The following is a 115,343-nucleotide window of genomic DNA, read 5'->3' as shown; positions in this document are numbered from 1 at the left end:
GGCGTAGTTCGCGCAATCGTAATGGGTAGCTCTGATGGTTTACGTCGTGGTTTGACAGTTGAAAATACTGGCGCTCCAATCTCAGTACCAGTAGGTACTAAGACATTGGGTCGTATCATGAATGTCCTAGGTGACGCGATTGATGAGTGTGGCGAGATTGGTGCTGAAGAGCATTACGCCATTCACCGTGAAGCTCCAAGCTACGAAGAGCAGTCTAACGAGACAGCTCTTCTAGAAACTGGTGTTAAAGTAATCGACTTGATTTGTCCATTCGCTAAGGGTGGTAAAATCGGTCTATTCGGTGGTGCTGGTGTAGGTAAGACCGTTAACATGATGGAACTTATCAACAACATCGCACTTCAACACTCAGGCCTATCTGTATTTGCAGGTGTAGGTGAGCGTACTCGTGAAGGTAACGATTTCTACTTTGAAATGCAGGAAGCAGGTGTTGTAAACATCGAAAAACCTGAAGAATCAAAAGTAGCGATGGTTTACGGTCAGATGAACGAGCCACCAGGTAACCGTCTACGTGTTGCACTGACTGGTCTAACAATGGCAGAGCGCTTCCGTGACGAAGGTCGTGACGTTCTACTGTTCGTTGATAACATCTACCGTTACACACTAGCAGGTACTGAAGTATCAGCACTTCTAGGTCGTATGCCTTCTGCGGTAGGTTACCAACCTACACTAGCTGAAGAAATGGGTGTTCTGCAAGAGCGTATCACGTCAACTAAAGCTGGTTCTATCACGTCTGTACAGGCGGTATATGTACCTGCGGATGACTTGACTGACCCGTCTCCAGCAACAACGTTCGCTCACTTGGATGCAACGGTAGTACTTAACCGTAATATCGCATCTATGGGTCTATACCCAGCGATCGACCCGCTAGATTCTACTTCACGTCAACTGGATCCATTGGTAGTTGGACAAGAGCACTACGACATCGCTCGTGGCGTTCAGTCTACACTTCAGCGCTATAAAGAGCTGAAAGATATCATTGCTATCCTAGGTATGGACGAGCTATCTGAAGAAGATAAGCAAGTTGTATCTCGTGCTCGTAAGATTGAGAAGTTCCTAACTCAGCCTTACCACGTAGCGGAAGTATTTACAGGTGACCCAGGCGTTTACGTACCTCTTAAAGAGACTCTACGTGGCTTCCAAGGTCTTCTATCTGGTGAATACGATGACATTCCAGAGCAAGCGTTCATGTACTGTGGTGCAATTGACGAAGCTATCGAGAATGCTAAGAAGCTATAAGGCTAACTAGGAGGCGATATGGCAGCAATAACCTTTCATCTAGACGTTGTAAGTGCAGAGAAACAACTTTTCTCTGGTCTTGTTGAAACGTTTCAGGTGACCGGTAGTGAAGGTGAACTTGGTATTTTCCATGGTCACACTCCACTGCTGACCGCTATCAAGCCTGGTATGGTGCGTATTGTTAAGCAGCACGGCCACGAAGAAATCATTTATGTTTCTGGTGGTATGGTAGAAGTTCAACCTGGTACAGCGACTGTACTGGCTGATACTGCTATCCGTGGTGAAGAACTAGACGCAGCAAAGGCGGAAGAAGCTAAGCGCAAGGCTGTGGAGAATATCCAAAATCAGCATGGCGACATGGACTTCGCACAAGCGGCCGGTGAACTGGCTAAAGCCATTGCTCAGTTACGAGTTATCGAACTGACGAAGCAGCGCCGTTAATCTTTTATAAGATTATTGGTTCTGAGATAAAGGCGACCTACGGGTCGCCTTTTTGCATTTTTGATACATCGAAATTGTTCAGTTTTACGTATTAATAATGGTTTAGTGTGATTGAGATTTAATTTATAGGCCCAAAACGGTTACAATATCGGCTTAATAAAAATAATGTTGGATAGGTTTACAATGAAGTTTAGCGCAGTGATTCTCGCAGCGGGCAAAGGCACTCGCATGTATTCAAACACACCAAAGGTTCTGCATACGCTTGCGGGCAAGCCAATGGTGAAACATGTGATCGACACTTGTAATGGGCTAGGCGCTCAAAACATCAACTTGGTTTACGGCCACGGTGGTGATCAGATGAAAGCTGTTTTAGCTGAAGAGTCTGTTAACTGGGCACTACAAGCTGAGCAGTTAGGTACTGGTCATGCGGTTGATCAAGCATCTGCGCACTTCGCGGATGATGAAAAAGTACTTGTGCTATACGGCGACGTGCCTCTCATCTCTCCAGAAACCATTGAAAATCTATTAGACGCTCAACCCAACGGTGGTATTGCATTGTTAACGGTCGTGTTGGACAACCCAATGGGCTACGGTCGTATTATTCGTCGTAACGGTCCTGTTGTCGCTATCGTTGAGCAAAAAGACGCTACGGATGAGCAGAAGCTTATCAAAGAGATCAATACTGGCGTTATGGTTGCTACTGGTGGCGATCTGAAACGTTGGTTGTCAGGCCTAAGCAACGATAACGCACAAGGTGAATACTACCTGACTGACGTTATTGCTGCAGCTCACGATGAAGGTCGTGCCGTTGAAGCAGTACACCCGGTAAGCCCTATTGAAGTGGAAGGCGTGAACGACCGCTCTCAACTGGCTCGTTTAGAGCGCGCTTACCAAGCTGAGCAGGCTGATAAGCTATTGAAGCAAGGCGTAATGTTACGCGACCCAAGCCGTTTCGATTTGCGTGGTGAACTGCAGTGCGGTATGGATGTTGAGATTGATACTAACGTTATCATCGAAGGCAGCGTAAGTATCGGCGACAACGTGGTTATCGGTACGGGTTGTGTATTGAAAGACTGTGAGATTGATGACAACACCATCGTTCGTCCATACAGCGTAATTGAAGGTGCAACGGTCGGTGAAGACTGTACGGTTGGTCCTTTCACTCGTCTACGCCCTGGTGCTGACATGCGTAATAACTCGCACGTTGGTAACTTTGTAGAAGTGAAGAACACTCGCCTTGGTGAAGGTTCTAAAGCGAACCACTTAACGTACCTAGGCGATGCTGAAATTGGTCAGCGTGTAAACGTAGGTGCGGGTGCAATTACTTGTAACTACGATGGTGCTAATAAGTTTAAGACTATCATCGGCGACGACGTATTTGTTGGCTCAGACAGCCAATTAATCGCACCAGTTACTATTGGTAACGGCGCTACCGTTGGTGCTGGCTCTACAGTAACTCGTGATGTTGCTGAAAATGAATTAGTTATCAGCCGAGCTAAAGAGCGCAAGATCGCGAACTGGCAACGTCCGGTTAAGAAAAAATAGTCTCGTAATAAACATGATTATCTAGATATGAAAAAGAGCGAATAATATCGCTCTTTTTTTTGGGGATTGGATTAGAAACTAGTCTTGTTTCTCATCTGTCACCACTCGAGAGTTATCCGGTGTAGCGAAATGTTCAGATAGCTCTTTGTTTGAAATGATGTAGCCAACCCACAATGCACCTAAACAAATTACCACTGCGATACCTGTTGCGCTCAATGCTTGGCTAGCCATTGCTGCCACCAAGGCACTTGATAGGCCACTGATACTGATTTGCAGGCTGTTCTGTAAACCAGCCGCCGTTGCTGGGCTTTGCTTGGCACTTGATAGAGCACGGTTTACCACGATTGGGTAAAGTGCGCCATTTGCTACAGCAATCAAACAGAAAGGTGCTAGTAGAGGCCAGATTGATGTCAGTTCCCACTGTGATGCGATAAAGATAAGCATCGCCGCTACGCTGAACAAGCCGATAAGGTTTCTTAGTACCACACCATCACCGTACTTCTTCACTGCTTGCTTACCGAAATAACCACCAGCCATGAATGCAATTGTCTGTGGAATGAAGCTAAGGCCTATATCTTTTGCTTCATAACCCAGTTGAGCCATGATCTCTGGCATACCCGTTAGATAAGCGAAGAACGCAGCTGACGCCGATGCAAACATCAATACGTTGCCCATGTATGGCTTTGAATGAAGCAGTGCTTTGATGTCGGTTTTGATCGATGTTTGTTTTACTTCTGGCGCTTCTTTTGGTTGAGCCATGGTCGTTGCGATCAATAATGCGCCCATTAGCGTCAATGTGATAAAGATACTGTGCCAACCAAAACTGTCTGCTAGCAACACACCTAACTGAGGTGCTAGTGCAGGAGATAGCGCTACCAAAGGCATGATAGTCGCAAAAATTTGCTGGCTACTGCTTTGCGAGTAACGCTTGATAACCATTGCTTGCCAGATTACCGCTGGGGCACATACACCGATTGCTTGAATGAATCGTAGTGTCAGTAGGTGCCATACCTCGGTGCTGAATGCTAAGCCGAATGACGCTGCAGTAAAGATAACAAGACCAACCGCCAGTGTATTTCGGTGGCCATACTTGTCACTCGCTAGACCCCAAAGAAGTTGACCCATTGCCATACCGCCAAGGAACACTGTTAGAGACAGTGCGATTTGTTCTGGACCAGTTGCGAAATCAATCTCCATTGCCTTAAATGCAGGGAGGTACATATCAGTCGCGATAAAACCAAGCATTGAGAGAACTGCAAGATAGACCAATTGAAATTTAGAAATATTCATAAGATGCCATTAAACTAAAGGTAGTGATGTTTTTATCATCAAAAAAATTGTTTGATATACAGAGGTTAAAGTCCCTGTTTGTTTATGCTGACATTCTATTTTTCAGAACTGATAAAATAAAACGCTAAAATATATGGTTATCAATCAAAAAATTTGAAGGCTTATGTTCTCTAAATCCTCTTTAGAAATGCTCGATACGGTTGCTCGCTTAGGCAGTTTTACTGCGGCTGCAGAGCAATTACACAAAGTACCATCAGCGATCAGCTATGGTGTTCGGCAAGTCGAGCAAGAACTGGATGTTCTACTTTTCAGACGTTTACCGAGAAAGGTAGAGCTGACACCAGCAGGTGAGTTGTTCATTGAAGAGGCACGTGCGCTACTGAGACAGATGGAGGAGATCAGTGCCCAGACTCGCCGAGCGGCACGTGGTTGGAAGAAAACCTTGCGCCTAACGCTCGATAACGTGGTTAAGCTCGATAAGATGAAGCCGATGATTGAAGAGTTTTATCAAACCTTTGAGTTCGCTGAGCTGCAGATCAACATGGAAGTGTTTAATGGTTCTTGGGAAGCCATTGCACAGGGCAGGGCGGATGTCGTCATTGGAGCCACTTCGGCGATTCCGGTCGGTGGCGACTTCGAAGTAAAGGATATGGGGCGTTTAGATTGGGCATTTGTGATGTCGCCAAGTCACCCATGCGTCCGTGAGCAAAACCTTAATGAAGCGTTTGTTAGCCAATACCCAGCAATATGTTTGGATGATACTTCTAGTGTACTGCCTAAGCGACACACAGGACACTTTTCGAATCAAAGGCGACTGTTGTTACCTAACTGGTATAGTGCGATTGAATGTCTAAAAAATGGCGTTGGTGTAGGTTACATGCCAAGGCACATTGCCGCGCCTATTATCGAGCAAGGCTTGCTGGTGGAGAAAATACTGCCAGAACCAAGCCCGCAGAGTCATTGCTGTTTGGTGTGGCGAAAAGACGATAACCATAAATTGATCGAATGGATGGTGAAGTACTTAGGATCGAGTGAGCAACTTCATCAAGATTGGTTGGATCATCGAAAGGCGATCTAATAACTCTTTATAAGATGATCTTTTTCAAGCTTGAGCTGAATATTCACCAATAAAAAGAGCGAGTAAAAACTCGCTCTTTTTGGTTCGATAGCTTAATTCTTAAGACAAGAAGAACTTGTAAGAAGGGTTATCGGTTTCATCTTTACACTGATAACCAAGCTCTCGTAAATGTGTTGAGAACTGAGCTAAATCATCATCGCCAAGTTCGAAGCCACACAATACGCGACCATAATCGGCACCGTGGTTACGATAGTTGAACAGGCTGATGTTCCAATGGGTACCTAAGGTATCAAGGAACTTAATCAAGGCACCTGGGTATTCCGGAAACTCAAAGCTGTATAGGCGTTCTTTCAATGGCTTCGATGGTTTGCCGCCAATCATGTAGCGAATGTGCAGTTTTGCCATCTCATCATCAGAAAGGTCGACGACTGGATAGCCGCCCTCACGTAGGTCATTGATGATGTGCTCGAGCTCTTCTTGACCACCTTGCAGTCGTACACCAACGAAGATATTCGCTAGGCTTTCGTCGTTGTGGCGGTAGTTAAACTCCGTCACCGCTCGGCCGCCAATAATATTGCAGAACTCTAGGAATGCCCCTTGTCGCTCAGGGATAGTCACCGCAAGCAAACCTTCGCGCTTCTCACCTAACTCACAACGTTCAGACACATAGCGCAGACCGTGGAAGTTGGTGTTAGCACCAGACAGTACCGTCGCCAGTTGCTTGCCTTGCAGTTGGTTCTGCTCAGCAAACTTTTTCAAGCCAGCCAGAGCAAGTGCTCCCGAAGGTTCGGCAATCGCACGGGTGTCTTCAAAGATGTCTTTAACCGCAGAACAGATCTCATCACTAGAAACCGCAACATGGCCATCGATGTACTGCTGGCAAAGCCGGAAGGTTTCTTCGCCAATACGTTTAACCGCAACGCCATCTGCAAACATGCTGACTTGATCCAGGACCACAGGCTCGCCTGCATCCAGCGCTGCCTTCAAGCAAGACGAGTCTTCCGGTTCAACCGCAATGACTTTAATCTCTGGCATCAGCTGCTTGATTAACACAGCAACACCAGCCGCTAAGCCACCGCCACCAACAGGCACAAAGATATAATCCATGTGGCCGTTTTGCTGCAGCATCTCCATACCCATCGTACCTTGCCCAGCAATCACCAATGGGTGATCGAAAGGAGGAACAAAAGTGTAGCCATGTTTAGCCGAAAGGCGTTCCGCTTCCGCTTTCGCTTCATCAAAGTTACTGCCGTGCAGAACAACATTACCGCCAAATCCACGTACCGCATCAACCTTGATGTCTGGTGTGGTTTTTGGCATCACAATCGTGGTCTGAATACCCAATTTAGAACCCGACAGTGCCATGCCTTGAGCGTGGTTACCAGCCGATGCCGCAATCACACCAGCGGATTTCTGTTGCTCATTGAGGCTTGATACCATGTTGTAGGCACCACGCAACTTGAACGAGTGCACAGGTTGGCGATCTTCGCGTTTTAGCTGAACCAGGTTACCAATTCGAGCACTTAAACGTGGCATATCCTGTAGAGGTGTCACAATCGCCGCTTCGTAAACTGGCGCTCTCAGGATCTGACGCAGATAATCTGCGCCAGTTTGTTTCTGGGGACTGGAGGCGTCATCACTCATAGTTAGCCCTCTAACTTAGACTTATCACGTACAGCGCCTTTGTCAGCACTGGTTGCCATGCTTGCGTAAGCTTTCAATGCGAAAGACACTTCACGTTGACGGTTTTCTGGTTTCCAGCCTAGTGCATCTTGCTTAACACGACGTGCTTCTAGTTCTTCTTCAGGAACATCAAGCGTGATTGAGCGGCTAGGGATATCGATAGTGATGATATCGCCTGTGTTCACTAGACTAATTACACCACCGCTTGCGGCTTCTGGAGAGGCGTGACCGATAGACAGACCTGATGTACCACCAGAGAAACGTCCGTCAGTTAATAGTGCACAAGACTTACCTAGACCCATAGATTTTAGGTAAGTGGTAGGGTAGAGCATCTCTTGCATGCCCGGACCACCTTTAGGACCTTCGTAGCGAATAACAACCACTTCGCCTGCTTTTACTTTACCCGCTAAGATACCGTCTACTGCCGTATCTTGGCTTTCGAATACGATTGCAGGGCCTTGGAATTTAAGGTTTTCTTCATCAACACCCGCGGTTTTAACGATACAACCATCAACGGCGATATTACCCGAAAGTACCGCTAGGCCACCTTCTTGGCTGAATGCGTTCTCTTTGGTACGAATACAACCTTCTTTGCGGTCGTCATCAAGACGATCCCAACGACAATCTTGTGAGAAAGCTTTGGTGGTACGGATGCCCGCAGGGCCAGCGCGGAAGAATTTAAGTACGGCTTCGTCTTCTGTCTGCATGATGTCGTATTGAGCAAGTTGTTCTTGCATGCTTAGACCAAGAACGGTGCGAGTTTGGTTGTTCAATAGACCTGCACGATCAAGCTCACCTAGGATAGCCATTACGCCACCAGCACGGTGCACGTCTTCCATGTGGTATTTAGGTGTTGAAGGAGCAACCTTACATAGGTGTGGAACGCGGCGAGACATCTCGTCGATATCACCCATATCAAAATCAATCTCACCTTCTTGAGCTGCCGCTAAAAGGTGAAGTACTGTGTTACTTGAACCACCCATCGCGATATCTAGCGCCATTGCATTATCAAAGGCTGCGCGGTTAGCAATGTTGCGTGGCAGTGCTGATTCGTCATCTTGCTCGTAGTAACGCTTAGTTAGGTCAACGATGCGTTTACCAGCATTGATGAATAGCTCTTCACGGTCAGCGTGCGTTGCTAGCATAGAACCGTTACCTGGCTGAGAGAGGCCAAGCGCTTCTGTCAGACAGTTCATTGAGTTAGCCGTGAACATGCCTGAACATGAGCCACATGTTGGACATGCAGAACGTTCTACTTGCTCACTTTGCGCATCAGAAATGGTTGGATCGGCACCCTGAATCATCGCATCAACAAGGTCTAGCTTGATGATTTGATCTGAAAGCTTGGTTTTACCGGCTTCCATTGGGCCGCCAGAAACAAAGATTACAGGGATGTTGAGGCGCATTGCAGCCATCATCATTCCCGGAGTGATTTTGTCACAGTTAGAGATACACACCATCGCATCTGCACAGTGCGCATTCACCATGTACTCTACTGAGTCTGCGATAAGCTCACGTGATGGCAGTGAGTACAGCATGCCGCCGTGACCCATTGCGATACCATCATCCACAGCGATGGTGTTGAATTCTTTAGCGATACCGCCCGCTTTCTCGATTTCACCCGCAACCAGTTGACCCATATCTTTAAGGTGAACGTGGCCTGGTACGAATTGAGTGAACGAGTTTACAACCGCGATGATTGGCTTACCGAAGTCATCATCTTTAACGCCAGTTGCACGCCATAAAGCGCGCGCACCAGCCATGTTGCGTCCGTGGGTAGTCGTTGCTGAACGATAGATTGGCATTGCTTAAATCCTTATAAAATATTTGGCTGTTGCTTACTTAGTTGTTTGCGTTTGGTTTTCTGACGCGTGGTCTGCTGGGTAAACATAATCTAACCAGCCCCACTTATCTTCAGTCGTGCCATTGAATAAACCAAAGTAAGCCGCTTGAACTTTTTCAGTGATAGGACCGCGTTTGCCTTCACCTACTGTAATTTTGTCTACGCTGCGAACCGGAACGATTTCTGCTGCTGTACCTGTCATGAAGACTTCGTCAGCAAGGTACAGGGCTTCACGAGCAATGTTCTCTTCACGGATTTCATAACCCATGTCTTTTGCTAGTGTCATGATCGAGTCACGAGTGATACCCGGCAGAATCGCGCTGGTTGCTGGTGGTGTAGAGAGAATGCCGTTACGAATAACAAAAATGTTCTCGCCTGCACCCTCTGAAAGATAACCATCAACACTCAGAGCAATACCTTCATCGTAACCATGACGACGCGCTTCACCACCAACTAGCAATGAAGATAGGTAGTTACCACCAGCCTTTGCTGAGGTTGGGATTGTATTTGGTGCTGCACGGTTCCAGCTTGAGATCATCGCATCTACGCCATTTTCTAGCGCTTCTTCACCAAGGTAAGAACCCCATGGGAAAGCGGCGATGATCAGATCCATTTCTGTATTTTCAGGAGGGCAAACACCTAAACCAACGTTACCCACAAAGCCTAGAGGGCGGATGTACGCTGACTCTAGCTTATTTTGGCGTAGCGTTTCGCGAGTCGCTTCCATTATTTCTTCCTCAGTAAAAGGAATTGGGAAGCGGTAGATTTTCGCTGAGTCTTTTAGGCGTCTTGCATGCTCTGGGTGACGGAAGATAACCGGACCCTTTGGCGTGTTATAGCAACGAACGCCTTCAAATACAGAAGTACCGTAGTGCATTGCGTGAGTAAGAACGTGAACGTTCGCCTCTGCCCAAGGAACCATTTCACCGTTAAACCAAATATAGTCTGCTGTTTTAGCTGTCATGTTTGCGGTTCCTTATGCGCTTATCTTTTGTTGTAAGTTGTTGTTTGGCAATTCATTACGGCTGATAGAGATAACGTCAACGGTACGCACATCCCACAGCTTTTCTATTTGATTAACCAAGAATGAAATCGGACGGTCACTGTCAACAATGATCTCAACGCTTGCCACTTTGCTTTCTTGGTTTTGGGTTCCTGCCACTTGTTTAACGATGAAACCACGGTGACGGATAACACGAAGAACACGTTCTAGTAGTACTGGTTTATCATCGGCTTTGATGTCTAGTAAGTATCTTTTCATGTTATGTGTTCTCCAACATTTCGCTGTTTGAAGCACCTGGCGGTACTAGTGGCCATACGTTTTCTTCTTCATCGATAAGAACATGAAGTAGGTAAGCGGTTTTGCTCTCAAGCATCTCTTTTAATGCAGGTTCTACTTCTTCTTTACGTGTGATGGTTTTGCCCGGGATATCGAATGCTTTTGCCAGCATCACGAAATCTGGGTTGTCATCCAAGATGGTTTCACTATGGCGGCCATCAAAGAACAGAGATTGCCATTGGCGAACCATGCCTAAGCGAGAGTTATTAAGCAGTACCATCTTCACTGGGATTTGACGACGTTTTAACGTGCCAAGTTCTTGTACGTTCATCATGAATGAACCGTCACCAGAGATAAGAATAGATTGGTCATCAGGACGACCAACCGATGCACCCATTGCTGCTGGTAAACCAAAGCCCATGGTGCCCAATCCAGCAGAGGTGATGAAGTTTTGTGGATCGCGTGGTTGAATATGCTGAGCTGCCCACATCTGATGTTGGCCTACATCTGTCGAAACTATAGAGCTTGAAGGCATCATGTCAGATAGTTGCTTGAGCAGTAGTGGAGCAAAGATAAGATCGCCTGGGTGGTCGTAGCGCCATTTGAACGAAGTACGTAGCCCTTCAGAGTGGTGAACCCAAGATGAGATGTCTTGGCTCAGTTCCAGTTGAGGCATGATTTTGTTGATGTCACCACGAATTGGTGCATCTGCCAGGCGCAATTTACTGAACTCAGCCGCATCGATATCGATATGAATGACTTTTGCGTGAGGAGCAAAGGTATCGAGCTTGCCTGTTACTCGGTCATCAAAACGAGCACCGACAACAATCAACAGGTCACTCTCTTGAACAACTAGGTTAGCGGCCTTGGTGCCGTGCATACCAAGCATACCAAGGTAATGTGGGTCGTCACGCTCGATAGTACCTAAGCCTTTGAGCGTGCTTACGGCTGGCATTGGGTTTAGGCGTAAAAATTCGCGAACGGATTCCGTTGCTTTAGCCAGTTGAACGCCACCACCTACGTATAAAACAGGACGAGTCGCTTGAGATAGGAAGTGTTGTGCTTGTTCAATCGCGTCAGTTGTCGCAACAGGTATCGCTGGTGGTGTAAATTCAGGAAGAACATCGACAGGTGTTTCTGCTAATTGAACGTCTTTTGCGATATCAACAATAACCGGGCCGGGACGACCTGATTTTGCTACGACAAACGCTTCCGCTAGTGTTGGAGCGAGGTCTTCAATATCGGTTACTAGGTAGCTGTGTTTAGTACATGACAGAGACATGCCAATCACATCCATTTCTTGAAATGCATCAGTACCGATGTGTGAGCTAGCAACTTGACCTGTGATAGCAACGAGTGGGATGGAATCCATAAAGGCATCAGCAAGGCCGGTTACTAGGTTTGTCGCACCAGGGCCTGAGGTTGCCATACAAACAGCCACATCTTGAGTTGCACGAGCCATACCAATGGCAGCCATTGCTGCACCTTGCTCATGGCGACATAGGATATGTTCAACACCGCCGTCATAAAGAGCATCGTAGATTGGCATGATGGCACCGCCTGGGTAACCAAATACGGTCTCAATGCCTTGTTGCTTGAGTGCGGATACGGCCAGTTCTGCGCCTTTCATCGTAATTCCTCCGTATTACCTTTATTTTGGTAATTGTTTCCATTGTCTCTGCACATCTTGTGCTCCCATTCTTCCTGTAAATCGGCAAAGCCGAAAATAATAAAATTATAAAAATCGAATCTTTAAATTAGAAAAAACCCCCGAACTTTTCAGTGCGGGGGTTTTTTCTAATTCGTGGTTACTTTTTTCCCACTCGCCCCCGCGCAGTCTCAATAATGACTACGATAATCAGGTTAATCAGTGCATAAATGCGAGCGTTAAATGTCATAAAATTCGAGTTTTCTCGTTTATTGTCTTAAGTAAATGTCTACATCTCTAGTGTTATCACACAAATCTGCTGCATGACAAGGAAAATGTCATTCTTTTTTCACATTAAAACACCATTCCACCACGCTATATAACAACCTTATCGCTTTGGTGAGCAATGAATATCCAGGGCGAATACTTTTAAATCAAAGACAAAGGAAAGTTATGGGACTCGCGATAATTCATAGTCGAGCTAGTGTGGGTGTAGAGGCTCCAGAAGTGACAGTCGAGGTGCATATCAGCAATGGAATGCCCGGTTTTACGTTGGTGGGTTTACCTGAAACAACGGTCAAGGAATCTAAAGATCGAGTGAGAAGCGCGATCATCAATTCTCGCTTTGAGTTTCCATCGAAAAGAATCACGGTTAACTTAGCTCCCGCAGATTTACCGAAAGAAGGTGGGCGGTTTGACTTGCCTATCGCGCTTGGGATTTTAGTTGCGTCGGACCAGTTACCCGCATCAAAAATAGCTCAACATGAATTTATTGGTGAGTTAGCGCTGTCGGGTGAGTTGCGCTCGGTGAAAGGGGTACTGCCTGCAACACTCGCTGCTGACAGAGTTGAGCGTTGCTTAGTCGTACCGCATCACAATGGCGATCAGGCTGCTTTAGTCGGTAAAGGGGCACATAAGTCGGCGCAAACCTTGTTGGAGGTTTGTGCAGATATGTGTGGTCAGGCTCAGCTTGGTCTATATAGAACGGAACATCATCAGGCTGATGTTTCAGTGCTTCGCGACCTACAAGATATTATCGGCCAGCAGCAAGGCAAGCGAGCATTAGAAATCGCTGCTGCTGGTAACCATAATTTATTGTTCCTCGGCCCGCCTGGAACTGGAAAAACGATGTTGGCCTCGCGATTACGCGATTTATTGCCTGAGATGAGTAACGAAGAAGCGATGGAAACGGCTTCGATCGCTTCTTTAACTCAACAAGAGATCAATCAATACAACTGGAAGCAACGACCTTTTCGGTCCCCCCATCATTCGAGCTCAATGGCAGCATTGGTGGGTGGTGGTTCGGTGCCTCGCCCTGGTGAGATATCTTTGGCGCATAACGGGTTATTGTTTCTTGATGAGATGCCTGAGTTTGAGCGCAAGGTACTCGATTCTTTGCGAGAGCCGTTGGAGTCGGGTGAAATCATTATCTCTCGTGCGGCAGGTAAGACGCGTTTTCCTGCGCGCTTTCAATTAGTCGGTGCACTTAACCCAAGCCCTACAGGTTATTATGAAGGCAATCAAGCTCGAGCGAACCCACAAATCATCCTTCGCTACCTCAATCGACTATCAGGGCCGTTATTGGACCGATTCGATATGTCGTTAGAGATCCCCCTGTTGCCCAAAGGGATGTTAGCCGAAGGTGGCGACCGTGGTGAAACGACTCAAGTCGTAAAGCAAAGGGTCAGGCAGGCTCGTGAGCTGATGCTATCTCGCAATCATAAATCGAATGCACTGTTAGGTAGCCGAGAAATTGAAAAGTATTGCCCGTTAAGACGTGAGGATGCGGAGTTTCTGGAAACGGCATTGCACCGATTGGGCTTATCGATTCGCGCTTACCACCGGATCATCAAGGTGGCGCGAACCATTGCTGACCTTGACGGTAATGAGCAGATTGAAAAGAAGCACCTATCGGAAGCGCTTGGCTATCGAGCCATGGATCGGTTGTTGAAGCAACTCACAGCTCAAGCTGTATAGTAATACCAATCGTAGTAAACAACGGGTCATTTATTTACTACGATTGGTATAAAAACAAGAAAGCCTGCTTTTTACGCAGGCTTTCGTTGTTATGAACTAATGGTTATGAGCGAGCAATGAAGCCTAACTAGAACTTGTAGTTCAGACCTACTGAGACGATGTATTGAGACTCATCGTAGAAGGTAATATTCGAGTCGCTGGTACCGTAGCCCGCCAGTGAAACAAACGACCAGTTTTCCCTGTTCATGAACTGCTCATACTCATATGCGGCAAACAGGTTAATGTTGTCATCGCTACGCGTTTTGCCGTAAATCGGGTTGCTAGCATCGTAGGATCGTTGGTTGTAACCCGCAGTCAACGCGTATTGGTGACGACCCATGCCACCAAATAGACTTACCTCACCGCCAAACTGTTCATAAGAGGCAGCCTTGCCATCTGCAGAGCTTGATTGGTAAATCAATGATGGTACTAACATCATGGTACGGCTGAGTGGAACGCGGTATTGGCCTTTCAGGTAGAAGGTTTCTGCATCACGTTGGAGTTCTTCTCTAACTAAATCATCTTCTACATCTTTGGTGGCGTAGGCCATGTCTAGCGAGAAAGCTGAGCCTGCAATGCTGCTTAGCTTCAAACGAAAGGCATTGCCAGTTTCATCGGTTTTGCTTCGAGTAACGCCTTCTGCATATGGATTCGCCCAAGTTTTACCTGACATAATGGTTGGCAGAAGTGAAGCGTCAATGACCATACCTGACTCTAGTTGGTATTTATAACCAACCTCTAGCACAACAGTACCTGTTGCTACGTCATCACGAGCGGTACCCGTATACACTTGATGATTTAATTTTTCACCAAAGGTGTAAGCGACATTGCCCAAAGGCGCGACTAGAAATGAGCTCTCAGATGAGGCTTTCTGGTTATTTGACGAGATGGTGCTATCAGTATCGGTATTAAAATTTGAGGTGGAAGAGGTCACCCCGGTATTGATAGAGATTTCACCACTGAAGCCTTGTTCGTTTGCAAGCTTGGCAAAGGCAGGCGAAGCAGCAACGCTTAATGCGAGAAGTGTGATTTTTATTTTCATTTACGGGCTCCTTGCCCACCGGTTCTTAGGACGGGTTATTAATATCAGTAAAGCACGGTATTTCCAGGCTGATTATTTCTCAATGATGGTTTTTGATTTAGGAAAAAAAAGGAAGCCTGAGCTTCCTTTAATCATTAACTTACTTCTTTAATAAGAAGTTAACCAGCTCGAAGTACTCATCGAGAGAGTTAATACCTTGAGCATCGATCAGGTAGCGATTATTGACTACAACAGCGGGAACGCCTGACAGGCCACTATCTTTAAATGCTTTGTCGAAGCGACGAACCATAGAATCTACTGCAAAGCCATTGTAAGCCGCATCAAATTTTTTCTCGTCGACGCCTTCGTCCAAGAAAATTTGACGTAGCTCTGCTTCATCGCGTGGTGGCTTGTTCATGTTGTGAATGCGGTTAAACATCACTGGCACCATTTTGTCTTCCACTTTCAATGCAATCATGGTTGCGTAAGCTTTGCTCATTGGTAAGCCCATGTTGCCACCCATGAATGAAACATGGTTCTTCTGTAGCTTAGCGTCTTTAGGTAGCTGTTGTTTTAGCTGCTGGATGATTGGCTCAAAGCTATTACAGTGTGGGCAGTAAAAAGAGAAGAACTCTGTCACCATTGGTTTTTTTGATGCTTCTAGGTCGAGAACTTTGTAGTGTTCACCTTCGTTAAATTTCGCAGCGTGAGCTGAAAGGCTCAACATGATCAATGAGAAAAATGCGAATAGCTTTTTCATTTATCCAATCTCCATTATGTTTGAATTTTTATCTAGTTGTATGTTGCGATTATTATTACCACTGAGGCATTAACGAAAGTGGTGGTTCTTGCAGGGTAGCAATTTGCTCTTTACAAGCAAGTACTTGTTGCTCCCAATATTTAGGATCATTAAACCATGGGAAGGCCAAAGGAAAAGCAGGATCGTGCCATCGTTTTGCTAGCCATGCCATGTAATGCACCATACGTAGACCGCGTAGTGGTTCGATTAGTTTCAGTTGTGAGGTATTAAAATCACAAAACTCTTGATAACTCTCTAGCAGAATATCCAGTTGCATCAGTTTATCTTGGCGTTCGCCGTTAAGTAGCATCCATAGATCTTGCACCGCTGGTCCATTGCGCGAATCATCGAGATCGACGAACATTGGTCCGTCGCGCCACAATATATTACCTGGGTGGCAGTCACCATGCAGGCGGATGTTCTCAATGTTGCTCGGCCACTGGTTCTCTAGCTCTTTTATCAGAAGGTCAACGTCATTGAAGAACGCGTTTTCTAGGTGCGTCGGGATAAACTGCGAATTCTCTAGAATCTTACGTGGCTGATATAGGTATTCATCTAAGCTAATGGTTGGACGGTGTTGGAATGTTTTGCCTGCACTTGCCTTATGAATTCGACCAAGGAAACGACCTACCCCTTCCAGTTGGTTCAAGTTATCGACTTCGTACTGCCTGCCACCAACACTGTCAAACAGTGTAAACAGATAGCCTTGATATTCATGTAGGGTTTCGCCATTGATGCGTATCGGCGGTGCGACTGGAATTTCTTGGTCGATAAGCTCAAGTGTAAAGTCGTGCTCTTCTTGAATCTGTTCTTTGCTCCAGCGTTGCGGCCGATAAAACTTAACGACGTAGCGTTTACGGTCTTCGTCGGTGAATTGATATACCCGGTTTTCGTAGCTGTTGAGGGCGAGAAGCCCAGATTCAGCTCGAACTCCAATACTCTCCAGTGCGTACCACATGAAGTCAGGGGTCAAGTTATCAAAGTTAAAGGCTTGCATCGTCATAGAATAAAAAAGGCTCATTACTGAGCCTTTTTCCATTTATAGGGAAGTTATACCAATCCGTGAGAGGCTTGGTATCAGAGTTTCTTGATAAAGCGGCTTTCTACTTCCATCGTAAACTCTTCATTATCCGAGAGTATAAACTGAATTGTCGAAACTGGTGAGCTCAGTTTTTCTGGGTCGACCCCCAAACTGATAGGTAGGTTCAAAACCTCGCCCGGATCGACCGTAATGGTTTGCTTACCGTACCAGATAGAATTGGGTAACCCTTTCACATCAAGTTTGTACTCTTGCTCTTGCTGAGTTTTGTTGATGACTTTCAAGTTGTAAGTATTTTCGACAAGCCCTTGAGTATTGATTCTAAATAGCTGGTTTCTATCTCGCAGAACGCTTAAGCCTGCAGGATCAACACTTGCGATTTGTGCAAAGAATAAACCCAGCATAACGATCAATATTACACCATAGCCTAAGAGTTTAGGGCGCATCACCTTGGTTGAGTGACCTTCAAGTCTATGTTCTGTGGTGTAGTTGATCAGGCCTTTTTCATAGCCCATACGTTCCATCGTGTGGTCACAGGCATCAATACACGCACCGCAGTTAATGCATTCGTATTGTAGGCCGTCACGAATATCGATACCTGTCGGGCAAACTTGAACGCATAAATTACAGTCAATACAGTCACCAAGGCCAAGCTCTTTTGGATCGGCTTTGCGAGAACGAGGGCCGCGGCTTTCACCACGTTCTGTGTCGTAACCAACGATGAAAGTGTCTTTATCGAACATAGCCGATTGGAAGCGCGCGTAAGGACACATGTGCAGACAAACAATTGAACGCATCCAACCGGCATTGGCATAAGTACAGCCTGCAAAGAACAGTACCCAAAACACCGGCCAGAAAGACGAGTTAAAGGTAAAGAAGCCAATCACCAACTCTTTGATAGGGATGAAGTAACCGACAAAGGTTAGTCCTGTTGCGATTGCAATTGCCCACCATGCGATGTGTTTGAGGATTTTTCTAACGATTAGATTGCTTGTCAGTTTACCTGAATCTTGTTTTCTTCTCTTATTGGCAGCGCCTTCTAGCTTTTCTTCGAACCAGATGTACATAAAGGTCCACACGGTCTGAGGACACAAGTAGCCACACCAAACACGGCCTAAAAAGGTTGTGATAAAAAACAAGCCGAACGCAGCAATCATAAATAGGATGGCGAGGAGCGTCAGATCTTGCGGGTACAGCGTGGTGCCAAAGAAGTTAAACTGCTGGCTGCCGATATCGAGTAAGATCGCTTGTCGCTCACCAAATGGAATCCATGGGATAAGCGCAAAAAGTAAAAGTAAGAACCAACCGCCATAACGGCGCAGTTGTTGGAATTTACCTTTGCTTTCTCGAACATAGATTCGGTTACTTGGGTTAAATCGATCTCCATTACCTTTATGTGTTTTCGGGTTAAAGGTTTTAGGCGTCACATCTTTGATATCGATTTTATCCTGACTCATGGACTATCCTTTTTGTGGCTTGTTTGCCCTGTTAAAGAGGGCATGACGACATTACTTGAAAGTATGGTTTAGAGAACCTATTGAAATTGAGCTTGGTGCATTTGTTGTTATCGCACTCACTCTTATTATTTTAGAAGATTCTTATGGATGGCGATTATAACGACAATCTTGTTCTCATTTCTTTAACGCTATCAACCTTTAACAACAAAAGTCATAACAGTTGTGACGAAAAAATAGCGAACAGAAACAAAAAAGCGACCAAGAGGTCGCTTTTTAGAATTGAGCAATTTATTGATAAGGCAATTAAGCTTTAACGCATTTAAGCTGTTAAAGGATACCACGCGCTTTTAAAATCGCGGTTTTGAAGTCATCTTCTTGGTCTTTTTTCAGGCCTGGGATCATTTCATCTTTTTCACTGTTACGCATTTTGAGGTGATAGATCAGAACGTCGTCTGTCAGTTCTTCAAGTTTACCTTCGTAGCCCGCTTCTTTTGACAGTTTAATGATGAATTCTAACAAGTTAAGCTCTTGATCTTTCTGCCACTCAGGCTCCATCAATTCAAGCAGTTCTTCAATACGATGACACTTCATACTTTATTCTCCACAAATTTTATAATGATTTGTGGCTTAAGGTATCAAATCAGGTAGGGAATACCAATGTGTAAACACATTTCAGAAAGGATAGGGCAAGAAAAAAGCGCAGTAAAAACTGCGCTTTTTATTAAGCGGCTTTAATTACTTTTGTTGCAGTCGGTGCTAATAAAGCAGTCTTCTCAACTAAAGTCATTGTTGGAGCCAATTTCTTAGCCATTGGAGCGGCAGCAAAGCCACTACGACGACGCATCGCACTACGGTTGGTGTGCGAGAACCTGACAGCTGTTGGGCGCATTCATTTACCTAACGGTCAGGCATATCCATTGCCAATCTAATGGCCTGATTTACCATGAGATCCGCTTCAATTACTTGAAGAGTCACTCGTCTGGCTTTCGCCAATCCGAATAATAAATCAGGATAATGATATGCATGCATATCAAGGCTTAGATTATCACTATCTAAGTTATCGATCGACGCTTGAGTGATAAATAGACGATATTAGAGCTAAAATAGTGTGAGCAGTATATTTGAGTTTGAACCTCTTTCAGGCTTAAGATGATGTTTTAAAGGAGGTGCATATGTCGTTCTTAAAGAAAACGTTAGCAAGTTTTGGTATTGGATCTGCCAAAGTGGATTCTGTATTGCAACAGGAAGTGCTTTATCCAGGGCAAAAGGCGAGCATTATTGTGCATGTGTATGGTGGCTCTCAACCGCAGGAGATAGATAACATCGATCTCAACCTGTGTTGTCGCTACATAAAAGAAGTGACCACTAATTCGCAAAGGCAAGAGGGCGGTCAAACACGTCGAATGCACCAAACATACTCGTTGGCCAAATGGAGCCTGCCGTATTCCTTTGTGATTCAGCCGGGAGAAACTCGTGACTTTGAATGCGAGTTTGATGTGCCGTTGAATACCCCTGTGACGATTGGTGACTCAAAGGTGTGGCTTGAAACCGGGCTCGATATTGCGATGGCGATTGACCCTTCGGATAAGGATATTTTAACGGTTCGTCCTGATGCGCTACTTGATGGCATTTTTAACGAACTCGAAGCTCAAGGTCTGCGCATTCGCCAAGTTGAATGTGAAGCGGTAGATGGCTTTGAATTACCGTTTGTACAAGAGTTTGAATTTGTTCCAACCACAGGCCCTTATCATGGCCGCTGGCGTGAGCTGGAAGTGGTTGCTCATCGTGATGATACGGAGCTTAAGCTGTGGTTTGAGATAGACCGCAATCGCGATGGTGCAAAAGGTATGTTGGCTAGCTTGCTAGGCATTGGTCAGCTGCAGCGTCAGTTGAGTGTGCCATTGGATACCTCACCAGAAGATGCGGGCAAAATGGTGCTTGAGTATTTAGACAACGCTTCTTAGTGTCTGAGGAGCGATTCGGTCACACATACTTAGCAGCATTTACGTCATAATAATTTAAGCTTACACGTGTAAGCTTAATGTGTAATACTAGGCAAATCGAACATTTACTCTAGTAGGATAACCATGTCTGCATCATCGGCTAGCGAATACAGTGATATTGAAGAACGCGCTAATGCGATAACCCATGGTTTGGGCGTTGTACTTGGTGTGGTAGGCCTGGTCCTATTGCTGATTCGTGCTTTTGATTACCAAGCCGACATGCTTACTGTTGCCAGTATGGCGGTGTATGGCAGCAGTATTATTCTGCTCTTTCTTGCTTCCACGTTGTACCACTCGATCACCACTGAGAAAACCAAGCGCTTACTCAAAACTCTTGATCACTGCGCGATTTATTTACTGATTGCTGGCAGTTATACGCCATTCTTGTTAGTGAGCTTAAGAACACCATTAGCAATGGGGTTGATGGCGGTAATCTGGGGTATCGCGTTGGTCGGAATTATAATGAAGATTGCTTTTGTCTATCGATTTAAGCGCTTGTCATTGGTGACATATTTAGCGATGGGTTGGTTGTCGTTGATAGTGGTGTATCAACTAGCGATGAATATCGAGATGGGCGGTTTGGTATTATTAGCGCTTGGCGGTGTGATCTACTCTTTGGGGGTGATTTTCTATGTGGCAAAACGCATCCCTTACAATCATGCCATCTGGCACTTGTTTGTTTTGGCGGGCTGCGCTTGCCATTTCTTCGCTATTTACTTGTACGTGACTCCAGTTTAGCGAGCTAGTACTTCAGTAATTTCAGCTTTGATCTGATATTCAGGGTGTTGTTCTAGGTCGAGCTTGATTAGCTTGCCTTCCTCACCTGTCTTTGGTCGCAAATATGTATCGGCCATTCGTTTGATTGATTTCCACACTGCAACTTTTTCTTCTGCCAACAACTCGCCTTCTACAGTAAATACGCTGATGTTAAGTGATACCAAAATGACAGCTTGAGTGCCTTGGTTGGTGATGGCAGTCGGAATAATAAGCTCACCATTTTCATAGCGACTTGCACCCAGTACAACATCCACTCCTGATTGAGACAGCTGTAAGCTTGGTTTTTTACTATTAACCACAACCGTTGTGCCACGAGTATTCGTCGCTACCGGGACGGCTACGACAGGTGCTGCTGCAACAGGGACGGCGATCTCTGATGTTGTCGCTGCTGCTTCCGTTTGCTTCGGTGCCACATATTGCCAAGTATAATCATCTTTGAGTAACACTTGTTTGCCATCAGGTAGTGTGACCATTTGATCCGCAAAGGCAGCACTTACGAATACTGAATTTGCGAGCAATGCGCCAGCGAGAAGTACGTATGATTTCATCTGTGTTTCCTTGATTTTGTGCTTGGTTAGCGTCGCCAAAAGGCTGGGAAAAATAGAACGATGAGCGTCAGTATCTCGAGTCGCCCCATCAGCATTCCTAAACTTAATAGCCATTTTGCGGCGTCAGGCAGTGGAGCAAAGTTTCCGGTTGGACCGATCACGCTGCCCATTCCTGGACCAACATTGGCAACGGCTGTGATAGCACCGGATATACTGGTTACAGGATCAAGTCCCATCGCACTCAGCCCACCGGCAATTAAGATAATCGTGATAAAGAACATCAGACCAAATGCAACGAGTGAACGTACGATGTCGTCACTGACTGGTCGTTGATTATAGCGTTGAACAAACACGCCCGATGGATGAATCAGTTTCATCATTTGTTTATGGAGCATGGTCATTGCAATTTGGAAGCGGAAGATTTTGATACCGCCAGAGGTTGAACCTGAGCACGCGCCCGCCATCATTAAAAAGGCAAACAGCGTGGTAGGCAAAGCGCCCCACGCGGTGAAGTCTTCTAAGCCAAAACCAGTTGTGGTGACGATTGACACAATGTTAAACATCGAAACACGCATCGCATCCAATACCGTGTAGCCATCTCTGACCACCAGCCATGTGGATATCACAGCACTGGTGACTAAGAATAGGTAAGCGAAGCCTCTCACTTGGGCATCTTTGTAGAGGATAGAGAGCTTTCTACCGCGCAGCGCACTGACAAAGAGTAAAAACGGTAAGCCACCTAAGAACATGAATACAGTACCCACCCAGTGAGCGCTGTTCGAGAAGTGGTTCATAGAACCGTCTGAGGTTGAGTAACCGCCTGTAGATAGCGTGGTAAATGAGTGGTTGATGGCATCAAACACACTCATGCCCGCAAATAGGTAGCTCACCAAGCATAGGCCTGTTAATACCAAATAGACCGCCACGATGTTCTTGGCGACGGTTTTTGCTCTCGGGCTGCTTTTATCTGACCAATCGGAAGACTCAGTTTGGAACAAGCGCATACCACCGACGTTAAGCATTGGTAGAACCGCTACTGCCATTACGATGAACCCAACACCACCAAGCCACTGCAATATAGATCGCCATAATAGAATGCTTGGTGCCATGCTGTCTAAGCCGCTTAATACGGTTGATCCTGTCGTGGTGATACCCGACATGGTTTCAAAATAGGCATCAGTGAAGCTGATGTGGTTGATGAAGACAAAGGGTAGTGCAGCGAAGGCGCTGGCAATAGTCCAGACCAAAGAGGTGATCAGGAACATGTCTCGCACCCCAAGTCGGAAATTAGCTGAACGGCCTAAGCTTAAGCAGATGAACGCCACAATGTGCGTGATCACTACCGATTGACCAAACTCGAGGAAGCCACCGGTGCCAGTAAAAAAGGCAACCAATGTAGGGATGTACATGAAAAGGGCGAGTTTTGATAACACTAACCCTATCACTAATAATATCGGACGAAAGTTGACCATAGCTTAATAGACCATAGCTTAAATAGATTACAGCTTTGTGCCGGAGCGTCGTTCTCACAAAAAGAAAGTTGCGAGAAGAAGCTTACGAGAACAAGGCTATAAGAAGAATGGGCTCGGTTGGAATAGAGACTCAACATCAGGTACGTATTTCTTGTCCACTAGGAACATCACAACGTGGTCATCTTGTTCAATTACGGTTCTATCGTGCGCAATAAGAACCTCTTCTCCGCGAACAATTGCACCAATAGTGGTGCCCGGTGGCAGTTTGATGTCGCCAATCGCTCGGCCAACGACTTTCGATGTGGTTTCGTCACCGTGAGCAATGGCTTCGATCGCCTCTGCAGCGCCACGACGTAGAGAGGATACGTTTACAATATCAGCACGACGAACGTGAGTAAGCAACGCAGAAATGGTCGCTTGTTGTGGCGATATCGCAATATCAATCACACCACCCTGAACAAGGTCGACGTAAGCACCACGCTGAATCAGTACCATTACCTTCTTGGCACCCATTCGCTTAGCCAGCATAGCGGACATGATGTTGGTTTCATCTTCATTGGTTAGGGCAATGAACACATCCACCTGATCGATGTTCTCTTCGGTTAGCAGTTCTTGGTCGGCGGCATCACCACAGAATACGATGGTGTTTTCTAATTCTTCAGATAGCTTCTCAGCACGAGTGTAACTACGTTCGATAAGCTTGATGCTGTAGCTCTGCTCAAGGCGTTTCGCCAAGCTTGCACCAATGTTACCACCTCCGACAATCATGATGCGGCGGTATGGCTTCTCTAGGCGTTGCAGTTCACTCATTACTGAGCGGATATGGTTACTCGCGGCCACGAAGAAAACCTCATCGTCTGCTTCAATGATGGTAGTGCCTTGCGGGCGAATAGGGCGGCCTTGACGGAAAATAGCAGCAACACGAGTATCGATGTGCGGCATGTGCTCACGCAAAGCAGATAGGGCGTTACCGACCAGTGGACCACCGTAGTAGGCTTTTACTGCGACGAGGCTAACTTTCTGTTCAGCAAAGCTCACAACCTGCAATGCGCCTGGGTATTGAATCAGGCGCTCGATATAGCTGGTCACTAGCTCTTCGGGTGCGATCAGGTGATCGACTGGGATAGCACCAGACTTGAATAGCGCTTCTTTCTCTTCTAGGTATTGAGGAGAGCGAATGCGGGCAATTCGGTTTGGTGTGTTGAAAAGAGAAAAGGCAACCTGACACGCAGCCATGTTGGTTTCATCCATGTTGGTTACGGCAACCAACATGTCGGCATCTTGCGCGCCCGCTTCACGTAGTGTGTTCGGGTGGCTGGCATAACCGTTTACAACCCTAAGGTCGTATTTATCCTGAAGTTCACGAAGTCGGTCAGTATTACGGTCGACAATAGTGATGTCGTTGTTTTCACCAACCAGGTTTTCAGCAAGGGTACCGCCAACTTGGCCTGCACCTAGGATAATGATCTTCATAGCCTGTCTCTTTTCTTTACCGTCGTAATTCTAGTGATCTCACTTTGTTTTGATAATGCACTAGAAAGAAACAGCGGCTAAGAAATAAATTCTTAGCCGCTGTTAGTTGTTATGCCTGTTTTACTAGAACTGCGTAGTAGAAGCCATCCATATCTTCTTCTCCAGGCAGTATTTGACGACCTGGATTTTCGATATCAGACCCAACAAGCGTTGCGTTCTCGGTACGCTCAAGGAATGCTTTCACTTGCAGCACGTTTTCTTGCGGCGTGATAGAACATGTCGCATAAACCATGGTGCCGCCTTCTTTCAGCTGACGCCACATTGCATCCATGATCTCGCTTTGCAGCTCTGCTAGTGCATCAATATCAGATGCACGACGTAGCCACTTGATGTCAGGGTGACGACGAATTACGCCAGTCGCTGAACAAGGAGCATCAAGCAGGATACGGTCGAACTTATCACCCATCCACCACTCTTCAGGGTAGCGAGCATCGCCACAGATTACGTCGGCACGCAGTTGTAGGCGTTCAAGGTTATCGTAAACACGGTCTAGGCGTTTAATATCACTGTCAATCGCAACCACTTCAGTGTCTTGAGTATGTTCAAGAATGTGCGCAGTTTTACCACCTGGCGCTGCACAACAGTCTAGGATTAGCTCACCATCTTTGGGTGTTAGGTAATCAACAGAAAGTTGAGCTGCAGCATCTTGTACAGATACCCAACCTCTGTCGAAACCCGGAAGCAAAGTAACATCACAAGGTGACGCTAATTTTATGGCATCAGCCGCTTCTGGGTGCAGTGTGTATTCAATGTTTTCGTTTTTAAGCAGTTCAACATACTCGTCACGAGTGTGGTGTTGACGGTTTACGCGCAGCCACATTGGTGCTTTGCTGTTGTTTGCTTCAATCAGTTGCTCCCACTGATCTGGGTAGCTTTCTTGAAGCATTTTTAGAATCCAGCTTGGATGGCTGTATTTGCCCGCATTGTGGCTAACTGCTTTTTCATCTAGCTCTTCTTGATCGCGCAGGTAGCTGCGAAGTACTGCGTTGATCAAACCACTCAGGCTTGGGCCGCGCAGCGTTTTGGTTGCTTCAACTGTTTCAGCAACGGCAGCATGCGAAGGGATGCGCATAAAGCTCAACTGGTAAATGCCTACTAAGATCAGGTGGTGGAATACGCGCTTTTTACCTTTAAGCGAGTTTTCCATCAGTTCGTTAGCGATTGACTCCAAGCGAGGCAGGTAACGAAGTGCGCCGTAGCAAATCTCTTGCAGTAGAGCATGGTCTCGCGGACGGATCGTTTTTTGAGCCGCAGGGAGAGCGTGTGAAAGAGAGTGGCCTTTATCGACAACTTGGAATAGGACATTTGCAGCAGCAGCGCGAACATTCATGAGGGGTACCGAATATTTATTTGAATACATGAGGGCATCTCTGCCCTCGTAAAGGTTTTCTAAACTGTGTTTTTACAAGCTACACGTTTTTAAGTACATATTGAGTAGCTTTAAAGCGGTTAAGAAAGTTGAGTACCAACTTCAAACCAGCTTGCACGTGAGTTCAAGATATCTTGAACTGACATAGCTTTTTTGCCTGGAACTTGTAACTGTTCCAATACTAGTACTTTGTCGCCAGTCGCAACATAAATACCAGTCTTATCTGCTTTGATTATTGAGCCAGCTGGCGCAGACGTCGATTCTTCATCAACACGTGTCTGCCAAACTTTAATGCTTTTTTCATCATTAGAGCTGCTATCAGTAATCGCAAAGTGACTCATTGGCCATGGGTTGAAAGCGCGCACACAACGTTCGATGTGTTCTGCACTGTCATTCCAATCAATTTTTGCTTCTTCTTTGCTCAGCTTCTTCGCGTAGTTAGCAAGCTCGTCATCTTGCTTCTCAGCAACAGCCTTACCAGAAGCGATGTCTGCTAAACACTCAACAAGAGCATCAGGACCAAGACCAGCTAACTTTTCGTACATTGACGCACTGGTATCTGTAGATTCGATTGGTAGCGTTGCGATGCTTAGCATATCACCGGTATCTAGGCCGATATCCATCTGCATGATCGTCACGCCAGTCTCTTTATCGCCCGCCCAGATAGAGCGTTGGATCGGAGCAGCACCACGCCAGCGTGGCAGGATTGAACCATGCACGTTGATACAACCTAAGCGAGGCGTATCTAATACAGCTTGTGGAAGCAATAAGCCGTAAGCGACAACAACCATGATGTCAGCATTCAAATCTGCTAGCTCTTGCTTAGCTTCATCTGACTTGAAGTTTTCTGGTTGGTAAACCGGAATATTGTTTTCAAGTGCGATGTTTTTTACCGGGCTCGCAGTCAGTTTTTTACCGCGGCCTGCTGGACGATCTGGCTGTGTGTAAACAGCAATAACTTCATGCTCCGAAGACAACAACGCCGCCAAGTGACGGGCGGCGAAATCCGGAGTACCTGCGAAGACAATTCTTAAAGATTGACTCAAGGTAGACTTCCTTCTTAATTTAGTAATAGCAGCGGTTATTAACCTTGTTTCTCGTTGAAACGTTTAATCTTCGCTAGCTTATCTTGAATACGTTTGCGCTTTAGTGGCGATAGGTAATCAACAAACAACTTACCTTCTAGGTGGTCAAGTTCGTGCTGAACACAGATAGCCAGAAGGTCGTCAGCGTCGAATGTGAATTCGTTGCCTTCGCGGTCCAATGCTTTAACTGTTACTTCTGCAGCGCGAGGTACTAGAGCTCGAGCGCCGGGTACAGATAGACAGCCTTCTTCGATACCATCTTCGCCACGCTTCTCGGTAATTTCAGGGTTGATCAGAACAATAGGTTCATCACGTGTTTCTGAAATATCGATAACAACGATGCGTTGGTGGAAATCTACTTGCGTTGCCGCAAGGCCGATACCTTCTTCGTCGTACATGGTTTCAATCATGTCATCAACGAACTTTTGAATCTCTGGGGTAACTTCTTTTACCGGTTTCGCCACGGTACGTAGACGATCATCTGGTAATGTTAATACTTGTAATACAGACATATACACTCGAAATATTGAACTGTGCCGAAACAGCTTAAACCTTGTTGGCTCAATTCTAGACATTTTAGAGGTCAAATGACAGCATCCTGAAGGTAATTCTCAAATCAGATGTCATATATTCAGACCAAGGAACCTAGGTCATGCGTCATTTTTCTTCTATTTTTTCTCTCGTTTGTGCCTCACTTTCGTTCACCGTTATGGCTGAAAATAGTGAGCAACCTTTAACCATTAGGCAGGATGCACCTCAGGTTTATGTCGTAGTTAAGGGCGATACCTTATGGGATATTTCCACGATGTATCTCGATAGTCCTTGGTTGTGGCCGAGGTTGTGGCAAGTAAATCCAGAGATAGAAAACCCTCACCTTATTTACCCCGGAGATAAATTGTCTTTGGTTTGGATTAATGGCGAGCCTGTATTGAGCCTAAAGCCTGTAATTAAACTGAGCCCTAAGATTCGTGTCTCTGAGAAGAAAGCGGTGCCTACCGTCAACGAGGGGCTGGTTCTGCCATATCTACAATCTGACCGCTTGGTTGAGCAGCAAGATATCCAATCAGCTCAACGAGTGTTGGGGACAAGCGATGGTAAACGTTTCTTATCGGGTGAAGACCGGTTATTTATCTCGGGTAAACAGCAGTATCCCAAGTGGGGTATCTACCGCGCCGTCGAAACTTACCAGCGACAGCTACCTCAGGCGAGTATGACCTCGTTACGTTTGGTCGCCACGGCACGCTTAAAAGAAGTGGACGCTGAGTTCAGTCGCTTACAGATCGAGACCCAACTGCAAGAGGTGCTGCTTAACGATCTAGTGTTGCCTGAGCTTGGTGTCGATCAGGTGAAGCTCTCAACCACATTTTATCCAGCGCCTAGTGCTGCAGGGCAGTTTGCTAATATATTGGGTTCATTAGATGGCAGCCAATACAGTGCAAAGAATCAGGTGGTCGTTATCAATAAAGGCTCACAGGACAATCTTCGCCAAGGCTCTATGTTTACCCTCAGCGAAAACGGCGCTGTGGTGTTTGGTAAGCAAGGTGAATACAGCTACAAAGAGTCAGCGGCGAGCGATAAGGTGCAATTGCCAAGTACCTCGCTCGGTAGTTTGATGGTCATCCGCCCTTACGAGTATTTTAGTCTCGCCCTGATTACTCAGAGCTCAAAACCGGTTAGCAATGGCATTCTGGCGGTATCGCCTGTGGACCTTGCTTTGAAGGAAGAGGTTAAGGGCACCAAGTGAATGAGCAACCACTGATCGCTTGGCTCTCTCTGAGCTTTGTTCCGCAATTGGGTGGCAAGCGACTTTCTCGATTGCTGAGCATTGATTCCCCTTCGAATATTGTTGGTTACTCAAGTCAGCAACTGCAAGCGCTTGGTCTGTCTGCCAAGCAAATTGCTTATTTAAGAGAGCAAGCCCCAAGAGAAGTGGAGGCTTGCTTAGCGTGGCAAGCAAGACAACCCAACCATCACATCCTTACCCCGAATTGCCCTCATTACCCCAAACTGCTGAATGAGACCGCCTCTGCGCCAAGTGTGCTTTTTGTTAAAGGTCATGTTGAAAAATTGATTGAGCCTCAAATCGCGATGGTCGGCAGTCGCAATGCTAGTCTCGAAGGGTTGCAAACCGCGAAGTCTTTCGCCAAAGAGTTCGTTCAAAACGGTTTGATTGTCACCAGTGGCTTAGCGCTCGGTATCGATGGCTATGCTCATGATGGTGCTCTAGATAAGGGTGGGGAAACTTTTGCTGTGTTGGGTTCGGGTTTGGATTCTATTTATCCTGTCCGACACCGAAATTTAGCGGATAGAATTTGTGAGAATGGTGCGTTGATTTCAGAGTTCCGTCCAGATGCCAAACCACGACCTGAACATTTTCCTCGTCGTAACCGTATTATAAGTGGTTTATCGCTCGGAACCTTAGTGGTTGAAGCAGCTGAGAAAAGTGGCTCTTTGATTACGGCTCGCTATGCCATGGAGCAGGGGCGCGAGGTTTTCGCGCTTCCAGGTTCTATTCATAGCCCAACCAGTCGTGGAGGGAATAGTTTAATCAAAGCTGGTGCATGTTTGGTACAGAGTGCTCAAGATGTTCTGATTGAAATAAAGAGTCTGTTAGACTGGTCTATTGATCAGCAGCCCAGTTTGTTCGAACCTACGTCCAGTATTGGGGAAAATGAACAATTGCCATTTCCACAGCTGTTCGCTAACGTAGGGTTAGAGGCGACACCCGTTGATATTTTGGCACAGAGAACCCATATACCTGTGCATGAGGTCATGATGCAGCTTTTGGAGCTTGAGCTCTCAGGGCATGTTGTTGCAGTTTCCGGTGGCTATATTCGAAAGGGGAGAGGCTAAGCTATGATGATGGACATACTGATGTACTTGTTTGAAACCTACATCCATAGCGATTCTGAATTGCAGGTGGATCAAGATGAGCTGGAAGATGAGCTTCTTCGAGCAGGGTTTCACCAAGATGATATTTATAAGGCTCTCCATTGGTTAGAAGATCTTGCAGCATTGCAAGATACCGAGAACCAAGCGGCGATTAGTGTGTGTTCCAATACCTCGATGCGTATTTATACCAGTCGAGAGATTTCACGTATTAATATGGAGTGTCGAGGTTTCTTACTGTTCCTTGAGCAGATCAATGTACTCACAACAGAGATTCGTGAAATGGTGATTGATCGTGTGATGGGGCTTGAGACCAACGAATTTGAATTGGATGATCTGAAATGGATTATCTTAATGGTGCTATTTAATGTGCCGGGTAATGAAAGTGCTTACACGCAAATGGAAGAGCTGTTGTACACCAAAGAGCAAGGTATCTTGCATTAATACAGGCTTGTCATGAGTAGTAAGATTGATAATCAGCTTTTTTCAGCACATGAACATGCACTAGAGCATGAACCATGTCCACAGTGTGGTGGAGAGCTTCAGCTTCGCCATGGTAAGCACGGTCCATTTTTAGGCTGCAAGCAGTATCCAAGTTGCGATTACATCAAACCCCTACATCAAAACGATGGCCATGTGGTGAAAGAGCTGGGTGTACCATGTCCTAAATGCCAAAACGAATTGGTATTAAGGCAAGGTCGCTTTGGGATGTTTATTGGTTGTAGCAGCTATCCAGAGTGTAATCACATCGAATCTTTGGACCAACCGAAAGAACGGCCTGAAGAGCAGCCACTTGTTGCTTGCCCTGAGTGTGGCAGAGGCCATTTGGTTGAGCGTAAATCTCGCTATGGCAAAATCTTCTATGCTTGTGATAACTACCCTAAGTGTAAATTCGCCGTTAATCAGCCACCTGTTATAGGTCGTTGTGAAGAATGCTTGTTTCCATTGTTGCTGGAGAAGAAAACGGCCAGTGGTACTAAGAAGCAATGTGCTGATCGCAAGTGTCACCACATTCAATCTCAATAACCTTATGTTATAGACACAAAAACGGCGCTCAATGAGCGCCGTTTCTATATTAAACCCACAATGAAAGCTTACTTCAGTTGCTCTGCAAATTCATGAACAGCAGGGTAGGCTTGCTTATCGAGAATGTTTGCCAATGAACATAATGTTCTTTGCAGCTCGGCGTTGTAGTCAGCGCTCACATTGATGTGGCCCATCTTACGACCCGCACGCTTCTCTTTGCCATACCAATGAACATGACAACCGTCTTGAGCCAGAATAGCCTCAGGGAGGGTATCTTCGCCAAGAATGTTGATCATTGCCGTGGGACGAATCAGTTTAGTGCTGCCTAGTGGCATTCCACATACGGCACGTAGGTGATTTTCAAACTGACAAGTTTCAGCACCTTGTTGAGTCCAGTGGCCAGAGTTATGAACACGTGGTGCAATCTCATTTACAAGCAGTGAACCTTTAACATCAAAGAATTCAAGCGCCAACACACCAACGTAATCCAAACGCTCTGCAACTGAGGTGAACATGGTTTTCGCTTGCTCTTGCAGTTCAATGTCATCAATTGCTGTCGATAAGCTCAACACGCCATCGGTGTGAACATTCTCAGCCAGTGGGTACACTTGAATATCGCCATTGATACCACGAGCACCGACCAGTGAGACTTCGCGATCAAACGGGACGAACTCTTCAGCCACAATTGCTTGGTTATCTGTTGCGGCAATGCACTCCGCCATTTCTGTCCATGTCGTGTCAACATTGTCTAATGTCTTTAAGCGCCATTGACCTTTGCCATCGTAGCCGCCAAGTGTGCTCTTCAATACCATTGGTAAGCCAACGTGAGCGATCGCAGCGTCAAAGTCTTCGCGAGAATTAATCACGTAGTACTTGGCATTTTTCACATTTGCTTCGTCTAACAGGGCTTTTTCAAGGCGACGATCACCGCCAGCTTTGATTGCTTCTGTTGTCGGTAAGAACTTACCGCTGCGCTCACACACCTCAAGTACATCGTGAGGGATATGTTCGAATTCAGCAGTAATGACGTCCGCACGCTCAATCGCATTTTCTAAGCCGCTGCCTAGAATCGCTTGCGTTAATGGGTGAACAATATTTTTGCTGCCAACATCAAAAGCAGAAATTTCAATATTCAGTGGTGCCCCAGCTAGGGACATCATGCGAGCAAGTTGGCCCGCGCCTAACACAAGAACATGCATGGGAATTAGTCCTCTGCAGGGTTTGGATTAGCCAGAACCGTTTCTGTTTGCTCAGAGCGGAACGCTTCTACTTTTGCCATCACTTCTTCATTGTGAGTACCAATGATTTGCGCGGCTAGGATACCAGCGTTAGCAGCACCAGCTTCACCGATAGCCAGAGTACCTACCGCGATACCTTTTGGCATTTGTACAATAGAAAGCAGAGAGTCCATGCCTTTCAGTGCTTTAGACTGAACGGGAACACCAAGAACAGGTACGCTTGTGAAAGCTGCAGCCATACCCGGAAGATGCGCAGCACCACCCGCACCCGCAATAATCACTTTAATACCGCGCTCTTTCGCACTGGTTGCGTAGTCTGCAAGCAACTGAGGTGTGCGGTGAGCAGAAACCACTTTTGTTTCGTACGCCACGCCAAACTGATCCAACATTTCTGCAGCTAGCTTCATTGTTGGCCAATCAGATTTAGAACCCATGATAATACCGACAGTCATCTCAAACTCCTTCAGGTACGATTTAATTAGTGATTAGATATTTTGCGCGCATTATACGGGTAAAACTGCCTAAGGAAAACGTTTGCGTCAGTCTAAGTTGTTAATTGATACATTTTATAAACAAATAGCTTTAGTCACAGTGAATGATAATTTGTACACTTAGCGAGTTTGATAACTGAATTAACGAGGCAGCCCGTGGATAACTTTCAACATACATTGCAGGCATTACAGCAAGGTGAAGTCATTGCTTACCCTACCGAAGGCGTTTTTGGGGTCGGTTGTGATCCCGATAATCCACAAGCTATCAAGAAATTGCTCGATTTAAAACAGCGACCGATGGAGAAAGGGTTGATCCTAATTGCTGCGAGTTATGAGCAGTTGTTGCCTTATATTGATGAAAGCCAGTTGACGGAAGCGCAGTTAGCGACCGTAAAAGCAACGTGGCCTGGCCCAGTTACTTGGATCATGCCAACCAGCAGCAAAGTGACTAACTGGGTCAGCGGCCAGTTTGATTCCATTGCAGTACGAGTGACTGATCACCCTTTAGTTCAAAGAATGTGTAATGAATTCGGTAAGCCGTTAACCTCTACCAGTGCCAACCTGACTGGCGAGCCGCCTTGCATGACGACTGAAGAAGTTCAGCAGCAACTTGGCCAATATCTAGTCTCTATTTTAGAAGGTCACACGGGTGGTCGCGAAAAACCAAGCGAAATTAGAGATGCAAAAACGTCGAAAATATTAAGACAGGGTTAAACCCTGCAAAGGAAGTAAGATGTCAGCAATTGATAAAGAAGCAGTAAAGCAGTTTTTACTGAGCCTACAAGATTCGATTTGCCAACAGCTTGAACAAGCTGATGGTGCAGCTCTTTTTGAAGAAGATGCATGGCAGCGTGAACCTGGCGAACGTCTTGGTGGCGGTGGTCGAACTCGCGTGATGACCAATGGTGCGGTATTTGAGCAAGGCGGTGTTAACTTTTCTCATGTCGCTGGTAAGGCTATGCCTGCCTCTGCAACAGCTCACCGTCCTGAATTAGCCGGACGTAAGTTTGAAGCTATGGGTGTCTCATTAGTTATCCATCCTAAAAACCCATACATCCCAACCTCACACGCGAACGTACGATTCTTTATTGCCGAAAAGGAAGGGGAAGATCCTATCTGGTGGTTCGGTGGTGGTTTTGATTTAACGCCATTCTATCCTGTCGATGAAGATTGCCAATCTTGGCATCAAACTGCTAAAGACCTGTGTGCACCATTTGGTGATGATGTTTACCAAGAACACAAAGAGTGGTGTGATAAGTACTTCTATCTACCTCACCGTGATGAAACACGTGGTGTTGGCGGTCTGTTCTTTGATGACTTAAACGAGTGGGGCTTTGAAAAGAGCTTCGCTTATATGCAGGCGGTCGGTGAAGGTTTTGCAGCCGCGTATTTACCAATTGTAGAACGACGCAAAGAGACACCTTATGGTGAACGTGAGCGTGACTTCCAGCTTTATCGTCGTGGTCGCTATGTTGAATTTAACCTTGTGTATGACCGTGGCACCTTATTTGGCCTGCAAAGTGGTGGTCGCACAGAGTCTATATTGATGTCGATGCCGCCGTTGGCTCGTTGGGAATATCGCTATGAACCACAAGCGGGCTCACCAGAAGCTCTGCTTTATAGCGACTACCTAAAGCCTCGAGTTTGGTAGTTCTTCCTTCCTTATAGGGATAGTGATAGGGTCATCTATATAGAAGACCCTTTTTTATTTCTGTTAGGTAAGGATATGACACAGCAAGTAGATCGTTATGCCGTTTTCGGTAACCCTATTGGTCAAAGCAAATCGCCATTCATTCACACATTATTTGCTCGCCAAACCAGCCAACAACTTACCTATACAGCATTACAGCCAGAACATGGTGAATTTATCACTGCTGCGAAAGCCTTTTTCAGCGAAGGTGGTAGAGGATGTAATGTCACAGCACCTTTTAAAGAAGATGCGTATCAGTTTGCCAATCGCCTAACTGAAAGGGCTGAACTAGCTGGTGCTGTAAACACACTTAAGAAGCTCGATGACGGAGAAATCATTGGTGATAACACCGATGGTGAGGGTTTAGTTCAAGATCTGCTTCAACATCAAGTTGCGTTAAAAGGAGCTCGCGTTCTTCTTCTTGGCGCTGGTGGTGCTGCGAGAGGAGTGATTCAACCTCTTCTCGACCAAAAGCCAAAACAGTTGGTGGTCGCAAATCGAACTAGTTCAAAGGCTGAACTTCTGGCTGAGATGTTTTCTTCATATGGAAACATTAAAGGAATGGGATTAAGCGATGTTAATGAAGGGTTTGATGTCATCATTAACTCGACCTCATCTGGTCTAAGTGGTCAGCTTCCTGAAGTTTCTGAGATTATCTTTAATTCGAATAGTTCCGTTTATGACATGGTTTACGGTTCGGGAACTACCGTATTTAATCAATGGGCATTAGATAATGGTGTTCATGCTGCTTATGATGGTTTGGGCATGTTAGTGGGACAGGCAGCAGAAAGCTTTATGCTTTGGCGTGGCCTTCGTCCGGGAACAAAACAGATTTTAAGAGAATTACGTAAAAACCTAGAGATGTAAGAAGGTATTTATAAAAAATGAATCAATCAATTCTATTTCCGGATATACAAGATTGGGATGAAGAGAATCAATCAATCACCTTCCCTGCGCAGCAGTCGGGCGCCCTGATTGAGTGTGTAATGTCTATTGAGGAACTATCTCGATTAGCTGGTAAAGAGATAGGAGAAGGCGATCAAGCTTTAGTTATTTTTTCAGAGTTACGTTTTGATATTGAAGAGCTAGCTGAAGAGTTAATAGAAGAAGAGGAGTATGACTCCTCTAATCGGATTCAAATCAAAATGCTTTAGACTGGCAGTACAGAGTCTAGATAGTCGTTTTTATTCTGAACATAGTTGTCAGCTGACTTCTGTAAAAAGGCACGCTCTTTATCATTTAATGGGCGTGCTTGTTTTACTGGGCTTCCTACATATAGATAACCGCTTTCAAGTACCTTATTAGGTGGAACTAAGCTACCAGCACCAATCATCACTTCTTCTTTAACAATAACGCCATCAAGCACGATAGCTCCCATGCCAACAAGTACGCGATCTTCAATAGTACAGCCATGCAGCATTACTTTATGTCCGATAGTGACATCATTACCTATTAATAGAGGATAACCGTCAGGGTTTTCTGCATTCTTATGGGTGACATGCAAGACACTGCCGTCTTGGATATTCGTTCTCTCCCCAATATGAATGTGGTTAACATCTCCTCGAGCTGCAACCAAAGGCCACACGCTAGAGTCGTCACCGATTTTGATATCACCAACCAGTACCGAACTTGTATCTATATAGACACCTTGTCCAATCTGAGGGGATATTCCTTTATAACTGCGTATTGAACTCATAAGTCCTCCTTTATATAGGTACCTTAAGCCCTTAATTAAGAGGAATACTAGTGATAATGAGGTGTTTTGAACAAAAAACGCTCGAACAATCAAAAAAGTAAGAAAAACTTCAAAAAGGGCTTGCCAGTGTGATCGAAATCTCTATAATGCGACCTCGTTGAAACGGGAAGGCTTCTTAGGAAACCAAAACGAATCAACAAGCCAAATTAGCCAAGCTAAGCGCTTGAAAAAAGTTTTGAAAATAGTGGTTGACACTAAAACTTAAATCGCTAAAATGGCCGTCCGATTTGAGCGAAGCTCAAAAAGGAAAAGCTCTTTAACAATTTAAACCTATCAATCTGTGTGGGCACTCGTTGATGAATATCAAAACGTTTTATCCTTTGGATAAAACAGTTACTTCGGTAACACAATGATTTCAATGAACTGAGTGACCAATACAAAATTAAGTTTACTTAATTTTGGCACAGTCAATTCATTACCATTCTGTTCCTATTTATTTAAGAAGAGAGGGGTAATAGCTTTAGAATTACATGTTCATCAATCTTTTTCGAAAGAGCGAATGAATATTAGTTTTGAAGTCAGTATTCGTTGAGTCACACCTATTAATTTAGGTAATCAAAACTTTAAATTGAAGAGTTTGATCATGGCTCAGATTGAACGCTGGCGGCAGGCCTAACACATGCAAGTCGAGCGGAAACGACACTAACAATCCTTCGGGTGCGTTAATGGGCGTCGAGCGGCGGACGGGTGAGTAATGCCTAGGAAATTGCCTTGATGTGGGGGATAACCATTGGAAACGATGGCTAATACCGCATGATGCCTACGGGCCAAAGAGGGGGACCTTCGGGCCTCTCGCGTCAAGATATGCCTAGGTGGGATTAGCTAGTTGGTGAGGTAATGGCTCACCAAGGCGACGATCCCTAGCTGGTCTGAGAGGATGATCAGCCACACTGGAACTGAGACACGGTCCAGACTCCTACGGGAGGCAGCAGTGGGGAATATTGCACAATGGGCGAAAGCCTGATGCAGCCATGCCGCGTGTATGAAGAAGGCCTTCGGGTTGTAAAGTACTTTCAGTTGTGAGGAAGGGTGTGTAGTTAATAGCTGCGCATCTTGACGTTAGCAACAGAAGAAGCACCGGCTAACTCCGTGCCAGCAGCCGCGGTAATACGGAGGGTGCGAGCGTTAATCGGAATTACTGGGCGTAAAGCGCATGCAGGTGGTTCATTAAGTCAGATGTGAAAGCCCGGGGCTCAACCTCGGAACTGCATTTGAAACTGGTGAACTAGAGTACTGTAGAGGGGGGTAGAATTTCAGGTGTAGCGGTGAAATGCGTAGAGATCTGAAGGAATACCAGTGGCGAAGGCGGCCCCCTGGACAGATACTGACACTCAGATGCGAAAGCGTGGGGAGCAAACAGGATTAGATACCCTGGTAGTCCACGCCGTAAACGATGTCTACTTGGAGGTTGTGGCCTTGAGCCGTGGCTTTCGGAGCTAACGCGTTAAGTAGACCGCCTGGGGAGTACGGTCGCAAGATTAAAACTCAAATGAATTGACGGGGGCCCGCACAAGCGGTGGAGCATGTGGTTTAATTCGATGCAACGCGAAGAACCTTACCTACTCTTGACATCCAGAGAAGCCAGCGGAGACGCAGGTGTGCCTTCGGGAGCTCTGAGACAGGTGCTGCATGGCTGTCGTCAGCTCGTGTTGTGAAATGTTGGGTTAAGTCCCGCAACGAGCGCAACCCTTATCCTTGTTTGCCAGCGAGTCATGTCGGGAACTCCAGGGAGACTGCCGGTGATAAACCGGAGGAAGGTGGGGACGACGTCAAGTCATCATGGCCCTTACGAGTAGGGCTACACACGTGCTACAATGGCGCATACAGAGGGCAGCAAGCTAGCGATAGTGAGCGAATCCCAAAAAGTGCGTCGTAGTCCGGATTGGAGTCTGCAACTCGACTCCATGAAGTCGGAATCGCTAGTAATCGTGAATCAGAATGTCACGGTGAATACGTTCCCGGGCCTTGTACACACCGCCCGTCACACCATGGGAGTGGGCTGCAAAAGAAGTGGGTAGTTTAACCTTTCGGGGAGGACGCTCACCACTTTGTGGTTCATGACTGGGGTGAAGTCGTAACAAGGTAGCCCTAGGGGAACCTGGGGCTGGATCACCTCCTTATACGAAGATACCACGATGAGTGTCCACACAGATTGATTAGGTTTAGAAAAGCAAAGAGATGAAGAACTCCCAAGTTCTTCAAGGTTTGTTTCTACTTTTAAAAGTAGAGATAAATTAGCAGTGTCCCGTTCGTCTAGAGGCCTAGGACACCGCCCTTTCACGGCGGTAACAGGGGTTCGACTCCCCTACGGGATACCATTGGGTCGTTAGCTCAGTTGGTAGAGCAGTTGACTTTTAATCAATTGGTCGCAGGTTCGAATCCTGCACGACCCACCATTTCCTCCCAAGGAAATAAAAATATGGGGCTATAGCTCAGCTGGGAGAGCGCCTGCCTTGCACGCAGGAGGTCTGCGGTTCGATCCCGCATAGCTCCACCATTCCTTCCATAAGGAATTAAAACTTTTATGGGCGATTAGCTCAGTTGGGAGAGCACCTGCCTTACAAGCAGGGGGTCACTGGTTCGAGCCCGGTATCGCCCACCATCTTTAAGCATTCTCGTAAGAGAGTATTTAAAAATGGTTTTGAAAGTTTATAACTTGAAAAACTCTTGCTCTTTAACAATTTGGAAAGCTGACTGATTGATTACTTACGAGTAATTCAATCAAATTTAAAAGTTCTCAATGTTTATCTTTCATTAGATAAACACAACAAACACATTCAAGTGTCTTGTATTCGAATCAAACTTTAGTTTGATTCACAATTGAGTCCGGCAAACAGTCATCAAGAATTAACCCTTCTTGATGACAACCAAAAACCTTGGTTAGTTGCCATACGCTAAGACCCTTTCGGGTTGTATGGTTAAGTGACTAAGCGTACACGGTGGATGCCTTGGCAGTCAGAGGCGATGAAAGGCGTAATAACTTGCGATAAGCCCAGATTAGGTAGTAATAACCTTTTGAGTCTGGGATTCCTGAATGGGGAAACCTACTTACATAAGTAAGTATCCTGTTGTGAATACATAGCAACAGGAGGCAAACCGGGGGAACTGAAACATCTAAGTACCCCGAGGAAGAGAAATCAACCGAGATTCCGAAAGTAGCGGCGAGCGAAATTGGATTAGCCCTTAAGCTTTTAATGATGCAGGTGAAGAGTCTGGAAAGTCTCGCAATAAAGGGTGATAGCCCCGTAACCGACACATCATAATCAGTGAAAACGAGTAGGGCGGGACACGTGATATCCTGTCTGAATATGGGGGGACCATCCTCCAAGGCTAAATACTACTGACTGACCGATAGTGAACCAGTACCGTGAGGGAAAGGCGAAAAGAACCCCTGTGAGGGGAGTGAAATAGAACCTGAAACCGTGTACGTACAAGCAGTAGGAGCACCTTCGTGGTGTGACTGCGTACCTTTTGTATAATGGGTCAGCGACTTAATTTTAGTAGCAAGGTTAACCGTTTAGGGGAGCCGTAGGGAAACCGAGTCTTAACTGGGCGTACAGTTGCTAGGATTAGACCCGAAACCAGGTGATCTAGCCATGGGCAGGTTGAAGGTTGAGTAACATCAACTGGAGGACCGAACCGACTAATGTTGAAAAATTAGCGGATGACTTGTGGCTAGGGGTGAAAGGCCAATCAAACCTGGAGATAGCTGGTTCTCCCCGAAAGCTATTTAGGTAGCGCCTCGGACGAATACTACTGGGGGTAGAGCACTGTTAAGGCTAGGGGGTCATCCCGACTTACCAACCCTTTGCAAACTCCGAATACCAGTAAGTACTATCCGGGAGACACACGGCGGGTGCTAACGTCCGTCGTGGAGAGGGAAACAACCCAGACCGCCAGCTAAGGTCCCAAAGTATAGCTAAGTGGGAAACGATGTGGGAAGGCTCAGACAGCCAGGATGTTGGCTTAGAAGCAGCCATCATTTAAAGAAAGCGTAATAGCTCACTGGTCGAGTCGGCCTGCGCGGAAGATGTAACGGGGCTAAGCTATACACCGAAGCTGCGGCTACGTACCTTAGGGTATGTGGGGTAGGGGAGCGTTCTGTAAGCCGTTGAAGGTGGTCTGTAAGGGCTGCTGGAGGTATCAGAAGTGCGAATGCTGACATGAGTAACGATAAAGGGAGTGAAAAACTCCCTCGCCGGAAGACCAAGGGTTCCTGTCCAACGTTAATCGGGGCAGGGTAAGTCGACTCCTAAGGCGAGGCCGAAAGGCGTAGTCGATGGGAAACGGGTTAATATTCCCGTACTTCTTACAATTGCGATGGGGGGACGGAGAAGGCTAGGTGGGCCTGGCGACGGTTGTCCAGGTTCAAGTATGTAGGCGGGTGGTTTAGGTAAATCCGGACCGCTACTAACGCTGAGATACGATGTCGAGCTACTACGGTAGTGAAGTCATTGATGCCATGCTTCCAGGAAAAGCCTCTAAGCTTCAGATTGTAAGGAATCGTACCCCAAACCGACACAGGTGGTCGGGTAGAGAATACCAAGGCGCTTGAGAGAACTCGGGTGAAGGAACTAGGCAAAATGGTACCGTAACTTCGGGAGAAGGTACGCTCTTATCAGTGAAGTCCCTTGCGGATGGAGCAGACGAGAGTCGCAGATACCAGGTGGCTGCAACTGTTTATTAAAAACACAGCACTGTGCAAAATCGTAAGATGACGTATACGGTGTGACGCCTGCCCGGTGCCGGAAGGTTAATTGATGGGGTTAGACTTCGGTCGAAGCTCTTGATCGAAGCCCCGGTAAACGGCGGCCGTAACTATAACGGTCCTAAGGTAGCGAAATTCCTTGTCGGGTAAGTTCCGACCTGCACGAATGGCGTAATGATGGCCACGCTGTCTCCACCCGAGACTCAGTGAAATTGAAATCGCTGTGAAGATGCAGTGTACCCGCGGCTAGACGGAAAGACCCCGTGAACCTTTACTACAGCTTGGCACTGAACATTGAACCTACATGTGTAGGATAGGTGGGAGACTATGAAATTGCGTCGCTAGATGTGATGGAGTCGTCCTTGAAATACCACCCTTGTAGTTTTGATGTTCTAACGTTGGTCCCTGAATCGGGATTACGGACAGTGCCTGGTGGGTAGTTTGACTGGGGCGGTCTCCTCCCAAAGAGTAACGGAGGAGCACGAAGGTGGGCTAAACACGGTTGGACATCGTGTGGTTAGTGCAATGGCATAAGCCCGCTTGACTGCGAGAATGACAATTCGAGCAGGTGCGAAAGCAGGTCATAGTGATCCGGTGGTTCTGAATGGAAGGGCCATCGCTCAACGGATAAAAGGTACTCCGGGGATAACAGGCTGATACCGCCCAAGAGTTCATATCGACGGCGGTGTTTGGCACCTCGATGTCGGCTCATCACATCCTGGGGCTGAAGTCGGTCCCAAGGGTATGGCTGTTCGCCATTTAAAGTGGTACGCGAGCTGGGTTTAGAACGTCGTGAGACAGTTCGGTCCCTATCTGCCGTGGGCGTTGGAAAATTGAAAGGGGCTGCTCCTAGTACGAGAGGACCGGAGTGGACGAACCTCTGGTGTTCGGGTTGTCATGCCAATGGCATTGCCCGGTAGCTAAGTTCGGAATCGATAACCGCTGAAAGCATCTAAGCGGGAAGCGAGCCTTGAGATGAGTTTTCCCTGGCACTATAAGTGTCCTAAAGGGTTGTCGTAGACTACGACGTTGATAGGCAGGGTGTGTAAGTGCTGCGAGGCATTGAGCTAACCTGTACTAATTGCCCGTGAGGCTTAACCATACAACACCCAAGGGGTTTTGTGGACTCAATAGAAAGACAGACCTTGAATGCGTTTGAAGAGAAATACTTTTAAATAAGCTTTCCGAATTTTAAAATTTGCTTGGCGACCATAGCATTGTGGACCCACCTGATTCCATGCCGAACTCAGAAGTGAAACACAATAGCGCCGATGGTAGTGTGGGGCTTCCCCATGTGAGAGTAGGACATCGCCAGGCTCCAAATTTATTTTCACTTTTTTAAAAGTGAAGACAAAAGGTATCGTTACTTGCATTAGCAATTAACAACATCATTAGTGTACTAATCTATTGATGACAATTTGTTGGAGGGATGGCTGAGTGGTCGAAAGCACCGGTCTTGAAAACCGGCAACCGTTAATAGCGGTTCTAGGGTTCAAATCCCTATCCCTCCACCACCATTGAAAAGCCCGCTGAGAAATCAGCGGGCTTTTTTCTTATATGTAATATAAACAAAAAGAGAAGAGCACTGACGTGCCCTTCTCTTTTTGTTTACTTGAACCTTATTATTGCTAGTCTGTTAAATATTTGCCCTCTGCAACTTGCCAGAATGCTCTTATTAGAGGGTTATCTAGCTGAGAGCGCTTACAACACACACCTAACTCAAATGGTTTGATTGGCTCTATCTTTAAGCGGTCTACTTTGTCTCGTACAGGACTGTTGTTGATGACGACATCTGGTGCAATACCCACTCCACAACCAAGAGCAACCATACTGACGATCGCTTCATGCCCTGAAACTTGAGCATAAATGTTCGGCTTTATCTTCATCTTTTTGAACCATGCGTTTGCACGTTCTCGGGCTGTCCCTGCTTCCGGGATGATAAAGGGTACTTCATTCCAGTTGGGCTTATCTGATTGCAGTTGCTGGCTAAAGCTACTCACGCCAGATGGAATGATGACTGACAGTGGAATATCGCTGATGGTCTCGAACTCTAACCTTGAAGGCAGGATATCTGGCTTCGCTGAGATCGCGATATCCGCCTCATCATTCAATATTTTATCGATGGATTGGGCTGGGTCACCAGTAGATAGCTTGAATTCAATATAGGGATGAATTGCCCTGAATTCAGTTATTAGCTCAGGAAGATGACTATAACTAGCCGTTACTGAGCAAAATATACGAATTTCTCCTTTAAGTTCCTGCTCTCCACCCTTTAGATGAAGGTTATATTGCTGCCACTCTCCAACAATGCTCAATGCAACAGGTAATAGGTGTTTGCCTGCTGGGGTGAGATCAACGCTGCGGTTGTCTCTGATAAGCAATTCTTGCCCCGTCTCCTCTTCTAGTTTTTGTACCTGACGACTCAGCGCTGAAGGACTGACGTGCATAGCAGCAGCGGTTTTGCTGAAACTCTTGCTATCACATAAATGTATAAATAATTGTAGAGATTTTATGTTCATGTTCTGCGATCGTTTCCATGTTGCATTTATTGCAATAACTAATTGTGAATATATCACTTTCAGCAACGGAGTGTCTGTTTTAGTATGAAGTCATTCGATAGAGAGATATCGACCTTACGGACTTATTTTTAAAGGAGTGCCCTAGAATGGCTAACTATTTCAATACATTAAACCTTCGTGAACAACTTGACCAATTGGGTCGTTGCCGCTTTATGGATCGTGAAGAATTCGCGACAGAAGCTGAGTATCTTGAAGGTAAGAAAATCGTAATTGTTGGTTGTGGTGCTCAAGGCCTAAACCAAGGTCTAAACATGCGTGATTCTGGTCTAGACGTATCTTACGCTCTACGCCAAGCAGCAATAGATGAAAAGCGTCAATCATTCAAAAATGCTGATGAAAACGGCTTTGTTGTGGGTAGCTACGAAACGCTAATCCCTCAAGCAGACCTAGTAATCAACCTTACTCCTGATAAGCAACACACAAACGTTGTTGAAACAGTAATGCCTCTAATGAAGCAAGGTGCTGCTCTTGGTTACTCTCACGGTTTTAACGTTGTTGAAGAAGGCATGCAACTACGTGATGATCTTACGGTTGTAATGGTTGCACCTAAATGTCCTGGTTCTGAAGTACGTGAAGAGTACAAGCGTGGCTTTGGTGTTCCAACACTGATCGCTGTTCACCCAGAAAACGACCCTAAGGGCGAAGGTTGGGATATCGCTAAAGCTTGGGCAGCAGGTACTGGTGGTCACCGTGCTGGTTGCCTAGAGTCTTCTTTCGTAGCGGAAGTTAAATCTGACCTTATGGGCGAGCAAACTATCCTTTGTGGCATGCTACAAGCAGGTTCTATCGTATCGTACGAGAAGATGATTGCTGATGGCATCGAACCGGGCTACGCAGGCAAACTTCTACAATACGGTTGGGAAACGATCACTGAAGCACTGAAGTTTGGTGGCGTAACTCACATGATGGACCGTCTATCTAACCCAGCTAAAGTTAAAGCGTTTGAGCTTTCTGAAGAGCTTAAAGACCTAATGCGCCCGCTTTACAACAAGCACATGGATGACATCATCTCTGGTCACTTCTCTAGCACAATGATGGCCGACTGGGCGAACGATGACGTGAACCTACTAGGCTGGCGTGAAGAGACAGGCGAAACGGCATTCGAAAATTACCCAGCTTCTGACGTAGAAATCTCAGAGCAAGAGTATTTCGACAACGGTATCCTAATGGTTGCTATGGTTCGTGCCGGTGTTGAGCTAGCATTCGAAGCTATGACGGCATCAGGCATCATCGACGAGTCTGCTTACTACGAATCTCTACATGAGCTTCCACTAATTGCAAACACGGTTGCTCGTAAGCGTCTTTACGAAATGAACGTTGTAATTTCTGATACTGCTGAGTACGGTAACTACCTATTCGCTAACGTAGCAACACCGCTACTACGTGAGAAGTTCATGCCTTCAGTTGCAACAGACGTAATTGGCCGTGGTCTAGGTGAAACATCTAACCAAGTTGATAACGCTAAGCTAATTGAAGTAAACGAAGCTATTCGTAACCACCCTGTAGAATACATTGGTGAAGAGCTACGTAGCTACATGAGCGACATGAAGCGTATCGCTGTAGGCGGTTAATCTTCTGCTCATAACTGGATAAAGATAGCCCTGAACATTTGTTCGGGGCTTTTTTATGCCCGCAACTATTTGCTTGTAAAGTTTTGATAGGTCGAGGAAAAATAAAGGCTTACCCGAAGGTAAGCCTTTATTCGAACTTGAACTGATGGAAACGAGCTATTATTTGTCTGAAAGCTTTGCTTCTAAATCAGCTAGCTTTTGTTCCATTTCAGTTAGCTTCTGGCGAGTGCGAAGCAGTACTTGTGTTTGAACATCAAATTCTTCACGGCTCACAACGTCTAGCTTGTTTAGTTGGCCTTGGATAACCTGGCGAACTTTTTGATCTACGTCTGAACCAAGCTCTTTTACTGGTTGAGGCATAGAATCGTGAATCTGCTTAGCAATCTGCTCTAGTTTTTTTGGATCAAACATATCAATTAAAACTCCTGAATATTTACCACTATTCTATTTAATCACACTTGAGATGTCGCCTATGGCGTATAAAAAAAGGCCACCGAAGTAGCCTTTTTATTGTTAATACGACTTAGCGATTACTTATTATCAGCTAATTCTCTGTGTGCTGCTTTTGCTTCATCGACGCGAGCTAGCTTTTCTAGGTCTTTGTCTTCAACAAATACAGGTAGAGGTTTGTGTTTTTCAGCCAAGTAGCTGTAAATCACTGGCAGTACAAATAGCGTGAAGATAGTACCAATCGCCAGACCAGCTACGATTACGATACCAATACTAAAGCGCTGAGCCGCACCCGCACCACTTGCGTACATCAGTGGGATTAGGCCGGCGATCATCGCAGCTGTTGTCATTAGAATCGGACGAAGACGAACCTTCGCAGCTTCCATTACTGCTTCAATACGAGTCTTGTGATGATGCAACTGTTCCTCTTTTGCAACTTCACAGATCAAGATACCGTGCTTGGTAATCAGGCCGACCAAGGTGATTAAACCTACTTGTGAGTAGATATTCATCGTTGCCGCACCCCAAGCCAGAGCGATTAGGGCACCACAGATCGCAAGTGGCACAGATACCATGATAACCAATGGATCTTTAAGAGATTCGAATTGAATCGCCAGTACCAAGAAGATGATAGCCAGTGCTAAACCAAAGGTCGCGTAAAGCGCGCTACCTTCAGTTACGTATTGACGTGCTTCACCCATGTAATCGTGGTTATAGCCACTTGGTAGCTTATTCGCCGCCGTGTCTTCAAACCACGCAATTGCATCACCCATTGCAGCGCCTGGAGCAGGTACCGCACCAATCGTAGCTGAGTTCAATTGGTTGAAGTGAGGAAGAGAACGAGGCTCTGCCACAACATCAATCGTAATCAAGCTGCCAAGTGGTACAGCATTACCGTCCGCAGCACGTACGTAGTAGTTATTCATCGATTCTGGGTTCAAACGGAATTTACGTTCAACTTGAGGGATAACCTCGTAAGAACGACCATTCAAGTCGATACGGTTTACGTAGCCATCTGACATCATGGTACCAAGCGTGATACCGATATCTTGCATGGTCACGCCGTATGCGCCCGCTTTGTCCTTGTCGATGTGTACTTTCATCGTTGCTGAGTCATAGTTCAGATCGAGATCCGAGTATACGAACAGCGGGTTTGTCGCTACATCAGTCAAGATATCAGTGGTGATTTGGAACAGGCTCTCAAAACTGTTTGGCGTTGTGATAACAAACTGAATTGGAAGACCTGAACCTGCACCTGGTAGTTCTGGCATTTGGAATGCAGTAACTGCCATTCCAGGAACATCTTTCACCAAACCACCAACGCGGGTTGCTACGTCAGATTGACTTGCTTCACGCTCACTCCAAGGCACCATAGATGCAATACCAAACGCTTGGTTTGCATTAGGAACACCTGTGAACACCTGCGCGTAAGCTACTTCTGGCTGATCAGACAGAACCTTATTTACGTCGTTCATGGTATTTTGCATGAAGTCTAAGTTCGCGTTCGACGGCGCCGTACCCATCAACATGATCACACCTTTATCTTCTGAAGGTGCTAACTCACTTGGGATGAACTTAAATAGCATTGGTAAGCTTGCAAATACGATCACCGCAAAGCCAATGAATACTGGGCGATGGTTCATTACCGCGCTAAGCATGCGCTCATAACGGTTCGTCATGCCATCCAGTACGCTATGTACTTTCTGTTCAAACTTGCTTGGCTCAGCATGAGCTTTTAGCATTTTAGAACACATCATTGGTGATAGTGTTAGTGCCACGATACCTGATACAAAAACAGAACCCGCTAGAGTTAATGCAAACTCTTTAAATAGTGAGCCCGTGATACCACCCATCATCGCGATTGGAGCGTATACTGCGCCTAGCGTTAGGGTCATTGCGATAACAGGAACCGCAATTTCACGAGTACCGATGATCGCAGCACGGAAAGGTGACTCCCCGAGCTTAATATGTCGGTCGACGTTTTCCAGTACCACGATCGCATCATCTACCACCAGACCGATGGCGAGCACCATTGCCAGTAGTGTCATCAGGTTCCAAGAGAAGCCCATTGCCTGCATTACCATTGCCACACCAATCAAAGACAGTGGGATAGTAACGATAGGGATCAGTACAGCACGGAACGAACCTAAGAACAGAGTAATTACGATCAATACGATTAATGCAGCTTCAAGGATGGTTTTTATAACCTCTTGAATCGATTCGTTAATCGCAATTGTCGAGTCATACATCACGTTCATGGAAATGTTACTTGGCAAGTTCTTCTCTAACTGAGGGAGAAGTTCGAGTACATCAGCGGCAATGTTGATTGGGTTTGCACTTGGTGCTGCGTTAATTGCTGCAACTACCGCTTCTTGGCCGTTGGCACTTGCACGGTAAATATCGTGGCTTTTCTCTAGAGAAACCTTAGCGATGTCAGACAGGCGAATAATCTCACCTTCACCACTTCTAACGACTAAGTTCTCTAGCTCTTCAGTGTTCGAAACTTGCGTGTCGGCACTGCCGTTATAAAGAACAAACTCACCTGTTGCTTGACCTGTCGCCGATTGGTAGTTATTCGCATCCAATACCGCCATTACGTCAGTTGCGGTAAGGTTTACTGCTGCCATTTTAGCTGGGTCTAGCCACACGCGTAGTGCGTATTTCATACCACCATATAGGTCAACTTTAGATACGCCATTTACCGTAAATAGTTGCGGGTTGATTACTCGCTCTAGATAGTCGGTAATTTGGCTCGACACCAACTCATCACTGGTAAAACCAATGTAGAGTACCGCCGTTGTTGAACCGGTAGACATAGTTACGGTTGGATCTTCGGCTTCTTTAGGAAGCTGAGAACGTACCGAGTTAGTCTTGGCCAGTATGTCAGACAGCGCCGCATTCGGGTCTGTGTTCAACTTCATGTTCACGGTAATCGTCGAGCTACCGAGTACAGAAGAAGAAGTCATATAGTCGATGTTATCCGCTTGGGCCACAGCCTGCTCGAGGGGCTGGGTGATAAAGCCTTGGATAAGATCGGCACTTGCACCGTAGTAACTCGTAGTTACGGTTACGACGGTATTCGTCATTTCAGGGTATTCACGCACCTGCATTTTGAAGATTGCTTGTAAGCCAAGCAACGCAATCAAAAAGCTGATGGATACCGCTAGAACTGGACGTTTAATAAAAACATCAGTAAAGCGCATTGGGCCTCCAGTTACAGCTTAGGTGTTTCAGATGGTGGAGTGATTGAATCACTTTCTACGATCTTAACTTTGGCACCGTTACTCAGACGTACTTGGCCAGAAGTTACAACCGTATCGCCAGCTTTAACGCCTTCAAGGATATGTGCGATATCTGCTGTACGTTCACCAACTTTCACAACATGTTGAGCAACACGTTGAACGCCGTCTTCTTCCGTTAGGATGTAAACATTGTCACCGTATAGAGTGAAAGTAATCGCCGTTTGCGGCAGGGTTACTTGGTTCTCTAGTTTAGGAAGAATGATGTTAGCGCGAGCGAACATGCCACTGCGAAGCTTGCCATCATTGTTTGGAATATCCGCTTGAACTTGAATAAGACCACTTTGGATGCTTACTGCAGGTTCAATAGCACTGATAGAGCCTTCAAACGGTTTTTCTGGGTAAGCATCAACAAAGATGTCGATAGCCTGGCCAACATTAATGCGAGAGATATCGGTTTGAGAAACCGTGAAGCGTAGGCGCATGACACTGGTGTCTTCTAAACGAACGATATCGGTACCCGATTGTAGGTATTGACCTAGGTATACGTTACGAATACCAACCTTGCCATCAAAAGGTGCGCGAATTTCGCGGCGTTCGATCGAGGCTTTTAGGCTTTCAATATCAGCAGATAGAGAGAAGTAGTTTGCTTCTGCTTCATCGTACGCTTCTTTAGAAATAGAGCCTTTCTTGAATAGACCTTGGTAACGCTTGTATTTTGCTTTCGCAGCAGGCAAACGAGCTTCAGAACTCTTAAGGTTGGCTTTCTCTACGTCAGAATCAAGACGTACCAGTTGCTGACCACTCTTAACATCAGTACCCGATTCGAAAGAAATTTGGTCAATAACACCGCTGGTTTCGTTCGCTAGTGTCACACCTTGATTTGGTTCGATGAAGCCGATAGCTTCAATTACGGGAACCCAGTCGATCGGCTGAACTTCAGTTACCGTTACGGGAAACTCGGGTTCAGGGCGGTTGGCCATATACTCAGCAATTTTTTGTTGTTTGAACATGTTGAATCCAATAACGCTGCCAAAAAGCAATACAGCGATGAATAACATGAAGAAAGTCCACTTTTTCATTATGGTCAAAACTCCGATCTAGTGTTTAATTATTGCGTCCCAACTGGCTTCTATTGCAGCTTCTAGTGCTGCCTCGTCGAGTTGGTAAAATCCTAAAGAATGCTTTCGCGCTAGAGAGACACTAGCCGCTAAGCTCAAGCCGCTTAATACTTCATTATCAAGCGGTTTAAACAGTCCCTGCTCTTTACCTTCATTAAATAGCAGTTCAACTTGGGCAAACATTTTACGTTCCAGTTCCCTGAAGTTTAGGCTATTTGTAATAGGTAGAGAGTCATACTGAACCCGATTTTTTATCGCGGCTAAGTTCGTTCCCGCTAAGTTCCATATGTTCAACCACATAGTACGATAGCGTTGCTTAATTGGATCCGAATCATTAACCCCTTCTTGAACAGCATCAGCTACTCGTTGAGTCACGAGCACTCGAACATCATCGATCAAGTGATCTTTATCATCGAAGTAGCGATAGATAGTGCCTGCAGCTACCCCTGCTTCTTTGGCTAATTTTTGCATCGAAAGGCCTTGAAAACCGACCTCCGCAATGAGCTTTTCAGCAGCAGAAAGTATTTGTTGGCGTTTATCCTGAGGTGCATGAGTTGTCATCTTTCCATCACCAGTGAATGAACGTTCATTCATTATAGCCTAAGAACCATACATCTATGCAACAAAGTTTTACACAAATGACGTAAAAATCTTGTATAAGAGAACGTAGCATTCGTGCTATTGCAGCATTATTATAGGCGCGCAATTTAATTCGCCCCTCTAGACCAAATTGAGAATCAAATGAAACTGAATCCAAGACAAGATGAAGCCGTGAAGTATGTTTCTGGCCCCTGTTTAGTATTAGCAGGCGCTGGTTCAGGAAAAACACGTGTTATCACCAATAAGATTGCTTACTTGGTTCAAGAGTGTGGCTACAAAGCTCGTAATATTGCAGCGGTAACCTTTACCAATAAAGCGGCACGCGAAATGAAAGAGCGTGTAGGACAAACTCTAGGTAAAAATGAATCAAAAGGTCTGATCGTTTCGACCTTTCACACTATGGGTTTGACGATTATTCGCCGCGAATACAAAGCATTGGGTTTAAAAGCTGGCTTTTCTTTGTTTGATGATCAGGACCAGTTAGCTTTACTTAAAGAGTTAACCGAAAGGCAGATCGATGGTGACAAAGATCTACTACGCGCTTTAATGAGCACCATTTCGAATTGGAAGAATGACATGCTGACGCCTGATCAGGCCAAAGCACGAGCTCAAGGCGAACAAGAACAGCTTTTTGCATTCTGTTTTGAGATGTATCAGAAACAGATGAAGGCATACAACGCGCTCGATTTTGATGATCTGATTGCGATGCCGGTATTGTTACTGAAAACTAATCAAGAAGTCCGTGAGCGCTGGCAGTCTCGCATTCGCTATTTACTGGTCGATGAGTATCAAGATACCAACACCAGTCAATATGAGTTGGTTCGTTTATTGGTGGGAGAACGTGGTCGTCTGACGGTAGTAGGTGATGATGACCAATCTATTTACTCATGGCGTGGCGCAAAGCCGCAAAACTTGGTTTTGCTAGGTGAGGATTACCCGAACCTTCGTTTAATCAAACTAGAGCAAAACTATCGTTCAACCAGTCGAATTTTGCGTGCGGCGAACATCTTGATCGCTAATAACCCACACGTTTATGAAAAATCACTGTTCTCAGAGATCCCGGACGGTGAAAAGCTCAAGGTACTGAATGCCAAGAATGAAGAGCACGAAGCCGAACGTATTACTGGTGAGATCATTGCCCACAAGTTTTTGAATCGCACAGATTACAAAGATTACGCAGTGCTTTACCGTGGTAATCACCAATCTCGCTTGATTGAAAAAGCCTTGATGCAAAACCGTGTGCCTTACAAGATCTCTGGTGGTACGTCTTTCTTTGCTAGAGCTGAGATTAAAGACATCATGGCTTACTTACGTGTGTTGGTGAACCCAGATGATGACAATGCGTTTTTACGTATTGTGAACACGCCACGTCGTGAGATTGGTCCGGTTACTTTAGAGAAACTCGGCAGCTACGCCAATATGCGTGGTAAGAGCTTGTTTGAAGCCAGCTTTGAGATGGGCTTAGAGCAAACGCTGACGGGGCGTGGTCTAGAAAACTTGCGCCGTTTCGGTGACTGGATTGTTCGTATCTCGGATAATGCAGAGCGTGGTAATACGGTTGAGGCCGTACGTTCTTTGGTTCGTGACATTAACTATGAAGATTGGTTGTACGAAACTTCGGCGAGCCCGAAAGCGGCTGAAATGCGAATGAAGAACGTCTCTGATCTTTACAGTTGGATAGTGGCTGATCTTGAAGGTGACAACTACGACAAGGAAGAGAAAACCCTACGCGAGGTAGTGCAACGTTTAACACTGCGTGACATGATGGAGCGTGGGGAAGATGATGACGATGCAGACCAGGTTCAATTAATGACACTGCATGCATCGAAAGGCCTAGAGTTTCCATATGTATTCCTGATGGGGGCAGAAGAGGGTATTTTACCGCACCAAACCAGTGTTGATGAAGGCAACGTAGAAGAAGAGCGTCGTCTTATGTACGTAGGGATTACTCGAGCGCAAAAAGAGCTGACCTTTACTAAGTGTCGTGAACGCCGTCAATATGGTGAATTGATTAAGCCAACACAAAGTCGCTTTCTTGATGAACTGCCGCATGATGATGTGGAGTGGGAAAGCGTTAAGAAGCCTCAATCCGCTGAAGAAAGAATGGAAAAAGGGCAGGCGCACATTGCGAATATTCGAGCGATGTTCAATAAGAAATAATGATCTACTTTAATAGCACTATATAAAAACCAATAAAAAGGTGACCATGAGGTCACCTTTTTTGAATTTGGCATTTTTAATTACAGATCGGTAAATTACAGACCGGCAATCATGTGCTCGATAGCATCTTTGATTTCGTCGTCTGAACAGTCCATACATGAACCTTTCGCAGGCATTGCATTAAAGCCGTTGATTGCGTGATTCGCTAGAATATCGCGACCTTGAGCAATACGAGGACCCCAATCACCAGCATCGCCTTTTTTAGGTGCGCCACTTACGCCAGATGCGTGACAAGCGATACAAAAGGTACCGTAAACTGCTGCGCCATCACGAGGGCCTGTTGGTTCCGCGACTACTGGCTCACTGCCGACTAGGTATACTTGGCCAACTGGTTTGATGCGTTCAGCAATAGCATCTTGCTCTGCTTCGCTTAGGCCTGAAGCCATTGCACCAGTTGAAAAGGTTAAAACTGCGATGACAACGCTTAAAATTCGACGAGACATATCCATTAAACTCACTTTACATTCCCAAGGTAAGTACATGCTTACCAATTTATAGTGTTGGAAGGGTGTTTTGATTTGAGCAGCAAAGAGCAACTGTTAAACCAATGTAAATAATGGGTGATTATATCCCGATAAGTTGTTGCAATAAACAACAACTTATAAGCTGTAGCGGGTTGTAGTACTCAAATAAGGGGTTTATCACATATTAACTGTCGAAAAAGAGACCAAACAGAAAAAAAAGTTAAAAAAGTACTAGACGGCATTGGGTGATATACGTATTATTCCACTCCGCCGACAGGGCATGCGCCTGTAGCTCAGCTGGATAGAGCGTTGGCCTCCGGAGCCAAAGGCCGAAGGTTCGAATCCTTTCAGGCGCGCCATCCGGTCTCTTACTTCGGTAAGTGAGAATTGGCAAAAAAGAAATAATGGTGGCTATAGCTCAGTTGGTAGAGCCCTGGATTGTGATTCCGGTGGTCGCGAGTTCGAATCTCGTTAGCCACCCCATTCTTTCTTTACAAAATATCGGTAGCTTCGGCTTCCAGTGTTGATTCATTCTTCCCAAGAATCGATACAAAACTAGTCGGTGAATAGCGCAGCTTGGTAGCGCATCTGGTTTGGGACCAGAGGGTCGGGGGTTCGAATCCCTCTTCACCGACCACTATTTCAATAATCGCTTGTTAAGTGGTTATATAAAAATTAGTGGTGGCTATAGCTCAGTTGGTAGAGCCCTGGATTGTGATTCCGGTGGTCGCGAGTTCGAATCTCGTTAGCCACCCCATTAATTTTGGTAGCTTCTTTGAAGTTTCCAGTTTGAGAAATCAAACGAAACATCTCGGTGAATAGCGCAGCTTGGTAGCGCATCTGGTTTGGGACCAGAGGGTCGGGGGTTCGAATCCCTCTTCACCGACCACCTTAAGAAAGCTCATCAGAAATGATGAGCTTTTTTTCTATCTGGAGAAAAGATAATGATGTATTCGGGGGCTGGAAGCCCAGTCGTATCAAATCCTTCTTCACCGAGCACCTTTAAGAAAGCTCATCAGAAATGATGAGCTTTTTTTCATCTGTAGATCACTAGATTGGAACCCAAGTGGGGTTTGCCTGATGTTCAAAGAATGTCTCTTCACCGATCACTTAAGAAGCCTCAACTAGCCGTCCGCGTCAGAAATGACGGGGCTTTTTTACGCCTGGAATTTAGATCATTTGAGACCAGAGGGCTGGATCGCCAGTCCGCAGGAAGCCCTGCCGCGCCGTTATTCATTAACCTGCTATTTAAGGTTATGAACTTACCTATTTCGAAAAATTGTCTGTGATCGTACTGGTAAAATGTACTTTCGTATTAAATGAGCATGCTGTCATGTCTTTAATTATTACGTCTTTATAAATATATTTTCTCTATAAAATCATTAGATCTATATCTAATTTTATATAAATTGATTGCTCAATAATTCGACAAACTAATGGGTTTGGTCTAAGTGTTTTTATGAAAAGAGAAATCTAACCTTAGATTTGCTCTCTAAGGTCTATATTTGACAGATTTCTTCATATTAAATAGCCTAAAATCGTCTCTAATTTTATAAGCCTCTTATTTTACTACTTTACATTTATCACACTTATCTTGATGGTGGAAAGTGTGGCTTATTACTATGTATCTAGTTGTTTTATTTGTATTATTTAAATAATCTAGCATTTGTTTCTATAGTGTTAATTGTTTTTTGGAATAATTATTTGTTTTAAATGACTAATAGTGAGATCTGCTTTGAACGATTGGTTTCAGTCTACAAGTAAGTTGTAGTAAGGGATTTGTGAGTATTTCTCACCATGAGTATGATGTTGATTTTTATTACTATATGCTCTTTTTTTGAATAGTTATGTAGTGCTTTTGCTTGCCAGGCGTTTAATGTCGACTTTTTATCCTATTTTTGTTGCTTTTCTGTGAATTATTTGCCAAATTGTCAACCGTATAAAATATCAGAACAATATTCTGGTAAGAATGGATTCAATTTTGCAGACAGGGCAGAAAGCTGCCAAAGCAGTAGAGGTCTGGTAATGTCACTTTTAGAAGTAAAAAATCTTCGTATCGAATATCCATCTCGTCATGGAGTTCACGCCGCAGTTAAATCACTTTCGTTCAACATTGAACGTGGTGAGATCGTTGGCGTTGTAGGCGAATCTGGTGCAGGTAAATCAACAGTGGGTAATGCTGTTATTGATTTACTGAGCCCTCCTGGCCGTATTGCTAGCGGCGAGGTGTTTCTGGATGGCGAAAAAGTTTCGGGTTTATCTCCTGAGCAGATGCGCTCTGTTCGCGGCTCAAAGATTGGATTTATCTTCCAAGACCCAATGACTTCTCTTAACCCTCTATTCACAGTAGAACAGCAGTTAAAAGAGACGATTCATGCCAACATGAAGGTTTCGGATCAAGAAGCCTACCAGCGTTCACTAGACTTGATGAACCAAGTGGGTATCCCACAACCAGAAAACCGTTTAAAGCAGTACCCACACCAGTTTTCTGGCGGTATGCGTCAGCGTGTTGTTATCGCGATCGCATTGGCAGGTGAACCTGACTTAATCATCGCAGATGAACCAACAACCGCACTGGATGTTTCTATCCAAGATCAGATCTTGGGTTTGATTCGCGACCTATGTATTAAGAAGAACGTAGGTTGTATGTTGGTCACGCACGATATGGGTGTTGTATCTAACGTAACCGATCGTGTAGCCGTGATGTATCGTGGTGATTTGGTTGAGTTTGGCCCAACGGCGAAAGTCCTTGGCACTCCTGAGCATCCATACACACACAGCCTTATTTCAGCGGTTCCGCGTTCAGATCGTAAACTCGATCGTTTCCCTACAGTGAGTTACATCGAAGAAGCACACGAGATGGAACCACTGGATGTGAAAAACCACTGGTTGGGCCAAAGCCAAGATCACCGTGATTACACGGGGCCTTTGTTGAACGTTGAAAACGTGAACTTACGTTTTACGACTAAAGATTCATTCTTCGAAAGCCGTCGTGAATATGTTCAAGCGTCAAACAACGTCAGCTTTGAAGTGCATGAAGGTGAGACGTTTGGTTTGGTGGGTGAATCTGGTTCGGGTAAATCAACGATTGCTCGTGTGATTGCTGGCTTATACGCACCGAACTCAGGCAAGGTAACCTTTGAAGGTATTGACCTTACCGGTCTTAAATCTGAAAAAGAGCGTCGCCCTATGCGTCGCCAAATGCAGATGGTTTTCCAAAATCCGTATACATCAATGAACCCTCGAATGAAGATATTCGACATCATTGCTGAACCTATCCGTTTCCATAAGCTAACTCGCAACGAAAATGAAACTCGTCAGATCGTTAACGACCTGCTCGATCACGTTGGTTTGGGCCAAATGGCAGGGGTTAAGTACCCGCACGAATTCTCAGGTGGCCAACGTCAGCGTATCTCTATTGCTCGCGCTCTGGCAACTCGTCCTCGTCTTCTGATTTGTGATGAACCTACCTCGGCGCTGGATGTGTCAGTACAGGCTCAAATCCTTAATCTATTGAAAGACCTGCAAGACGAGCTCAATCTGACTATGCTGTTCATCAGTCATGATTTACCGGTTATTCGTCAAATGTGTGATCGTGTTGGCGTGATGCAAATGGGCGAACTATTGGAAGTTGCGCCAACTGAGCAGTTATTCCAATCGCCTCAGCATGAATACAGTAAGCACCTAATTTCTTTAATGCCTGAGTTTACGGGCTTAAGAGAAGAAAAAGCAGTGGCAAAAGCCGCAGTATAAAAATCAGCAGGCTGGAGTTTAGCTTGCTAAAAACAATAAACAGACGCAAATACAACAACTAGGGATCTGGATTCCCGCATGAAGGAGTTATGCAATGAAAACCATGAAAAGCAAATTAGCAGTAGCTTTGATGGCAGCTGGCCTAAGCTTTAGTGCAGCAGCAGCAGATATTACCGTTGGCTACGCAGCTGACCCAGTATCACTTGATCCGCACGAGCAGCTGTCTGGTGGCACACTGCAAATGTCTCACATGGTGTTTGACCCTCTAGTACGTTTTACACAAGAGATGGATTTTGAAGGCCGCCTAGCATCTAGCTGGGAGCGTGTTGATGAAACGACTTTCCGTTTCAACCTACGTAAAGGTGTGAAATTCCACTCTGGTAACGAACTGACAGCTGATGATGTTGTGTGGACTTTTGAACGTCTACAAGCTTCTCCAGACTTTAAGTCTATCTTCACGCCATACGAGAAAATGGTAAAAGTGGATGACTATACAGTTGAGCTAGTATCAAAAGCGGCTTACCCACTAGTACTACAAACAGCAACTTACATCTTCCCAATGGACAGCAAGTTCTACTCAGGCCAAACAGCTGAAGGTAATGACAAGTCTGAACTAGTTAAGCACGGTAATTCGTTTGCTTCGACTAATGTTTCAGGTACTGGTCCATTCATCGTTACGCAACGTGAGCAAGGCGTTAAAGTTACGTTCGAGCGTTTCAATGATTACTGGGATACAGAAACGGATGGTAACGTAGACAAGCTAACACTTGTGCCAATCAAAGAAGACGCAACGCGTGTTGCAGCACTTCTTTCTGGCGATGTAGATATGATTCACCCTGTAGCACCAAACGATCACAAGCGTGTTAAGAACGCTAAGAATATCGATCTAGTAACGCTACCTGGTACTCGTATCATTACGTTCCAAATGAACCAAAACAGCAACGAAGCACTGAAAGATGTGCGTGTTCGTCAAGCAATCGTTCATGCGATTAACAATGAAGGTATTGTTAAGAAAATCATGAAAGGTTTCGCGACAGCTGCTGGTCAGCAAAGCCCAACAGGCTACGCGGGTCACAACGAAGATTTAGTTCCTCGTTACGATCTGAAAAAAGCGAAAGAGCTGATGAAAGAAGCGGGCTACGAAGATGGCTTTACACTAACTATGGCAGCGCCTAACAACCGTTACGTGAACGATGCGAAAGTAGCGCAAGCGTCTGCGGCAATGCTGTCTAAGATTGGTATCAAAGTTGATCTTAAGACGATGCCTAAAGCACAGTACTGGCCTGAGTTTGACCTATGTTCAGCAGACATGATGATGATCGGTTGGCACTCAGACACAGAAGATTCAGCGAACTTCAATGAGTTTCTAACAATGACTCGTAACGAAGAGACTGGTCGTGGTCAATACAACTGTTCTGGCTACTCAAACCCAGAAATGGATGCGATTGTAGAAGCTTCTAACACCGAAACTGATCCAGTTAAGCGTTCTAAGATGCTGAAAGGCGTTGAAGCAACACTTTACAACGATGCAGTATTCGTACCTCTACACTGGCAAAGTGAAGCGTGGGGCGCGAAGTCTAACGTTGGTGCTGCAGACATCGTAAACCCAATGGTTATGCCTTACTTCGGCGACCTAGTTGTAAAATAATCTAGCTTGCTAGAATCGAGAGCCTGAAGTTTTTCAGGCTCTCAATATTATTAAGATATAGATTTAAGTTTCGGTATTTGGTCTTCCTTCAGTCTGGCTAAATACCTTTTTTAAGACTGAATTTTTTTGTTGTCTAATCGCGGATTTCGATTAGATAGTCATGGATAGATAAGGGGCAAGGAATGGTTACGTTTCTGGTCAAGCGCCTGTTTCAGGCACTGATAGTGATGTTTGTGATCAGTTTGGTGGCGTTTGCCATTCAGGATAACCTGGGCGACCCGTTACGTGAGTTAGTCGGTCAATCTGTTTCAGAGTCGGAGCGTCAAGCGCTACGTGATGAACTCGGCTTAAATGATCCCTTCGTTACAAAATACTCTCGCTTTATAGGCGCAGCCCTACAGGGTGATCTTGGTACTTCATATTTCTTTAAACGCCCTGCTGTGGACGTAATTCTAGATAAACTGGTCGCGACACTGGAGCTTGTGTTCGGTGCTTCTCTGATCATTGTTTGTCTGTCGATTCCATTAGGCGTTTATTCTGCAATACACCCAAAAAGTTTCTTCACTAAGCTTGTGATGGCCGGTAGTAGTATCGGTATCTCTGTGCCTGTTTTCTTAACTGCAATCATGCTGATGTATGTGTTCTCTATCGAGCTAGGTTGGCTGCCATCATTTGGACGTGGTGAGACTGCAAACTGGTTTGGTTGGGAGTCTGGCTTCTTAACACTAGATGGCCTTGCACACTTAGTTCTGCCGAGTATTGCTTTGGCATCTATCATGCTGCCGCTGTTCATTCGTCTAGTGCGTTCTGAAATGCTAGAGGTTCTTAGTTCTGAATACATCAAGTTTGGTAAAGCAAAAGGCCTAGCGCTGAACAAGATTTACTACCAACACGCTTTGAAGAACACAATGTTACCTGTACTAACGGTAGGTGGTGTTCAAATCGGTACTATGGTGGCTTACACCATTCTTACTGAAACTGTATTCCAGTGGCCGGGCACCGGCTTCCTATTCCTTGAAGCGATTAACCGAGTGGATACACCACTGATTACCGCATACGTTATCTTCGTTGGCTTGATCTTCGTAGTAACGAACACCATTGTTGATTTGCTTTACGGTATCATTAACCCAACAGTGAACATTACAGGGAAAGGAGCATAATCATGGAACAAACAACAACAGCTCCATCTCGTTGGGAGCGATTCAAGCAGTCAGACATTCTGTACTACTTCTTACGCGATAAAGTGGCTATGTTCAGCTTCGCCATCTTCGCCGCCTTCCTTGTGATGGCATTAGCGGCACCGATTTTAGCCCCAATCGACCCATACGACGTGACGTCTATCGATATCATGGATTCAGAACTGCCACCATCTTGGATGGAAGACGGTGAAGAACGTTTCTTACTGGGTACTGACGAGCAAGGTCGTGACATCTTATCGACTATGCTTTACGGCTCGCGCTTATCACTGACCATTGGTTTCTTAGCGGTTGGCCTTCAGTTGACTCTCGGTATCATTATCGGTCTGTCTGCGGGTTACTTCGGTGGTCGTATTGATAGCTTCCTGATGCGTTTTGCTGATGTTCAACTTTCATTCTCAACCATGATGGTTGCGATCATTGTCTCAGCCATCTTTAAGGCAAGTTTCGGCAGTGACTTCTACGCGCAATATGCCGTTGTTATGCTGGTGGTGATCATCGGTATTGCAGAATGGCCGCAGTATGCTCGTACCATTCGTGCATCGGTATTGGCAGAGAAGAAGAAAGAATATGTTGAAGCGGCACGTGTGATGGGCTTTAGAGCGCCTCGCATCATGTTCCGTCATATTCTACCGAACTGTTTATCACCGATCTTGGTTATCTCTACGGTACAGGTGGCAAATGCCATCATGTCAGAAGCGGCACTTTCTTTCCTAGGTTTAGGCCTTCCGGTAGACCAACCGTCACTGGGTGCCCTAATCAGTACTGGTTTTAACTACATTTTCTCAGGAGCATGGTGGATCACAGCATTTCCTGGTGTGCTTTTGGTAACATTAGTTCTAGTTATTAACCTACTAGGCGACTGGTTACGTGACGTGTTTAACCCTAAAATTTATAAAGGGTGATAGCTCGGTTTGATTTTTAGCAAAAAAAGTCACTAAACTAAGAGCCGTAAGCAATTACGGCTCTTTTTTTGCTTAATGGATCTGGAACTTAGTATTATTGATAGTGTCAATGATACTTAAAATGGAATTCATGTTTTATCGACATTGATTCGGTAATAATTAACCCGTGAGGGTTTAAGTGGTGGTTATGAAATTGACAATGAATGCTGTATGTCGTGCTGTGATGAGAAATTATCGTATGGGGCTTATCGCTGTATCTCTTCTGGTGTCGAGCCAAGTTAATGCAGAATCGGTACTATGCGATGCCACTCAAGCAAGCACCAATCAATTACCACAGCTAGAACAATCATGTCCGATCGGTAAAGGTGTATGGGGCAGCAAAGCGCCTAAACGTCATTCAGATAACGAACTGTTTTGGGTTCAATGTGGTTTGCTAAATAAGCCTTTGTCACTGAACCGAGCGAAGCCTCTATATGAAAAGATCTCAACTAACGTATGGATGAAGCCTGAGGGTGGCGATTATCGTTGTTTGATTGGTCCTTACTCTACATTTTCGGATGCGAGAAAAGACTTAGCTCAAGTACGCAAGGTGTCTGGTTATGGTGAAGCCTTTATTCGTATGGTTGATAAGTCTAAAACCTCATCACAGCCTGTCGTTGCAAAACCAGCAGAGTCAAAAGCTGTAAAGCCTAAGGCTCCTGTAAAAGTAGAAGCTAAACCTGCGCCGAAACCTGTGGCGGTTAAGCAAGCGGCTGCGGTAACGAGTGCTGCCGCTATTCAGACGCTACCAAGCGGTAATGCGAGTACAGACAACGATCTAGAAATCGAAATTCGCGTGACAGCCAATGTTTCAGGCAACCAATATGCTATTCCTTACCTCCTAGACCATCAGCAGCAGTTCTATATGGAGCAAGGCAAGCCTTGGAGCCGCCTCGATTACGGTAGCGCTGAATTAGTCTGCAATAAGGTCAACATGAAGCTGATGACTGAAAAGCAGTGGCAGAGTATTTTGGGTTCAAAAGTCATGGAAAAACAGAATTGGCCAATGCACTTACCTTATTGGGGGGCAGGCAAGAAGGGTCTGTTTACCAATGGTAATGTAAACCAATTGAAAGGGTCTTCATTGCTTAATGTCATGTGCGTTAAATAAGTAACCTAAAGTAAGACTAAATGAGCCTCAGCTATCGCTGGGGCTTTGTTATTTATGAACCAAACTTTCTCACATTGGTTTTGTTCTTGAATGTTGGTCAGTTTCTTGAATACGAACTTGATTAAAAATCGCTAAAAGTTGTTCAAATTGAGCGTTTGATGCGTAGAAAACCATAACTCAAGCAATAAGGTGATTGAGATTATGAGTTTTAAAAAACGTTTAGAAGATGTGGCACCGCAATTTGAAGCCGGAGGTAAGTACGAAAAACTCTACCCAGTGTATGAGGCGTTCGCGACGATATTTTACACGCCTGGCAATGTAAACCGAGGGTTGACTCACGTTCGAGATAGTATCGATCTCAAACGAATCATGATTCTGGTGTGGCTAGCGACCTTCCCTGCCATGTTCTGGGGCATGTATAACGTCGGGCATCAGAGTGTTTCGGCACTCACATCCAGCTATCAACTGAGTGAGCTCACTTCGGTTATCGAGAGTAGTTGGCGCTTGTCTTGGGCATTTGGTGATGCGCCATCATTAATGGCAAGCGGTTGGGGCAGCCAGATGTTTTTTGGGGCGCTCTATTTCCTTCCTGTTTATGCCACGGTTTTTGTCGTTGGTGGTTTTTGGGAGGTACTGTTCGCGGTTGTTCGCAAGCACGAAGTCAACGAAGGCTTTTTCGTGAGTTCGGTTTTATTTGCCTTAATTCTCCCGCCGACGATTCCACTATGGCAAGCCGCATTAGGCATCACCTTTGGTATCGTTGTTGCTAAAGAGTTGTTCGGTGGTACAGGACGAAACTTCCTTAACCCTGCGTTAGCTGGGCGGGCTTTCCTCTATTTTGCTTATCCAGCCAACATGTCGGGTGGGCTTGTGTGGGTCGCGGCGGCTGATGGCTATTCAGGGGCGACACCACTCAGTCAGTGGTATGAGGGAGGCAGTACCTCTTTAATCAACAACATGACTGGCGAGACAATAACTTGGATGGATGCGTTCATCGGTAATATTCCAGGATCGATGGGGGAGGTTTCTTCGCTATTAATTATGCTTACGGGGTTGATGCTCATTGTCATGAAGATAGCGTCTTGGCGTATTGTTGCCGGGGTTATCATCGGTCTTGTGGTGACCTCTAGTTTGATGAACTGGATCGGCTCTGATACCAACTCGATGTTCTCGATGCCGTTTTACTGGCACTTTGTGTTGGGTGGTGTTGCTTTTGGTACTTTCTTTATGGCAACCGATCCAGTTTCTGCCGCGTTTACCAATCAGAGTAAGTGGGCTTACGGGATCTTGATTGGTGTAATGACGGTCGGCATCCGAGTGCTCAATCCTGCTTATCCAGAAGGCATTATGCTCGCTATCTTGTTTGCTAACTTGTTCGCACCATTGTTCGACTTTGTTGTGAAAGAGCAAAACATCAAGCGAAGACAAAAACGCACAGCTCGATAAGAAATATGACCCAAAAGAAAAAGGCTTGCACTAGTGCAAGCCTTTCTATTTTTATCACGATTGATTTGAATTTGATTCAACTCCATTTCAAATCAATCTCGAATGGTTGGGTATTACCACAATGCTCACCACACATCTCGTCGTAGGCACTGTTGTGAACCAACATTGCCGATGCTACGCCTCGATCGCTAAAGTGGTCGCGCGCTTGGTTAACACTTAAAAACTTCATTGGGTGCTGTTGGTCGTCTTTGATTAACTGCTTTTGCTCGCCAATAATTTGGTAAGCCAAGTAGATCCCGCCTTCAAATGATTCAATTAGTAGATTCATCACAAACTCCATTGCTGTTCTAGATAGGTCAGTATCTGTGTTACGTGGAGTTGAGGGGTAAGGTTCAAGAGTGGACATAAAAAAAGCAGGCACAAGGCCTGCTTTTTAAGAGATATCAACAAATAGCGTTGATTATCTCATCGTTACGAACTCTTCGCTGCCCGTTGGGTGAATCGCCACAACAGAGTCGAAGTCTGCTTTGGTTGCGCCCATCTTCATTGCAACGCCGAAGCCTTGAATCATTTCATCAACAGTGAAACCGATGCCGTGTAGGCCAACTACAGTCTCTTCTTCGCCAGCACATACTAGTTTCATCTTACAAGGTTGACGGTGCTTGGTTACTGCTGTGTACATTGCCGTGAAGCCCGACGTGTAAACCTTGATGTTGTCTTTGCCGTATTGCTCTTCAGCTTCTTGAGTCGTTAGACCAATTGTACCGATAGGCGGGTGGCTGAATACAACAGTAGGAACTAGCTTGTAGTCCATCTTCGCGTTTGTTTGGCCGTTGAATAGGCGCTCTGAAAGCTGACGACCTGCTTTAACAGCGACAGGTGTTAGCTCGATACCGCCTTCCATGATGTCACCAACACAATAGATGCCAGGAACGTTAGTCGCTTGGAACTCGTCTACCTTGATGTAGCCACGATCGTTAGTCTCAACGCCAGTAGATGCTAGATTGATAGCGTCAGTCGCTGGGTGGCGACCGATCGCCCAGATTAAGTGGTCAACGTTTTGAGTGTTGCCGTTCTCTAGGTGTAGAGTCAGCGTACCGTCCGCTTCTTTCACCACTTCTTTAGGCACGGAGTGCGTGTGAAGTGTTGGACCTTCTGCTTCCATTACTTCTACTAGCGTTTCGATGATCATTGGATCAAAGCTACGTAGTGGAGATTCTTTACGGCAGAACAGATGTGTTTCTGTGCCAAGTGCACTTAGTACGCCTGCGATTTCTACTGCGATGTAGCCTGCGCCGATTACAGCAACACGCTTAGGTTGCTCCATCAGATCGAAGAAACCGTTTGAGTCGATGCCGTATTCTGCGCCTGGGATGTTTGGAATGGTTGGACGGCCACCTACCGCGATCAGGATGTGATCCGCAGTGTAGTGTTCACCGTTTACTTCAACGGTTTTCTCGTCAACAAACTTAGCAAAGCCTTTGATTACGTTTATTTTGTTGTTACCCAAAACGCGATCGTAAGACTCGTGGATACGACCAATATATGCTTGGCGGTTTTCAACTAACTTGCTCCAGTTGAAGCCTTTTACTTCAACGTCGAAGCCGTAATCTTCAGAGTACAGGTTGATCGCTTCAGCAACTTGAGCGCCATGCCACATTACCTTTTTAGGAACACAACCAACGTTTACACAAGTACCACCAAGGTCTTGAGCTTCGATAAGTGCAACCTTTGCACCGTGCATTGCTGCGCGGTTTGCTGATGCGATGCCGCCTGAACCGCCACCGATACAGATGTAATCAAAATGAGTCGCCATTACTTTCTCCATTTATTGAAGGCTGTGGGTACAGTGATCGCACTGAACACCTACGTCCTATAGATTCTTAAATTGTCTAATTATTATATTGAGGGCAGATCGGTTGAACTCAATCTCCCTGTTTAAAATTTATTCGTGTATGTCACAATCTACTGAATATTCGTCAGATCATGACGTTAAGTTCGAGATTATTCGGGTACGATCCACTCTACTTTGAAGTGACCGGTTGCCGGCGCAATTGCTTCCTTCAAGAATGGAAGAATTTCGTTCATTTGGCTTTCTAGCTTCCAAGGCGGGTTGATAACAATCATGCCTGATGCTGTCATGCCACGCTCGTTGGTATCTGGTGATACGCCAAGTTCGATTTGTAGAATCTTGTTGATACCTAAGCCTTCAAGTCCTTCGATCATGTCTTCGATATCACAGCGGTTTACTACCGGGTACCAAATTGCGTAGATACCGGTTGCCCAGCGCTTATGGCTTTGAGCAATCGCCGTCACCACATCGCGATACTCTTTTGCCAGCTCGTAAGGTGGGTCGATAAGTACCAAACCACGACGCTCTTTTGGTGGCAGGCTGCCTTTTAAGCGTTGGAAGCCATCTTCTTTGTAGATAGATACCTGACGATCGCGGTGGAACTCTTGCTCAAGCAGAGGGTGATCGGCTGGGTGAAGCTCGGTCAGTACCATGCGGTCTTGATCGCGCAGGTGCGCGCGGGCAACACGTGGAGAGCCCGGGTAGAAACGCAGTTTTTCGCCATTGTTGAGTGCTGAGATAGACTCAAGGTAGCTTTGAATGTCTTCAGGAAGTTCTGTTTGTTCCCAGACGCGTGCAATACCTTGTTTGTATTCGCCCGTTTTTTCAGACCATTCATGCGTTAAGTCGTAACGACCTACACCAGAGTGAGTATCATGATAAACAAAAGGCTTATCCTTCTGTTTCAAAGAATTAAGAATAAGGCTCTGTACGATATGCTTTACTACGTCGGCATGGTTGCCTGCGTGGAAGCTGTGGCGATAACTTAACAAATTAAACTCTCGTAACACTCTCGAATTAGAGTGTGGTTAGTGTAGGTGGGGTTAATCAGACTATTATAACCCTCAATGGACCATAAATTCTCGATCAATTCAGGAACAGTCGTTCGCAATATGCAGTTAGTTATTGGTTCTGCTATTGAAATTTGCCTTCATGGGCACTATTTAATAACTATTCGCAAGTGATTTTTTAGGGCGACCCTTAGCCTGATGACTGTAAGACGACCTCATTACAAAAAAGACGAAAGTCTCTAAAGCCAAAGGAATGTTTATATGTCTAATCCGCTATTAACCTTCACGGACTTACCTCCGTTTTCACAAATCAAACCTGAGCACGTTAAGCCAGCGGTTGAGCAAGTGATTGAAGCGTGTCGCAACAAGATAGAACAAGTACTTGAAGGTAATACTTCACCAAGCTGGGACAACCTAGTTGCTCCGATTGAAGAAGTGGATGATCGTTTAGGCCGTATTTGGTCACCAGTAAGCCACATGAACTCTGTTGTGAACAGCGACGAACTGCGTGAAGCGTATGAGAGCTGCCTACCAGTACTGTCTGAGTACGGCACTTGGGTTGGTCAACACAAAGGCTTGTTTGAAGCGTACAAAACGATCAAGGTGAGCGAAGCATTCTCGGCATTAAATCGAGCTCAACAAAAAACCATTACTGATGCACTGCGTGACTTTGAATTGTCAGGCATTGGCTTACCCGCGGACGAGCAGCACCGCTATGGTGAGATCAGCAAGCGCCAGTCTGAGCTGGGTTCTCAATTCTCAAACAACGTACTTGATGCCACCATGGGTTGGAGCAAGCAAGTAACAGACGTGGCTGAACTGGCTGGTATGCCTGAATCGGCACTGGCGGCAGCACAAGCCGCGGCACAAGCTAAAGAGCTGGAAGGTTATCTACTAACTCTAGATATCCCTTCATACCTACCGGTGATGACGTACTGTGACAACCAAGCGCTACGTAAAGAGCTGTACGAAGCTTACGTAACTCGCGCTTCAGATCGCGGTCCAAATGCTGGTAAGTGGGACAACACTGAGATCATCACGGAGCAACTCAAGCTGCGTCACGAGATCGCACGCATGCTTGGCTTTAGCACCTACAGCGAAAAATCACTGTCGACTAAAATGGCAGAAACGCCAGACCAAGTACTTGGTTTCCTTAACGACCTAGCAGTAAAAGCGAAACCACAAGGTGAGCGCGAAGTAGAAGAGCTACGTCAGTTTGCTGAGAAAGAGTTTGGTGTCTCTGAGCTAAATCTGTGGGACATCGCTTACTACAGCGAGAAACAAAAACAGAACCTGTTCGAGATCTCTGATGAAGAGCTTCGTCCATACTTCCCTGAGTCGAACGTAGTTTCTGGTTTGTTCGAAGTACTAAACCGTGTGTTTGGTATGTCGGTAACAGAGCGTGAAGGCGTAGACACTTGGCATGAGTCCGTTCGCTTCTTTGATATCTTTGATGCGACAGGAACACTGCGTGGTAGCTTCTACCTTGATCTATACGCACGTGAACACAAGCGTGGTGGCGCTTGGATGGATGACTGTCGTGGTCGTCGTATTACTGAATCTGGCGAGCTGCAAACGCCAGTGGCTTACCTAACGTGTAACTTCAACAAGCCAGTTGGTGACAAGCCTGCGTTATTTACTCACGATGAAGTGGTGACTCTGTTCCACGAATTCGGTCACGGCATCCACCATATGCTAACGCAAGTTGATGCGGGTGCTGTTTCTGGTATCAATGGCGTGCCTTGGGATGCGGTTGAGTTACCAAGTCAGTTCCTCGAAAACTGGTGTTGGGAAGAAGAAGCGCTGTCGTTCATTTCTGGTCACTTCGAAACCGGTGAAGCCTTACCAAAAGAGATGTTAGAGAAAATGCTAGCGGCGAAGAACTTCCAATCAGCGATGTTTATCCTGCGCCAACTAGAGCTTGGCTTGTTCGATTTCACGTTACACACAGAGTACGACCCTGAAGTGGGTGCTCGTGTACTCGAAACGTTGGCGGATGTTAAGTCTAAGGTGTCGGTTCTGCCAAGCCTAGATTGGAACCGTTTCTCACATAGCTTTGGTCACATCTTTGCTGGTGGCTACAGTGCGGGTTACTACAGCTACCTTTGGGCAGAAGTGCTATCGGCAGATGCGTTCTCAGCATTTGAAGAAGAGGGTATCTTCAACACAGAAACTGGTAATCGCTTCCTGAACAACATCCTTGAAATGGGTGGCAGTGAAGAGCCAATGGAGCTGTTCAAACGCTTCCGTGGTCGTGAGCCACAAATTGATGCAATGCTGCGTCATGCGGGAATCAACGCATAATCACGGTAACTATCTAGTTTATTAAGAGTTAATAGCGAAAAGAGCCTCTAGTTAGAGGCTCTTTTTTGTCTGTACTTCAGGGGCCAAACAAGGCGAACGAATGTTATGGATTCACATTACGATTGATAGGATTCTGCAATGAAATCAATGTCTCTGTCGATTGAACCTCATCGATCGCCTGCAATTTATCAATCAACACAAACTGTAGCTCTTCTATCGACTTACACATCAGTTTTACGAAAATGTTATAAGCACCAGTGGTGTAGTACGCCTCGACCACCTCGTCTAACGCATTCAGCTTGGCTATCGCAGAGTGGTAGTCTTTGGCTGCATTTAGGTTAATACCAATAAAACAGCATACGTCATAACCTAGCTTTTTGGTGTTTACCACAACTTCCGTTCGCTCAATAATGTCTGCCGATCTCATTTTTTCGATGCGAACGTGAATCGTCGCAGGGCTGACATCGAACTGTTTTGCCATTTCAGCATAAGGAGTTCGTGCATCTTCCATCAAGGTTTTTAGAATGGCGCGGTCTAGATCATCTAAACGGACGGTGGTTGTGGACATGCAGAATCCTTAGATTGAATGAAATCAGACTAGCTAGAGTACACATCATAGCCAAGGGTGATAATATTAGCAGCAACTATAGGGTTAGGGTGAATTCAGTGCGATTTTCGTTGTTATTAATTTTGATGTGTTGGAGTGTGTTTGCTTCAGCACAGACAAAAGATGTGTTGGTTATTCACTCTTATCATCAAGGTTTTTTTTGGACGGATGATTTCCATAAAGGGTTATCCACAGAACTCGACCGTGACGGCTTGTCTTATCGTGTCGTTTACCTTGATAGTAAACGCTCTCAAAATACTGAATACCTAGATCGTATTTATCAGCTTTACCGCACGAAACTGACACATGACGAATTTGCTGCGGTTGTCGTTAGTGACAATAACGCTCTGAACTTAATGAAACGTTTGGCTCCAGAGCTAAATGGTACTCCCGTTATATTTGGTGGCGTTAGCAACTTCTCATCTGAGATGCTTGAGGGGTTAAACGCAACTGGAATCACTGAAGATATCGATTTGGTTGGTAATATCGATCTAATTAAGCGTCTTCAAGCTACGGTGAAAAAGGTCTATATTGTTACTGACCACTCAATAACGGGCGAGGCTATTCGCTCCCAAGTTGACCTGTTTATTAAAACCCACCCTGATTTATCCAATTTGATTGAGCATTACGTTCCGGATTCATATCAAGAGCTAACGACCTTTGCTCAGCGTGCCGATCTAGGTAAGAGTTTGTTGTTTTGGGCGTACTATCGCGATGTTAATGGTCGTGTTAGTAGCGATGAAGATTGGCGTCAATTGAGCATGAAAACCCAACTGCCACTGTATATGGTCCATGATTTGGCGCTTGGATTTGGTGCTATCGGTGGTGTGATTCAAAGTGGTAAAACCCAAGGGCGAGAGACTGCCCGGATGTTGCTCGATGTGCTTGCTAATCCGGCAGAAGCATTCCCTCCGATTGTGCCTGGCACACCAGAAATTAAGCTCGATTACCAACAAATCTCGAGATGGGATCTTGGTGCTGAAAATGAAGCCAAGGTGACCTTCCTCAACAAGCCTAAGTCATTTCTAATGCGTTATCGCGATGAAATCCGAACCATAGGTTTGCTGTTTATCGCAATGTCGTGTGTCATTGCTATTTTGGTGTACTACCTGAATCGTCTGCAAAAAAGTGAACGAACGAGCCGTAAGAGCCAACTGCTTCTTGAGTCGATATTCGATCAAAGCTTGCAGTTTATGGGGATTATCGATAAGGACGGAGTGTTGCTGTCGAGTAATAGCAAGCTGCATGAACTTTTGTATAACCAAGGCTATAAATTAGGCACACCCTTGCAAGATCACCAGCACTGGGAAGATTCAGCAAGACAGGTACTCAACGAATATTTTATCCCTAGAGATGAACATCAGGTTTTGCGGTTTGAAGCTGAGGTGTGGTGTCGTGATCGCGGTGCGATGGTATTGGAGATTTCATTGAAGCCAATGCCGGGAAGCGAAGAGGATGACATTCAGTTCTTATTTGAAGCACGTGATGTTACCTCGCGTAAGCTAGCTGAGAATAAACTGTTTCAACGTGAAGCGAATCTAAAGCTGTATTACGACAAGCAACCAGTAATGATGATTACGCTTGATGGAAATAATCGTATTCAACAAGTAAACCAATTTGCGGAAGAGTTGTTGGGTTACTCACTTGACCAGTTATTGGGACATCGACCGCGAGAGTTTTATGTCGATGAAAACGCGATGATCCCGCGCCATATCTTATTGCAACCACAATACAAGATTAGAGGTGTATGGCGTCGTGATATTGAATATCGTCATGCGGATGGCAGCACCATCTGGATTCGTGAAAATATCCGTCCGCTGGTGGAATCGGATCAACTGTTGATTGTGGGTGAGGACATCACCGAGACCCATGAGCTTGCTGAAAAGTTAGAGTATCAAGCGCGTTACGACTTATTGACTGATACCTTTAACCGTAACCACTTTGAGCAAGAGCTGCAAAAGGCCTTGAAAGAAGTTGAAAGCCATATGCGAACTCATGCGATGTTGTTTTTAGATTTAGACCAATTGAAGGTGTTGAACGATACTGCGGGGCATGAAGCGGGTGATGCCGCAATCATGTTTAGTGCCAAATTGCTGGAAGAGGTGCTGCCCTACAATGCTGTGTTGGCGCGTATGGGCGGTGATGAGTTTGCTGTATTAATCAAAGATTGCACCGAGCGAGACACGATCAACGTGTGTCGCAGTATCATCTCTATGATGAGCGAAAATTCGTTTGTGTGGGACGATATTCGATTCAATCTCACTTGTTCTATTGGCATTCGATTGATTGACCATACCGCCGCCTCACCACAGATGGTACACGCTCAGGCTGATGCAGCTTGTCATGCTGCCAAAGAGGAAGGCCGTAACCGCTATAACCTTTATCACCAAGATGATGAAGATCTACGTCGTCGACATTTGGAGATGGAATGCGTCAACCTAGTGCATGAGGCTTTAGCTCATGATCGTTTAGAGCTGTTTGCACAGCGTATTCTTGGTTTGGACAGAGACAGCGAAAAAATGCACTTCGAGATCCTAGTGCGTATAAAGAACATCAAGGGTGAATACATTTCTCCCGGGATTTTCATGCCGGCCTCCGAACGCTACAACATTGCGCACTTGATTGATCGCCAAGTGGTGAGTCAGACACTGAGCTGGTTGGAGCGACGACCACAGGTGATTGATGAATTGGGGATGTGCTCAATTAACCTCTCTGGACATTCGATGGGTAATCGAGAGTTTGTCGAGTTCTTGATTGAGAGCTTGAGTAACTCGCTAATACCTTGTCATAAGATTTGTTTAGAGATCACCGAAACAGCGGCGATGAGTAATATGAAACAAGCGATCAAGTTCTTCACGCGACTTAAAGAGTTGGGATGCATGATCGCGTTAGATGATTTCGGCTCAGGGTTATCGTCGTTTGGTTACTTAAAGAAACTGCCGGTCGACATTGTGAAGATTGATGGCTTGTTTGTGCGTGATATTGCTGTCAACGAGATGGACCATGTGATGGTTCGCTCTATCAATGATTTAGCTAAGCAAATGGGTAAACACACAGTGGCTGAGTTTGTTGAAAACACACAGATAATCGACAAGCTGATCGAACTCGGTGTTAACTACGCACAAGGTTACGTCATAGGTCGACCTAAACCGCTTGAGGAGTTGGTTGAAGAGTTACAGCAAGAACGAATCTTATAACCTCCTTGGTTGTTTATACTCTCTTTAGTCGAGCGCTTGGCTTTATGGTGAATACTTTTCTTCCTTAATATGTATTGTTGAGGCAATCAGGTAAACTGGTTGCCTCTTTTGTTTTGAATATTACTGTCTGTTGGAGACGACCTTGCAACTACAACTGATTTGCGAAGATGCTACCCAAATCGATCATTTAAATGACTTAGCGACCCGTTGGAATTTATCCCATGATGAAAACAGCGATTTTGCGTTGGTTCTGACGAGCGAGCGACTTGAGTTACGCAAAGTGGACGAACCGAAACTTGGCGCTATCTTTGTTGATTTAGTCGGTGGCGCAGTCGGTCACAGACGCAAGTTTGGTGGTGGTAAAGGTCAGGCGATCGCCAAGGCGGCGGGCTTAAACAAAGGCGCAACGCCAACCATTCTCGATGGTACGGCAGGCTTAGGACGTGATGCGTTTGTGTTGGCTTCTTTAGGTTGTAAGGTACAAATGGTAGAGCGTCACCCTGTTGTGGCAGCACTGCTTGATGATGGCTTGCAGCGAGCACAACAAGACCCAGACATCGGTGATTGGGTAAGCGAGCGTATGAAGTTGATTCACGCTTCGAGCCATGACGCTTTAGATAAGCTAAGCGATGATCCTAATTTCGAACAGCCAGACGTGGTTTATCTCGATCCAATGTACCCACACCCTGAGAACAAAAAGAAATCGGCTTTGGTTAAAAAAGAGATGCGCGTATTCCAATCTTTAGTTGGTGCAGACATGGATGCAGATGCGTTATTGCAGCCAGCCCTTAAGCTCGCATCAAAACGAGTTGTGGTCAAAAGACCCGATTACGCGGCGTGGCTCGATGAGCAAAAACCGAGCATGGCAATTGAAACCAAAAAGAACCGTTTTGATGTGTATGTGAAAGCATCAATGACCTAGTTAAGACATCAATTACTCAGTGAAAGCATCAATAACTTAGCAACACGCTAAGAAAGTTTCCCGTCATAAATACGATAAATTACCATTTAACACTTGCGATAGTCGCGTTACGGATGTATATCTAACTAAGAATCATTATTATTCTTAGCTGGAGTTGTAGCATGGCTAAACGCTTTTGTAAGTTAAACCGTCGAGATATCACTGAACACCTAGGCGAGATCCACAGCTTGGTCACTGAACCTAAGTTTGTGTGTCGTTCTTGTGCGCGTTCTTCGGCGGATCAAGCGAATCTATGCAAACCAACCGCAATTCCACCTCTTGGCTGTCAAAACAAACCCGTTGAAGAAAAAGTGGCATGCGGTCTGTTAGCGGAAACATTACCTGCACCAGAGTTATCGCTTGCGGAAATCAACGATACCCTTGAACCTACTGTGCAAATGTTCGATCCAGCCGTTGTTGATATTGCCGCTGATGTTGTCGATAAAAAAACATCACAGAAAAAAGCCAAGCTGAAAAAGCTGATAGCGAAGGCGAGTGGTGATGAGAAAGCAGAACTTAAGCGAGCGAAGAAAGCCGCTAAGAAGCAAGAGAAGTACAATAAAAAGCTAGCGAAGATGATTAAGAAGCAGCAAAAGCTGTTTAAGAAAAGTCAAAAACTGGAAAGTGACCTTGAACGCATCAATTTACAACTTGATGACGTTGCCTTCATGGAAACCAAGACTCAAGTAGTGAACCATAATCATATCCACTGAAGCTGATTTGAATTGTTTATTGCTACGCGTAGATTTAAAAAGAGCGACCTAAGGTCGCTCTTTTGCTTTTCTGGGGTAGCCGAGCTACTCATTTCGCTTATTCTGCCGGTTAGGCATTGCTTGCGGATCTCGCAACACGTTTCTTCACCCATGTTTCATTCACAAGTAGAGACAACAAGATAACGCCACCACCAATGGTAAGGCGAACCAAATCGACATCCCTGTTCCAAATCAAGATGTTCACCACAAGGCCTGCTGGAACTAAAGCATTATTCATTACAGCCAGTGCACCGGCATTCACCATGCATGCGCCTTTATTCCACATAAAGTAACCTAACCCTGAAGCAATCAAGCCAAGGTATATCAAGATTCCCCATTGAAGTGAGGTGGTTGGCAGTTTCTCTGGGTTACCCAGCAGCATGAAAGCAACGGAAGCGACGCATAACGCCCCTAAGTAGAAGTAACCAAATACGGTTCGCTGAGGTAACTCGGTCGATTCCTTCTCCATTATCACCTTATAACCCACCTGACCAATAGCAAAGCACAGGTTAGCGCCTTGTACGACAAGGAAACCGACTAAAAAGTTGTCATTGATGCCAGCAAATTTAATGAATACCGCGCCCAGCACTGCAATAGCGGCGGTCACGAGATACCAAGGTGAGAATTGCCCTTTGAGAAAGTCATAAATAAGCGTGACGTAAATTGGGGTAAAGACGGTAAACAAAAGGACTTCAGGTACGGACAGCAGTAAGAAAGATTGATAGTAGAAGCAATACATCAGCCCAAGCTGAATACCACCAATCGCCATCAATTTGCCGATCAGTTTGCGCGAGACACCGCGAAACTTAAGAAAAGGAAGAAACACGATGCCGGCAAGGGCTACGCGCATTAGTACAGAAAACCAAGAATCAACCTGACCAGCGAGGTAAACGCCGATCAGGCTAAAGGAGAAGGCCCATAGGAGGGTAACACCAGCTAAATAGCTCATAGTAAAACTTCGTTAATAAGATATGAGCTGTATGTTACCTAACCTTAAATCATTAGTCTTCTGAATCTCTTAGAGGCACGACCAGCATATCAACAGGTGAGGCATTGATCAGTTGTCGTGTTGAAGAAAGCAGTTTGCTCCAAAAGTCTTGGTGGTGACCACAGACCACTAAATCAACACTGAACTCATTGATGGTGTCACACAACTCATGGCTCAAATCACCACTGCCGACCAAAGTATGAGTGATTGGGTATTGAGCGTAGTCAGCAAAACTTTGTAGCTGAATACGAGAGGCCTCCATCGCGTTATGTTGGGTTTCTGCCATGTTGATATCAATCAGGCCGGTATAAAGCTCTGCATAGTTAACATCGATATGGATAAAAGAGACTTTGGCTTCCAATGGTTTAGCCAATGCCACCGCTTTATCCACAAGTAATTTGCTGTCATCTGATAAATCGACTGCGACCAAAATATGTTTGTAACTCATATTGCTAGCTCCTTTATTCGTTGTCTCATTAAAGACTAGCACTATGTGATGCCTTTTTTTGCTGAAGTGATCTCATATCCACTGTCTTGCGTAATGGCAGTTCGAAATATCGGTTAACTAATGGTCAGCGAGATATTCATTAAATAGTGATATAGTAGAGAAAATTGAGGATGTAATTAGGAGTCTTAAATGCTGTCAAAAACTATGGTTGAGCAACTGAATGATCAAATTAACCTAGAATTTTTCTCATCCAATCTATACTTACAAATGAGTGCTTGGTGTGAAGACAAAGGATTTGAAGGTGCAGCAGAGTTTCTGCGTGTTCATGCAGTAGAAGAAATGGAACATATGCAGCGTCTTTTCACTTACGTAAGTGAAACAGGTGCAATGCCAATTCTAGGTGCGATTGAAGCGCCAAAACATGAATTTGATAGCCTGGGTGCCGTGTTCCGTGAAACTTATGAACATGAGCAAATGATTACTCAAAAGATCAACAAATTGGCTCACGTTGCTTTCAGCACACAAGATTACTCAACCTTTAACTTCCTGCAATGGTACGTTGCAGAGCAACACGAAGAAGAGAAGTTGTTTAAAGGTGTATTGGATAAGCTAGAACTTGTTGGTGAAGACGGTAAAGCACTGTTCTTTATTGATAAAGATCTCGCGCAATTGGCAAAAGATGGTTCATCTTCAATTATGGAAGCTCCTGCCGTTTAGGTAGTATGAGAAAGACACTGATTATCTTTTTCTTTTGAGTTTTCTTATGAAGATGTAGGGAGGAAAGGATGATCAGCGGCGACACTATTCTATTTGCACTAATGGTTGTGACTTGTGTGAACTGGGCGCGTTACTTTACTGCGCTAAGAACACTCATTTATATTATGCGAGAAGCACATCCTCTACTTTATCAACAAGTAGACGGAGGTGGATTCTTCACAACTCATGGCAACATGACCAAACAGGTTCGCTTGTTTAGTTACATCAAAAGCAAAGAGTATCACCATCATCACGACGAAGTGTTTATGTCGAAGTGTGATCGCGTAAGACAGTTGTTTATACTTTCTTCTGCTCTGTTGGGTGTAACGTTGCTGTCTTCTTTCATCGTCTAAGTTATTTAGTACGCGTGAAGTAGAGTTTAGGTTTTGGTGTAAAGCTTCGGTTGTTGGTTCGCTAAGCCAAGTAGTGGTTTTGCTGCTGTCTGCAAATTGTACAATTGAACATCAATTGCAAAGTTTAAAATTGCCGCTAGAATAGCGAGCAATTAGTAAGGATGTGCTGTTTATGCACATCCTTTTTTATTGATGGCATTTCGAGAACAGGGCGTACTCGAGGTGCAAAAGTGAAGAAAGCAGAACCCCAATGAGTGAAAAGTTTGATGTAATCGTAATTGGTGCGGGCGCCGCGGGCTTAATGTGTGCTGCGGAAGCGGGTAAGCGCGGCCGACGAGTGCTGGTGGTTGATCATGCAAAGAAACCAGGCAGAAAAATTTTAATCTCAGGTGGCGGCCGTTGTAACTTCACTAACTATGATGTTTCAGCCAACAACTTCCTATGTAACAACCCTCACTTCGTGAAGTCAGCTTTATCTCAATACACCAACTGGGATTTTATCTCGATGGTGAGCAAGTACGGTATTGAGTTCGAAGAGCGAGACCACGGCCAGCTGTTCTGTGTGAATGACCATACCGCAAAAGACATCGTGAGCATGTTACTTGAAGAGTGTAAGCAAGCGAAAGTTGAACAGCGCTACCGCTGTGATGTTCACTCAATCGAAAAAACAGACGCTGGCTTTAAGATGCACCTCAATACCGACGAAGTTGAGTGTGACTCACTTGTCGTGGCGACGGGCGGTTTATCGATGCCGAAACTAGGCGCGACGCCATTTGGCTATAAGATTGCTGAGCAGTTTGGTTTGTCTGTGATGCCGACTACTGCGGGTCTGGTGCCATTTACTCTGCATAAAGAAGACAAAGAAGCCTTTGCTGAGCTTTCAGGAATCGCGATTCCTGCCGAGATCACCGCGCAAGATGGTACCTTATTCAAAGAAGCGTTGCTGTTTACGCACCGTGGCTTATCTGGCCCTTCGGTACTACAAATATCGTCGTTCTGGAAAGCAGGTCAATCGGTCTCTATCAATCTAGTTCCAGAAGTGGACGTTGCCGAGCTGCTTGAAAATTCTCGCGAGAAACACCCAAATCAGAGCCTGAAAAATACCTTAGCGAAAGCATTACCAAAGCGTTTCGTTGAGGTGCTGATTGACCGCAAAGAGCTGGAAGACAAGCCGCTCAAACAGTTCAATGAAAAGCAGCTAAATGACATTGTAGAGCATCTAGAGAGCTGGAAGATTGCGCCAAACGGCACCGAAGGCTACCGAACGGCTGAAGTGACTTTAGGCGGCGTCGATACTAACCACCTATCTTCAAAAACCATGGAGTGTAAGAGCGTGTCTGGCCTCTACTTCATCGGTGAAGTGATGGACGTAACAGGCTGGTTAGGTGGCTATAACTTCCAATGGTGTTGGAGTTCTGGGTTTGCAGCAGGTCAGTGGGTTTAAGCTTTTAGCTTACCTATTAGATTTTAAATGATATAAAAATGGCGAGTCATATGACTCGCCATTTTTGTATCTAGCTTAGAGTTAAAAGTAACCAAATTGATGGTTTTCATGCTCAATCGAACCTTTTAGCTCTTATTTACGCAGCTTTGTTTTTTGAAAACTTGATCTGTTGAATCACCAAGCCAGCAATAATCAGCATCAAGCCAAACAGTGTCGCCGGGTGAATCTCTTCGCCAATAATGGTCGAAAGTAGCATTAACGAGATAAACGGTGAGGCAAAAATTAGGTTGCTGATACGCGCCGTATTGTTGGTTAGCTTGAGTGCTGATAGCCACAAGACAAAGGTAATGCCCATCTCGAACAGACCAACGTAAGTCACCGCCATCCAACCCTTCGCTGTGATTTGGCTAAAACTCTCGCCTTCGTAAACGGTTAAACCAATTGTGAATGGCAGTGCCACTAAGAACCCAAGTAATACACCCACCACAGGGTCAGCTTTATTTTTGGTATTGAGAATCCAGTACCCTGCCCAAAGCAATGTTGAAAGCAGAGCAAGTGCCACACCGAGTGGGCTGTCGAATTGCATGCCTAGCACATCGCCTTTGGTGGCAATCACTACCACACCCGCATAGCTGAAGGTACACGCCACCCAATCTTGCTTACGAATTTTTTGGCCCAGAAAAACCGCTGCCATTAAGGTGAGCGTGATAGCCCAGCTGTAGTTGATGGCTTGAGCTTGAGATGCAGGCAACAGGTCGTAGGCTTTGAATAGAATTAGGTAATAAGCCAGAGGGTTAACCAAGCCTAACAGTAGGTAGTACCAAGGGTTTGATAGGAACGTTGTGCTTAGTTGAGATAGCTTACCTTGGAAGGCGCAGACCGCGATCAGCGCAATCGACGACACAATGCTGGCAATGGTCAGCATTTGAATCGGTGAAAACTCAGCAAGGGTCAGCTTAAAAGCAGTAGCGACTGTTGACCACAGCAATACCGCAGCAAGGCCAAAGCCCAAGGCACGACGTTCGTTCATAGCAACTCATTCTAATTTGATGGGACAGAATACGGAGCGCCTAGTCTATCTGTCGAATTTTAATACGGCAAACTGGACATTTATCCAGTATCAAAATACCATTTAATGAGTTATCTCCAATTAGGCTAAATCATTATCATGCAATGGATTATCGAACATCAGGCAACGCTTATTGCTGCTATTTCCGGCGCGCTCGTCAGCGGCGGTGTGGTGGGCTGGTGGATCAAACAGAAGTTCTCTTTTCAGCAGCGACTTCTTGAACAGCAACTCGAGTCCGACCGTTTGCTGCATGAGTCACAACAATCTCAGCTCAAATCTTCACTCGCAGAGGCGCAACAAGAGCTCAATGAGTTGGATGATGATCGAGATAAAGCGGCATTTGAACTTAAGCAGGCACATGGCAAGGTGATGGCTGCGATGGAGAAGCTGCATTATTTTGAAGCCGTGAAGCAAGAGCGTCAGCAGTACGCCGATGAGATCAATGTGCTTAAGGATCATAAGTCTGAATTAGAAGCTGAGCTGCGCGAACAAGAAGCAAGACACGACCAAGAAAACCTCGCCAATAGCGAAAAGCTACAGTTGCTAGAGCAAGCCGAATCTCGACTTAAGCAGCAGTTCGAACTGTTAGCTAATCAACTGTTTGAGAGCAAAACCGCTAAGGTCGATCAGCAAAATAAACAGAGCCTAGAAGGTTTGTTGTCTCCATTGAGAGAGCAGTTGGAAGGCTTCAAGAAACAAGTGAATGACAGCTTCAGCCAAGAGGCCAAAGAACGTCACACCTTGGTACACGAACTGAAGAACCTACAACGTCTCAATGAGAGCATGACACGTGAAGCGGTTAATCTGACTCAAGCGCTAAAGGGTGATAACAAACAGCAGGGCAATTGGGGCGAAGTGGTACTGGCTCGAGTACTTGCTGAGTCTGGGCTGCGAGAAGGGCATGAATACCAAACTCAAGTGAACCTACAAAACGATGCGGGTAAGCGTTATCAGCCGGATGTGATCGTGCATTTACCACAGGATAAGCAAGTGGTGGTGGATTCTAAAATGGCTTTGGTGGCCTTTGAGCGTTACTTCAATGCTGAAACCGATCAACAACGCGATGCTGCGCTGCGTGATCACTTGGTGTCACTGCGAGCGCACATAAAAGGGTTAAGCCAGAAAGATTATCATCAGCTTAAAGGCATCCAGAGCTTGGATTACGTGCTGATGTTTATCCCGGTTGAGCCAGCATTCCAAGTGGCTATTCAGGCGGATCCTAGCTTGGTCAAAGATGCGATGGAACAAAACATTATCTTGGTCAGCCCAACCACCCTGCTGGTGGCACTGCGTACTATTGATAACTTGTGGCGCAATGAGAGGCAGAACCAAAATGCGCAAGTTATTGCGGAGCGAGCGAGCAAACTTTACGACAAATTACGCTTATTCGTTGATGATATGGAAGGCCTTGGCAGCTCACTTGATAGAGCCAACCAAAGCTACCAAGGGGCAATGAATAAGCTGGTGACTGGGCGTGGCAATGTGATTCGTCAGGCAGAAAGCTTCAAACAACTTGGTGTTGAAGTGAAAAAATCGATTTCGGTTGGGATTGCCGAAATGGCTCAAAATGAGGCTTTTTCAGAAAATGCCTCCTTAGTAGAAAGACAACCTGCTGAGGATAAAGTAAACTAATCGGCTGCAGCGCCTCTAAACAGAGAGTGTGCTGTCGATGAGAACTTACCATGGTAGATAACAGCATTATGGACACAAGCGTGCAGACAAATTCAGCAGTAGAGTCGGAAACCACACACTTTGGTTTCGAAACCGTCGCAAAAGACGAAAAAGTCGCGAAAGTAGCAGAGGTATTTCACTCTGTAGCCGCTAAATACGACATCATGAATGACTTAATGTCGGGTGGTGTTCACCGCTTGTGGAAGCGATTCACGATTGATTGCAGTGGCGTACGCCCTGGTCAACGTATTCTCGACCTTGGTGGTGGTACTGGTGACCTTACTGCGAAATTCTCGCGTATCGTTGGCGAAAAAGGCCACGTGGTTCTTGCTGATATTAACAACTCGATGCTGAATGTTGGCCGCGATAAGCTGCGTGATAGCGGTATTGTTGGCAACGTACATTACGTACAAGCGAACGCTGAAGAACTACCATTCCCTGACAACTACTTCGATTGCATTACTATCAGCTTCTGTCTGCGTAACGTAACCGATAAAGACCAAGCGCTGCGTTCAATGTACCGCGTACTTAAGCCGGGTGGTCGTCTGTTGGTTCTTGAGTTTTCTAAGCCAGTACTTGAGCCTTTATCAAAGGTTTACGATGCATACTCTTTCCACCTATTGCCAAAAATGGGTGAGCTGATTGCTAACGATGCAGACAGCTATCGTTACCTTGCAGAATCTATCCGCATGCACCCGAACCAAGAAACCTTGGAAGGTATGATGCAAGAAGCGGGTTTTGAAAATACGAAATACTTCAACCTAACGGGCGGCATTGTAGCGCTGCACCGTGGTTACAAGTTCTAGTCGAACTTGGTAGCAAGCTCGTAGAGCACGCTAAAAAATAAGAATAAAGATAGAACGGATAGGTTAAGGCTTATCCGTTTTCAAAGGTAAGGACAGTCATGCCATTTGATCCATTGGTCACCGCGGTTATTGAAACCTCTTTAAATACTTTCGTGAACGATGATCCCGCCTTGGTTCGTCGTTTGTCTCGTTTAAAGGGACAGATCATTCAAGTTAATTTGAAAGAGTTGAACAAAACACTCACCTTCGTTTTCAGTCAACAGATCGATGTGTTGTCGGAGTATGAAGGGCAGCCTGATTGCTACCTATCTTTGAATTTATCGGTGTTACCGGAACTGCGTGAGCAATCGAACATCACTAAGCTGATCAAACAAGATAAGTTGATTCTAGAAGGTGATATTCAACTGGCGCAGAAGTTTGCTCAACTGATGACAGACTGCAAGCCAGACTTGGAAGAGTGGTTATCTCGTGCGACTGGTGATGTGGTTGCGCATACCTTAGTGCAAGGTGTTAAAAACGTCGGTGGTTTTGTGGCGAAGCAAGCCACTAAGCATCAAAACCATGTTGCTCAGGTTCTGACAGAAGAGTGGAAGATTGCTCCAGCCCCGTTAGAAGTGGTGCACTTTTGCGACCAAGTTGATGACGTAAAAAGCTCAGTAGCACGCCTTGAAGCTAAATTGAACGCTCTGTTGGAGAAAGCATGACCCCAGCAGAACTGAAACGTCTTTATCATATTATCAAGGTACAGTTAGAGTACGGCCTTGATGAGTTGATGCCTGAGCACCAGTTAACGAAAGCCCCTTTGCTGGCGAGAAAGTCACTGTTTTGGCTTAAGAACAAACATCAAGATAAAGAGTTAGGTCAGCGTTTACGTCTTGCTTTGCAAGAGTTAGGGCTAGTGTGGATCAAGTTTGGTCAAATGATGTCGACGCGTCGTGACCTGTTTCCTCCTCATATCGCTGATCAACTCGCTTTATTGCAAGACCAAGTCGCTCCATTTGACGGCGCGTTGGCCAAGCAAGATATGGAAAAGGCACTGGGTGGTAGCCTAGATAACTGGTTTACCGACTTTGATATCGAGCCACTGGCTTCAGCTTCTATCGCTCAGGTGCATACTGCGAAGCTTAAAGAGAGCGGCCGCGAGATTGTTCTGAAGGTAATTCGCCCTGATATTCGCCCGGTGATTGATGCAGATCTAAAACTGATGCACCGAATGGCGCGTATAGTCGCTAAGTCGCTTCCTGAAGCACGTCGTTTGAAACCTGTTGAGGTGGTTCACGAGTACGAGAAAACGTTACTTGATGAACTGGATCTGCGCCGTGAGGCAGCGAATGCGATTCAACTGCGACGTAATTTTGAAGGCAGCGAAGAGCTGTATGTGCCAGAAGTTATTCCTGATTTAAGCAGTGAAACCTTGATGGTGTCAGAGCGAATCTATGGTATTCAAGTTTCAGATATTGAAACACTGAATGCTAACGGCACCAACATGAAGCTGCTGGCTGAACGCGGTGTGACGGTATTTTTCACCCAAGTGTTCCGCGATAGTTTTTTCCATGCAGACATGCACCCAGGTAACGTATTCGTTAACCCTGAAAATCCAGACAACCCTCAGTGGATTGGTTTGGATTGTGGCATTGTCGGCACGCTCAACAGCGAAGATAAGCGCTATTTAGCCGAGAACCTGCTGGCTTTCTTTAATCGAGATTACCGTAAAGTTGCCGAGCTGCACGTTGATTCGGGGTGGGTACCACACGACACCAATGTTAACGATTTCGAATTCGCGATTCGCATGGTGTGTGAGCCGATTTTTGCAAAACCACTTGGCGAGATCTCATTTGGCCATGTGTTGCTAAACTTATTTAATACAGCAAGACGTTTCAACATGGAGGTTCAACCTCAGTTGGTACTTCTGCAGAAGACCTTGTTGTATGTGGAAGGTCTAGGTCGTCAGTTGTATCCGCAGCTTGATTTGTGGGCAACCGCCAAGCCCTTCCTTGAAACCTGGATGATGAATCAGGTGGGGCCGCAAGCTGTGATCAACGCAGTAAAAGAGCGTGCACCATTCTGGGCAGAAAAACTGCCAGAGCTGCCAGAGCTACTTTATGACAGCTTGCGCCAAGGTAAAGCGATGAACCACAGAATGGATCAGCTTTATCAAGGCTACCGAGATAGTAAGCGTCAGCAAGCGACTGGAAAGTTTTTGTTTGGCGTTGGAGCAACTTTAGTCGTATGCTCCGCAATATTAGTTTCAAGCCCTTATGAGCAGCTATCCATGGGCTGTGGCATCGCAGGTGTCACATTTTGGCTGCTTAGTTGGCGAGCTTACCGTCGTTAGACAGTAGACTCTCTTAATATTTTTATGTGTAGACAGACCCGAGGACAATGACAATGGGTGGTATCAGTATTTGGCAACTTCTAATCATTGCTGTAATTGTAATTTTGCTATTCGGAACAAAGAAACTGCGCGGCATGGGTGGTGACTTAGGTTCAGCGGTTAAAGGCTTCAAAAAAGCGATGAGCGATGAAGACAAGCCTGCAGATAAGAAAGACGCAGACTTTGAACCAAAGAATATTGAGCAGCAGAAGAAAGAAGCGAGCGCTGAAACAACTGCTGAAACAAAGAAAGACAAAGAGCAGGCGTAAATCGTGTTTGATATCGGTTTTTGGGAACTGGTATTAATATCTGTCGTTGGGTTAGTGGTTTTAGGACCTGAGCGTTTGCCTGTGGCGATTCGCAGTGTTTCCAAGTTTGTTGGACAAGCGAAAAGCATGGCAAATAGTGTGAAAGATGAACTTTCTCATGAGCTTAAGGTGCAAGAACTTCAAGAAAACCTACGTAAGGCGGAAAAAATGGGTATGGAAGATTTATCTCCAGATCTAAAAGCATCAGTTGATGAACTCAAGCAAGCCGCTGCTGAGGTTCAACGTCCGTATGCTAAGCCTGAGTCTGATAAGCCAAGTGAGACTAAACCTAGTGTCACGGAAACTGTGGAATCTGAAACCATTCAGGTCAATAGTGAAGCTTCAGCACCGTCAGATAAGAAAGCCGAATAGTCTCGCTAGGAGGAGTCGCCAGATACTTAAGTAGCTCGATGTTTAAGTACATAGGTATGCACGCGACTCCTTTTCGATCTTCCTGTTTAAGAGGTTTGACATGTCTTCGACTGAGCAGACACAGCCTTTAATTAGCCACCTTCTAGAACTACGTAATCGCCTACTACGTGCGATTGTCGCGGTTCTGGTCGTGTTTGTCGGGCTAATTTATTTTGCTAATGATATTTATGAATTTGTATCAGCACCTTTGGTAGATCGCCTACCTGAAGGGGCGACGATGATTGCGACTGATGTTGCATCGCCATTTTTCACACCACTGAAATTAACCTTAATCGCGTCTATTTTTATCGCGGTTCCGTTTATTTTGTATCAGGTGTGGGCTTTTGTCGCTCCGGGCTTATATAAGCATGAAAAGCGCTTGATCATGCCGTTGTTGGCTTCAAGTTCATTGTTGTTTTACTGTGGTGTGGCGTTCGCTTACTTCGTGGTATTCCCATTGGTATTTGGCTTTTTTACGGCTATATCATTAGGGGGAGTTGAGTTCGCAACCGATATATCGAGTTACCTTGATTTTGTACTCGCGTTGTTCTTTGCCTTTGGTATTGCTTTTGAAGTACCAGTCGCGATTATCTTGCTATGTTGGACAGGGGCGACAACGCCTAAAGCTTTGTCAGAAAAGCGTCCTTACATCGTCGTCGGTGCTTTCATTGTTGGTATGATGCTGACACCACCCGATATGATCTCGCAAACCCTGTTGGCGATTCCAATGTGTATTCTGTTTGAGATTGGTCTGTTCTTTGCGCGTTTTTATGTGCGTAAACCAGAAGAGGGTGATGAGGAAGAAGAGGCTGAATCTTAATTGGCAAAGAGCTGATCGTTAGAGCCCAGCAGCAAAAAATCACATAATAAAAAAGCGGCTATTGGCCGCTTTTTTATTATGTTTTGTTTATCGAATCTTTAACTGATAGCCACAGTTTTGGCATATATAGAGCTCTTTGATACCCAAAATTTTATGCCATAGGGTTCGATGTTGACGTTGTAAGTATTGTGAGTGGTCACACATATCTATTATCCCCATATGAATGCGGTTGATAATAGACTCATTGCCTTTTGTTCTCAAATATTATTTGTTAATACAATTAATTTAATTTACTGATAAATCTATAATAAATTGAATAAATCTCTCGCATTTTTAGTGGTTAACGCGTCAACCTCTTCAATCGTCATGCCTCTAAGATCGGCTATTCGCTGTGCAACCAACTCCGTGTACGCTGGCTCATTCCTCTTACCGCGATTGGGTGCCGGTGCTAAATACGGACAATCAGTTTCAAGAATGATGTAATTCATATCAAGGTGAGGGATTACTTTGTCCATGCCTGAGTTTTTGAACGTCGACACGCCTCCTAAGCCTAAATGAAAACCTAACGCATTGATTGCTTGAGCTTCCTCTAAGCTGCTGCCAAAGCAGTGAAACACACCACGTAAGCTGCCGTCTTGTTCTTGGCGAAGTAGTGCGAGTGTTTCTTCAATGGAATCACGGGTGTGGATGACGACAGGTAGGTCGAGGTCTTTTGCCCACTGCAATTGGGTGACGAAGGCCATCTCTTGTTCTGCTTTAAAGGTTTTATCCCAGTACAAGTCGATACCAATCTCACCTACGGCTATAAAGTCATGCTTATCAAACCAAGCTCGAACGGTTTTGAGGGTCTGCTCGATATTTGCATCTACGTAACAAGGGTGCAAACCCATCATTGAACGACATACCTCAGGAAACTGAGCCTCTGTCGCTAGCATTGGCTCGATAGATTCTAAATCGATGTTCGGCAGCAGAATGGTATCAATACCTTGAGCAAGCGCGCGTTGCATGACTTGTTCACGGTCTTCATCGAATTCGCTCGCGTAAATATGGGCATGGGTATCGATCATTGTTTTGTCCTGAAAGCGGTCTTTACTGAATTGTCATGAGTATACGGCAGTGTGAGGAGAAGGTCATTTTTTGCCATTTCTCCCTGTTTTTGAGTGGGTTTTATATTTTACTGTTAGCGTCCTGAGCCATCAGTGATATGCTTTTGCCTGTATTTTGCACTTTTCATATCTAAGCATTTCGGTGCTTAGACTAGGCAAGGAGAATCTAGTGTCTGTTTCAATTCAAGGTCAATTCCCAGGTCGCCGTATGCGCCGTATGCGTAAGCACGACTTTAGCCGTCGCCTAATGGCAGAAAATCAATTGTCTGTGGATGATCTAATCTACCCAATGTTTATTCTTATGGGTAAAGAGCGTCGTGAGCCTGTAGAGTCAATGCCAGGCGTTGAACGCCTGTCTATCGATCTTATGCTTGAGGAAGCGGATTACCTGTCAAAATTGGGTGTTCCTGCAATTGCTCTGTTTCCGGTAGTGAACCAAGATGCTAAAAGTTTATGCGCGGCTGAAGCTCATAACTCAGAAGGTTTGGTACAACGAGCAGTACGCTTACTCAAAGAGCACGTGCCAAATATGGGTGTGATTACTGACGTAGCACTGGATCCGTTCACTACACACGGCCAAGACGGCATCATCGATGAAGATGGTTACGTGATGAATGACGAGACGACTGAAGTCTTGATTAAGCAAGCACTATCACACGCTGAAGCGGGTGCTGATGTGGTTGCACCGTCGGATATGATGGATGGCCGTATTGGTAAAATCCGAGAAGCGTTAGAAGAAGCTGGCTACATTCATACCCAAATCATGGCGTACTCTGCAAAGTATGCATCGTGCTACTACGGCCCATTCCGTGATGCAGTTGGCAGTGCTTCGAACCTGAAAGGTGGTAACAAGAAGAACTACCAGATGGATCCAGCCAACAGCGATGAAGCGATTCATGAAGTCGCGATGGATCTTAATGAAGGTGCGGATATGGTGATGGTGAAACCAGGCATGCCTTACCTAGACATCGTGCGCCGTGTTAAGCATGAACTGCAAGCTCCAACGTTTGCTTATCAAGTATCTGGTGAGTATGCGATGCACAAAGCGGCGATTCAAAACGGCTGGCTGAAAGAGCGTGAAACCGTCATGGAATCACTGTTGTGCTTTAAGCGTGCTGGCGCTGATGGCGTCCTGACGTACTTCGCTAAAGATGTCGCAGAGTGGCTTGCTGAAGATAACGCACAAGCTGCTGAGCACCTGCAAGGCAAGTAAGTACGATCAAGCAAATCATATGATCACCAAAGGGTTGGCCGTTGTGCTAGCCCTTTTGTTTTATGAGGATGAAACAAGATGTCAATCATCGTACGTGAAGGTTCGTTAGAAGAGGTCGTCTCTGTTGTTGAACAGATCTCCGAGTTTGCTAAGAACGAAAGCGTTGCTTCTCTTGCAGAGCGGCTTGCTGGGAAAAAGAGCCTGATTTTAGTGGCTGAAGACGATGACGTGCTGCTTGGTTTTAAGATCGGTTATGCATTGGATCAGCACACTTTCTATAGCTGGTTTGGTGGCGTGTTACCGATCGCAAGGAATAAAGGTGTTGCACAGGCGCAATTAGACACTCAAGAACAGTGGGTGAAGCAACAGGGCTACCAACAGCTAAAAGTGAAATCTCGTAACCAGTTTCCTGCGATGCTGCGTCTGTTATTGAGAAACGGTTACCTAATCGAAAAATTAGAAGAAAAAGAAGACATTAATGCCCATAGAATCCATTTTTTGAAGCAAATTTGAGCACTGCTGTTAACGGCTTATAAATTAAATGAGATTTATTATCATTTAAGTGTTGACTATTAAATGAGAATCATTATTATTAACTTTGTCTTAGGGAATGAGGAAATGTTCACAAGGATGTTAAGTACTCAAGTGTCAACTTGGTTACCCAACAGAATTCTCGCGAACTTGTACTAAGTTCTTTTTGACACGACATTGCTCACATTGCTTCCAGTGTAATTTATAGCTTTTAGGTAAAGCTGTGGTATTCAATTTGAATGGCTTTACCGGTTTTTGCTAGGCGACATCTTCGGGTGTCGCTTTTTTTATACCTTCATTTCAACAAGATGCATATTTAGTGGCACATATTTTTATGAATAAAACGCCATCAGTATTCTTTTCCACAACGCAAGATCGTAAAAAGATCGTTGATCATATGTTCGATCTGTAATTTTATTCTTTACTTTCATGAGCTTATTGTTGTTTTATTGCTTGTTGTGCTTAGTTTTCAACAAGGTGGATAAATAATATAAACAGAGTTATCCACAGAACGCTTGCGTCTAAGAACAAAAAATAACAACAAATCGATTATATCGAACACAACCGAGTGAACGGATACAGATCGACAACGTGGAATCCAACCAACAGACGTGGCATTCTTAACAGATAATTTCTGTACTTACTGGATACACAAACATTATGGCTCGTATTCCTGATAATCCATTGATTCTGATCGATGGCTCTTCTTACCTATATCGCGCGTTCCATGCCTACCCTGGCACCATGAGCAATGGTGATATCCCTACCAACGCTGTTTACGGTGTGGTTAACATGTTACGCAGCATGATGCGTCAATTTGCTTCTGATCGTATTGCGGTTATTTTTGATGCGAAAGGAAAGACGTTCCGTGATGACATGTACCCAGAGTACAAAGCAAACCGACCACCTATGCCTGACGATCTTCGTTGTCAGATAGAGCCTCTGCACAATGTTATTCGTGCGATGGGTTTACCACTTATCTCTATTCCTGGCGTTGAAGCGGATGACGTAATTGGTACGCTGGCTTCTCAGGCTTCAGCTCTCGGTATGCCTGTGCTTATCAGTACTGGTGATAAAGATATGGCGCAATTGGTGGATGATAACGTTACTTTGATCAACACTATGACCAACGTAGTGATGGATCGTGAAGGTGTTATCGAGAAGTTTGGTATCCCGCCAGAGTTGATCATCGATTATCTTGCTCTGATGGGCGATAAAGTGGATAACATTCCGGGTGTCCCGGGTGTCGGCGATAAGACTGCAACCGCATTGCTGCAAGGCATCGGTAGTATCGAAAAGTTGTATCAAAATCTTGATGATATTGCGGCACTTGGTTTCCGTGGTTCGAAAACCATGGCTAAGAAGTTAGCTGATAATAAAGCTAATGCTGATATGTCCTATCAGCTCGCAACAATCAAACTGGATGTTGAGCTTGAAGAGACGCCTGAGTCATTAGTAAAAGCACAACCCAATATCGATGAGCTGATTAAGTTATACGGTCAACTGGTCTTCAAATCTTGGTTGAATGAGCTACTTGAAGGTGGCAATGGTGTCGTTGAGGCGGCTGAAAAATCTGCCGCAGCGGGAGCTGGATCAGTACGTAGCAGCGCTTCTGCAACAACGTCTACTGTAGAGATGAATACATCTGCCGTGACGATTGATCGCAGCAACTACGAAACCATCCTCGATGAAGCGTCATTCAATGTTTGGCTAGAAAAACTGAAAGCGTCTGAAGTATTTGCTTTCGACACGGAAACAGACAGCTTAGATTACATGGTCGCGAACCTTGTTGGCTTGTCATTCGCAACCGAAGAAGGCGTTGCCGCTTACGTACCTGTTGCCCATGATTACTTAGATGCACCGCAGCAGCTGAATCGCGATTGGGTACTTGAACAGCTTAAGCCAATTCTCGAAGATGATTCACAAGCAAAGGTAGGACAAAACCTGAAGTACGATATGAGTGTGCTAGCGCGCTACGGTATCGATATGAAGGGGATTAAATTCGATACCATGTTGGCGTCATACGTTTTCAATAGCGTAGGTGGTAAGCATGATATGGACAGCTTGGCACTGCGTTTCCTACAGCACAGCTGTATCTCATTTGAGCAAATCGCAGGTAAGGGTAAGAAACAACTTACTTTTAATCAAATTGAACTGGGTGAAGCTTCTCCGTATGCCGCGGAAGATGCAGACGTGACACTACGTCTTCATAACCGCTTGATGGAAAACATCAATCAAGATGAAAAGCTTAAAACCATCTATGAAGAAATTGAAGTCCCGCTGATTCCTGTCATGTCTCGCATTGAGCGCACTGGCGTATTCATCGATGACATGTTGCTAGGCGCTCAATCGCAAGAGATTGCGGTTCGTCTGGACGAACTAGAGCAGAAAGCTTACGAGATTGCAGAGCAAGAGTTCAACATGAACTCGCCAAAACAGCTGCAAGCGATCCTGTTTGAGAAAATGGGTCTGCCTGTTATCAAGAAAACGCCATCAGGGGCACCTTCAACCAACGAAGAAGTGCTGCAAGAACTGGCGCTTGATTACCCGCTACCTAAGTTGATTATTGAGTATCGTGGCCTTGCGAAACTGAAGTCTACCTATACAGATAAATTGCCGAAGATGATCAACGCTGAAACAGGCCGTGTTCACACGTCTTACCACCAAGCGGTGACAGCAACGGGCCGTTTGTCTTCGACTGATCCAAACCTACAGAACATCCCAATTCGAAATGAAGAAGGTCGTCGTATTCGCCAAGCCTTCGTTGCACAACATGGTTGGAAGATCCTAGCGGTCGATTACTCTCAAATTGAATTGCGTATCATGGCGCACCTATCGGGTGATAAAGCGTTACTAGAAGCATTCCAACAAGGCAAAGATATCCACGCGGCAACGGCTGCTGAGATTATCGGTGTGGCCATTGATCAAGTTACCACTGAACAGCGTCGTCGTGCTAAAGCCGTTAACTTCGGTCTTATCTACGGCATGAGTGCTTTTGGTTTGGCTAAGCAACTGGGTATTCCTCGTGGGGAAGCACAGCACTACATGGACACTTACTTTGAACGTTACCCTGGCGTAATGCAGTACATGGAAGACACACGCAGCGCGGCTTCAGAGCAAGGCTTCGTTGAAACCATTTACGGCCGTCGTTTGCACCTTCCTGAAATTCAATCTCGTAATGGTATGCGTCGTAAAGCGGCTGAACGCGCAGCGATCAACGCGCCAATGCAAGGTACAGCGGCAGATATCATCAAGAAAGCGATGTTGTTAGTCGATGAGTGGATTCAAGCCGAAGGCGATGGTCGTGTGAAGCTATTGATGCAAGTACACGATGAATTGGTGTTTGAAGTGGAAGAGTCAGCTTTAGCCGAAATTGAAAGTAAAGTACAACAATTGATGGAATCCGCGGCAGAACTAGAAGTGCCGCTTGTGGCGGAAGCTGGCCACGGTGACAACTGGGATCAAGCCCACTAATCAGTTTTTGACCTTATTAAGCAAATTAGTATGAGCCAGTGCACAAACACTGGCTTTTTTTTGTCTCGAATAAAGATGAGCTGTGAAAAGAACTTAGATGTTTTAATAAAACATTCATGAAAAAAAACTACAAAAATTGTTTTCATTTCTGAGCAATTGTTGTACATTAAATCTTGTAGGGTACAGAGGTAAGATGTTCTATCTTTCAGACCTTTTGTTTCACGTTATTGGATTAGGCTGATTCAGCCGCCCCAGTCAGTATTTGACTGGGGCGTTTTTTCTTGTGCGAAAGAAAATTTTTCCAACCTACGATTACTCCCGTAAATCCGCCCTTTTTAGTGTCTTTTCTTACGCTTTCTCAAGCACAGTGATAAACACCTGATTTGCCTTAGATCTGGAACTCGATCAGCATTTGGTAATTTAAATCCATCTCTAATTTGATTGTTTTATCATTTGAAATAACTTTTATTTTACAAATGGTCGGTAAAAGATAGGTAAGTCACGCCTTATTTATCAGTGTATTGAGCGGGTGAATGCTCAATGTACTCCATAATTTCTTGTTGTTTCTCAGTACTGTATTTTAGCGCTTCGGCGGTGATCTGGATGGATTGCGCCATAGAAGAGATATTGTGGGTCGCTTTTACCAAGGTTTGCTGCATGGGTTTTAGGATAAGTAGGTAGATAGCAGTCAACGCGATGACAATGACAGCGACCACAGCCACTAACGCAATGATGATCTTGGTCTGAATATCATCCAACAGCATTTGACTGGTATTTTTAAAGGCGAGTCGAGATTGGTTTAAGGCTTGTGGGAGTTGATTGAGTGATGTCTTGGTAGAGCTGGCGAGCTTATTAATGCTTTCGACGGTCTGATTCAATGCTTGCTGCTGATCTTCACTGAGGTTGGGGTTGTTGACGATCGCCTGCAAAGATTGCGATATCACCTCAAGAGATTCACTTGCCTCCTGAGTATACTTCTCCATGCCATCGAGATCTAAGGTCATATCAACATTGACCAGAGCGGTCTCGGTCTTGGTCTGTTCTGCTTCAGAGGCGAGCCCTGTTAATGAGACCAGCATAAGTGCAATGATGGCCAATGGTGTTTTCCACATGAGTACTCCTTTCTCATTGTTCTGTTTATTTCGGTGTGTCTTTTAGTATGGTTCACTTCTATTGGTTTAAGCGGATAAATGCGGTCTCTATCGCTAATAATTCAGGCCTAACTCACTAATTTTCTGGCAAAAAAATACCCCGCTTTTATAGTGCGAGGTATTGATAAGGCTAAATCACTGGTTGTCAGTGCTTTAATCCCTAACTATAGATAAATCTATAGTTAGGAGAACTACTCTGAATCGTTGTGCTCTTCGTCCGCTAGCTCATCAATGAGTTGGTCAGCGAAAGCTGGGGCAAACCACTCATCCATCTTGGCACGCAGTTGGTCAACGCCGATGCCTTTCATTGAAGAGAAAACATCAACCGCAACATCACCACCGAAAGATTTCGCATCGTTACGGATTTTTAGTAGCTGAGCTTTACGCGCACCACTTTTCAGTTTGTCTGCTTTTGTTAACAAAACCTGTACTGGGATGCGGCTATCGATAGCCCAGTAGATCATTTGTTGGTCAAGGTCTTTCATTGGGTGACGGATGTCCATCAATACCACTAAACCTTTCAGGCTTTCGCGACGTTGTAGGTATTCACCTAGCGACTTCTGCCACTTTTTCTTTAGTTCAAGCGGTACTTGAGCAAAGCCATATCCAGGTAAATCGACGATATGACAACCATCCGTTACCTTAAATAGGTTGATTAGCTGAGTTCGACCGGGTGTTTTACTGGTTTTCGCCAAGCTTTTTTGGTTTGTAACGCGATTTAGCGCGCTAGATTTACCAGCATTGGAGCGTCCTGCAAACGCAATTTCGATCCCTTCGTCTTCTGGTAAATGACGAATATCAGGTGCACTGGTAATGAAATGCGTGTTTTGATAATGAATTTTTACGCTCACTGTTAACTCCATCTCGACTTTGTGTAGTCGATTGATTACTTTTTTGTGAATTTGTGTAAAATAACCGTGCTCGGCATAAGGTCGCCTATTGTACCATGAGTGGCAACATAGAGTGGTACTGGAAGCTTGATAATTATAATGGAATGTCATGAAGAAATTAGCGCTAATTTTGAGTCTTTTAGCCAGCTGCTCAGTATGGGCTCAAGGTAGTATTGAAGCTGGTAAAGCCAAATCACAAACATGTGTTGCCTGCCACGGTGCTGACGGCAACAGTCTGATCACTCAGTACCCTAAACTGGCTGGTCAACATGAGAAGTACCTAGAGAAGCAGTTAAAAGAGCTTAAACTCGGTATGACGAGTGGTGGTAAACAAGGTCGTAATGAACCTGTAATGGGTGCGATGGCGATGTCTTTATCTGAAGAAGATATGGCTGACCTAGCGGCATACTACGCCTCTCTACCTATTTCTAGTAACTCAACTCCTGAAAATGTTGTGGATGAAGGTAAAGTTCTTTACACCGCAGGTAACGCAGAACGTGGCGTAACGGCGTGTATTGCTTGTCACGGTCCTCGTGGTAACGGTACTGAACTTTCTGGTTTCCCTAAAATTTCTGGCCAGCACGCAGATTACATCAAGGCTCAACTTGAGAAATTCCGCGATGGTAGCCGTAATAACGACATGAATGCGATGATGCGTGATGTAGCTAAAAAGTTAACAGACGCAGATATTGATACCTTATCGAAGTACGTTGGTGGTTTACACTAATATGTCGGTTTCTTGCTCTTAGCCAGAGTAAAGAAATGTACGTTCGAGCGAGATTCAAGATACGCCCCGATCAGAAATGGTTGGGGCGTTTTCTTTTGTATTACTATTATCTATGAGTGCTGTGTTCATATCTTATTTATCAATACGAGCTCAATTTGTGTACAAAAGTGTGAAGTCGCACTCTTGTAGTCTTTTTGTAACAAGGTAAAGTACCCGTCATCAGCTAGGAGCTGACTTAGATACGGATGGTCATCTAGTCTAACGGTATAGACAGAAACGGATCAGGCTAGGACAGCCCAGTAACAAGGTGTTAGAAAAGGATAGCCAAAACTCATCAGGACGATGAACAAAAAACAAATTTGGCATGGAAAGCACCAATAACAAATGGAGATTTGTGTACCAAGTTGAGTATGCAAATTTTGGCCGATATAGGCAGATTTAGAGAGCGATAGGTTTTCCTATCGCTTTTTTTATTGATTTGATGAAAAAACACCCAATACCTCTCCACTATAAACTCAGTTTCTGGTATGTTTCGCATCCCTGTTTAAGGATGTGCTATGTATACTTGTCCCTTATGCCATCACCAAGGCGTGAATCACTATTTTGAAGACAAACGCAGAGCTTATCTGCAGTGTCAGCAATGTGAACTGGTATTTGTTAAACCTGAACAAAGGTTAGAAGCAAAAGAAGAAAAAGCACACTATGATCTCCATGAGAACGATCCTAGTGATGCAGGCTATCGCCGTTTTTTATCTCGCATCGCAGATCCTCTAACAGACAAAATTTCATCTAACTCACACGGGTTGGATTTTGGTTGTGGCCCAGGCCCTACGCTATCTATTATGTTAGAAGAAGCCGGACACACCATGGAGTTGTACGATATCTATTACCACCCAGAACCCTCTGTGTTGGAAAAAACGTATGACTTTATGACTGCCACGGAGGTGATAGAGCATCTTTACCACCCAGACAAAGTGTGGCAGCAATGGTTGAATTTAGTTAAACCCAAGGGCTGGATTGGTCTTATGACTAAACTAGTAATAGACGTAGACGCGTTTGCTGGTTGGCACTACAAGAATGACCCGACACATGTCGTCTTCTTTAGTCGTCAAACATTCCAGTTTTTGGCAGAGCGGGATAAGCTCGAACTAGAATTTTTTGGAAATGATGTAATTTTACTGAGGAAAGTGCAGTAATGGGTCGTAGTAAGAAATCAAGAAAACCAGGAGCACTTGGCGCTCCGGAACCTATGGTTACTCGTAACCGTAGTGAATCTGATGTTGAAGGTCGTGAACGTAAGCGTGTTAAAAAGCGTAAAGGCCTTAAGTCTGGTAGCCGTCACTCAGATGGTAGCGAAGCAAAACAGCGCAAAGCTGCACTAGCTCGCGACCCTCGTTTAGGCAGCAAGAAAAAAATTCCGCTGATCGTTGAACCAGCGAAGAAGCCGACGAAACAAGAGCGCAAGCTATCTAACGAACAAGAGTTAGAGATGCTTGAGAATGATGCTCAACTGAATACACTATTAGATCGTATCGAAAATGGTGAAAACCTAGGTGCAGGTCTACAGAAGTTCGTTGATGAGAAACTTGATCGTATCGAACACCTAATGGGCCGCTTGGGTCTGCTAGAGCCAGAAGACGATGAAGAAGAGATTTTCGAAGAAGCACCTGTTGTTTCTAAGAAGAAAGCAAGCTCTGATGAAGACTTGTTATCTCAATTCGAAGACTTCGATTTAGACAGCTTTAAAGGTTAAGAGCCAATGAATGTAACCTTATTAGCAATTGCTGGCGGAATAATCATTCTCGGCTTGGGCTCTTATGCAGGTTACCTTCTACTTCAAGTGAAGAAGCAGACGGAGTTGCAAAAGCAGCATCAAGCACTTGCCATTGAAAAACGTAACGCAAAGATTTACGAGAACGTGAATACTTTGTGTCTAGCGGGTATTCAAGGGCAGTGTGATTTACCTGAGATCAGTATCCGAGTGTGTATCATTATGGATAATGTTCAGGGTGATGAGCGTGTCGATTTTGATTCTGAATATCCTGCTCTTTCTGAGCTGTACCATATCGTAAAAGACATGGCTCGCGGAGATGAAAGACAGGCACTGACCAAGAAAGAGCGCATGCAGCAGAATCTCACACGCCACAAGGCAGAGACTCGCTTGAATGATGCCGTCATCGAAGATTTGAAACGGTTGCAGGAGAAAATTAAACCTCTTAACAACCAAATCAATATTCAGATGATTTAGTCGCTAAGACTTTTAAAATTGAGGCTTGTTTAACATTTAGTTTTCAAAACGTGCTGTTTCAAGACGCGCTGTTTTTGAGATATACAGCTTTAAGACTCACGTCTTTAATACGCTTTGTCTTTAACAGATAATGTTAAATAAGCCTTCTTACCTTTTGCGTCTCGTTAATCCCGACGCTTTGTTAGTGATCAAGCTAGCAGTTCTGAGTTTTTGTCTAAAAAATTGATTTTGTCTTGAAACGACCTTACTGGTCGTGTGGCAAAATAACCCGTCTATATTTTAATGTATGTAAAATGATTTGAGAGACCTTAGGTTCTCGCGGATCTAAATTGGAATTACCGCTATGTCGAGCAAGCCAGTAACAACGAATCAGCAAATCGTTTGGGATCAAGAAATCTTAAACAAGTACAACTATTCGGGACCTCGTTACACTTCATACCCAACTGCGTTGGAGTTTCATGAAGCGTTTACCGTCGCTGATTACGACATGGCGTGTACGCAATACCCTGAGCGTCCACTCTCTCTTTACGTGCATATTCCGTTCTGTCACAAGCTTTGTTACTACTGCGGCTGTAACAAGGTCATTACCCGTCATTCGCACAAAGCGGATGAGTACCTAGATGTGATTGAACACGAAATTCGTCAACGCGCTTCTTTGCTGAATGGTCGCGAGGTGACTCAACTGCACTTCGGTGGCGGTACCCCGACATTCCTAACAAAAGTACAAATCACTCGTTTGATGATGATTCTGCGTGATGAGTTTAACTTCACGGCTGATGCTGAGATTAGTATCGAGGTTGACCCACGTGAGATTGAACTTGATGTACTCGACCACCTACGCCGCGAAGGTTTTAACCGCTTGAGTATTGGTGTTCAAGACTTCAATAAAGAAGTGCAAAAGCTGGTTAACCGTGAACAAGATGAAGAGTTCATTATTGCAATGGTTCAGCGTGCTAAAGAGCTAGGCTTCCGCTCTACTAATCTTGATTTGATCTACGGCCTGCCAAAGCAGACTCAAGCTTTGTTCGCGGAAACATTGAAGCAAGTGTTAGAAATGAAACCGGGTCGTTTATCGGTATTTAACTACGCACACATGCCGCAATTGTTTGCTGCGCAGCGTAAGATTAAAGACGAAGACCTACCAGAAGCTAAAGAGAAAATGGCTATCTTACAAGATACCATCGAAACGCTAACGGGTGCTGGTTACCAGTTCATCGGAATGGATCACTTTGCACTACCTGAAGACGAGCTAGCAGTAGCACAACGCGAAGGTATCTTGCATCGTAACTTCCAAGGCTACACGACCCAAGGTGAAGCTGACTTAATTGGTTTCGGTGTCTCTGCTATCTCTATGGTCGGTGATGCTTACGCTCAAAACCAAAAAGAGCTGAAGAAGTATTACGCTCAGGTGAATGACCTGCGTCATGCACTTTGGAAAGGTGTGGTATTAGACAGTGATGACCTAGTGCGTCGTGAGGTCATTAAACAGCTTATCTGTAACTTTAAGCTTGATAAAACCATGATCGAGTCTGAGTTTTCTGTAGACTTTAATGGTTACTTCAAAGAAGACTTAGGGCTACTGCAAACCTTCATCAATGATGAGTTGGTTGAAGTGGATGACAAAGAAATCCGCGTGACTTTGCGTGGCCGTTTGCTGATCCGTAACATCTGCATGTGTTTTGATAAATACCTACGTGCAAAGGCTCGCCAGCAGCAATTCTCTCGTGTGATTTAATTACACGTTCGAGAAACAAACATAAAAAATGCCAGCATCATGCTGGCATTTTTTTGTCTGTCTGTAAGTCAATTCTCTATCTACTTTACATCATGCTTTCTTTACTGCTTTGTCTTACGTTGCAGAGGTCGGTTGGCCATTGCTCAAAAGGAACCGGGCGACTGTATAAGAACCCCTGCGCCTGCGGGCATTTCAGCTGTTTGAGTAGATCCGCTTGTTGCTGAGTTTCTACACCTTCTGCGACTATGCTTACCTTGAAGCCCTTGGTGATATTAACGATTGCTGCAACGATAGAGCTGTCTAGGTTCTCCTTATCCAACTTGCTAACAAAGCTGCGATCGATTTTAAGGCAGTCAAATGGCAGCTTATGTAAGTACGCTAACGATGAATATCCTGTGCCAAAATCATCAATCGCAATGGAAACACCCAGTGCTTTTAAAGTCAGCATGTTGTCGATGATCATGGGGTCATTATCTACGATGCGCGATTCGGTGATCTCTAACGTAAGATTGTTAGCCGATAGCTTTGTCTCACTCAGTATGGATTGGACTCGATCAACAAAGCTACTTTCACTCAACTGGTCGACGGAGAGGTTAACGTGAATTGTGAAGTCTTTACCCCATTTTCCTGACGCGATCGCGATGGCGGTATCCCGACAAGATTTGTGCAGGATTTGCTGGCCGATGTCGTAAATAAGCCCAGTCTCTTCTGCAAGTGGGATGAAATCTAATGGTGAGGCGACGATACCATCGTCTGTTATCCAGCGTGCTAAGGCCTCCGCACCAATTGTTGAGCCAGATTCAAGGTCAATAATTGGCTGATAAAAAGGCTCGAACTGTTGCAGTTCGATGGCTTTGTTCATACGAGCGAGCATTTTAGTTCGGTGCCTAGAAGCTTTGCCCATCTCGGGGCTGTATACGCTGACACGAGTCTTATCTTGCTTTGCGTTGCTGAGTGCAATGCTGCTATTGCGTAGCCACAGCGTAATATCTTGCTCGTTAGAGACTCCTACGACTCCAATTGAAACATTAATGACAACATTTTCTGACTCCATAGCAAATGGAGACGCAAAGGTTTGAAGTAAGCGGTTGGTCAGTAATTGAATATCGTCATCTTGGGTGACATTAGGGGCATAGATTGCAAATTCGTCGCCACCAGTACGGGCTAATAGGTATTCACTAGGCAGTGTGCCTCTTAGGCGTGCTGCCGCGATGATAAGCAGTTGGTCACCATTGTAATGACCTAAGCTGTCATTAATGTCGCGAAAGCGATCAATACCCACTAAATACAGAGTGCCTTTTTCGATATCGCCATTTGTCTTAGCGGCCTCAATAAAGCCTTCACGGCTGTATAGTTTGGTTAGCGAGTCATAGGTAAGCTGAGCTTGTAATTGCTGGAATGAAGCTTTTAAATTGTTGGCCATCTCATTAAAGGCTTCTACCAACAGGCTGGTTTCGTAGATGTTATTGCCAGATTTTGGCATGCCGCTGTCCCAGTCGCCGTTCGCGAGACGTTTGGCGGCATCTGCTGTGGAGGTGATGGGTTGGGTAACTCGATTAAAGGCGATCAATCCTGCGATAATACCGATACAGCTGAGAAGCAGTCCAAGTAGCCAGCTATTTCTTTGGTTTTTAGGTAAATCACCAAGCAGGTTGGTTTCAGGGATCGACATACCAATAAACCAATTGATGCCGTGATCATCTTGATAAGGCGTGATCTGATTGAAGTATTGTTCACCATCAAGAGTAAATTTGAAACGTTGCACGCCCATATTTTCAATCAAATGAAATTGGTCAACGTAACTGGCGCTCTCTTTTATGATGGGGTTAGCACTTTCTGTTGCTAATAAGCGCTGACCTTTATGAGTTTTACCGGTTCCCCAAGAGACAACGCTGCCCCCACCAGAGTGCGCCACCAAGCGCTGCTGTTGGTCAATAATATAGACAGAGGCATCGGTTTCGGCTTTTAGGTTTCTTAAGAAGGCGTTGAAAGTGTTGATCTTGATGTCACTGACAATCACGGCTTTAAATTCGTTGTCGTCATAGATAGGTGCTAGGGCTGAAAGCGTGATCTCTTGGCGTTCATCAGCGTTGGCGTAAATGGGCGACCAAGAAGCTGTTTTTTGATTAACAACAGGCGTGTACCAAGGACGAATTCTCGGATCGTATCCCGAAATGACGGAGCGAATGTCTTCACTAATCGTGCTGCCGCGATAAATGACAAGTTGATCTTGGGTTCGGTCATCTTGCACCATCAAGGTATAACCATTGTTGGCTTCTTGACGAAAGCCAACGTAGTTACCGTCTTCAGAGCCAAAGCCGATCACATCCAGTTGAGGAACGGCCTGAAAATGCGTAGAGAACTTATAAAGAATATAGTCTTGAACTCTGCTGAGGTTCCCCGATTGATAAAGGTGGTGGTAACCGATGTTGTGGCTCAGCGAGAGGTTGGCGTGAAACGGTTTTTCTAAAAACTCAGAAAGACTTTTATGAACGTTGTCTGTGAGTGATGTTAGTTGTCGCGCACTAAGATCACTCACCATTTCTTTGTAGCTTTGCTTTTGAGTAAAAACCATTACGCTCATAGTGAATAGAAAAATCATCACGAATGGCAGAACCACAGCGGTTCTTAATGTAATTTTTGTTTTCAAAGACATCGTCGCTACAACTTTAGTGAATGGCATACCTTAATTGTACCGACACTACTCAAACCAAGCGACTCTTTTTTGGGTTAAAAAGTCGCTGCATCGAAAGTCATATCAGGTCAGTACAGTTCTTTGAGTTTACGGGTTAGGGTGTTTCTGCCCCAACCTAAAACCTTAGCTGCATCTTGTTTATGACCATTGGTATGGTTGAGTGCAGCCTCGAGCAGTATACGTTCAAACTCTGGTAGAGCGTAAGTGAGCAGCTCTTTTTCTCCTGAATCAAGCGCACATTTCGCCCAATTCGCGAGCAGTTGCTGCCAGTTATCCCCAGAACCTGAAGTGGTCACGACTTTTTCTTCCAACAATTCCGGTGGTAGATCGGAAGGCAGTATCTCGCTGCCGCTAGCCATCACCGTTAACCAACGACAAATATTCTCAAGCTGACGTACGTTACCAGGCCAATTCAGTTGGTTGAGCTTTAGAATCGTTTCTGGATGCAGTGTCTTCACTTCAACGCCTAACTCTTCTGCAGCTGAGGCTAAAAAGTGGTGAGTCAGCTTTTCAATGTCCTGTTTACGTTCGCGTAGTGCTGGAATATGAATTCGAATGACGTTAAGTCGATGGAAAAGGTCTTCACGAAACCCACCTTCATGAACTAATCGTTCGAGGTCTTGGTGGGTCGCTGCGACGATGCGAACATCGACCTTAACTGCAGAGTGACCACCTACGCGATAGAACTGACCATCAGAAAGTACACGCAATAGACGAGTTTGAATATCGAGTGGCATATCACCGATTTCATCAAGAAACAGCGTGCCGCCGTTAGCCTGCTCAAAACGTCCTTGGCGAACACTGTTAGCACCAGTAAACGCGCCTTTTTCGTGGCCAAATAGCTCTGATTCAATGAGATCTTTAGGAATAGCCGCCATATTAAGGGCGATAAATGGCTTTTTCGCTCTTGGGCTGTGTCGGTGCAAAGCATGCGCGACGAGCTCTTTACCCGTACCTGACTCACCGTTAATAAGAACCGAAATGGATGAACGAGATAAACGACCAATAGCGCGGAAAACTTCCTGCATCGCAGGTGCTTCACCAATGATTTCTGGCGCATTAGTGTCTTCAGTTACTTCGCTGGCTTGTTCGCGTTTCTGTTCATGGCTATGCGCAATCGCTCGCTCTACCAGAGTCAGTGTTTCATCGATATCAAACGGTTTAGGCAGATACTCAAAGGCCCCTTTTTGGTACGCATTGACTGCTGCATCTAAGTCTGAGTGCGCGGTCATAATAATGACGGGTAGATCAGGCGATCGCTGATGAACTTGATGTAACAATTCAATCCCGTCGATACCAGGCATTCTAATATCAGATACTAATACATCTGGCGTTTCGCGCTCAAGAGCAAGCAATACGCTCTCTGCGTCGGCAAATGTTTCGCACTTTATGTCCGCAGAAGACAGTGTTTTCTCTACTACCCATCGGATAGAGCTGTCGTCATCAACGACCCAAACGTATCCCTTACTCATAATTCAATTCCTTTACAGCCAATTCTATTGTGATAATCATTGTTGTTTTTATTTTTCGGTATTCTTTTTTGCCTTTAAAGCTCGGTTTTCCATTGGGATCTAGCTTCACTTATATCGGCAAGTAAATCGTGAATGTGGTATTTCCTGGCCAGCTTTCAACGTCAATTTTCCCATTGTGTTGATCGATCAGGTTTTGCGATATGGATAACCCTAATCCCGTGCCACCTTCTCGCCCGCTAACCATTGGGTAAAACAGTGTGTCTTTTAATTCATCAGGAATACCTGGGCCGTTATCGCTGATCTCAATACGAGCAGCGAGTTTGTGCCGTTGACCATGAATATTGGCTTGATGCACCGTTCTGGTGCGAATGGTGATTTTTCCTGATTCTTGGGTCTTTAAAATCTGTGCAGCATTGCTCACGATATTGAGCATGGCTTGTTCAACTTGGGCGGAATCCATCAAAATCGCGGGCAAGCTCGGGTCGTAATCTCTTTCGATAGCGAGTGTTGAACCTGATTCGAGTTCAACAAGTTGTCTTACTTTTTCGAGTATTTGATGGAGGTTCTCTTCCGATTTTGTTCCTGGCTTTTGTGGACCAAGAAGGCGGTCGACTAACGCTCTCAAGCGGTCGGCTTGCTCAATAATGATCTGCGTATACTCATTAAGGGACTGATCGGGCAGCATTTTTCCAAGCAGCTGCGCCGCGCCTCTTAATCCACCTAACGGGTTCTTAATTTCATGCGCTAACCCTCGCACCAGCAGCTTAGCCGCTTGTTGTTGCGCGTGCTGGTTTAGCTCTTGGCTGAGTCGTCTTTGTTGGTCTATCTTGCGCATCTCTACCAATAGCAAGGTCTCACGTTGCCAAGATATTGGGCTCACTGTCACTTCAAGCATTAATGGGCGGTTATCGACAACAAAGGTAACGTCACTGTCGGTAATGCTCTGGCCACTTTGCAGAGGTTGTGTCAGGAGGGCTAAATCGAGAGAGGCATGTTGGATGAGTTGACTCAATGGATGATCAACGATGCGTCTCGCACTTTGTGAAAAGAGTTGTTCAGCCGATGGGTTGGCGTATCGCACATACAGTTGCTCATCGAGCATCAATGTCGAGGTCACCATATTATCGAGAATGGCACTGGAAAGTTGATGTGTATCTATGCTGTCGCGTTTCGCTGATCGATTCACTATTTCGTCCTTGAACTGGTGTTTTCTCACTGCACCAATTTGGTGCGTAGCTAAGTTCAAGTATGGCGCATATCAATCAGAAGCTAAAGTTAATTCATTAAAGTTGCTGAAAGCTGTTGAGAACAGGTGAAAAGCTGAGGTAATTCCGTCTCTTTTAACACACAGGCCTACTTGATCGTCGCTCGATGTAAATACACGGTGACTGGACTAGTAGATGCAATAAGCTTGCCGCTTCTATGTGCTTGAATTGCAATGGTGTGAGTACCTCGGTCTATGCCCTTTAGTTCCCAGTGATATTGGGTTTGTGGAGCGCCATAACGACGACCATCAAGCATGAGTTGTAATTGTTCCCCGATACCTAGCTTTCGGCTCAGTTCTATTTTAATAGGGATTAAGCCGCGGTTGCTGCGGATGGTTTGATCGTGAACGGGAGTCAGCATAGTCAGTGCTAACTGAGTAGGGAGTTCTCGTTCTGTGGTGCTGTCGGCTGTTGGCTGATCATGAACTGGCGCAGTCACTTTCGTTGCCGATGAAGCCGAGGAATCAACGGGTATCGAGCTTTCAAATTTAGGCGCGGGCGCAGAAGCTTGTACGTCAGGTAAGTGAAGAGACTTGGCATTTTCAGCGGTGGGCATATCACTAAAGTGGAGTACGCCCTCGCTATCTTCCCAGGTATATACCGTTTGAGAAGAGCATGAGAGTGCGACTGTTAACCCGATCAGGAACAGTATATTTTTCATATCTTTAGCCTCTTTTAACCGCTAGGTGACTTCACGTTTGGCGTTGATTTTATTGTATTTATAGCAGCAGCCTCTGAAGGCTTTTGTCTAAGGTATGGTACGAGGAGGGGGGCGTCGAGAGAATAAAAAAAAGGCCCACCTGCGAGGCGAGCCTAATATTTTTTAGCACTTCTTACATGTTGCAGTAAGAGTCACTACACGATTATTAATCGAGGATTAAACTGAGTAGTACAGTTCAAACTCAAGTGGGTGTGTAGCCATGTTCACGCGTTGTACGTCGTCAGATTTCAGAGTGATGTAAGAATCGATGAAGTCGTCAGAGAATACACCGCCAGCTGTTAGGAACTCACGGTCGTCGCTAAGTGCTGCAAGAGCTTCTTGTAGAGATTCCGCAACTGTTGGGATTTCAGCTGCTTCTTCTGCAGGAAGGTCGTATAGATCTTTGTCCATAGCTTCGCCTGGGTGGATCTTGTTCTTGATACCGTCAAGGCCAGCCATAAGCATTGCTGAGTAGCATAGGTATGGGTTAGCTGCTGGATCACCAAAACGTAGCTCGATACGACGTGCTTTAGGGCTTGGTACTACTGGGATACGGATAGAAGCAGAACGGTTACGTGCTGAGTAAGCAAGCATTACCGGTGCTTCGAAACCAGGTACAAGACGCTTGTACGAGTTAGTTGATGGGTTAGCAAATGCGTTGATTGCACGAGCGTGTTTGATTACACCACCGATGTAGTAAAGCGCCATTTCAGATAGGCCGCCGTACTTATCACCAGCAAACAGGTTTACACCGTCTTTTGCTAGAGATTGGTGAACGTGCATACCAGAACCGTTGTCACCAACTAGTGGCTTAGGCATGAATGTTGCTGTTTTACCAAATGCGTGAGCAACGTTGTGTACAACGTACTTGTAGATTTGAGTTTCATCAGCTTTCGCTGTTAGCGTGTTGAAGCGAGTTGCGATTTCGTTTTGACCCGCAGTTGCTACTTCGTGGTGGTGAGCTTCAACAACTAGGCCCATCTCTTCCATTACTAGACACATTGCTGAACGGATGTCTTGAGATGAATCGACAGGAGCTACTGGGAAGTAACCGCCTTTAACGCCAGGACGGTGACCTTTGTTACCGCCTTCGATGTCAGAACCTGTGTTCCAAGCTGCTTCTACGTCATCAATCTTGAAGAAAGAACCAGACATGTCGTTTGAGAACTTAACGTCATCAAATAGGAAGAATTCTGGCTCTGGACCAACTAGAACTGTGTCTGCGATACCTGTAGAACGTAGGTACTCTTCAGAACGTTTAGCGATAGAGCGTGGGTCACGGTCGTAGCCTTGCATTGTTGCAGGCTCAAGAATGTCACAACGGATGTTTAGTGTTGCGTCTTCTGTGAATGGGTCTAGTACAGCAGATGCAGCGTCTGGCATCATTACCATGTCAGATTCGTTAATGCCTTTCCAACCAGCTACTGAAGAGCCGTCAAACATTTTACCTTCTTCAAAGAAGTCAGCATCAACTTGGTGAGAAGGAATAGAGATATGCTGCTCTTTACCTTTTGTATCAGTAAAACGTAAGTCGATAAATTTAACTTCGTTCTCTTGGATCAGGGATAGTACATTTTCTACTGACATCTTGGATAACCTCCAGTGTTATTAATTCGGTATTAGCTCGATTCGGTTGAAACTAGCATTGATTAATGTCTGTATGTGCATTAATCGATGCTGATTTATCTATAGCCAAAAACGTGCCAAAAAAATTATTCCATTAATTTCAATGATTTACTTGTTTAACTGTTTTGTTCTCTTTGGTTTTTGCACCAAAATGATCTCTATCTGCACTTGTTTGGTGCAATCGTTTGTCTGTGCACCAAGATGAGTCATGAACGAATACTATTCAGCAATGAATTGCTTAAGTTGTCAATCCACTTTTACGGTTTTGAGAGAGATTCGGCTTGAAGCTGATTTGGTAATGATTCTTCAGAGTCATATAAAATGGACGGTTGGGTACGATACTGAATCAAAGTTAAGCGGATATGAATCGCTAATAAAGAAAAAAGCCTTGGTTCAGATCACATATTTCTGGGTTTTTGTCTAGAATCTGGTATATTATTGACCGTTTTTTAAATCAAGCTAGCGGTTATTATCCAAACTTTTGAGATAAGTGACGGCTACTTTTATGAGTGAATCGAGAATCCATGTCTACTCCACAGATTGATAAGTTAAGAAATATCGCGATCATCGCGCACGTTGACCACGGTAAAACGACTTTGGTTGATAAACTGCTACAACAGTCAGGCACTCTTGAGTCTCGTGGTGAAGCTGAAGAGCGTGTCATGGATTCGAATGACATCGAAAAAGAGCGTGGCATTACCATTCTTGCTAAGAACACAGCAATCAACTGGAATGATTACCGCATCAACATCGTAGATACTCCGGGACACGCGGACTTCGGTGGTGAAGTTGAGCGTATCATGTCTATGGTTGATTCAGTTCTTCTGATCGTAGATGCAGTTGACGGCCCAATGCCTCAAACTCGTTTCGTAACGCAAAAAGCATTCGCACACGGTCTTAAGCCAATCGTTGTAATTAACAAGATTGACCGCCCAGGCGCTCGTCCTGATTGGGTTATGGATCAAGTATTCGACCTTTTCGACAACCTAGGTGCTACTGATGAGCAACTAGACTTCACCGTTGTTTACGCTTCAGCTCTAAACGGTTGGGCAACAATGACTGAAGGCGAAACTGGCGAGAACATGGAACCATTGTTCCAAGCTGTTGTTGATACAGTTGAAGCGCCTGCAGTTGACCTTGACGGCCCACTACAAATGCAAATTTCGCAACTTGATTACAGCTCTTACGTAGGTGTTATCGGTGTTGCGCGTGTTACTCGTGGTTCTGTTAAGCCAAACCAACAAGTAACTATCGTGAATGCTGAAGGCAAAAAACGTAACGGTAAAGTAGGTACTGTACTTGGTTACCTAGGTCTTGAGCGTCACGAAGTAGATCAAGCTAACGCTGGCGACATCATTGCAATCACAGGTCTTGGTGAGCTGAAAATTTCAGACACTATCTGTGACGTAAACAATGTTGAAGCAATGGAACCACTGTCTGTTGATGAACCAACAGTAACAATGACTTTCCAAGTAAACACTTCTCCGTTCGCGGGTAAAGAAGGTAAGTTTGTAACTTCACGTAACATCCTTGAGCGTCTTGAAAAAGAATTGGTTCATAACGTTGCACTACGTGTTGAAGAAACTGAAAGTCCAGACCGTTTCCGCGTATCAGGCCGTGGTGAGCTTCACCTTTCTATCCTGATCGAAAACATGCGTCGTGAAGGTTTCGAGCTTGCAGTATCTCGTCCAGAAGTAATCATCAAAGAAGAAGATGGTCAGAAAATGGAACCGTTCGAAACGGTGACTATCGATGTAGTTGAAGAGCACCAAGGTGCGATCATGGAAAGCATCGGTCTACGTAAGGGTGAGCTAACAGATATGGCACCAGATGGTAAAGGCCGTGTTCGCATGGACTTCATGATGCCTTCTCGTGGTCTTATCGGTTTCCAAACTGAATTCCTTACAATGACATCGGGTTCTGGTCTTATTTACCACTCGTTCGATCATTACGGTCCTTACAAAGGCGGTATCATTGGTCAGCGTAACAACGGTGTTCTAATCTCGAACGCGACTGGTAAAGCACTGACTTACGCATTGTTCTTCCTTCAAGCTCGTGGTCGTCTATTCACAGAGCACGCTGATGAAGTTTATGAAGGTCAAGTAATCGGTATTCACAACCGTTCAAACGACCTGACAGTAAACTGTCTGAAAGGTAAGCAACTAACGAACGTTCGTGCATCTGGTACTGATGAAGCACAAGTTCTTTCTCCACCGATCAAGCACACTCTAGAGCAAGCTCTTGAGTTTATCGATGAAGATGAACTAGTAGAAGTAACGCCACTAAACGTACGTATCCGTAAGAAGCTTCTTACTGAAAACGAACGTAAGCGTGCAGCACGTCCAGCTAAGGCTTAATTGCCAGCAGACTAGCTTCTAGCTATCAAGCAGTTTTAGAATAAGTAAGAAAGCCCCGAGTAGCCTAGCTGCTCGGGGCTTTTTTTTTGTGTGCGGTTTGGAAAAGTATCGAAAACCATCAGCTGTGTGAGGTTCCTTATCACACTCGTGCCTCGCTGTAGGGAATGACGGTAGTTTGCTTAGATTCAGGTCAACGAGATGCGAGATACAAAGAGCATTCAAGTATTCGTCATCCTCAAGAGGGAGGACCGGCCGAGTTGGGGATTTAGCTTTTGATACCTAGGTGACTTTTAACAAATAGAGCCCGTTCTTCGACTGACATAAATGGAACCTCGACAACCTCATAACCCAGTTCTTGGTAGACTGTTACTAAAGCGTGGTGAATTTCTAAGGCTTCTTCAAACGGATAAGGGCGCACTTCATCTTGCACATAGATAGAAGCCTCTGGGCGGCAGAATAGGACTTGTGAATGATAGCCTTGGCTCGCTTCTCGGTAGGTCGCATCAATATCGAGATTCGCCTGAGCTAAGTAACCGCAGATATCTGGAATCGCACGGTCGAGAAACGCAATCTGGTGTTGATTCGCTTGCTCTTTTTGCTCACTCATCACAGTCAAGCACAAGTGAGCAAAGCCCGGAAGGTCTAACCAAGGTAATATACCGTTCTCAAGTTGACTCTGCTGTTCTATCAACTGGCGAGAGGACTCAGCGAATATCGGGTAACCGATGTCACCCAAGGCATTAATTAGTGTGGTTTTACCAGCCCCTGGGCCGCCAGTAACAATGATTGGGTTCATACGGATTTATCTTAATTCGTTTCTAATGGCACTACTTCTGATTGAGTTGAGCTAGGAATTTATCCGACTCTGCTATTGCCGCATTCATCTGCTCTATTGCATAGGCGATGTCTTTTTCTAAGCTCATAAACTCTCCCTGCAACGAACCGACAGCGCTCGCATTTAGGTTGTGCTTGAGATAAAGCGTATTGTCGCGAAGGGTGTTGAGTACAGGGTCCATCTTTTTCTCGGCACGTTTCATCGCTGAAAGCATCGTTTGGTAAGACGATTTAGTCTCACGCAGCTTTTGCTCACTTGAACGACGCAGTGAGTCGCTAGTGTAAAGGTCTAGTTCACTTTGCCATTCGGCGAATAGCGCATCTGATACATCTTCAATAGCAGCAATCCGGTCACTGACATTTTGCGCGGCTTTCTCGCTGTCTTGGTATTTATCATTGATTTGGTTGTACATGTCTTCAAGGTCGCCACCGTTGAAGTTAGTCAGGCTGCTGAGCGCCTCTAGCGCGCTACTAAACTCTTCCTGAGCATCCTGCTGCGACTCTTTAGCGTCTTCCACTCTATCGACCATAATGTCGCGCTTGTGGTATCCCACTTGCTCCATAGCCGAGTAATAAGCGGACTGGCATCCAGTTAGGGTAAAAATAGAGAGGACTATAACTATTAAATAAGGCATCCTAGTTTCCTATAGTTAAATAAAGGAATATTAATTAGGACTATGAACGAGTTACCAGGGAGTTACAAGTTGAAGATAAAAAACGCAATCACTGGAAGCATCCAGTTTTCCCGCTATCTCCTCACGCGAATGACACACGATAGAGTCAATGTGAATGCCGGGTACTTGGCGTACATTACTTTGCTCTCAATTGTGCCGATGTTGACGGTTCTGCTCTCTATTTTGTCGTCATTCTCAATTTTTGCTGATGTTGGGCTCGTGATTCAAAACTTCGTTATTACCAACTTTGTTCCTGCGTCTGGGGATGCGGTGCATGGTGCCTTGTTAGAGTTTGTCGCCAATACTGGCAAAATGACAGCGGTAGGTAGTGTGTTCTTATTCGTTGCTGCACTGATGTTGATCTCCAATATCGATAAGAACCTAAACTACATCTGGCGAGTAACGGAAAAGCGACGTGCCGTGTTGTCTTTTTCCATGTACTGGATGGTGCTGACCCTTGGGCCTATTCTAGTGGGCGCTAGTATTGCAGCGACCTCTTACGTGACGTCATTGAATTTGCTGCAAAACGAAGTCGTATCGAGTGCATTTAATACCATTATTCGCAGACTTCCTTTGATTCTCTCTTTCTTTGCGTTTTTTGGCCTATATCTTCTTGTTCCAAACAAAAAGATACACTTTTCTCATGCCGCGGCAGGTTCTTTGGTGGCGGCAATTTTGTTTGAATTGAGTAAGAAAGGCTTTGCAGCTTACATTACTCAGTTTCCTTCTTACCAGTTGATTTACGGCGCGCTAGCGGCGATCCCGATTCTCTTTGTTTGGGTTTATTTGTGTTGGCTGATCGTGCTAGTTGGAGCTGAAGTGACAGCCGCGCTTGGTGAGCACGAACAGTGGAGTGACTCGCAAGAAATGGTACACTCAGCGGATAACGATGAAATTCCAGAACAAGGAAACAACAGTGATAGCCCTGATTCAAAGAGTAAGTGAAGCTGCCGTTCGAGTTGATGGCGAAGTAGTTGGTGAGATTGAACAAGGCTTATTGGTTCTATTAGGCGTAGAAAAAGGTGATGACGAAGCCAAAGCCAAACGTTTGATGGAACGAGTAACAACTTATCGTGTCTTTGAAGATGAAGACGGAAAAATGAACCTCAACGTAAAACAGGTTGAAGGTAAAGTGTTGGTGGTTTCTCAATTCACACTGCCAGCCGATACAAAAAAGGGAACTCGAGCGGGCTTTTCTCGTGGAGCAAACCCTGAAGATGCGGAGCGTCTTTACGATTATTTCTCTAACCAATGTGAATCAGTATTGCCAACGGAACGTGGCCGATTTGCAGCCGACATGAAAGTGTCATTGGTTAATGATGGCCCAGTAACATTCTGGCTGCAGGTTTAAACTTAAAAGGATAAGCATGTTTAAACTGATAACACCGACCACCGAAAATCAACTGAACAAGTATTACCATTTTCGTTGGCAGATGCTGCGTGAACCTTGGCGAATGCCGGTAGGTTCCGAGCGTGATGAATATGATGCCATGAGTCACCATCGCATGATTGTAGATGGTCGTGGCCGTCCGATGGCGATTGGCCGCCTTTACATCACTCCAGACCTCGAAGGTCAGATCCGTTATATGGCGGTAAAGAACTCTCGTCGAAGTAAAGGCATGGGCTCATTGATTTTAGTGGCGTTAGAGTCACTGGCTCGCCAAGAGGGTGCCAAACGTCTAGTGTGTAATGCACGTGAAGATGCGATCTCATTCTATGAGAAAAACGAATTTGAGCGTCGTGGTGAAATTAATGACCAGCGTGGTCCAGTTCGTCATCAGCAGATGGTGAAGCACCTTGATCCGATGGCTGATGTACTGCGTAAGCCTGAATGGTGTAATGAGCTACAACAGCGCTGGGAAAATCAAATTCCGATCAGTGACAAGATGGGTATCAAAATTAACCAATACACGGGTTATCAGTTTGAATGTAGTGCTCAGTTGAACCCAAACCTTAATCCTCACAACACCATGTTTGCAGGCTCAGCTTTCACCTTAGCGACATTAACAGGCTGGGGAATGACTTGGTTGTTGATGAAAGAGCGTGGACTTACTGGTGATATCGTTCTGGCTGACAGTAATATTCGTTATCGTCACCCGGTTGAGCAAAACCCAGTCGCTGCTACTTCATTGGATGGAATCAGTGGTGATTTAGATCGTCTCGCTTCAGGTCGAAAGGCTCGTATCATTATCCACGTGACTATTCATAGTGGCGATGTTGAAGCGGTTGAATTCACGGGCACTTATATGCTGATCCCTGACTACAAAAAGCGATTATCAACAGACACTAACGTAAGCGTATAGCTGACACTGACTAACAGATACAAGGCGCCTACTCCTGTGGAGTGGCGCTTTTTTGTTGGCAGTTATTAATCTCCGAATATTTCGCTTGGTCGAGCTTTCCTGAGATTTGATGGCATTGGTCAGTTAAGGTGATGGAAAGTGTGTGTTTGCTAGTTTCTAGCAAATCGAGTTCTCCTGAGACCTCGCCAGTTAACGTTTGAACCCTTTGCGAACCTTGCGCTTCAGCGGATGCACCAATGATGTGCGTTGGTTCAAGGGTGAAACGGCCACGGTCAAAACTGGCATTCAGTTCTGGGACTTCAAATACATTATTACTCGAGGTTTCAGAAAGCGTATCGTTAAAGGTCATCATGCCTTGGCGAACGCTACCAGTAAGTTGGCCTGAGGTTGAGTACCCGAGCATTAGTGAATCGCCGTACAAACCTGCGGCTTGAAGTTCGAATTCTCCATAACCTGTCGCATCGAGTGGCAATTTAAGTGGCTGCAACATTAGTGAGATTGGTAATCCGTCAGCAGAGACATCTAAGCTCCATGGTTTGCTTATTTTGTTAAAATCGAGCGTTGCATTTGCTTCAATATAACCATCCCGTAGTGGGGCAAACAGGCGTGTTAACGTCCATTTCCCCTGCTCGCTATGCATTTCAATCACAGGTTGGGCGCTGAGGATGTTTTGATAGCTCGCATCGTTGGCGCTGGCCATCAACTTGCCCTGCCATAGACCTAATTTTCGGTCTTGAAGTAATTGAACCTGACGCCCCTCGATATGTAGCCCTGAGACTTGCCAGTAAGGTTTCTCGGCGAGTTGAATGAGTTGGCTGCGTTCGACGTTAAGTTGCTTGATAGAGATCTGTTGTAGTTCTTCAAACCAAGGCGTTAGGCGAACTGCAGGTAAATGTTCATCTAGGCTCTCCTTGATCCACTTTATTCCGCGAACATCGAGTTGTGTTAATTCAACGGTGCTCGGAGTTACTTTTCCATTCAGTTGAATACTGCCTTGAAGAAGTTGAGTATAGAAATCTTCAATCAGAATCTGGTTTGGTTGGAGGTTCAACTTAACGCTTGGGTCGATGAACCTGTCATCATCTAAAATGACACCTTCTGCTTGCAGAGAGAGCGTCGCTTGCTGTTGCTCCCACCATCTAAAAGGCAGTTGGATATTTTCGAGTGACGCATCAAAAGCGGTTAAGTGGCCATCTTGCCATTGCACGTCACTGCGTAGAATATCGAGACTGTTGATGTGATTGATCTGAATGCCTGCGACATCCCAATCTTTGTTTAACAGGCTTTGGGTCTGTTGTTCGTTTAATCGTAAGCCATCGACTGTGACATTCACCAATGACCAATCGCGTTGGTATTGTTCTGCCTGTCCAGATATTTTGGCTCCACGCCAATCAAATGAAGCGCCATAAAGGGTGCTATCACTCGGTTTTAGGTCTAAGTCTATCAACAGATTATCGAATGCTTCACCTTGCCAATACAATTGCGAGACGGAGAGTTGGGTTTTGCCATAGGGCAGCAGTGAACGGTTGTCCCCCCAAATGGGTTCGGAGATCTGGAGGTTGATGCCTCGTGTATTAAAGTCTGGAGTCGAGAAATCTAGATTATTGATGGCCAACTGATGGAGTTTGAGACTTGGTTGAGTCAATACCGATGTGAGTGTTTCCCGATCGTCAGCTTCTAACTGGAGTCCGCTGATTAACACCGAGTCTAAAACCAGCTTGGCTTCAATAAGAGAGTCTGAACTGAACCAGATATCGATCTTATCGATATAAAGAGGCGTTTGCTGTTTAGGTTGGTTGTGGGTGATGCCCATCAAGGTGATGTGATACGGCGCCTGATACTCAATATCTTCAATGAGTACAGGTTGTTCAATCGTATGCTTGATAAAAAAGTTAGCAACATCAGCTCGGTATTGAGTTTGTAAGCTTAATAGCAGCGCCGCGAGAAGTGCAACGACGATGGAAAGCACAATGCCGAGCACCATGAATACCTTTTTCATTCCTTGAAAGCCTTAATTTTCACTAGTCTTAAAACAGAGTGGAACAAAAATGGGTAAGCAGCAACAAAAAAGCCCCTCAAAAGAGGGGCTTGCTACAAAAATATCATTTTGAAACAGGGTCTTTGCATTTCGCTCAACCCCGAGCAGACTTTAGGGTTAGTCTAGTTGTGGACCTGCAGCAACCAGTGACTTACCTTCAGCGTTATCTGTGTACTTGTCAAAGTTGTTGATGAAGCGCTCTGCTAGATCTTTCGCTTTGCTTTCCCACTGCAATGGATCAGTGTACGTATCACGCGGGTCAAGAATCGTAGGATCTACGTCGTGCAACGCTAGCGGTACTTCTAGGTTAAACATAGGGATAACCTTAGTATCCGCTTGGTCGATTGAGCCATCTAAGATAGCGTCAATGATGCCACGAGTATCTTGAATCGAGATACGTTTGCCTGTGCCGTTCCAACCAGTGTTCACTAGGTAAGCTTCTGCTCCCGCCGCTTCCATACGTTTCACAAGCACTTCAGCGTACTGAGTTGGGTGAAGAGTTAGGAATGCAGCACCGAACGCAGCAGAGAACGTAGGAGTTGGCTCAGTAATACCGCGCTCTGTACCCGCTAGTTTCGCTGTGAAGCCAGATAGGAAGTGGTACTTCGTTTGTTCTGGAGTCAGTTTAGATACTGGCGGTAGAACACCAAATGCATCAGCGGTCAGGAAGATAACTTTTTGAGCGTGACCTGCTTTTGATACTGGTTTAACAATGTTGTCGATGTGATGAATCGGGTAAGAAACACGAGTGTTCTCTGTTTTTGAACCGTCATCAAAATCGATAGAACCATCGCCACGAACCGTTACGTTCTCTAGTAGTGCATCACGACGGATTGCGTTGTAGATTTCA

General features: G+C 45.3%; 97 protein-coding genes, 10 tRNA genes and 3 rRNA genes (2 of these 110 running past the window's edge). 64 read left to right on the top strand and 46 right to left on the bottom strand.

What is annotated here, in order from left to right; genetic code table 11:
* The 3 genes from atpD to glmU all read left to right on the top strand — a co-directional run.
* Positions 1-1,257: the 3' portion of a F0F1 ATP synthase subunit beta gene (gene atpD / locus OCW38_RS14955; protein WP_009848119.1), read on the top strand. It extends 147 nt beyond the left edge of the window; 1,257 of the gene's 1,404 nt are visible here — the last part of the coding sequence; the start codon falls outside the window, past its left edge; the stop codon is at positions 1,255-1,257.
* An 18-nt stretch (positions 1,258-1,275) separates the two neighbouring features.
* A complete protein-coding gene (locus OCW38_RS14950) occupies positions 1,276-1,698 on the top strand; it encodes a F0F1 ATP synthase subunit epsilon (RefSeq protein ID WP_010433239.1) in 423 nt (140 codons plus the stop codon).
* Positions 1,699-1,881: 183 nt separating this feature from the next.
* The gene (gene glmU / locus OCW38_RS14945) at positions 1,882-3,243 is read left to right on the top strand and encodes a bifunctional UDP-N-acetylglucosamine diphosphorylase/glucosamine-1-phosphate N-acetyltransferase GlmU (protein ID WP_016797314.1); all 1,362 of its coding nucleotides are present in this window, start codon (positions 1,882-1,884) and stop codon (positions 3,241-3,243) included.
* A 78-nt stretch (positions 3,244-3,321) separates the two neighbouring features.
* Here the strand turns inward: glmU and punC are convergent, their stop codons facing one another.
* The gene (gene punC, locus OCW38_RS14940; protein ID WP_010433243.1) at positions 3,322-4,533 is read right to left on the bottom strand and encodes a purine nucleoside transporter PunC; all 1,212 of its coding nucleotides are present in this window, start codon (positions 4,531-4,533) and stop codon (positions 3,322-3,324) included.
* 163 nt (positions 4,534-4,696) lie between these two features.
* Here punC and punR point away from each other — a divergent pair, with 163 nt between their 5' ends.
* Positions 4,697-5,611, top strand: a complete 915-nt coding sequence (gene punR, locus OCW38_RS14935; protein WP_065100098.1) for a DNA-binding transcriptional activator PunR — start codon at positions 4,697-4,699, stop codon at positions 5,609-5,611.
* Between the two features lie 99 nt (positions 5,612-5,710).
* Here punR and ilvA read toward each other — a convergent pair whose 3' ends face one another.
* Genes ilvA through ilvG form a run of 5 tightly spaced genes read right to left on the bottom strand, consistent with a single transcriptional unit; the run spans position 5,711 to position 12,046 of the window.
* On the bottom strand, positions 5,711-7,255 hold the full coding sequence (gene ilvA / locus OCW38_RS14930) for a threonine ammonia-lyase, biosynthetic (protein ID WP_010433249.1): 1,545 nt from the start codon (positions 7,253-7,255) through the stop codon (positions 5,711-5,713).
* A gap of 2 nt (positions 7,256-7,257) precedes the next feature.
* Complete coding sequence (gene ilvD, locus OCW38_RS14925) at positions 7,258-9,099, bottom strand: dihydroxy-acid dehydratase (RefSeq protein WP_261894708.1); 1,842 nt, start codon at positions 9,097-9,099, stop codon at positions 7,258-7,260.
* Positions 9,100-9,132: 33 nt separating this feature from the next.
* Positions 9,133-10,101, bottom strand: a complete 969-nt coding sequence (locus tag OCW38_RS14920) for a branched-chain amino acid transaminase (RefSeq protein WP_010433254.1) — start codon at positions 10,099-10,101, stop codon at positions 9,133-9,135.
* A 12-nt stretch (positions 10,102-10,113) separates the two neighbouring features.
* On the bottom strand, positions 10,114-10,398 hold the full coding sequence (gene ilvM, locus OCW38_RS14915) for an acetolactate synthase 2 small subunit (protein WP_010433257.1): 285 nt from the start codon (positions 10,396-10,398) through the stop codon (positions 10,114-10,116).
* 1 nt (position 10,399) lies between these two features.
* On the bottom strand, positions 10,400-12,046 hold the full coding sequence (gene ilvG, locus OCW38_RS14910; RefSeq protein ID WP_261894705.1) for an acetolactate synthase 2 catalytic subunit: 1,647 nt from the start codon (positions 12,044-12,046) through the stop codon (positions 10,400-10,402).
* Between the two features lie 471 nt (positions 12,047-12,517).
* Here ilvG and OCW38_RS14905 point away from each other — a divergent pair, with 471 nt between their 5' ends.
* Complete coding sequence (locus tag OCW38_RS14905) at positions 12,518-14,041, top strand: YifB family Mg chelatase-like AAA ATPase (RefSeq protein WP_261894703.1); 1,524 nt, start codon at positions 12,518-12,520, stop codon at positions 14,039-14,041.
* A 127-nt stretch (positions 14,042-14,168) separates the two neighbouring features.
* Here OCW38_RS14905 and OCW38_RS14900 read toward each other — a convergent pair whose 3' ends face one another.
* The 6 genes from OCW38_RS14900 to OCW38_RS14875 all read right to left on the bottom strand — a co-directional run bounded on the left by OCW38_RS14900 (position 14,169) and on the right by OCW38_RS14875 (position 19,285).
* Positions 14,169-15,122: a DUF2860 domain-containing protein gene (locus OCW38_RS14900; RefSeq protein WP_065100099.1), complete on the bottom strand. Its 954-nt coding sequence runs from the start codon at positions 15,120-15,122 to the stop codon at positions 14,169-14,171.
* A 139-nt stretch (positions 15,123-15,261) separates the two neighbouring features.
* On the bottom strand, positions 15,262-15,861 hold the full coding sequence (locus tag OCW38_RS14895; RefSeq protein ID WP_010433299.1) for a thiol:disulfide interchange protein DsbA/DsbL: 600 nt from the start codon (positions 15,859-15,861) through the stop codon (positions 15,262-15,264).
* 55 nt (positions 15,862-15,916) lie between these two features.
* Positions 15,917-16,903 (bottom strand): serine/threonine protein kinase, encoded by a 987-nt coding sequence (locus tag OCW38_RS14890; RefSeq protein WP_010433301.1) that lies wholly within the window; start codon positions 16,901-16,903, stop codon positions 15,917-15,919.
* Between the two features lie 74 nt (positions 16,904-16,977).
* Positions 16,978-18,396, bottom strand: coding sequence for a cytochrome c oxidase accessory protein CcoG (gene ccoG, locus OCW38_RS14885; protein ID WP_016767534.1), 1,419 nt, complete (start codon positions 18,394-18,396; stop codon positions 16,978-16,980).
* Positions 18,397-18,723: 327 nt separating this feature from the next.
* The gene (locus tag OCW38_RS14880; protein WP_010433308.1) at positions 18,724-18,987 is read right to left on the bottom strand and encodes a YihD family protein; all 264 of its coding nucleotides are present in this window, start codon (positions 18,985-18,987) and stop codon (positions 18,724-18,726) included.
* A 130-nt stretch (positions 18,988-19,117) separates the two neighbouring features.
* On the bottom strand, positions 19,118-19,285 hold the full coding sequence (locus tag OCW38_RS14875) for a hypothetical protein (RefSeq protein ID WP_010433312.1): 168 nt from the start codon (positions 19,283-19,285) through the stop codon (positions 19,118-19,120).
* A gap of 283 nt (positions 19,286-19,568) precedes the next feature.
* Between OCW38_RS14875 and OCW38_RS14870 the strand changes: the two genes are divergently transcribed.
* Both OCW38_RS14870 and trhA read left to right on the top strand, forming a co-directional pair.
* A complete protein-coding gene (locus OCW38_RS14870; RefSeq protein ID WP_010433315.1) occupies positions 19,569-20,360 on the top strand; it encodes a sporulation protein in 792 nt (263 codons plus the stop codon).
* A 123-nt stretch (positions 20,361-20,483) separates the two neighbouring features.
* Positions 20,484-21,137 carry a PAQR family membrane homeostasis protein TrhA gene (trhA, locus tag OCW38_RS14865; protein WP_016784121.1) on the top strand — a complete coding sequence of 218 codons (654 nt, stop codon included), beginning with the start codon at positions 20,484-20,486 and terminating at the stop codon, positions 21,135-21,137.
* Here trhA and OCW38_RS14860 read toward each other — a convergent pair.
* The 6 genes from OCW38_RS14860 to def all read right to left on the bottom strand — a co-directional run bounded on the left by OCW38_RS14860 (position 21,134) and on the right by def (position 27,695).
* Positions 21,134-21,724 carry a DUF3157 family protein gene (locus tag OCW38_RS14860; protein WP_016784120.1) on the bottom strand — a complete coding sequence of 197 codons (591 nt, stop codon included), beginning with the start codon at positions 21,722-21,724 and terminating at the stop codon, positions 21,134-21,136. The genes trhA and OCW38_RS14860 overlap by 4 nt on opposite strands.
* 26 nt (positions 21,725-21,750) lie before the next feature.
* Complete coding sequence (locus tag OCW38_RS14855; protein WP_261894698.1) at positions 21,751-23,196, bottom strand: TrkH family potassium uptake protein; 1,446 nt, start codon at positions 23,194-23,196, stop codon at positions 21,751-21,753.
* Positions 23,197-23,292: 96 nt separating this feature from the next.
* Positions 23,293-24,669 carry a Trk system potassium transporter TrkA gene (gene trkA / locus OCW38_RS14850; RefSeq protein ID WP_010433327.1) on the bottom strand — a complete coding sequence of 459 codons (1,377 nt, stop codon included), beginning with the start codon at positions 24,667-24,669 and terminating at the stop codon, positions 23,293-23,295.
* 109 nt (positions 24,670-24,778) lie between these two features.
* Positions 24,779-26,059, bottom strand: coding sequence for a 16S rRNA (cytosine(967)-C(5))-methyltransferase RsmB (rsmB, locus tag OCW38_RS14845; RefSeq protein ID WP_016784119.1), 1,281 nt, complete (start codon positions 26,057-26,059; stop codon positions 24,779-24,781).
* A 119-nt stretch (positions 26,060-26,178) separates the two neighbouring features.
* Positions 26,179-27,144, bottom strand: coding sequence for a methionyl-tRNA formyltransferase (gene fmt / locus OCW38_RS14840; protein ID WP_010433333.1), 966 nt, complete (start codon positions 27,142-27,144; stop codon positions 26,179-26,181).
* 38 nt (positions 27,145-27,182) lie between these two features.
* Complete coding sequence (gene def / locus OCW38_RS14835; protein ID WP_010433336.1) at positions 27,183-27,695, bottom strand: peptide deformylase; 513 nt, start codon at positions 27,693-27,695, stop codon at positions 27,183-27,185.
* Positions 27,696-27,835: 140 nt separating this feature from the next.
* On the opposite strand from def, the gene OCW38_RS14830 reads away from it, so the two are divergent.
* Genes OCW38_RS14830 through OCW38_RS14815 form a run of 4 tightly spaced genes read left to right on the top strand, consistent with a single transcriptional unit; the run spans position 27,836 to position 31,098 of the window.
* The gene (locus tag OCW38_RS14830) at positions 27,836-28,927 is read left to right on the top strand and encodes a LysM peptidoglycan-binding domain-containing protein (RefSeq protein ID WP_016787660.1); all 1,092 of its coding nucleotides are present in this window, start codon (positions 27,836-27,838) and stop codon (positions 28,925-28,927) included.
* Positions 28,924-30,036 carry a DNA-processing protein DprA gene (gene dprA / locus OCW38_RS14825; RefSeq protein WP_016767529.1) on the top strand — a complete coding sequence of 371 codons (1,113 nt, stop codon included), beginning with the start codon at positions 28,924-28,926 and terminating at the stop codon, positions 30,034-30,036. The genes OCW38_RS14830 and dprA overlap by 4 nt, the downstream gene beginning before the upstream one ends.
* A 3-nt stretch (positions 30,037-30,039) precedes the next feature.
* A complete protein-coding gene (locus OCW38_RS14820; RefSeq protein ID WP_009848094.1) occupies positions 30,040-30,516 on the top strand; it encodes a DUF494 family protein in 477 nt (158 codons plus the stop codon).
* 12 nt (positions 30,517-30,528) lie between these two features.
* Positions 30,529-31,098 (top strand): DNA topoisomerase family protein, encoded by a 570-nt coding sequence (locus tag OCW38_RS14815; protein WP_010433345.1) that lies wholly within the window; start codon positions 30,529-30,531, stop codon positions 31,096-31,098.
* Positions 31,099-31,166: 68 nt separating this feature from the next.
* Here the strand turns inward: OCW38_RS14815 and OCW38_RS14810 are convergent, their stop codons facing one another.
* Together OCW38_RS14810 and purE are read right to left on the bottom strand one after the other, a co-directional pair.
* Complete coding sequence (locus OCW38_RS14810) at positions 31,167-32,297, bottom strand: 5-(carboxyamino)imidazole ribonucleotide synthase (RefSeq protein ID WP_010433347.1); 1,131 nt, start codon at positions 32,295-32,297, stop codon at positions 31,167-31,169.
* A 5-nt stretch (positions 32,298-32,302) separates the two neighbouring features.
* Positions 32,303-32,788 carry a 5-(carboxyamino)imidazole ribonucleotide mutase gene (gene purE / locus OCW38_RS14805; protein WP_004735777.1) on the bottom strand — a complete coding sequence of 162 codons (486 nt, stop codon included), beginning with the start codon at positions 32,786-32,788 and terminating at the stop codon, positions 32,303-32,305.
* A gap of 195 nt (positions 32,789-32,983) precedes the next feature.
* Here purE and OCW38_RS14800 point away from each other — a divergent pair, with 195 nt between their 5' ends.
* The 4 genes from OCW38_RS14800 (at position 32,984) to OCW38_RS14785 (ending at position 35,671) form a co-directional block, all read left to right on the top strand.
* The gene (locus OCW38_RS14800) at positions 32,984-33,541 is read left to right on the top strand and encodes an L-threonylcarbamoyladenylate synthase (RefSeq protein ID WP_010433350.1); all 558 of its coding nucleotides are present in this window, start codon (positions 32,984-32,986) and stop codon (positions 33,539-33,541) included.
* 19 nt (positions 33,542-33,560) lie between these two features.
* Positions 33,561-34,478, top strand: coding sequence for an oxygen-dependent coproporphyrinogen oxidase (gene hemF, locus OCW38_RS14795; RefSeq protein ID WP_016767527.1), 918 nt, complete (start codon positions 33,561-33,563; stop codon positions 34,476-34,478).
* A gap of 75 nt (positions 34,479-34,553) precedes the next feature.
* Positions 34,554-35,384 (top strand): shikimate dehydrogenase, encoded by an 831-nt coding sequence (gene aroE, locus OCW38_RS14790; RefSeq protein WP_065100101.1) that lies wholly within the window; start codon positions 34,554-34,556, stop codon positions 35,382-35,384.
* Between the two features lie 17 nt (positions 35,385-35,401).
* On the top strand, positions 35,402-35,671 hold the full coding sequence (locus OCW38_RS14785) for a DUF1488 family protein (protein ID WP_010433369.1): 270 nt from the start codon (positions 35,402-35,404) through the stop codon (positions 35,669-35,671).
* On the opposite strand, the gene OCW38_RS14780 is transcribed toward OCW38_RS14785, so the two are convergent.
* The gene (locus OCW38_RS14780) at positions 35,668-36,213 is read right to left on the bottom strand and encodes a gamma carbonic anhydrase family protein (RefSeq protein ID WP_010433372.1); all 546 of its coding nucleotides are present in this window, start codon (positions 36,211-36,213) and stop codon (positions 35,668-35,670) included. The two genes, OCW38_RS14785 and OCW38_RS14780, sit on opposite strands and share 4 nt — an antisense overlap.
* Positions 36,214-36,838: 625 nt before the next feature.
* Here OCW38_RS14780 and OCW38_RS14775 point away from each other — a divergent pair.
* The 8 genes from OCW38_RS14775 to OCW38_RS14740 all read left to right on the top strand — a co-directional run bounded on the left by OCW38_RS14775 (position 36,839) and on the right by OCW38_RS14740 (position 42,495).
* A 16S ribosomal RNA gene (locus tag OCW38_RS14775) occupies positions 36,839-38,393 on the top strand.
* 122 nt (positions 38,394-38,515) lie between these two features.
* Positions 38,516-38,591: transfer RNA gene (locus OCW38_RS14770), tRNA-Glu, on the top strand.
* Between the two features lie 2 nt (positions 38,592-38,593).
* Positions 38,594-38,669, top strand: a tRNA-Lys gene (locus OCW38_RS14765).
* A 25-nt stretch (positions 38,670-38,694) separates the two neighbouring features.
* Positions 38,695-38,770: transfer RNA gene (locus OCW38_RS14760), tRNA-Ala, on the top strand.
* A 29-nt stretch (positions 38,771-38,799) separates the two neighbouring features.
* Positions 38,800-38,875 (top strand) — tRNA-Val (locus tag OCW38_RS14755).
* Between the two features lie 314 nt (positions 38,876-39,189).
* A 23S ribosomal RNA gene (locus tag OCW38_RS14750) occupies positions 39,190-42,083 on the top strand.
* Between the two features lie 99 nt (positions 42,084-42,182).
* Positions 42,183-42,298 (top strand): 5S ribosomal RNA (gene rrf, locus OCW38_RS14745).
* The 16S, 23S and 5S rRNA genes sit together here with 5 tRNA genes alongside, the layout of an rRNA operon.
* A 106-nt stretch (positions 42,299-42,404) precedes the next feature.
* Positions 42,405-42,495 (top strand) — tRNA-Ser (locus tag OCW38_RS14740).
* Between the two features lie 114 nt (positions 42,496-42,609).
* Here OCW38_RS14740 and ilvY read toward each other — a convergent pair.
* On the bottom strand, positions 42,610-43,500 hold the full coding sequence (ilvY, locus tag OCW38_RS14735) for an HTH-type transcriptional activator IlvY (RefSeq protein WP_010433390.1): 891 nt from the start codon (positions 43,498-43,500) through the stop codon (positions 42,610-42,612).
* Between the two features lie 146 nt (positions 43,501-43,646).
* Here ilvY and ilvC point away from each other — a divergent pair, with 146 nt between their 5' ends.
* Positions 43,647-45,131, top strand: coding sequence for a ketol-acid reductoisomerase (ilvC, locus tag OCW38_RS14730; RefSeq protein ID WP_010433392.1), 1,485 nt, complete (start codon positions 43,647-43,649; stop codon positions 45,129-45,131).
* Positions 45,132-45,290: 159 nt separating this feature from the next.
* Here ilvC and ubiK read toward each other — a convergent pair whose 3' ends face one another.
* The 4 genes from ubiK to OCW38_RS14710 form a co-directional block, all read right to left on the bottom strand.
* A complete protein-coding gene (gene ubiK, locus OCW38_RS14725) occupies positions 45,291-45,542 on the bottom strand; it encodes a ubiquinone biosynthesis accessory factor UbiK (protein ID WP_010433394.1) in 252 nt (83 codons plus the stop codon).
* A gap of 119 nt (positions 45,543-45,661) precedes the next feature.
* Positions 45,662-48,784: a multidrug efflux RND transporter permease subunit gene (locus OCW38_RS14720; RefSeq protein ID WP_016784112.1), complete on the bottom strand. Its 3,123-nt coding sequence runs from the start codon at positions 48,782-48,784 to the stop codon at positions 45,662-45,664.
* A gap of 11 nt (positions 48,785-48,795) precedes the next feature.
* Positions 48,796-49,902, bottom strand: a complete 1,107-nt coding sequence (locus tag OCW38_RS14715; protein ID WP_010433397.1) for an efflux RND transporter periplasmic adaptor subunit — start codon at positions 49,900-49,902, stop codon at positions 48,796-48,798.
* Between the two features lie 18 nt (positions 49,903-49,920).
* Complete coding sequence (locus OCW38_RS14710) at positions 49,921-50,502, bottom strand: TetR/AcrR family transcriptional regulator (protein WP_010433399.1); 582 nt, start codon at positions 50,500-50,502, stop codon at positions 49,921-49,923.
* A gap of 180 nt (positions 50,503-50,682) precedes the next feature.
* Here OCW38_RS14710 and rep point away from each other — a divergent pair, with 180 nt between their 5' ends.
* Positions 50,683-52,701: a DNA helicase Rep gene (gene rep / locus OCW38_RS14705; protein ID WP_010433402.1), complete on the top strand. Its 2,019-nt coding sequence runs from the start codon at positions 50,683-50,685 to the stop codon at positions 52,699-52,701.
* Between the two features lie 95 nt (positions 52,702-52,796).
* On the opposite strand, the gene OCW38_RS14700 is transcribed toward rep, so the two are convergent.
* Positions 52,797-53,210, bottom strand: a complete 414-nt coding sequence (locus OCW38_RS14700; RefSeq protein ID WP_016788864.1) for a c-type cytochrome — start codon at positions 53,208-53,210, stop codon at positions 52,797-52,799.
* Positions 53,211-53,507: 297 nt separating this feature from the next.
* Between OCW38_RS14700 and OCW38_RS14695 the strand changes: the two genes are divergently transcribed.
* The 11 genes from OCW38_RS14695 (at position 53,508) to OCW38_RS14645 (ending at position 63,323) form a co-directional block, all read left to right on the top strand.
* A tRNA-Arg gene (locus OCW38_RS14695) sits at positions 53,508-53,584 on the top strand.
* 48 nt (positions 53,585-53,632) lie between these two features.
* Positions 53,633-53,708: transfer RNA gene (locus OCW38_RS14690), tRNA-His, on the top strand.
* Positions 53,709-53,785: 77 nt separating this feature from the next.
* Positions 53,786-53,862 (top strand) — tRNA-Pro (locus tag OCW38_RS14685).
* A 44-nt stretch (positions 53,863-53,906) separates the two neighbouring features.
* A tRNA-His gene (locus OCW38_RS14680) sits at positions 53,907-53,982 on the top strand.
* A 55-nt stretch (positions 53,983-54,037) separates the two neighbouring features.
* A tRNA-Pro gene (locus tag OCW38_RS14675) sits at positions 54,038-54,114 on the top strand.
* Between the two features lie 1,136 nt (positions 54,115-55,250).
* Positions 55,251-56,978: a dipeptide ABC transporter ATP-binding protein gene (locus OCW38_RS14670; protein ID WP_010433407.1), complete on the top strand. Its 1,728-nt coding sequence runs from the start codon at positions 55,251-55,253 to the stop codon at positions 56,976-56,978.
* Positions 56,979-57,072: 94 nt separating this feature from the next.
* Positions 57,073-58,626 carry an ABC transporter substrate-binding protein gene (locus OCW38_RS14665; protein WP_016768241.1) on the top strand — a complete coding sequence of 518 codons (1,554 nt, stop codon included), beginning with the start codon at positions 57,073-57,075 and terminating at the stop codon, positions 58,624-58,626.
* 182 nt (positions 58,627-58,808) lie between these two features.
* Positions 58,809-59,786, top strand: a complete 978-nt coding sequence (locus OCW38_RS14660) for an ABC transporter permease (RefSeq protein WP_010433413.1) — start codon at positions 58,809-58,811, stop codon at positions 59,784-59,786.
* 2 nt (positions 59,787-59,788) lie between these two features.
* The gene (locus OCW38_RS14655; RefSeq protein ID WP_010433417.1) at positions 59,789-60,727 is read left to right on the top strand and encodes an ABC transporter permease; all 939 of its coding nucleotides are present in this window, start codon (positions 59,789-59,791) and stop codon (positions 60,725-60,727) included.
* 187 nt (positions 60,728-60,914) lie between these two features.
* The gene (locus tag OCW38_RS14650) at positions 60,915-61,877 is read left to right on the top strand and encodes an SPOR domain-containing protein (protein ID WP_016784110.1); all 963 of its coding nucleotides are present in this window, start codon (positions 60,915-60,917) and stop codon (positions 61,875-61,877) included.
* A 201-nt stretch (positions 61,878-62,078) separates the two neighbouring features.
* A complete protein-coding gene (locus OCW38_RS14645) occupies positions 62,079-63,323 on the top strand; it encodes an NADH:ubiquinone reductase (Na(+)-transporting) subunit B (protein WP_261894689.1) in 1,245 nt (414 codons plus the stop codon).
* Between the two features lie 76 nt (positions 63,324-63,399).
* Here OCW38_RS14645 and OCW38_RS14640 read toward each other — a convergent pair whose 3' ends face one another.
* The 3 genes from OCW38_RS14640 to OCW38_RS14630 all read right to left on the bottom strand — a co-directional run bounded on the left by OCW38_RS14640 (position 63,400) and on the right by OCW38_RS14630 (position 66,167).
* The gene (locus tag OCW38_RS14640; RefSeq protein ID WP_010433424.1) at positions 63,400-63,651 is read right to left on the bottom strand and encodes a DUF6482 family protein; all 252 of its coding nucleotides are present in this window, start codon (positions 63,649-63,651) and stop codon (positions 63,400-63,402) included.
* 132 nt (positions 63,652-63,783) lie between these two features.
* Positions 63,784-65,139, bottom strand: a complete 1,356-nt coding sequence (gorA, locus tag OCW38_RS14635) for a glutathione-disulfide reductase (protein ID WP_010433426.1) — start codon at positions 65,137-65,139, stop codon at positions 63,784-63,786.
* A 188-nt stretch (positions 65,140-65,327) separates the two neighbouring features.
* Positions 65,328-66,167 carry a 23S rRNA (adenine(2030)-N(6))-methyltransferase RlmJ gene (locus tag OCW38_RS14630; protein ID WP_010433428.1) on the bottom strand — a complete coding sequence of 280 codons (840 nt, stop codon included), beginning with the start codon at positions 66,165-66,167 and terminating at the stop codon, positions 65,328-65,330.
* A 279-nt stretch (positions 66,168-66,446) separates the two neighbouring features.
* Here OCW38_RS14630 and prlC point away from each other — a divergent pair, with 279 nt between their 5' ends.
* On the top strand, positions 66,447-68,489 hold the full coding sequence (prlC, locus tag OCW38_RS14625) for an oligopeptidase A (protein ID WP_261894686.1): 2,043 nt from the start codon (positions 66,447-66,449) through the stop codon (positions 68,487-68,489).
* 103 nt (positions 68,490-68,592) lie between these two features.
* On the opposite strand, the gene asnC is transcribed toward prlC, so the two are convergent.
* On the bottom strand, positions 68,593-69,057 hold the full coding sequence (gene asnC, locus OCW38_RS14620; protein ID WP_010433446.1) for a transcriptional regulator AsnC: 465 nt from the start codon (positions 69,055-69,057) through the stop codon (positions 68,593-68,595).
* A 125-nt stretch (positions 69,058-69,182) separates the two neighbouring features.
* Between asnC and OCW38_RS14615 the strand changes: the two genes are divergently transcribed.
* The 3 genes from OCW38_RS14615 (at position 69,183) to OCW38_RS14605 (ending at position 73,967) form a co-directional block, all read left to right on the top strand.
* Positions 69,183-72,293: an EAL domain-containing protein gene (locus OCW38_RS14615; protein ID WP_016791037.1), complete on the top strand. Its 3,111-nt coding sequence runs from the start codon at positions 69,183-69,185 to the stop codon at positions 72,291-72,293.
* A 142-nt stretch (positions 72,294-72,435) separates the two neighbouring features.
* Positions 72,436-73,215, top strand: coding sequence for a class I SAM-dependent methyltransferase (locus tag OCW38_RS14610; RefSeq protein WP_010433454.1), 780 nt, complete (start codon positions 72,436-72,438; stop codon positions 73,213-73,215).
* 161 nt (positions 73,216-73,376) lie between these two features.
* Positions 73,377-73,967 carry a hypothetical protein gene (locus tag OCW38_RS14605; RefSeq protein ID WP_016784105.1) on the top strand — a complete coding sequence of 197 codons (591 nt, stop codon included), beginning with the start codon at positions 73,377-73,379 and terminating at the stop codon, positions 73,965-73,967.
* A gap of 109 nt (positions 73,968-74,076) precedes the next feature.
* Here the strand turns inward: OCW38_RS14605 and OCW38_RS14600 are convergent, their stop codons facing one another.
* Both OCW38_RS14600 and uspA read right to left on the bottom strand, forming a co-directional pair.
* On the bottom strand, positions 74,077-74,955 hold the full coding sequence (locus OCW38_RS14600) for a carboxylate/amino acid/amine transporter (protein WP_016768248.1): 879 nt from the start codon (positions 74,953-74,955) through the stop codon (positions 74,077-74,079).
* A 52-nt stretch (positions 74,956-75,007) separates the two neighbouring features.
* The gene (gene uspA, locus OCW38_RS14595; protein WP_010433461.1) at positions 75,008-75,442 is read right to left on the bottom strand and encodes a universal stress protein UspA; all 435 of its coding nucleotides are present in this window, start codon (positions 75,440-75,442) and stop codon (positions 75,008-75,010) included.
* A 189-nt stretch (positions 75,443-75,631) separates the two neighbouring features.
* Between uspA and ftnA the strand changes: the two genes are divergently transcribed.
* The 3 genes from ftnA to OCW38_RS14580 all read left to right on the top strand — a co-directional run bounded on the left by ftnA (position 75,632) and on the right by OCW38_RS14580 (position 77,995).
* Complete coding sequence (ftnA, locus tag OCW38_RS14590; RefSeq protein WP_004735556.1) at positions 75,632-76,159, top strand: non-heme ferritin; 528 nt, start codon at positions 75,632-75,634, stop codon at positions 76,157-76,159.
* Positions 76,160-76,227: 68 nt separating this feature from the next.
* A complete protein-coding gene (uspB, locus tag OCW38_RS14585) occupies positions 76,228-76,551 on the top strand; it encodes a universal stress protein UspB (protein ID WP_004735557.1) in 324 nt (107 codons plus the stop codon).
* A gap of 250 nt (positions 76,552-76,801) precedes the next feature.
* Entirely contained in the window at positions 76,802-77,995 is a 1,194-nt protein-coding gene (locus tag OCW38_RS14580) for a BaiN/RdsA family NAD(P)/FAD-dependent oxidoreductase (protein WP_010433467.1), read from the top strand.
* 136 nt (positions 77,996-78,131) lie between these two features.
* On the opposite strand, the gene OCW38_RS14575 is transcribed toward OCW38_RS14580, so the two are convergent.
* Positions 78,132-79,025 (bottom strand): DMT family transporter, encoded by an 894-nt coding sequence (locus OCW38_RS14575; protein WP_261894682.1) that lies wholly within the window; start codon positions 79,023-79,025, stop codon positions 78,132-78,134.
* Between the two features lie 138 nt (positions 79,026-79,163).
* Here OCW38_RS14575 and rmuC point away from each other — a divergent pair, with 138 nt between their 5' ends.
* From rmuC to tatC, 7 genes are all read left to right on the top strand, one after another.
* Complete coding sequence (rmuC, locus tag OCW38_RS14570; protein WP_261894680.1) at positions 79,164-80,696, top strand: DNA recombination protein RmuC; 1,533 nt, start codon at positions 79,164-79,166, stop codon at positions 80,694-80,696.
* Positions 80,697-80,761: 65 nt separating this feature from the next.
* Complete coding sequence (ubiE, locus tag OCW38_RS14565; protein ID WP_026012235.1) at positions 80,762-81,541, top strand: bifunctional demethylmenaquinone methyltransferase/2-methoxy-6-polyprenyl-1,4-benzoquinol methylase UbiE; 780 nt, start codon at positions 80,762-80,764, stop codon at positions 81,539-81,541.
* Between the two features lie 98 nt (positions 81,542-81,639).
* The gene (locus OCW38_RS14560; protein WP_016768252.1) at positions 81,640-82,245 is read left to right on the top strand and encodes a ubiquinone biosynthesis accessory factor UbiJ; all 606 of its coding nucleotides are present in this window, start codon (positions 81,640-81,642) and stop codon (positions 82,243-82,245) included.
* Entirely contained in the window at positions 82,242-83,876 is a 1,635-nt protein-coding gene (ubiB, locus tag OCW38_RS14555) for a ubiquinone biosynthesis regulatory protein kinase UbiB (RefSeq protein ID WP_261894678.1), read from the top strand. Before OCW38_RS14560 ends, ubiB begins: the two co-directional genes overlap by 4 nt.
* A 53-nt stretch (positions 83,877-83,929) precedes the next feature.
* Positions 83,930-84,184: a Sec-independent protein translocase subunit TatA gene (gene tatA / locus OCW38_RS14550; protein ID WP_004735565.1), complete on the top strand. Its 255-nt coding sequence runs from the start codon at positions 83,930-83,932 to the stop codon at positions 84,182-84,184.
* A gap of 3 nt (positions 84,185-84,187) precedes the next feature.
* Entirely contained in the window at positions 84,188-84,595 is a 408-nt protein-coding gene (tatB, locus tag OCW38_RS14545) for a Sec-independent protein translocase protein TatB (protein ID WP_010433478.1), read from the top strand.
* A 100-nt stretch (positions 84,596-84,695) separates the two neighbouring features.
* Entirely contained in the window at positions 84,696-85,454 is a 759-nt protein-coding gene (gene tatC / locus OCW38_RS14540) for a twin-arginine translocase subunit TatC (RefSeq protein ID WP_010433482.1), read from the top strand.
* Between the two features lie 302 nt (positions 85,455-85,756).
* On the opposite strand, the gene OCW38_RS14535 is transcribed toward tatC, so the two are convergent.
* The gene (locus tag OCW38_RS14535; RefSeq protein WP_261894674.1) at positions 85,757-86,521 is read right to left on the bottom strand and encodes a TatD family hydrolase; all 765 of its coding nucleotides are present in this window, start codon (positions 86,519-86,521) and stop codon (positions 85,757-85,759) included.
* A 208-nt stretch (positions 86,522-86,729) separates the two neighbouring features.
* Here OCW38_RS14535 and hemB point away from each other — a divergent pair, with 208 nt between their 5' ends.
* The 4 genes from hemB to OCW38_RS23100 all read left to right on the top strand — a co-directional run bounded on the left by hemB (position 86,730) and on the right by OCW38_RS23100 (position 92,019).
* The gene (gene hemB / locus OCW38_RS14530; RefSeq protein ID WP_010433487.1) at positions 86,730-87,773 is read left to right on the top strand and encodes a porphobilinogen synthase; all 1,044 of its coding nucleotides are present in this window, start codon (positions 86,730-86,732) and stop codon (positions 87,771-87,773) included.
* A gap of 78 nt (positions 87,774-87,851) precedes the next feature.
* On the top strand, positions 87,852-88,286 hold the full coding sequence (locus tag OCW38_RS14525; protein ID WP_261894672.1) for a GNAT family N-acetyltransferase: 435 nt from the start codon (positions 87,852-87,854) through the stop codon (positions 88,284-88,286).
* Between the two features lie 678 nt (positions 88,287-88,964).
* The gene (polA, locus tag OCW38_RS14520) at positions 88,965-91,778 is read left to right on the top strand and encodes a DNA polymerase I (protein WP_016787705.1); all 2,814 of its coding nucleotides are present in this window, start codon (positions 88,965-88,967) and stop codon (positions 91,776-91,778) included.
* A gap of 193 nt (positions 91,779-91,971) precedes the next feature.
* Positions 91,972-92,019, top strand: coding sequence for a hypothetical protein (locus tag OCW38_RS23100; protein WP_438356636.1), 48 nt, complete (start codon positions 91,972-91,974; stop codon positions 92,017-92,019).
* A gap of 265 nt (positions 92,020-92,284) precedes the next feature.
* Here OCW38_RS23100 and OCW38_RS14515 read toward each other — a convergent pair whose 3' ends face one another.
* On the bottom strand, positions 92,285-92,890 hold the full coding sequence (locus OCW38_RS14515; RefSeq protein WP_261894669.1) for a GTP-binding protein: 606 nt from the start codon (positions 92,888-92,890) through the stop codon (positions 92,285-92,287).
* A 230-nt stretch (positions 92,891-93,120) separates the two neighbouring features.
* Positions 93,121-93,780, bottom strand: a complete 660-nt coding sequence (gene yihA / locus OCW38_RS14510; RefSeq protein WP_010433499.1) for a ribosome biogenesis GTP-binding protein YihA/YsxC — start codon at positions 93,778-93,780, stop codon at positions 93,121-93,123.
* Between the two features lie 148 nt (positions 93,781-93,928).
* On the opposite strand from yihA, the gene OCW38_RS14505 reads away from it, so the two are divergent.
* From OCW38_RS14505 to hemN, 5 genes are all read left to right on the top strand, one after another.
* Positions 93,929-94,546 (top strand): c-type cytochrome, encoded by a 618-nt coding sequence (locus tag OCW38_RS14505; RefSeq protein ID WP_004735574.1) that lies wholly within the window; start codon positions 93,929-93,931, stop codon positions 94,544-94,546.
* 557 nt (positions 94,547-95,103) lie between these two features.
* On the top strand, positions 95,104-95,742 hold the full coding sequence (locus OCW38_RS14500; protein WP_010433503.1) for a class I SAM-dependent methyltransferase: 639 nt from the start codon (positions 95,104-95,106) through the stop codon (positions 95,740-95,742).
* The gene (gene yihI / locus OCW38_RS14495) at positions 95,742-96,299 is read left to right on the top strand and encodes a Der GTPase-activating protein YihI (RefSeq protein ID WP_010433507.1); all 558 of its coding nucleotides are present in this window, start codon (positions 95,742-95,744) and stop codon (positions 96,297-96,299) included. Before OCW38_RS14500 ends, yihI begins: the two co-directional genes overlap by 1 nt.
* A gap of 6 nt (positions 96,300-96,305) precedes the next feature.
* Positions 96,306-96,794 carry a DUF2489 domain-containing protein gene (locus OCW38_RS14490; protein WP_010433509.1) on the top strand — a complete coding sequence of 163 codons (489 nt, stop codon included), beginning with the start codon at positions 96,306-96,308 and terminating at the stop codon, positions 96,792-96,794.
* A gap of 343 nt (positions 96,795-97,137) precedes the next feature.
* The gene (gene hemN / locus OCW38_RS14485; protein ID WP_010433511.1) at positions 97,138-98,529 is read left to right on the top strand and encodes an oxygen-independent coproporphyrinogen III oxidase; all 1,392 of its coding nucleotides are present in this window, start codon (positions 97,138-97,140) and stop codon (positions 98,527-98,529) included.
* An 85-nt stretch (positions 98,530-98,614) separates the two neighbouring features.
* On the opposite strand, the gene gepA is transcribed toward hemN, so the two are convergent.
* The 5 genes from gepA to glnA all read right to left on the bottom strand — a co-directional run bounded on the left by gepA (position 98,615) and on the right by glnA (position 106,248).
* A complete protein-coding gene (gene gepA / locus OCW38_RS14480; protein ID WP_016768257.1) occupies positions 98,615-101,185 on the bottom strand; it encodes a phosphodiesterase GepA in 2,571 nt (856 codons plus the stop codon).
* Positions 101,186-101,292: 107 nt separating this feature from the next.
* Positions 101,293-102,696, bottom strand: coding sequence for a nitrogen regulation protein NR(I) (gene glnG / locus OCW38_RS14475; protein WP_010433515.1), 1,404 nt, complete (start codon positions 102,694-102,696; stop codon positions 101,293-101,295).
* 109 nt (positions 102,697-102,805) lie between these two features.
* Positions 102,806-103,882 (bottom strand): nitrogen regulation protein NR(II), encoded by a 1,077-nt coding sequence (glnL, locus tag OCW38_RS14470; protein WP_010433517.1) that lies wholly within the window; start codon positions 103,880-103,882, stop codon positions 102,806-102,808.
* Between the two features lie 167 nt (positions 103,883-104,049).
* On the bottom strand, positions 104,050-104,622 hold the full coding sequence (locus OCW38_RS14465; RefSeq protein WP_261894663.1) for a DUF4124 domain-containing protein: 573 nt from the start codon (positions 104,620-104,622) through the stop codon (positions 104,050-104,052).
* Positions 104,623-104,838: 216 nt separating this feature from the next.
* The gene (glnA, locus tag OCW38_RS14460) at positions 104,839-106,248 is read right to left on the bottom strand and encodes a glutamate--ammonia ligase (protein ID WP_010433520.1); all 1,410 of its coding nucleotides are present in this window, start codon (positions 106,246-106,248) and stop codon (positions 104,839-104,841) included.
* A gap of 247 nt (positions 106,249-106,495) precedes the next feature.
* Between glnA and OCW38_RS23000 the strand changes: the two genes are divergently transcribed.
* Positions 106,496-106,711 (top strand): hypothetical protein, encoded by a 216-nt coding sequence (locus OCW38_RS23000; RefSeq protein WP_016768260.1) that lies wholly within the window; start codon positions 106,496-106,498, stop codon positions 106,709-106,711.
* A gap of 100 nt (positions 106,712-106,811) precedes the next feature.
* A complete protein-coding gene (gene typA, locus OCW38_RS14455; protein ID WP_010433522.1) occupies positions 106,812-108,644 on the top strand; it encodes a translational GTPase TypA in 1,833 nt (610 codons plus the stop codon).
* A 265-nt stretch (positions 108,645-108,909) separates the two neighbouring features.
* Here the strand turns inward: typA and OCW38_RS14450 are convergent, their stop codons facing one another.
* Positions 108,910-109,440 carry an AAA family ATPase gene (locus OCW38_RS14450; protein ID WP_102265231.1) on the bottom strand — a complete coding sequence of 177 codons (531 nt, stop codon included), beginning with the start codon at positions 109,438-109,440 and terminating at the stop codon, positions 108,910-108,912.
* Positions 109,441-109,471: 31 nt separating this feature from the next.
* On the bottom strand, positions 109,472-110,113 hold the full coding sequence (locus OCW38_RS14445; protein WP_016784088.1) for a DUF2959 domain-containing protein: 642 nt from the start codon (positions 110,111-110,113) through the stop codon (positions 109,472-109,474).
* A 42-nt stretch (positions 110,114-110,155) separates the two neighbouring features.
* Between OCW38_RS14445 and OCW38_RS14440 the strand changes: the two genes are divergently transcribed.
* The 3 genes from OCW38_RS14440 to OCW38_RS14430 are packed head-to-tail and all read left to right on the top strand — an operon-like array spanning position 110,156 to position 112,455.
* A complete protein-coding gene (locus OCW38_RS14440) occupies positions 110,156-111,097 on the top strand; it encodes a virulence factor BrkB family protein (protein ID WP_010433528.1) in 942 nt (313 codons plus the stop codon).
* Complete coding sequence (gene dtd, locus OCW38_RS14435; protein WP_010433531.1) at positions 111,069-111,503, top strand: D-aminoacyl-tRNA deacylase; 435 nt, start codon at positions 111,069-111,071, stop codon at positions 111,501-111,503. The genes OCW38_RS14440 and dtd overlap by 29 nt, the downstream gene beginning before the upstream one ends.
* 16 nt (positions 111,504-111,519) lie before the next feature.
* Positions 111,520-112,455, top strand: coding sequence for a bifunctional GNAT family N-acetyltransferase/hotdog fold thioesterase (locus OCW38_RS14430; RefSeq protein ID WP_010433534.1), 936 nt, complete (start codon positions 111,520-111,522; stop codon positions 112,453-112,455).
* Positions 112,456-112,483: 28 nt separating this feature from the next.
* On the opposite strand, the gene OCW38_RS14425 is transcribed toward OCW38_RS14430, so the two are convergent.
* Positions 112,484-114,439: an AsmA family protein gene (locus OCW38_RS14425; RefSeq protein ID WP_261895686.1), complete on the bottom strand. Its 1,956-nt coding sequence runs from the start codon at positions 114,437-114,439 to the stop codon at positions 112,484-112,486.
* A gap of 171 nt (positions 114,440-114,610) precedes the next feature.
* Positions 114,611-115,343 carry the end of a phosphoenolpyruvate carboxykinase (ATP) gene (gene pckA / locus OCW38_RS14420; protein WP_261894658.1) on the bottom strand. The gene runs 893 nt beyond the window's last position, so only the last 733 of its 1,626 coding nucleotides appear in the window; its start codon lies off the right edge, out of view — the gene reads right to left on this strand; it ends in the stop codon at positions 114,611-114,613.

Origin of the sequence: Vibrio cyclitrophicus, from assembly GCF_024347435.1 — a bacterium.
Taxonomy (GTDB): domain Bacteria; phylum Pseudomonadota; class Gammaproteobacteria; order Enterobacterales; family Vibrionaceae; genus Vibrio; species Vibrio cyclitrophicus.
The sequence above is the reverse complement of the archived record's forward strand: the minus strand, read 5'-3'. Positions and strand labels throughout refer to the sequence as shown.

What these genes read in the sequence shown, in the direction of transcription:
- asnC (WP_010433446.1), bottom strand. Translation starts at nt 69,057, where the DNA reads ATGTCCACAACCACCGTCCGTTTAGATGATCTAGACCGCGCCATTCTA.
- glmU (WP_016797314.1), top strand. Translation starts at nt 1,882, where the DNA reads ATGAAGTTTAGCGCAGTGATTCTCGCAGCGGGCAAAGGCACTCGCATG.
- tatA (WP_004735565.1), top strand. Translation starts at nt 83,930, where the DNA reads ATGGGTGGTATCAGTATTTGGCAACTTCTAATCATTGCTGTAATTGTA.
- OCW38_RS14815 (WP_010433345.1), top strand. Translation starts at nt 30,529, where the DNA reads ATGAGTAGTAAGATTGATAATCAGCTTTTTTCAGCACATGAACATGCA.
- OCW38_RS14660 (WP_010433413.1), top strand. Translation starts at nt 58,809, where the DNA reads ATGGTTACGTTTCTGGTCAAGCGCCTGTTTCAGGCACTGATAGTGATG.
- OCW38_RS14575 (WP_261894682.1), bottom strand. Translation starts at nt 79,025, where the DNA reads ATGAACGAACGTCGTGCCTTGGGCTTTGGCCTTGCTGCGGTATTGCTG.
- ubiK (WP_010433394.1), bottom strand. Translation starts at nt 45,542, where the DNA reads ATGTTTGATCCAAAAAAACTAGAGCAGATTGCTAAGCAGATTCACGAT.
- OCW38_RS14430 (WP_010433534.1), top strand. Translation starts at nt 111,520, where the DNA reads ATGTTTAAACTGATAACACCGACCACCGAAAATCAACTGAACAAGTAT.
- OCW38_RS14445 (WP_016784088.1), bottom strand. Translation starts at nt 110,113, where the DNA reads ATGCCTTATTTAATAGTTATAGTCCTCTCTATTTTTACCCTAACTGGA.
- OCW38_RS14700 (WP_016788864.1), bottom strand. Translation starts at nt 53,210, where the DNA reads ATGGATATGTCTCGTCGAATTTTAAGCGTTGTCATCGCAGTTTTAACC.
- OCW38_RS14525 (WP_261894672.1), top strand. Translation starts at nt 87,852, where the DNA reads ATGTCAATCATCGTACGTGAAGGTTCGTTAGAAGAGGTCGTCTCTGTT.
- OCW38_RS14875 (WP_010433312.1), bottom strand. Translation starts at nt 19,285, where the DNA reads ATGCGCCCAACAGCTGTCAGGTTCTCGCACACCAACCGTAGTGCGATG.
- rep (WP_010433402.1), top strand. Translation starts at nt 50,683, where the DNA reads ATGAAACTGAATCCAAGACAAGATGAAGCCGTGAAGTATGTTTCTGGC.
- OCW38_RS14560 (WP_016768252.1), top strand. Translation starts at nt 81,640, where the DNA reads ATGCCATTTGATCCATTGGTCACCGCGGTTATTGAAACCTCTTTAAAT.
- rsmB (WP_016784119.1), bottom strand. Translation starts at nt 26,059, where the DNA reads ATGAATGTTCGCGCTGCTGCTGCAAATGTCCTATTCCAAGTTGTCGAT.
- OCW38_RS14860 (WP_016784120.1), bottom strand. Translation starts at nt 21,724, where the DNA reads ATGAAATCATACGTACTTCTCGCTGGCGCATTGCTCGCAAATTCAGTA.
- prlC (WP_261894686.1), top strand. Translation starts at nt 66,447, where the DNA reads ATGTCTAATCCGCTATTAACCTTCACGGACTTACCTCCGTTTTCACAA.
- OCW38_RS14500 (WP_010433503.1), top strand. Translation starts at nt 95,104, where the DNA reads ATGTATACTTGTCCCTTATGCCATCACCAAGGCGTGAATCACTATTTT.
- OCW38_RS14890 (WP_010433301.1), bottom strand. Translation starts at nt 16,903, where the DNA reads ATGACGATGCAAGCCTTTAACTTTGATAACTTGACCCCTGACTTCATG.
- OCW38_RS14580 (WP_010433467.1), top strand. Translation starts at nt 76,802, where the DNA reads ATGAGTGAAAAGTTTGATGTAATCGTAATTGGTGCGGGCGCCGCGGGC.
- OCW38_RS14535 (WP_261894674.1), bottom strand. Translation starts at nt 86,521, where the DNA reads ATGATCGATACCCATGCCCATATTTACGCGAGCGAATTCGATGAAGAC.
- purE (WP_004735777.1), bottom strand. Translation starts at nt 32,788, where the DNA reads ATGACTGTCGGTATTATCATGGGTTCTAAATCTGATTGGCCAACAATG.
- OCW38_RS14505 (WP_004735574.1), top strand. Translation starts at nt 93,929, where the DNA reads ATGAAGAAATTAGCGCTAATTTTGAGTCTTTTAGCCAGCTGCTCAGTA.
- OCW38_RS14855 (WP_261894698.1), bottom strand. Translation starts at nt 23,196, where the DNA reads ATGGTCAACTTTCGTCCGATATTATTAGTGATAGGGTTAGTGTTATCA.
- OCW38_RS14605 (WP_016784105.1), top strand. Translation starts at nt 73,377, where the DNA reads ATGGCTAAACGCTTTTGTAAGTTAAACCGTCGAGATATCACTGAACAC.
- OCW38_RS14615 (WP_016791037.1), top strand. Translation starts at nt 69,183, where the DNA reads ATGTGTTGGAGTGTGTTTGCTTCAGCACAGACAAAAGATGTGTTGGTT.
- OCW38_RS14515 (WP_261894669.1), bottom strand. Translation starts at nt 92,890, where the DNA reads ATGTGGAAAACACCATTGGCCATCATTGCACTTATGCTGGTCTCATTA.
- ilvC (WP_010433392.1), top strand. Translation starts at nt 43,647, where the DNA reads ATGGCTAACTATTTCAATACATTAAACCTTCGTGAACAACTTGACCAA.
- OCW38_RS14820 (WP_009848094.1), top strand. Translation starts at nt 30,040, where the DNA reads ATGATGATGGACATACTGATGTACTTGTTTGAAACCTACATCCATAGC.
- polA (WP_016787705.1), top strand. Translation starts at nt 88,965, where the DNA reads ATGGCTCGTATTCCTGATAATCCATTGATTCTGATCGATGGCTCTTCT.
- OCW38_RS14640 (WP_010433424.1), bottom strand. Translation starts at nt 63,651, where the DNA reads ATGAATCTACTAATTGAATCATTTGAAGGCGGGATCTACTTGGCTTAC.
- ubiB (WP_261894678.1), top strand. Translation starts at nt 82,242, where the DNA reads ATGACCCCAGCAGAACTGAAACGTCTTTATCATATTATCAAGGTACAG.
- tatC (WP_010433482.1), top strand. Translation starts at nt 84,696, where the DNA reads ATGTCTTCGACTGAGCAGACACAGCCTTTAATTAGCCACCTTCTAGAA.
- OCW38_RS14900 (WP_065100099.1), bottom strand. Translation starts at nt 15,122, where the DNA reads ATGAAAATAAAAATCACACTTCTCGCATTAAGCGTTGCTGCTTCGCCT.
- OCW38_RS14665 (WP_016768241.1), top strand. Translation starts at nt 57,073, where the DNA reads ATGAAAACCATGAAAAGCAAATTAGCAGTAGCTTTGATGGCAGCTGGC.
- def (WP_010433336.1), bottom strand. Translation starts at nt 27,695, where the DNA reads ATGTCTGTATTACAAGTATTAACATTACCAGATGATCGTCTACGTACC.
- yihI (WP_010433507.1), top strand. Translation starts at nt 95,742, where the DNA reads ATGGGTCGTAGTAAGAAATCAAGAAAACCAGGAGCACTTGGCGCTCCG.
- OCW38_RS14425 (WP_261895686.1), bottom strand. Translation starts at nt 114,439, where the DNA reads ATGGTGCTCGGCATTGTGCTTTCCATCGTCGTTGCACTTCTCGCGGCG.
- gorA (WP_010433426.1), bottom strand. Translation starts at nt 65,139, where the DNA reads ATGGCGACTCATTTTGATTACATCTGTATCGGTGGCGGTTCAGGCGGC.
- typA (WP_010433522.1), top strand. Translation starts at nt 106,812, where the DNA reads ATGTCTACTCCACAGATTGATAAGTTAAGAAATATCGCGATCATCGCG.
- OCW38_RS14440 (WP_010433528.1), top strand. Translation starts at nt 110,156, where the DNA reads ATGAACGAGTTACCAGGGAGTTACAAGTTGAAGATAAAAAACGCAATC.
- OCW38_RS14830 (WP_016787660.1), top strand. Translation starts at nt 27,836, where the DNA reads ATGCGTCATTTTTCTTCTATTTTTTCTCTCGTTTGTGCCTCACTTTCG.
- OCW38_RS14720 (WP_016784112.1), bottom strand. Translation starts at nt 48,784, where the DNA reads ATGCGCTTTACTGATGTTTTTATTAAACGTCCAGTTCTAGCGGTATCC.
- hemN (WP_010433511.1), top strand. Translation starts at nt 97,138, where the DNA reads ATGTCGAGCAAGCCAGTAACAACGAATCAGCAAATCGTTTGGGATCAA.
- uspB (WP_004735557.1), top strand. Translation starts at nt 76,228, where the DNA reads ATGATCAGCGGCGACACTATTCTATTTGCACTAATGGTTGTGACTTGT.
- OCW38_RS14920 (WP_010433254.1), bottom strand. Translation starts at nt 10,101, where the DNA reads ATGACAGCTAAAACAGCAGACTATATTTGGTTTAACGGTGAAATGGTT.
- ilvG (WP_261894705.1), bottom strand. Translation starts at nt 12,046, where the DNA reads ATGAAAGGCGCAGAACTGGCCGTATCCGCACTCAAGCAACAAGGCATT.
- punR (WP_065100098.1), top strand. Translation starts at nt 4,697, where the DNA reads ATGTTCTCTAAATCCTCTTTAGAAATGCTCGATACGGTTGCTCGCTTA.
- OCW38_RS14905 (WP_261894703.1), top strand. Translation starts at nt 12,518, where the DNA reads ATGGGACTCGCGATAATTCATAGTCGAGCTAGTGTGGGTGTAGAGGCT.
- OCW38_RS14785 (WP_010433369.1), top strand. Translation starts at nt 35,402, where the DNA reads ATGAATCAATCAATTCTATTTCCGGATATACAAGATTGGGATGAAGAG.
- OCW38_RS14450 (WP_102265231.1), bottom strand. Translation starts at nt 109,440, where the DNA reads ATGAACCCAATCATTGTTACTGGCGGCCCAGGGGCTGGTAAAACCACA.
- OCW38_RS14895 (WP_010433299.1), bottom strand. Translation starts at nt 15,861, where the DNA reads ATGAAAAAGCTATTCGCATTTTTCTCATTGATCATGTTGAGCCTTTCA.
- OCW38_RS14490 (WP_010433509.1), top strand. Translation starts at nt 96,306, where the DNA reads ATGAATGTAACCTTATTAGCAATTGCTGGCGGAATAATCATTCTCGGC.
- OCW38_RS14670 (WP_010433407.1), top strand. Translation starts at nt 55,251, where the DNA reads ATGTCACTTTTAGAAGTAAAAAATCTTCGTATCGAATATCCATCTCGT.
- punC (WP_010433243.1), bottom strand. Translation starts at nt 4,533, where the DNA reads ATGAATATTTCTAAATTTCAATTGGTCTATCTTGCAGTTCTCTCAATG.
- uspA (WP_010433461.1), bottom strand. Translation starts at nt 75,442, where the DNA reads ATGAGTTACAAACATATTTTGGTCGCAGTCGATTTATCAGATGACAGC.
- trkA (WP_010433327.1), bottom strand. Translation starts at nt 24,669, where the DNA reads ATGAAGATCATTATCCTAGGTGCAGGCCAAGTTGGCGGTACCCTTGCT.
- OCW38_RS14880 (WP_010433308.1), bottom strand. Translation starts at nt 18,987, where the DNA reads ATGAAGTGTCATCGTATTGAAGAACTGCTTGAATTGATGGAGCCTGAG.
- OCW38_RS14600 (WP_016768248.1), bottom strand. Translation starts at nt 74,955, where the DNA reads ATGAGCTATTTAGCTGGTGTTACCCTCCTATGGGCCTTCTCCTTTAGC.
- OCW38_RS14650 (WP_016784110.1), top strand. Translation starts at nt 60,915, where the DNA reads ATGAAATTGACAATGAATGCTGTATGTCGTGCTGTGATGAGAAATTAT.
- ilvA (WP_010433249.1), bottom strand. Translation starts at nt 7,255, where the DNA reads ATGAGTGATGACGCCTCCAGTCCCCAGAAACAAACTGGCGCAGATTAT.
- OCW38_RS14710 (WP_010433399.1), bottom strand. Translation starts at nt 50,502, where the DNA reads ATGACAACTCATGCACCTCAGGATAAACGCCAACAAATACTTTCTGCT.
- ilvY (WP_010433390.1), bottom strand. Translation starts at nt 43,500, where the DNA reads ATGAACATAAAATCTCTACAATTATTTATACATTTATGTGATAGCAAG.
- ccoG (WP_016767534.1), bottom strand. Translation starts at nt 18,396, where the DNA reads ATGAGTCAGGATAAAATCGATATCAAAGATGTGACGCCTAAAACCTTT.
- trhA (WP_016784121.1), top strand. Translation starts at nt 20,484, where the DNA reads ATGTCTGCATCATCGGCTAGCGAATACAGTGATATTGAAGAACGCGCT.
- gepA (WP_016768257.1), bottom strand. Translation starts at nt 101,185, where the DNA reads ATGTCTTTGAAAACAAAAATTACATTAAGAACCGCTGTGGTTCTGCCA.
- OCW38_RS14780 (WP_010433372.1), bottom strand. Translation starts at nt 36,213, where the DNA reads ATGAGTTCAATACGCAGTTATAAAGGAATATCCCCTCAGATTGGACAA.
- OCW38_RS23000 (WP_016768260.1), top strand. Translation starts at nt 106,496, where the DNA reads ATGAACGAATACTATTCAGCAATGAATTGCTTAAGTTGTCAATCCACT.
- glnG (WP_010433515.1), bottom strand. Translation starts at nt 102,696, where the DNA reads ATGAGTAAGGGATACGTTTGGGTCGTTGATGACGACAGCTCTATCCGA.
- hemF (WP_016767527.1), top strand. Translation starts at nt 33,561, where the DNA reads ATGTCAGCAATTGATAAAGAAGCAGTAAAGCAGTTTTTACTGAGCCTA.
- ilvM (WP_010433257.1), bottom strand. Translation starts at nt 10,398, where the DNA reads ATGAAAAGATACTTACTAGACATCAAAGCCGATGATAAACCAGTACTA.
- OCW38_RS14810 (WP_010433347.1), bottom strand. Translation starts at nt 32,297, where the DNA reads ATGCATGTTCTTGTGTTAGGCGCGGGCCAACTTGCTCGCATGATGTCC.
- ftnA (WP_004735556.1), top strand. Translation starts at nt 75,632, where the DNA reads ATGCTGTCAAAAACTATGGTTGAGCAACTGAATGATCAAATTAACCTA.
- OCW38_RS14655 (WP_010433417.1), top strand. Translation starts at nt 59,789, where the DNA reads ATGGAACAAACAACAACAGCTCCATCTCGTTGGGAGCGATTCAAGCAG.
- OCW38_RS14465 (WP_261894663.1), bottom strand. Translation starts at nt 104,622, where the DNA reads ATGAAAAATATACTGTTCCTGATCGGGTTAACAGTCGCACTCTCATGC.
- ilvD (WP_261894708.1), bottom strand. Translation starts at nt 9,099, where the DNA reads ATGCCAATCTATCGTTCAGCAACGACTACCCACGGACGCAACATGGCT.
- glnA (WP_010433520.1), bottom strand. Translation starts at nt 106,248, where the DNA reads ATGTCAGTAGAAAATGTACTATCCCTGATCCAAGAGAACGAAGTTAAA.
- OCW38_RS14715 (WP_010433397.1), bottom strand. Translation starts at nt 49,902, where the DNA reads ATGAAAAAGTGGACTTTCTTCATGTTATTCATCGCTGTATTGCTTTTT.
- rmuC (WP_261894680.1), top strand. Translation starts at nt 79,164, where the DNA reads ATGCAATGGATTATCGAACATCAGGCAACGCTTATTGCTGCTATTTCC.
- OCW38_RS14950 (WP_010433239.1), top strand. Translation starts at nt 1,276, where the DNA reads ATGGCAGCAATAACCTTTCATCTAGACGTTGTAAGTGCAGAGAAACAA.
- OCW38_RS14645 (WP_261894689.1), top strand. Translation starts at nt 62,079, where the DNA reads ATGAGTTTTAAAAAACGTTTAGAAGATGTGGCACCGCAATTTGAAGCC.
- aroE (WP_065100101.1), top strand. Translation starts at nt 34,554, where the DNA reads ATGACACAGCAAGTAGATCGTTATGCCGTTTTCGGTAACCCTATTGGT.
- OCW38_RS14870 (WP_010433315.1), top strand. Translation starts at nt 19,569, where the DNA reads ATGTCGTTCTTAAAGAAAACGTTAGCAAGTTTTGGTATTGGATCTGCC.